At 67.1% G+C, this 100,570-nt stretch carries 81 protein-coding genes and 1 riboswitch (1 of these 82 cut by a window edge); of the genes, 43 read left to right on the top strand and 38 right to left on the bottom strand.

Going from position 1 to position 100,570, the window contains the following annotated elements:
• A partial coding sequence (locus tag A9975_RS06290) for a helix-turn-helix domain-containing protein (RefSeq protein ID WP_183031872.1) occupies window positions 1-125 on the top strand: 125 nt, incomplete at its 5' end.
• A gap of 1,041 nt (window positions 126-1,166) precedes the next feature.
• Here A9975_RS06290 and A9975_RS06285 read toward each other — a convergent pair.
• From A9975_RS06285 to A9975_RS06275, 3 genes are all read right to left on the bottom strand, one after another.
• Complete coding sequence (locus A9975_RS06285) at window positions 1,167-1,889, bottom strand: MgtC/SapB family protein (protein ID WP_183031871.1); 723 nt, start codon at window positions 1,887-1,889, stop codon at window positions 1,167-1,169.
• A gap of 128 nt (window positions 1,890-2,017) precedes the next feature.
• Window positions 2,018-4,774: a magnesium-translocating P-type ATPase gene (mgtA, locus tag A9975_RS06280; RefSeq protein ID WP_183031870.1), complete on the bottom strand. Its 2,757-nt coding sequence runs from the start codon at window positions 4,772-4,774 to the stop codon at window positions 2,018-2,020.
• 124 nt (window positions 4,775-4,898) lie between these two features.
• A complete protein-coding gene (locus A9975_RS06275) occupies window positions 4,899-5,066 on the bottom strand; it encodes a hypothetical protein (RefSeq protein WP_183031869.1) in 168 nt (55 codons plus the stop codon).
• Window positions 5,067-5,719: 653 nt separating this feature from the next.
• On the opposite strand from A9975_RS06275, the gene A9975_RS06270 reads away from it, so the two are divergent.
• The 11 genes from A9975_RS06270 (at window position 5,720) to A9975_RS06220 (ending at window position 20,872) form a co-directional block, all read left to right on the top strand.
• A complete protein-coding gene (locus A9975_RS06270) occupies window positions 5,720-6,220 on the top strand; it encodes a hypothetical protein (protein WP_255503084.1) in 501 nt (166 codons plus the stop codon).
• A gap of 560 nt (window positions 6,221-6,780) precedes the next feature.
• Window positions 6,781-7,683 (top strand): polysaccharide deacetylase family protein, encoded by a 903-nt coding sequence (locus A9975_RS06265; protein ID WP_183031868.1) that lies wholly within the window; start codon window positions 6,781-6,783, stop codon window positions 7,681-7,683.
• Between the two features lie 127 nt (window positions 7,684-7,810).
• A complete protein-coding gene (locus A9975_RS06260; RefSeq protein WP_174428071.1) occupies window positions 7,811-8,497 on the top strand; it encodes a MotA/TolQ/ExbB proton channel family protein in 687 nt (228 codons plus the stop codon).
• On the top strand, window positions 8,497-8,913 hold the full coding sequence (locus tag A9975_RS06255) for a DUF2149 domain-containing protein (RefSeq protein WP_174428072.1): 417 nt from the start codon (window positions 8,497-8,499) through the stop codon (window positions 8,911-8,913). Before A9975_RS06260 ends, A9975_RS06255 begins: the two co-directional genes overlap by 1 nt.
• Window positions 8,913-13,031 (top strand): cobaltochelatase subunit CobN, encoded by a 4,119-nt coding sequence (locus A9975_RS06250; RefSeq protein ID WP_183031867.1) that lies wholly within the window; start codon window positions 8,913-8,915, stop codon window positions 13,029-13,031. The genes A9975_RS06255 and A9975_RS06250 overlap by 1 nt, the downstream gene beginning before the upstream one ends.
• 185 nt (window positions 13,032-13,216) lie before the next feature.
• A complete protein-coding gene (cobW, locus tag A9975_RS06245; RefSeq protein ID WP_183031866.1) occupies window positions 13,217-14,299 on the top strand; it encodes a cobalamin biosynthesis protein CobW in 1,083 nt (360 codons plus the stop codon).
• 74 nt (window positions 14,300-14,373) lie between these two features.
• Complete coding sequence (cobN, locus tag A9975_RS06240; protein WP_183031865.1) at window positions 14,374-18,207, top strand: cobaltochelatase subunit CobN; 3,834 nt, start codon at window positions 14,374-14,376, stop codon at window positions 18,205-18,207.
• Window positions 18,204-19,262, top strand: a complete 1,059-nt coding sequence (locus A9975_RS06235) for an ATP-binding protein (protein WP_183031864.1) — start codon at window positions 18,204-18,206, stop codon at window positions 19,260-19,262. Before cobN ends, A9975_RS06235 begins: the two co-directional genes overlap by 4 nt.
• Window positions 19,172-19,936 carry a VWA domain-containing protein gene (locus tag A9975_RS37745; RefSeq protein ID WP_220810642.1) on the top strand — a complete coding sequence of 255 codons (765 nt, stop codon included), beginning with the start codon at window positions 19,172-19,174 and terminating at the stop codon, window positions 19,934-19,936. Before A9975_RS06235 ends, A9975_RS37745 begins: the two co-directional genes overlap by 91 nt.
• Window positions 19,937-20,213: 277 nt before the next feature.
• Window positions 20,214-20,456: a type II toxin-antitoxin system Phd/YefM family antitoxin gene (locus tag A9975_RS06225; protein ID WP_183031862.1), complete on the top strand. Its 243-nt coding sequence runs from the start codon at window positions 20,214-20,216 to the stop codon at window positions 20,454-20,456.
• Window positions 20,453-20,872 (top strand): type II toxin-antitoxin system VapC family toxin, encoded by a 420-nt coding sequence (locus A9975_RS06220; RefSeq protein WP_183031861.1) that lies wholly within the window; start codon window positions 20,453-20,455, stop codon window positions 20,870-20,872. The genes A9975_RS06225 and A9975_RS06220 overlap by 4 nt, the downstream gene beginning before the upstream one ends.
• A gap of 79 nt (window positions 20,873-20,951) precedes the next feature.
• Here A9975_RS06220 and A9975_RS06215 read toward each other — a convergent pair whose 3' ends face one another.
• From A9975_RS06215 to A9975_RS06205, 3 genes are read right to left on the bottom strand one after another with little or no spacing between them, the layout of a single operon-like run.
• The gene (locus A9975_RS06215) at window positions 20,952-22,010 is read right to left on the bottom strand and encodes a HoxN/HupN/NixA family nickel/cobalt transporter (RefSeq protein ID WP_183031860.1); all 1,059 of its coding nucleotides are present in this window, start codon (window positions 22,008-22,010) and stop codon (window positions 20,952-20,954) included.
• A gap of 53 nt (window positions 22,011-22,063) precedes the next feature.
• On the bottom strand, window positions 22,064-23,578 hold the full coding sequence (locus A9975_RS06210; protein WP_183031859.1) for a PepSY domain-containing protein: 1,515 nt from the start codon (window positions 23,576-23,578) through the stop codon (window positions 22,064-22,066).
• A 7-nt stretch (window positions 23,579-23,585) separates the two neighbouring features.
• Complete coding sequence (locus A9975_RS06205; RefSeq protein WP_183031858.1) at window positions 23,586-25,850, bottom strand: TonB-dependent siderophore receptor; 2,265 nt, start codon at window positions 25,848-25,850, stop codon at window positions 23,586-23,588.
• A 124-nt stretch (window positions 25,851-25,974) separates the two neighbouring features.
• Window positions 25,975-26,233: riboswitch (cobalamin riboswitch) on the bottom strand.
• 300 nt (window positions 26,234-26,533) lie between these two features.
• Between A9975_RS06205 and A9975_RS06200 the strand changes: the two genes are divergently transcribed.
• On the top strand, window positions 26,534-28,090 hold the full coding sequence (locus A9975_RS06200) for a methyl-accepting chemotaxis protein (protein ID WP_183031857.1): 1,557 nt from the start codon (window positions 26,534-26,536) through the stop codon (window positions 28,088-28,090).
• A gap of 34 nt (window positions 28,091-28,124) precedes the next feature.
• Here the strand turns inward: A9975_RS06200 and A9975_RS06195 are convergent, their stop codons facing one another.
• Complete coding sequence (locus tag A9975_RS06195; RefSeq protein WP_183031856.1) at window positions 28,125-28,601, bottom strand: DUF2501 domain-containing protein; 477 nt, start codon at window positions 28,599-28,601, stop codon at window positions 28,125-28,127.
• A gap of 367 nt (window positions 28,602-28,968) precedes the next feature.
• Here A9975_RS06195 and A9975_RS06190 point away from each other — a divergent pair, with 367 nt between their 5' ends.
• A complete protein-coding gene (locus tag A9975_RS06190) occupies window positions 28,969-30,630 on the top strand; it encodes an S-layer protein (RefSeq protein ID WP_183031855.1) in 1,662 nt (553 codons plus the stop codon).
• Between the two features lie 144 nt (window positions 30,631-30,774).
• Here the strand turns inward: A9975_RS06190 and A9975_RS06185 are convergent, their stop codons facing one another.
• A complete protein-coding gene (locus A9975_RS06185; RefSeq protein ID WP_183031854.1) occupies window positions 30,775-31,713 on the bottom strand; it encodes a LysR substrate-binding domain-containing protein in 939 nt (312 codons plus the stop codon).
• Between the two features lie 312 nt (window positions 31,714-32,025).
• Here A9975_RS06185 and A9975_RS06180 point away from each other — a divergent pair, with 312 nt between their 5' ends.
• The 6 genes from A9975_RS06180 to A9975_RS06155 all read left to right on the top strand — a co-directional run bounded on the left by A9975_RS06180 (window position 32,026) and on the right by A9975_RS06155 (window position 39,057).
• Entirely contained in the window at window positions 32,026-33,066 is a 1,041-nt protein-coding gene (locus A9975_RS06180) for a tripartite tricarboxylate transporter substrate binding protein (RefSeq protein WP_183031853.1), read from the top strand.
• Window positions 33,067-33,166: 100 nt separating this feature from the next.
• The gene (locus tag A9975_RS06175) at window positions 33,167-34,759 is read left to right on the top strand and encodes a gamma-glutamyltransferase family protein (RefSeq protein ID WP_220810640.1); all 1,593 of its coding nucleotides are present in this window, start codon (window positions 33,167-33,169) and stop codon (window positions 34,757-34,759) included.
• A gap of 146 nt (window positions 34,760-34,905) precedes the next feature.
• Window positions 34,906-35,157, top strand: coding sequence for a hypothetical protein (locus A9975_RS06170; protein WP_183031852.1), 252 nt, complete (start codon window positions 34,906-34,908; stop codon window positions 35,155-35,157).
• 253 nt (window positions 35,158-35,410) lie between these two features.
• On the top strand, window positions 35,411-36,259 hold the full coding sequence (hpnD, locus tag A9975_RS06165) for a presqualene diphosphate synthase HpnD (protein ID WP_183031851.1): 849 nt from the start codon (window positions 35,411-35,413) through the stop codon (window positions 36,257-36,259).
• A 93-nt stretch (window positions 36,260-36,352) separates the two neighbouring features.
• Window positions 36,353-38,368 carry a squalene--hopene cyclase gene (gene shc / locus A9975_RS06160; RefSeq protein WP_183031850.1) on the top strand — a complete coding sequence of 672 codons (2,016 nt, stop codon included), beginning with the start codon at window positions 36,353-36,355 and terminating at the stop codon, window positions 38,366-38,368.
• A gap of 11 nt (window positions 38,369-38,379) precedes the next feature.
• Window positions 38,380-39,057 (top strand): phosphorylase, encoded by a 678-nt coding sequence (locus A9975_RS06155; protein WP_304523847.1) that lies wholly within the window; start codon window positions 38,380-38,382, stop codon window positions 39,055-39,057.
• A gap of 94 nt (window positions 39,058-39,151) precedes the next feature.
• Here the strand turns inward: A9975_RS06155 and A9975_RS06150 are convergent, their stop codons facing one another.
• On the bottom strand, window positions 39,152-39,988 hold the full coding sequence (locus A9975_RS06150; protein ID WP_183031848.1) for a VacJ family lipoprotein: 837 nt from the start codon (window positions 39,986-39,988) through the stop codon (window positions 39,152-39,154).
• Window positions 39,989-40,008: 20 nt separating this feature from the next.
• Window positions 40,009-42,678, bottom strand: coding sequence for an MMPL family transporter (locus A9975_RS06145; protein WP_183031847.1), 2,670 nt, complete (start codon window positions 42,676-42,678; stop codon window positions 40,009-40,011).
• A 281-nt stretch (window positions 42,679-42,959) separates the two neighbouring features.
• Between A9975_RS06145 and A9975_RS06140 the strand changes: the two genes are divergently transcribed.
• Window positions 42,960-43,607 (top strand): phospholipid-binding protein MlaC, encoded by a 648-nt coding sequence (locus A9975_RS06140; protein WP_183031846.1) that lies wholly within the window; start codon window positions 42,960-42,962, stop codon window positions 43,605-43,607.
• A 107-nt stretch (window positions 43,608-43,714) separates the two neighbouring features.
• On the opposite strand, the gene hpnH is transcribed toward A9975_RS06140, so the two are convergent.
• A complete protein-coding gene (hpnH, locus tag A9975_RS06135) occupies window positions 43,715-44,881 on the bottom strand; it encodes an adenosyl-hopene transferase HpnH (protein WP_183031845.1) in 1,167 nt (388 codons plus the stop codon).
• Between the two features lie 33 nt (window positions 44,882-44,914).
• Window positions 44,915-45,916 (bottom strand): 4-hydroxy-3-methylbut-2-enyl diphosphate reductase, encoded by a 1,002-nt coding sequence (ispH, locus tag A9975_RS06130; protein WP_183031844.1) that lies wholly within the window; start codon window positions 45,914-45,916, stop codon window positions 44,915-44,917.
• A gap of 158 nt (window positions 45,917-46,074) precedes the next feature.
• On the opposite strand from ispH, the gene hpnA reads away from it, so the two are divergent.
• Complete coding sequence (hpnA, locus tag A9975_RS06125; RefSeq protein ID WP_220810639.1) at window positions 46,075-47,076, top strand: hopanoid-associated sugar epimerase; 1,002 nt, start codon at window positions 46,075-46,077, stop codon at window positions 47,074-47,076.
• Window positions 47,077-47,112: 36 nt separating this feature from the next.
• Here hpnA and A9975_RS06120 read toward each other — a convergent pair whose 3' ends face one another.
• From A9975_RS06120 to A9975_RS06105, 4 genes are all read right to left on the bottom strand, one after another.
• Window positions 47,113-48,252 carry a glycosyltransferase gene (locus A9975_RS06120; RefSeq protein ID WP_183031842.1) on the bottom strand — a complete coding sequence of 380 codons (1,140 nt, stop codon included), beginning with the start codon at window positions 48,250-48,252 and terminating at the stop codon, window positions 47,113-47,115.
• 57 nt (window positions 48,253-48,309) lie between these two features.
• Entirely contained in the window at window positions 48,310-49,278 is a 969-nt protein-coding gene (locus A9975_RS06115) for a ferritin-like domain-containing protein (RefSeq protein WP_255503083.1), read from the bottom strand.
• A 152-nt stretch (window positions 49,279-49,430) separates the two neighbouring features.
• Entirely contained in the window at window positions 49,431-50,246 is an 816-nt protein-coding gene (locus A9975_RS06110; RefSeq protein WP_183031841.1) for an AraC family transcriptional regulator, read from the bottom strand.
• Window positions 50,230-51,165 carry a DMT family transporter gene (locus A9975_RS06105; protein ID WP_183031840.1) on the bottom strand — a complete coding sequence of 312 codons (936 nt, stop codon included), beginning with the start codon at window positions 51,163-51,165 and terminating at the stop codon, window positions 50,230-50,232. Before A9975_RS06105 ends, A9975_RS06110 begins: the two co-directional genes overlap by 17 nt.
• A gap of 219 nt (window positions 51,166-51,384) precedes the next feature.
• Between A9975_RS06105 and surE the strand changes: the two genes are divergently transcribed.
• Window positions 51,385-52,155, top strand: coding sequence for a 5'/3'-nucleotidase SurE (gene surE / locus A9975_RS06100; protein ID WP_183031839.1), 771 nt, complete (start codon window positions 51,385-51,387; stop codon window positions 52,153-52,155).
• 58 nt (window positions 52,156-52,213) lie between these two features.
• On the opposite strand, the gene A9975_RS06095 is transcribed toward surE, so the two are convergent.
• Both A9975_RS06095 and A9975_RS06090 read right to left on the bottom strand, forming a co-directional pair.
• On the bottom strand, window positions 52,214-52,642 hold the full coding sequence (locus A9975_RS06095; protein ID WP_183031838.1) for a PIN domain-containing protein: 429 nt from the start codon (window positions 52,640-52,642) through the stop codon (window positions 52,214-52,216).
• Window positions 52,629-52,862, bottom strand: a complete 234-nt coding sequence (locus tag A9975_RS06090) for an AbrB/MazE/SpoVT family DNA-binding domain-containing protein (protein ID WP_174428675.1) — start codon at window positions 52,860-52,862, stop codon at window positions 52,629-52,631. Before A9975_RS06090 ends, A9975_RS06095 begins: the two co-directional genes overlap by 14 nt.
• 207 nt (window positions 52,863-53,069) lie before the next feature.
• Here A9975_RS06090 and A9975_RS06085 point away from each other — a divergent pair, with 207 nt between their 5' ends.
• A complete protein-coding gene (locus A9975_RS06085; RefSeq protein WP_183031837.1) occupies window positions 53,070-53,984 on the top strand; it encodes a LysR family transcriptional regulator in 915 nt (304 codons plus the stop codon).
• A 27-nt stretch (window positions 53,985-54,011) separates the two neighbouring features.
• Here A9975_RS06085 and A9975_RS06080 read toward each other — a convergent pair whose 3' ends face one another.
• Window positions 54,012-55,553, bottom strand: coding sequence for a tripartite tricarboxylate transporter permease (locus A9975_RS06080; RefSeq protein ID WP_174428673.1), 1,542 nt, complete (start codon window positions 55,551-55,553; stop codon window positions 54,012-54,014).
• A 5-nt stretch (window positions 55,554-55,558) separates the two neighbouring features.
• Window positions 55,559-56,041, bottom strand: coding sequence for a tripartite tricarboxylate transporter TctB family protein (locus tag A9975_RS06075; protein ID WP_255503082.1), 483 nt, complete (start codon window positions 56,039-56,041; stop codon window positions 55,559-55,561).
• Between the two features lie 570 nt (window positions 56,042-56,611).
• On the opposite strand from A9975_RS06075, the gene A9975_RS06070 reads away from it, so the two are divergent.
• Both A9975_RS06070 and A9975_RS06065 read left to right on the top strand, forming a co-directional pair.
• A complete protein-coding gene (locus A9975_RS06070; RefSeq protein ID WP_174428760.1) occupies window positions 56,612-57,694 on the top strand; it encodes a porin in 1,083 nt (360 codons plus the stop codon).
• A gap of 102 nt (window positions 57,695-57,796) precedes the next feature.
• Window positions 57,797-57,943: a hypothetical protein gene (locus tag A9975_RS06065; protein WP_183031836.1), complete on the top strand. Its 147-nt coding sequence runs from the start codon at window positions 57,797-57,799 to the stop codon at window positions 57,941-57,943.
• A gap of 22 nt (window positions 57,944-57,965) precedes the next feature.
• Here the strand turns inward: A9975_RS06065 and A9975_RS06060 are convergent, their stop codons facing one another.
• Window positions 57,966-58,595 carry a LysE family translocator gene (locus A9975_RS06060; RefSeq protein ID WP_183031835.1) on the bottom strand — a complete coding sequence of 210 codons (630 nt, stop codon included), beginning with the start codon at window positions 58,593-58,595 and terminating at the stop codon, window positions 57,966-57,968.
• 132 nt (window positions 58,596-58,727) lie between these two features.
• On the opposite strand from A9975_RS06060, the gene A9975_RS06055 reads away from it, so the two are divergent.
• The 7 genes from A9975_RS06055 to mdtD all read left to right on the top strand — a co-directional run bounded on the left by A9975_RS06055 (window position 58,728) and on the right by mdtD (window position 69,866).
• On the top strand, window positions 58,728-60,053 hold the full coding sequence (locus A9975_RS06055; protein WP_183031834.1) for a PLP-dependent aminotransferase family protein: 1,326 nt from the start codon (window positions 58,728-58,730) through the stop codon (window positions 60,051-60,053).
• A gap of 201 nt (window positions 60,054-60,254) precedes the next feature.
• Window positions 60,255-60,560, top strand: a complete 306-nt coding sequence (locus A9975_RS06050) for a hypothetical protein (protein ID WP_183031833.1) — start codon at window positions 60,255-60,257, stop codon at window positions 60,558-60,560.
• Between the two features lie 174 nt (window positions 60,561-60,734).
• Window positions 60,735-61,754 carry a helix-turn-helix domain-containing protein gene (locus tag A9975_RS06045; RefSeq protein ID WP_183031832.1) on the top strand — a complete coding sequence of 340 codons (1,020 nt, stop codon included), beginning with the start codon at window positions 60,735-60,737 and terminating at the stop codon, window positions 61,752-61,754.
• A gap of 500 nt (window positions 61,755-62,254) precedes the next feature.
• Window positions 62,255-63,745, top strand: coding sequence for a phenylacetaldehyde dehydrogenase StyD (gene styD, locus A9975_RS06040; RefSeq protein WP_150991317.1), 1,491 nt, complete (start codon window positions 62,255-62,257; stop codon window positions 63,743-63,745).
• A 195-nt stretch (window positions 63,746-63,940) separates the two neighbouring features.
• Entirely contained in the window at window positions 63,941-66,142 is a 2,202-nt protein-coding gene (locus tag A9975_RS06035; protein ID WP_183031831.1) for a PQQ-dependent dehydrogenase, methanol/ethanol family, read from the top strand.
• 61 nt (window positions 66,143-66,203) lie between these two features.
• Window positions 66,204-68,318 (top strand): TonB-dependent receptor family protein, encoded by a 2,115-nt coding sequence (locus A9975_RS06030; protein ID WP_370563989.1) that lies wholly within the window; start codon window positions 66,204-66,206, stop codon window positions 68,316-68,318.
• A 111-nt stretch (window positions 68,319-68,429) separates the two neighbouring features.
• Window positions 68,430-69,866: a multidrug transporter subunit MdtD gene (gene mdtD, locus A9975_RS06025; RefSeq protein ID WP_255503081.1), complete on the top strand. Its 1,437-nt coding sequence runs from the start codon at window positions 68,430-68,432 to the stop codon at window positions 69,864-69,866.
• A 7-nt stretch (window positions 69,867-69,873) separates the two neighbouring features.
• Here the strand turns inward: mdtD and A9975_RS06020 are convergent, their stop codons facing one another.
• Window positions 69,874-70,824 (bottom strand): LysR substrate-binding domain-containing protein, encoded by a 951-nt coding sequence (locus A9975_RS06020; protein ID WP_183031830.1) that lies wholly within the window; start codon window positions 70,822-70,824, stop codon window positions 69,874-69,876.
• A 95-nt stretch (window positions 70,825-70,919) separates the two neighbouring features.
• Here A9975_RS06020 and pcaH point away from each other — a divergent pair, with 95 nt between their 5' ends.
• The 4 genes from pcaH (at window position 70,920) to pcaD (ending at window position 75,011) form a co-directional block, all read left to right on the top strand.
• Complete coding sequence (gene pcaH / locus A9975_RS06015; protein ID WP_043355917.1) at window positions 70,920-71,645, top strand: protocatechuate 3,4-dioxygenase subunit beta; 726 nt, start codon at window positions 70,920-70,922, stop codon at window positions 71,643-71,645.
• A gap of 3 nt (window positions 71,646-71,648) precedes the next feature.
• Window positions 71,649-72,227, top strand: coding sequence for a protocatechuate 3,4-dioxygenase subunit alpha (gene pcaG, locus A9975_RS06010; RefSeq protein ID WP_183031829.1), 579 nt, complete (start codon window positions 71,649-71,651; stop codon window positions 72,225-72,227).
• Between the two features lie 107 nt (window positions 72,228-72,334).
• A complete protein-coding gene (locus A9975_RS06005) occupies window positions 72,335-73,711 on the top strand; it encodes a 3-carboxy-cis,cis-muconate cycloisomerase (protein ID WP_183031828.1) in 1,377 nt (458 codons plus the stop codon).
• A 97-nt stretch (window positions 73,712-73,808) separates the two neighbouring features.
• On the top strand, window positions 73,809-75,011 hold the full coding sequence (gene pcaD / locus A9975_RS06000; protein ID WP_183031827.1) for a 3-oxoadipate enol-lactonase: 1,203 nt from the start codon (window positions 73,809-73,811) through the stop codon (window positions 75,009-75,011).
• Here the strand turns inward: pcaD and A9975_RS05995 are convergent.
• Both A9975_RS05995 and A9975_RS05990 read right to left on the bottom strand, forming a co-directional pair.
• Entirely contained in the window at window positions 75,008-76,000 is a 993-nt protein-coding gene (locus tag A9975_RS05995) for a tripartite tricarboxylate transporter substrate binding protein (RefSeq protein WP_255503080.1), read from the bottom strand. The genes pcaD and A9975_RS05995 overlap by 4 nt on opposite strands.
• Window positions 75,997-76,806 (bottom strand): glutamate racemase, encoded by an 810-nt coding sequence (locus tag A9975_RS05990; protein WP_183031826.1) that lies wholly within the window; start codon window positions 76,804-76,806, stop codon window positions 75,997-75,999. The genes A9975_RS05995 and A9975_RS05990 overlap by 4 nt, the downstream gene beginning before the upstream one ends.
• A gap of 89 nt (window positions 76,807-76,895) precedes the next feature.
• Between A9975_RS05990 and A9975_RS05985 the strand changes: the two genes are divergently transcribed.
• On the top strand, window positions 76,896-78,401 hold the full coding sequence (locus A9975_RS05985) for a PLP-dependent aminotransferase family protein (RefSeq protein ID WP_183031825.1): 1,506 nt from the start codon (window positions 76,896-76,898) through the stop codon (window positions 78,399-78,401).
• On the opposite strand, the gene A9975_RS05980 is transcribed toward A9975_RS05985, so the two are convergent.
• Complete coding sequence (locus tag A9975_RS05980) at window positions 78,344-78,499, bottom strand: hypothetical protein (protein WP_370563984.1); 156 nt, start codon at window positions 78,497-78,499, stop codon at window positions 78,344-78,346. The two genes, A9975_RS05985 and A9975_RS05980, sit on opposite strands and share 58 nt — an antisense overlap.
• A gap of 292 nt (window positions 78,500-78,791) precedes the next feature.
• Between A9975_RS05980 and ftsH the strand changes: the two genes are divergently transcribed.
• Both ftsH and ppk2 read left to right on the top strand, forming a co-directional pair.
• Window positions 78,792-80,714: an ATP-dependent zinc metalloprotease FtsH gene (ftsH, locus tag A9975_RS05975; protein ID WP_183031824.1), complete on the top strand. Its 1,923-nt coding sequence runs from the start codon at window positions 78,792-78,794 to the stop codon at window positions 80,712-80,714.
• A complete protein-coding gene (gene ppk2 / locus A9975_RS05970; protein ID WP_183031823.1) occupies window positions 80,711-81,541 on the top strand; it encodes a polyphosphate kinase 2 in 831 nt (276 codons plus the stop codon). Before ftsH ends, ppk2 begins: the two co-directional genes overlap by 4 nt.
• A gap of 50 nt (window positions 81,542-81,591) precedes the next feature.
• On the opposite strand, the gene A9975_RS05965 is transcribed toward ppk2, so the two are convergent.
• The 6 genes from A9975_RS05965 to A9975_RS05940 form a co-directional block, all read right to left on the bottom strand.
• Window positions 81,592-84,384: a nitrate reductase gene (locus A9975_RS05965; protein ID WP_183031822.1), complete on the bottom strand. Its 2,793-nt coding sequence runs from the start codon at window positions 84,382-84,384 to the stop codon at window positions 81,592-81,594.
• Window positions 84,385-84,467: 83 nt separating this feature from the next.
• Entirely contained in the window at window positions 84,468-85,697 is a 1,230-nt protein-coding gene (locus A9975_RS05960; RefSeq protein ID WP_183031821.1) for an NAD(P)/FAD-dependent oxidoreductase, read from the bottom strand.
• Window positions 85,694-86,065, bottom strand: coding sequence for a nitrite reductase small subunit NirD (nirD, locus tag A9975_RS05955; protein WP_183031820.1), 372 nt, complete (start codon window positions 86,063-86,065; stop codon window positions 85,694-85,696). Before nirD ends, A9975_RS05960 begins: the two co-directional genes overlap by 4 nt.
• A gap of 45 nt (window positions 86,066-86,110) precedes the next feature.
• The gene (gene nirB / locus A9975_RS05950; RefSeq protein ID WP_183031819.1) at window positions 86,111-88,660 is read right to left on the bottom strand and encodes a nitrite reductase large subunit NirB; all 2,550 of its coding nucleotides are present in this window, start codon (window positions 88,658-88,660) and stop codon (window positions 86,111-86,113) included.
• Window positions 88,661-88,735: 75 nt separating this feature from the next.
• Window positions 88,736-90,058, bottom strand: a complete 1,323-nt coding sequence (locus A9975_RS05945) for an MFS transporter (RefSeq protein WP_183031880.1) — start codon at window positions 90,056-90,058, stop codon at window positions 88,736-88,738.
• A gap of 459 nt (window positions 90,059-90,517) precedes the next feature.
• Window positions 90,518-90,916 carry a VOC family protein gene (locus tag A9975_RS05940; RefSeq protein ID WP_183031818.1) on the bottom strand — a complete coding sequence of 133 codons (399 nt, stop codon included), beginning with the start codon at window positions 90,914-90,916 and terminating at the stop codon, window positions 90,518-90,520.
• Between the two features lie 161 nt (window positions 90,917-91,077).
• On the opposite strand from A9975_RS05940, the gene A9975_RS05935 reads away from it, so the two are divergent.
• The gene (locus tag A9975_RS05935) at window positions 91,078-91,566 is read left to right on the top strand and encodes a DUF4265 domain-containing protein (RefSeq protein ID WP_183031817.1); all 489 of its coding nucleotides are present in this window, start codon (window positions 91,078-91,080) and stop codon (window positions 91,564-91,566) included.
• A gap of 60 nt (window positions 91,567-91,626) precedes the next feature.
• Here A9975_RS05935 and A9975_RS05930 read toward each other — a convergent pair whose 3' ends face one another.
• Window positions 91,627-92,124, bottom strand: a complete 498-nt coding sequence (locus A9975_RS05930) for a helix-turn-helix domain-containing protein (RefSeq protein WP_183031816.1) — start codon at window positions 92,122-92,124, stop codon at window positions 91,627-91,629.
• A gap of 88 nt (window positions 92,125-92,212) precedes the next feature.
• Between A9975_RS05930 and A9975_RS05925 the strand changes: the two genes are divergently transcribed.
• The gene (locus A9975_RS05925; RefSeq protein WP_183031815.1) at window positions 92,213-92,848 is read left to right on the top strand and encodes a GNAT family N-acetyltransferase; all 636 of its coding nucleotides are present in this window, start codon (window positions 92,213-92,215) and stop codon (window positions 92,846-92,848) included.
• On the opposite strand, the gene A9975_RS05920 is transcribed toward A9975_RS05925, so the two are convergent.
• Window positions 92,845-93,729, bottom strand: coding sequence for a DMT family transporter (locus A9975_RS05920; RefSeq protein ID WP_183031814.1), 885 nt, complete (start codon window positions 93,727-93,729; stop codon window positions 92,845-92,847). The two genes, A9975_RS05925 and A9975_RS05920, sit on opposite strands and share 4 nt — an antisense overlap.
• Window positions 93,730-93,822: 93 nt before the next feature.
• Window positions 93,823-95,922, bottom strand: a complete 2,100-nt coding sequence (locus A9975_RS05915) for a TonB-dependent siderophore receptor (RefSeq protein ID WP_183031813.1) — start codon at window positions 95,920-95,922, stop codon at window positions 93,823-93,825.
• Window positions 95,923-96,130: 208 nt separating this feature from the next.
• Here A9975_RS05915 and A9975_RS05910 point away from each other — a divergent pair, with 208 nt between their 5' ends.
• On the top strand, window positions 96,131-96,847 hold the full coding sequence (locus tag A9975_RS05910) for an SDR family NAD(P)-dependent oxidoreductase (protein WP_183031812.1): 717 nt from the start codon (window positions 96,131-96,133) through the stop codon (window positions 96,845-96,847).
• Between the two features lie 22 nt (window positions 96,848-96,869).
• Here A9975_RS05910 and A9975_RS05905 read toward each other — a convergent pair whose 3' ends face one another.
• The 4 genes from A9975_RS05905 to A9975_RS05890 form a co-directional block, all read right to left on the bottom strand.
• Window positions 96,870-98,174, bottom strand: coding sequence for a type II toxin-antitoxin system HipA family toxin (locus A9975_RS05905; protein WP_183031811.1), 1,305 nt, complete (start codon window positions 98,172-98,174; stop codon window positions 96,870-96,872).
• Window positions 98,171-98,464: a helix-turn-helix transcriptional regulator gene (locus tag A9975_RS05900; protein WP_150992224.1), complete on the bottom strand. Its 294-nt coding sequence runs from the start codon at window positions 98,462-98,464 to the stop codon at window positions 98,171-98,173. The genes A9975_RS05905 and A9975_RS05900 overlap by 4 nt, the downstream gene beginning before the upstream one ends.
• A gap of 112 nt (window positions 98,465-98,576) precedes the next feature.
• Window positions 98,577-100,202 carry a rhodanese-like domain-containing protein gene (locus tag A9975_RS05895; RefSeq protein WP_183031810.1) on the bottom strand — a complete coding sequence of 542 codons (1,626 nt, stop codon included), beginning with the start codon at window positions 100,200-100,202 and terminating at the stop codon, window positions 98,577-98,579.
• A gap of 49 nt (window positions 100,203-100,251) precedes the next feature.
• Window positions 100,252-100,570, bottom strand: partial view of a cysteine dioxygenase family protein gene (locus A9975_RS05890; RefSeq protein ID WP_183031809.1) — the 3' end only. 332 nt of this gene lie beyond the right edge of the window; only the last 319 of its 651 coding nucleotides appear in the window; the start codon falls outside the window, past its right edge — the gene reads right to left on this strand; the stop codon is at window positions 100,252-100,254.

The following is a 100,570-nucleotide window of genomic DNA, read 5'->3' as shown; positions in this document are numbered from 1 at the left end:
AGGGGCTGGCCGCCGGGGCTAAGGTGGTGGATGTGGCGTTGGATCTGGGGTATGAGAGTCCTAGTGCGTTTTCTACTATGTTCAGGAGGCAGTTTGGGGTGCCGCCTAGTGGGTTTTTTCGGTGAATTTTTGGGGGGTCAAGGGGGGGACTGTTGGCTCTTGTCCAAGCTTCGGATTTGATTGATACGGCGTTGGCTTTTGCACCCAAGGTGCCGTACGACGGGTTGGTCGTTGCTTATTTCATCGGCGTTGGTTTTTGCACCCAAGGGCCATACGACATCCCCCTGCGGGGGCTGCCGGTCACTTTTCTTTGACCGGCAAAGAAAACTAACGAAAAGAAAGCCGCCCTGCCGGGGGCAGAGCAATAAGGCTTATGTGGGGCGGTGGTTGCGTCGTACGGCCCGGAGTGTTGGCTGGCGTGTCCAACCGGCTTTGAGGTCATCGCTACGGCATGACTCAATGGTCACGTGGTGGTGCCCCTGATCGCTTTGCTCGGTGCGCGTTCGGGCATCTGCCGTTCGCGGTGCGCAACGCCACGATCCTGCCTGCCCTGGTGGTTTCGTGGTTTTGTCTCTGGCGGCGGCCGCCCGGCCATTTGATGCCCTGCCGTACCGGCGCGAGCGGCACCTTGCTATCAACTCCTCTGGTTTCGTGGTGGGCACCGTGGCCCGCCCGCGAGGGCCGTGCTCAGACCCCCCACGACGCTCGTCCTCCGAGACAAAACCACGAAACCAGCCACACCCGAAACGGCGCAGCACTTCGCCCCGGGAACGGCAGATGTGGGAACGGTCACCGCACACGAGGTCAGGGGCCGCACCACGTAACCCATGGGTCATGCAGAAACGATGTCCTTTGGGCCGGTAGGATTGGCTAGCCAACACTCCGGGCCGTACGACGCAACCATCGAGGCAAAAACAGCCTTATTGCTCTGCTCCCGGCAGGGCGGCTTTCTTTTCGTTAGTTTTCTTTGCCGGTCAAAGAAAAGTGACCGGCAGCCCCCGCAGGGGGATGTCGTATGGCTCTTGGGTGCACGATGCCAACGCCGACGAAGTAAACAGCGACACCCCTGGCAGGGCAATGTCGCATGGCCCTTGGTTACAAAAACCAACGCCGCATCAAAAACGACCATAAACCCCAGCCAGCCAATCAACCAACTCATCCCAAAATCAATCCGTCGTACTAGGACTCCAAAACGCCTGATGAATATGCTCCGACTCCGCCAGTTCCGCCATCAATCGATCCAGCACATCCCCATCGACGGAGGTCGACGTAAGCACCGCCTCAATCTCGACATCGCTATCCCCGAACGCATGCACCTCCAGGTCCCGGGTCGGGTAGTTCCCCGCCTCCAGCGTATCTTCAAGCAAGCGCAACGCCAGCTTCTGCGCGGACCGCGGCGCAATCACATAGACCGTGTTGGTCACCTCCACCGCGGTCGTATCCATTGGCTGCTGGTTGATGCGATTCACCACTGGCCGCAACAGGGTATTGGCCGCCAGCACAAACAGGCAGCCCAGCCCGGCCTCGAGAATCAGGTCCGCGCCCGCGCTGGCGCCGATCGCCGCCGACCCCCATAGCGTGGCCGCGGTATTCAATCCCCGCACATTGCCTTCCTCCCGCATGATCACGCCGGCACCGAGAAAGCCGATGCCCGAGACCACATAGGCCACCACGCGCACCGCGCCGTCGTGCCCTGCCATGCGGTTGGCCATGTCGACGAAGATGGCGGCGCCTACCGCCACCAGCACATTGGTGCGCAGGCCGGCCGTGCGCTGGCGGATCTGCCGCTCGTAGCCGATTACCGCGCCGAGGATGAAGGCGGTGCTCAGGCTGACGGCGGTGTCGAGCAGCGAGTCAAGGTTGATGTTCTGAAAGGCTTGGAGGGACATGATGGTTTTCCCGGGCTTGAAAGTTATTGTTATGGAACCGCTCGCGTCTTTTTACGCCGGCCAGGTGTCACGCCGATGTCATGGGCGGCGCCTCTCGCGCAAGCATCGCGATCGGCGCCGCCCAGAGCTTATTGCCAGCCAAAGCGTCGGATATAGAAGCGCTTGACCGCCGTCACCAGCAGGGCGTAGCCCAGCACGATGCCGATCATCCAGGGAAAATAGCCCGGCGGCAATGCTTCCAGCTTGAAGTACGCCGCCAGCGGGCCCATTGGCAGCCAGATGCCCACGGCCATGATGGCCACCGTGGCCAACGTCAGCGGCCACGCCGCGCGGCTCTGGATGAACGGCAGCTTGGGCGTGCGGATCATGTGCACGATCAGCGTTTGCGTGAGCAGCCCGACCACGAACCAGCCGGACTGGAACAGCGCCTGCGCCTCCACGTTGTTGGCGGCGAACACGTACCACATCACCACATAGGTCGTGATATCGAAGATCGAGCTGATCGGGCCGAAGACCACCATGAAGCGGCCGATGTCGCCCGGGTTCCAGCGCAGTGGCCGCGCCACCAGTTCCTTGTCCACGCGATCAAACGGAATCGCGATCTGCGAGACGTCGTACAGCAGGTTCTGCACCAGCAGTTGCAGCGGCAGCATCGGCAGGAAGGGCAGGAAGGCGCTGGCCACCAGCACCGAGAACACGTTGCCGAAGTTGGAGCTGGCCGTCATGCGGATGTACTTCAGCATATTGCTGAAGGTGCGCCGGCCTTCGATCACGCCTTCTTCCAGCACCATCAGGCTCTTTTCCAGCAGGATGAGGTCGGCGGCTTCCTTGGCGATATCCACCGCGCTGTCTACCGAGATGCCGATATCGGCCGCGCGCAGCGCGGGTGCATCGTTGATGCCGTCACCCATGAAGCCAACCACGTGGTCGTTGGCGCGCAGCGCCAGCACCAGTTGCTCCTTGTGCAGCGGCGACAGGCGTGCGAATACGTTGTGGTCTTCCACGGCACGGGCCAGCGTTGGGGCGTCCATCTTCTCGATGTCCGGCCCCAGCAGCACGCGCGTGACGGGCAGCCCCACTTCGCGGCAGATCTTGGCGGTGACCAGTTCGTTGTCGCCGGTCAGCACTTTCACCGTGACGCCGTGCTCGGCCAGCGCCTTGAGCGCGGGCAGCGTGGAATCCTTGGGCGGATCGAGAAAAGCGATGTACCCGACCAGCGTCAGCTCGCATTCGTCAGCCACGCTGTACTGCGTTTGCGTGGTGGGCGTTTCCTTCATGGCCACCGCGACCACGCGCAGGCCTTCCTCGTTGAGGTCGTGCGTCACCTGGCGCACGCGCGCCAGCATGTCGGCGTCCAGCGCTTGCGCCGCGCCATCGATCTGCACGCGCGTGCAGATGCCCAGCATTTCCTCCACCGCGCCTTTGCAGATCAGCTCGTTGTGATCCTCGCGCTCGGCCACCACCACCGACATGCGGCGTCGCTCGAAATCGAACGGGATTTCATCGACCTTGCTGTAATGCTGCGTCAGCTTGAGCTCGCTTTGCAGCTCCACGTGATCGAGCACCGCGCGGTCGAGCAGGTTCTTCAGGCCGGTCTGGTAGTAGCTGTTCAGGTAAGCGTGCTTGAGCACGTCGGTGCTGATGCGGCCCAGCACATCGGTGTGGCGCTCCAGCACGATCTTGTCCTGCGTCAGCGTGCCTGTCTTGTCGGTGCACAGCACGTCCATGGCGCCGAAATTCTGGATCGCGTCGAGCCGCTTGACGATGACCTTGCGGCGCGACAACATCACCGCGCCCTTGGCCAGCGTGGAGGTCACGATCATCGGCAGCATCTCGGGCGTGAGCCCTACCGCGACGGACAAGGCAAAGAGGAAGGCCTGCGTCCAGTCGCCCTTGGTAAAGCCGTTGACCAGCAGCACCAGCGGCGCCATCACCAGCGCGAAGCGGATCAGCAGCCAGCTCACCTGGTTGACGCCAGCCTGGAAGGCCGTGGCCGAGCGGTCGGTGCTGGTGACGCGCTCGGCCAGCGTGCCGAAGTAGGTGTGGTTGCCGGTGGCCAGCACCACGGCGGTGGCGGCGCCCGAGACTACATTGGTGCCCATGAAGGCGATGTTGGAGAGCTCCAGCGGGCTGTCGTGGCGATCGCGCAGTTCGGCGAATTTCTCCACGGGCAGCGATTCGCCCGTCATGGCCGCCTGGCTGATGAACAGGTCCTTGGCCGCGATGATGCGGCAGTCGGCGGGAATCATGTCGCCGGCCGAGAGTGCGACCAGGTCGCCCGGCACCAGCTTGCGGATAGGCACTTCGATCTTGTGCGGCGGGCGGGAATGCACGTGCACGTTGAAGTACTCCGCGCTGAAGGCGGCAACGCCGGCCGAAAGGTCCCGCCGGATCACCGTGGCGGTGGTGCTGACCATGGCCTTGAGGCTCTCCGCGGCCTGGTTGGAGCGCCGCTCCTGCACGAAGCGCAGCAGCGTGGACAGCGTCACCATGGTGCCGATGACGATCGTTGCCTTCATGTCCTCGGTGAAATAGGAAATCGCCGCCAGAAGTGTCAGCAGCAGATTGAACGGGTTGCTGTACGAATGCCACAGGTGCAGCCACGCCGGCAGCGGCTTCTCATGGTCGACCTCGTTCGGGCCGAACTGCTTGAGCTTTTCCTCCATCTCGGCGCTGGTCAGCCCGTCCTCGTGGGAGTGCATGCGTACCAGCACGGCCGGCACGTCCTCGCGCGCGGCGCGCTTGAGCGATTGCGCCAACTGCTCTGGCACGGTGCGCGACGGCCCCGGCTTGCCCAGCGACTCGAATATCGCCAGCCGGCGGAAGTGGTGGGTCGCCCGGCGCGTGCGCAGGAAGGCGACGAAGAGCGTTTTCATCAGGTTCATCGGTGCGGTTTCCCAAAAGTCCCGGCGTGCCGGGCGGCGATGCTGGAGTGAGGCGAGGAGCGGCAAAGGCGGGCGCGTCGCGCCGCCTTCGCCGGATGCGGTGAGCGTGACAGCGGCGCGCGCGTCAGCCCGGCCGAGGCCCTTGTGCGGCGTCATGACGCGCTGCGGCATGGCGCGCGGGCGGCAGGGCCAGCGTGAGCAGGAGGACAGCGGCGCTGCCTGGCCCGCCGGCGTGGCAGCGCAGGATCTGCAGCGCCAGCAAGGCATGTTGTGCGATGAAGAGGGACGGCATGGGGCCTCCTGGCGCTAACGCTCGATGGCGCGCGCAGGCAGCGGCGGATAACGCATCGCGAAACTGCGGACGAACGCATTCTCGCGGCGGGATGGCCGCAGGCATTTGCAACGAACTGGGAGGGGGTCGCACGGAGAACCCGTGCAACGGACCACTACCCGCCGGTATCGGCTAGGCAGTGGCGGTAAGACGCCTGGACTTGCCTAGCCGTTCAAGGTTTGGCCGTAAGGCCAACTAGAACAACTGTCCATGGAGATGACTCCGAAGCGATAACGGGGCGAAGGGTAACAAAGGCGGCGCGCGCTTGGCAATCTTTTTCTTCCGGCTTTTTCCGCCGAATAGGACACGTCCTAAACTTTGCGTTTTTCGTGCCGTAAGGCAATGCGTATGGGCTGCTCCTGCGAGACGATCGGCGCGCCTTCGATGCGCTTTCCATGCTTATGTGTAGTAGCGCCTCGCACCAACCTTTGTCAGAATAGGGGGCTGCCATTTTCCCGGCGTTGGGCAAAGCACCGCCCGACGTTCAGCCACTCGGATGCTCGCACAAGGTTCCGGCATTCGAGTCAACCACCGCGCCGGCTTGCGGCATCACGCTGTGGCCTGCCAGCATCGAACCCCTTCCGTTCCCTGTGTTCCCAACCTGCCAGAAGCCTATGACCACTGTGCTCCCGAGTGAAACGCAGGACGCCGTGCGCGAGCTGATCCTGCTGATTTCTCTGCACGACCAGGATGCCGCGGACAAGTACTGGACCGCGTTCCAGCATGCGCTTGCGCGCACCGAGACCGGCTGCGAGGGCCATATGCTGCTATGGCCGCTGACCGAAGCGATCGGCGCCGCAGGCTTTTACGTGGAATGGAAAGACACGGCCGCCGTGGTGCGCGGTGTGCAAGCCTTGTGCGACCGCGTCGGCCTGCGCGTGGACTGGGGCGCGCCCGAGCCACTCGCGGCGGCCTTCCTCGCGGGCAAGGATGTGCCCGGCTTGATGGCGATCGCGCAGGTCTCGTTGCAAGCGGCCGGCTTTACGCTGTGGTGCTGGGATACGCAGGCGGACGCCTACGCGGGATGGATGATCCGCAGCGCGGACGAGCCGGTGCTGGCCGAGCTTGCCAGGCAGCTTCACCTGATGATCGATCCCGCCGACGAAACCTACTGAGCCCGCTCCGGCTCGGTGTTCACAATTGTTGACATTTGCACCGGGTGGCAGCGATAGCCTCATGGCCGTCCGATGCTGGCTAGGCGGCATGCCTGTGCGCTTTGCGCATTGCCGCCGCCTTTCACGCTTTTCGACAGAGCCGGACTGTGCGATCCATGCGCGCGCCAAGTGCATCGTCTTGCGGGATCGCCAGACGGGTGAGGCGCAGTGACACAGTTGTTTGCGTTTGCAAAATGGGGGAGCCGCTAACCTGTCGGCCGGGGTGTCCAAAACGGCGTCCCTGACCCGCAGGCAGCAGTGCCCCCTGCTGCCGATTTGCCCGCCAGGCCATGTTTCATGGCCTGGCTTTTTTCGGTGCGCGGACTCGGCTGCGCCAGCGCAAAAGCGCGCCAATACGATATGGCACAATGCCATCTTGCTTTTTGCCGGGGCCACGGCGAGCGCTGCGGCGGTTCGCGCACATGGCTGCGGTTCGCCCCCATTTCCTTAGCTGAGATTCATTCCGGATTGCCCGCGCAGCGCGCCAAAGAGCGCCCGAAGTGGCGAACCGGACGCCCCGCATGCGCTTTTCCCATTTTGTTCATCTCGCCGCCGGGACCCTGGCGTGCAGCCTGAGTCTCGCCTGCGCGGCCGCGCAGGCAGCCCCCACCGACATGCCAGCGAGCGCGCTGCCCGCGGTCCAGCTGGCCGCCCTGCGCGCGCAGCGGCCGCTTCCACCTATCCGCTTCCTGCTCACCTTCGACGACGGCCCCGATGCCGGCGAGGATGGCAGCACGCCGCTGATTCTGCGCCAGCTTGCCGACAACCCGGTGACGCCGGGCATCAAAGCGCTCTTCTTCGTGCAGACCGCTCACCCGAGGCGCGGCGGCGGCGAGGCCGGCAAAGCGCAGATGCACGCAACCTGCCTCGCCGGCCATCGGCTGGCGGTGCATAGCGGGTTGCCGATCGGGCATCTCTCGCATACGCGCATGTCGCCCGAAGAACTGGAGGCGTCGCTGCTGTCGGGCGAGGCCGACATCATCGCGCAATGCCGCGGCGCGGCCCAGCTGGTACGCCCGCCCAACTGGGCCTACAACGATGCGGTGCAGGCGGTCTACCGCAAGCTCGGCCTGGGCATGCTGATGTCGGACGTGAACGCGCGTGACGGCAAGATCTACGGCTGGCATATCAGCCTGCGCCGCCGCTCCCATATGAATAGCGAGCTGGCGCAGGTCAAGGTGGCCATCGCCGAGCAGCGGCTGCCATCGATGGGGGGCGTGGTGCCGATCGTGGTGAGCTTTCATGACACCAACGACTACACGGCCTCGCACATGACCGAGTACCTGCAGATCCTGGTGGAAGAAGCCGGGGAGAACGGCCTGGTGCTGGCAGATCCGCCGTTCTACACGGATGCCCGGGTGGCCGAACGCGCCGCGCGGCTGCGCGCGCAGTCGGGCGTGTATGCGCGCGACAGCTGGCCCTGAGGCCTTGGCGGCAAGGTAATCGCGGGCGGGTCCTGGCTTGGGATAAGAGGGCACCTGCGACGTACAATACTGCGCCGGGGCCGGCTGTGACCTGCCGATCCGCCTAACCCAATTGCCGCCAATCACAATGGAAAGCGTCGTCACCGAGATTTTCTTCCGCCTTTCCACGGCGTTCTTCTGGCCGGTCGCGCTGGCCTTGCTGGTGCTGTTCGTGCTCTCGCTAGCCGATCTCGGCAGCCTGATCGTGCAGTCCCGGCGCCGCGCCGTGGCGCCGCGCAGCGATCTCCCCGCGCTGGCCAATGCGCTGGCCTCCAGCCTGCAAAATGGCACGCGGGCACATCTGGACGCGGCATTGCTGTCGCCTTCGCTAGCCCGCTTCTGGGGCATGCTGGAAGAACGGCTCGCCCGGCTCGATTCGCATGAACACCTTGACCTGTGGCTGGACGAAACGCTGCAACGCGAGGAGATGCGCGTGGCCAACCGGCTCGACCTGACCCGCACGCTGGTGCGCATCGCGCCGATGCTGGGCCTGGCCGGCACCATCATCCCGCTCGGGCCGGCGCTGCAATCGCTGCTCGGCGGCGACATGGCCGGCATGGTCAACCACCTGGTGATCGGCTTTGGCGCGGTCGTCTGCGGGCTGGTGCTGGGCGGCATCGCCTACGTGCTGACGCTCACGCGCGAGCGCTGGGCGCGCAGCGATCTCAAGGAAATGGAAAACCTGTGCGAGCTGGTGCTGCGGGCCATGCCCGAACCGGTGGCGCCCGCAGCGCACGCGCGCGCCGCCATCCATCTGGCCGGGACCCAGGCCTGATGGACGCGGGCCAGGGACACCAGTTCAGGCGGCGGCGCTTCGTGCGGCGGCGCCGCGCGCAGGGCGAGCTTGCCTCGGTGCATCGGGAGGACCCGCTGGCCGGCGTGGCCAACCTGTTCGATGCCTCCATCGTCTTTGCCGTGGGCCTGATGGTGGCGCTCACGCAAGCGTTCAGCCTGACCCAGCTGCTCAATCCCGATTCGCAGTTCACCCTGGTCCAGCGCGATCCGCGCACCGGCGAGCTGCAATTGCTGGAGAAGAACCGCAAGGAGGTCAAGGTCAGCAAAATGTCCCCGCGGCAGAAGACGGGCGAGGGCACCCGGCTGGGCGTGGCTTACCAGTTGCCGGATGGCAGCGTGGTGTATGTGCCGGAAGGCGCGGCGGCCGGCGCGGCCTCGGCCCCGGGCGCGCGTTGATGGCTTCGGCGCGGCGGGTTTCGCTGTGGCAGCGTTGGCTGCTGCTGATGCTTGGGCTGCTGTGCGCATGCCTCGGCGGCCCGGGCCATGCCCGCGCCGCCGAACCCGGACAGCCTGCCCCGGTACGTGTGCTGCTGGTCACCACCAATACACACCTGCTGCCCGCTGCCGAAGCGCGCCTGCGCGAACTAGCCGGGCCGGGCAGGGTGGTGCTGGACGCCGTGACGGCAGCGCCCGATGCGGCGCAAGTCGCCGCCGCCGATGTCATCTACGCGTATTTCGTTCCCACGGCCGTGCTGCGCCAGATGGCGCCGGCCGTGCGCCAGGCGCGGCAGCGCGGCGCGCTGGTGCTGGCGGCGCCGGCAGCGTCCGCCGAGGCCGCCTGGGGCTTTGGCCTGGACGCCGCGCGCAACCAGGCCGCCGAGGCTTACTGGAGTGCCGGCGGCGCTGACAACCTTGCGGGCTGGATGGCCTGGCTGGTGGCCGCCGTGCGCGGCGAGCGGGCCATGGCCGTGCCGCCGCCGCGCCCGCTGCCCGCCGCCGGCATCTATCATCCACGCGCAGCGCAAGCATTTGCCACGCTCAAGGACTATCTCGCCTGGTACCGCGCCGGCAAAAGCGGCCTGCCGGCCGGCGCACCGCTGGTCGGCATTGCCTTCTATGCCAGCAACTATCGGCAGCAGGATCTCGCGCATATCGATGCGCTGATAGTGGCGCTGGAGCGCCAGGGCATCGGCGCGGTGCCGGTGTTCGGCTGGCCGCTGTCCGGGCTGGATCCGATGCTCACGATCGACGGCCAGAGCCCGCTGCGGGCATTGCTGACGATGAACCTCACCATCAGCCGCGCCGAGGACAAGACCTGGCTGGAGCGCCATGGCCTGCATGCCATCAACCTGATCGCCACGCGCGACAGCCAGGCCGGCTGGCGGGCCGATGCGCGCGGCATCGGCGGCGAGCGCCTGCCGCTGCTGCTTAACACGCCCGAGCGGGCCGGCGCCTCGGAGCCGATCCTGTTCGCCACGCTGGAGGACGAGCACGGCGCCAAGGCCAGTCGTGCCGTGCCGGAGCGGGCGGACGCTGCGGTGGCCCGCGTGCGGCGCTGGATCGCGCTGCAGGACAAGCCCGCGGCGGACAAGCGCATCGCCATCCTTTACTACAACAATCCGCCGGGCCGCGGCAATATCGGCGCCAGCTACCTGGCTACGCTACCCTCGCTGGTGCAGGTCATGGCGCGGCTGCGCGAGGCGGGCTACCGCACGGGCGCCACGCTGCCGAACACTGCCGAGCTGACCGCGCTGCTGGAGCGCAATGGCCGCAACATGGAGGAATGGTCGCCCGGCGAACTGGCCGAGATGGTGTCGCGCGGCCGCGTTACGCTGCTGCCGATGGCGCAGTACAAGCGCTGGTTCGATGCCTTGCCCGCGGCGTTTCGCCAGTCGGTGGTGGCCGCCTGGGGCCCGCCCGAGCGCAATCCGCTGATGCTGGTGGGTGACGGCCATGGCGGGCAGGATTTCGTGATTCCGGGCCTGCGCTTCGGCAATCTGTTCGTTGGCCCGCAGCCGCTGCGCTCCACCTTCGCGCGAGCGATGGACAGCTCGCACGATACGGTGACGCCGCCGCCGCACTCGTATATCGCCGCCTACCTGTGGTATCGCCACGCCTTCGGCGCGGACGCGTTGGTCCACGTGGGCCGCCACGGCACGCTCGAATGGCTGCCTGGCAAGCAGGTGGGGCAAGGCGGCGACGACAGCGCCGAGGTGTTGCTGGGCGACCTGCCCAACGCTTACTACTACATCCAGGACGGCGGCGGCGAAGCCATCCAGGCCAAGCGCCGCAGCGCCGCCGTGCTGGTCAGCCACCTCACCCCGTTGATCGCCCGCGCCGGCTGGCCGGACAAACTGGCCAAGCTCGACGAGGTGATCGAGCAGCAGGAGGCCGCCGCCGACAGCTCCCCCGCGCTGGCGGACCAATACCGCCTGCAGGCGCTGGCGCAGATCCGCGCCCTCGGGCTGGACCGCCAGCTTGGGCTGGATCTCGGCGCGCCATGGGAGCAGGTCGAGCCGGTGATCCACCGCTTCTTGCATAAGGTGGAAGCCGAGCCGGTGCCGCTGGGCATTCACACGCTGGGCGAGCTGCCGCCGCTGGATGCGCAGCGCCAGGCGCTGGCCACCGTGCTGGAAAGCGCATTCGACGCGAGCGAGACGCGGGTGCTCGGCAAGGGCACGCTCTCGCGCTGGGCCGGCGCATTGGCAGAAGGCCGCGAGCCGGACGGCGCTGCCAGCGCGCCATTGCCGCCGCCGCTGGCGGAGAAGGTAAAAACCGCGCTGTCCAGTACGCGCGCCTGGCTGGCCAATCTGCGCGAATCGCCGCGCCGCGAGCTGGATGGCCTGGTGACCGTGCTGTCCGGCCACTACCTGCCGACCGCGCCGCTGGGAGACCCCGTGCGCACCCCGCAGGGCCTGCCCACGGGGCGCAACCTGCACGCCTTCGACGGCGCGCTGATCCCCACGCCTGCGGCCTGGCAGCTAGGCAAGCAACTGGCCGCGCAGACGCTCGCGCGCTATCGCGAGGAAACCGGCAAGGCGCCCGAGCAGGTGTCGATGGTGCTGTGGTACGGCGAGACCGAGCGTCACCAAGGCGCGATGGAGAGCGAGGCGCTCTACCTGATGGGCGTGGAGCCGGTCTGGAACGCGCGCGGCGTGGTGGAGGATGTGCGCCTGATCCCCGATGCCGAACTTGGCCGCCCGCGCGTCAATGTGCTGTTCACCATCTCCGGCATCTACCGCGACGGCTTCGGCGACAAGGTGGCGCTGCTGGACAAGGCCGCGCGCCTGGCCGCCGCCGCCGGCGACAACGCCGTCAGCCGCCACGACCGCGAAGCGCAGGCCACGCTGCTGGCAGCCGGCGTGGAGCCGCAACTTGCCGCGCGCCTGGCCCGCGCCCGCGTGTTCGCCGCCAAGCCCGGCAATTACAGCATCGGCGTGCAGCAGATGGTGGAGCAGAGCAAGGACGCGGCGCAGGCCGGAGAGCCGCCGGGCGCGCTGGCGCGGCAGTACTTGCGCTACATGAACTTTGCGTTCTCCAGCGTAGGCTGGGGCGAGACCGCGCCGCAGGCGCTGGCCAGCCACCTCAAATCCAACCAGGCCGTGCTGTTCTCGCGCGCCAGCACGCTTTACGGCGCGCTCGACAACGACGATACCTACCAGTACGCCGGCGGCCTCAACATGGCCACGCGCGCCGTCAGCGGGCAGGCGCCACGCTTCTGGCTGCACAACCTGCGCCGCGCCGGCGAAGAGCAGACCGTGGATGCCCGTACCTGGCTGGCCACCGAGCTCAACGCGCGCAACTGGAACCCGCGCTGGATCGAAGGCATGCAGCGCTCGGGCTATGCCGGCGCGCGCGAGATGTTCAAGGAGATCGAGCATCTCTACGGCTTCCAGGCCACCAGCCCGGAGCAGATGAGCGGCAGCTTCTGGCAGAACACCTATGACGTCTATGTGGCCGACAAGAACGGCCTGGGCATGGACGCTTTCTTTGCGCAGAACAACCCGCACGCGCGGCAGGGCATCCTGGCCCGGCTGCTGGAAGTGGACCGGCAGGGGAGCTACCGCTTCACGCCTGCCGAGCGTGCCGATATGGCACGGCGCTATGTGGCGTCGGTCAATCGCGACGGCTTGTCCTGCTCGGCCAATAGCTGCGGCAATCCCGTGCTGATGCAGTACATCGCCGGGCTGGGGCAGCAAGCCCGGCTGCCCACGCAGGCGCTGCGCGAATTCTCCGCGCGGCTGGCGACAGCCATGCCGGGGCGCGAGCCAGCCGCGCCGGCCGCGGCGTCTGGCCGGGCTGCACCGCCCGACGCATCCCGTGCGAGTCCGCCGCCGGCCCGGCAGGCCAAGCCCCCGCCAGCACCGGCGCCGCATCCCGCGACCGGCCAAGTGACAGGCCAAGTGACAGGCCAATTGCTCGAAAGCCGCGTGCTCAAGCTCGCCGCGCCCGCTCCGCTCAGTGGCCTGGCGCCGCGCGGGGCGCTCTGGACCGCTGCGCTGGTGCTGCTGCTGGTTGGCGCTGGCGCCTTTGCGGAGTGGTGGCGTGGCCGGCGGCAGCCCGCGCCACGCTGACGCGCCGCGGGTGGACAGCTCCGTGCGATCTCTTTATGCTGATCCCCTTGCCGCGGCCAGGCCCGTCGCCGTTTGCCGGAACAGACAACCGGCTGCGCAAGACGTAACTTGCGAAGGGCCTGCCACGCCGCGCATCGCGCGCCCCGATTCAACCCCAGCGCCAGCGCTGAATTCCCTTATCCGCCATGCAGACCCGTAAAATCCCCGCCACCATCGTCACCGGCTTCCTTGGCAGCGGCAAGACCACCTTGCTGCGCCATATCCTCGAGAACGCCAACGGACGGCGCATTGCGGTCATCGTCAACGAGTTCGGCGAGCTGGGCATCGATGGCGAGATCCTGAAGGGCTGCGGCATCGGCTGCGACGAATCCGGCCAGAGCAATGGCCAGCTCTATGAACTGGCCAACGGCTGCCTGTGCTGCACGGTGCAGGAGGAATTCTTCCCGGTGATGGAGCAATTGCTGGAGCGCCGCGGCGATATCGACCACGTGCTGATCGAGACCTCCGGCCTGGCGTTGCCCAAGCCGCTGGTGCAGGCTTTCAACTGGCCCAGCATCAAGAACGCCTTCACCGTGGACGCGGTCGTCACCGTGGTGGACGGCGCGGCAGCCGCGGCCGGCCAGTTCGCCGCCGACCCGGACGCCGTGGACGCGCAGCGCAAGGCGGATCCCAACCTCGATCACGAGTCCCCGCTGCATGCGCTGTTCGAAGACCAGCTCGGCGCGGCCGACCTCGTCATCCTCAACAAGACCGACCTGATCGACGACGCGCAGCGCGCCGACGTGGAAGCGTTGATCCGCCCGGAGATCCCCGCCGAAGTGAAGATCGTCGGCGCGCAGGGCGGCAAGCTGGATATCGAGCTGCTGCTGGGCCTGAACCGCGCATCGGAAGACACCATTCACCTGCGCCCGGATCACCACGGCTCGGCGGACGATCCCGATCACGCAGATCACCATCACGACGAGTTCGACTCCGTCGTCGTAGAGCTGGGCGAGGTGGACCGCGACCCGTTGATCGATGGCCTGCGCCGGCTGGTGGAAAGCCACACCATCTACCGCATCAAGGGCTTTGCCAAGCTGCCCGCCAAGCCCATGCGGCTGGTGCTGCATGGCGTGGGACGGCGCTTTGACAGCTACTTTGACCGCCGCTGGCTGCCGGGCGAGGCGCAATCCACGCGCATCGTGCTGATCGGCCAGGCGCTTGACCAGCCCACGCTGCAGGCTGCCCTGGAGGCCGCGCTGAGCGCCGCCGCCGTGCGTACGGCGTAAGGCGTAAGGCGCAAGGCAAAAGGCCCGCACCAGCCCATCCAGCCCACATCAGCCCACATCAGCCCAGACACCCGATGCACCTGCTTTCCACCCGTCCGGGCGGCTTCGTCGACGATAACGCCGGCGTGGTGCGCATTGAACAAAGCCCGGCGCAAATCGTGGTGCTCAGCGCGGCGGATACCACGCTGTCGCTGCTGGCCGGGGTCTTCCCGCGCCTGGGAGAGGGCTTTCCCACGGTGCGGCTGGCCAACCAGATGTACCTGCGCCAGCCGGCTTCGCTCGACATGTATGTGGACGACGTACTGCAGCACGCGCGCGTGGTGGTGGTCGACCATCTTGGCGGCGACAGCGACTGGCCCTATGGCCTGGAGCGGCTGACCGAACTGGCGCGCTCGCGCAACCAGCTGCTGGTGATGTTCTCCGGCGACCTGGCCGAGGACACCAACCTGCTCGCGCGCGGCAACGCGCCGCAAGCGCTGGCCAGCAACCTGTGGCGTTACCTGCGCGAGGGCGGCGCGGACAACGCCGAACAGTTCTTCCGCTGCCTGGCGCATCACGCTTTCGGCTGGGGCGAGCCTGCGTTGCAGCCGCGCGTGCTGCCGCAGGCGGCGATCTATCACCCGGCACACGGCGTGGCTACCGCGGCGGACTGGCAGCGGGAGTGGGCGCGGGATGGCCATGCCGATGCGCCGGTCGTGGCGCTGGTGTTTTACCGCGCCCACCTGCAGGCTGGCAACACCGCTGTGTTCGATGCCCTCATCGCCGCCTTGCGCGCACAGGGCATGAACCCGCTGCCGCTGGCGGTCAATTCACTCAAGGACACGCTGTGCCGCGAGGTGCTGCAGCATCTGTGCGCCGGGCACGGCGCGGCGCTGGTGCTGAACACCACGGCGTTTGCCGTCTCGTCGCTGGACGCGCCCGAGACCCTGGCGCTCGCCGGCGACGCGCCGGTGCTGCAGGTGATCCTGAGCGGCGGCAACCGCGAGGACTGGCTGCAGGACAGCCAGGGCCTGGGCCCGCGCGACGTGGCCATGCATATCGCCATGCCCGAGGTGGACGGGCGCATCATCACGCGCGCCGTCAGCTTCAAGGGGCTGGCCTATCGCTGCCCCCATACCGAGGTTGACGTGGTGCGCTACCAGCCCGACGCGGAGCGCATCGCCTTCGTGGCCGAGCTGAGCCGCCGCTGGTGCCGCCTGCGGCAGTTGGACAATGCCGACAAGCGCGTGGCGCTGGTGCTGGCCAACTATCCGGCCAACGAAGGGCGCATCGGCAACGGCGTGGGGCTGGATACGCCGGCCTCCGTCGTGGGCATTCTCGGCATGCTGCGCGAGCAGGGCTACCACTGCGAAGGCCTGCCCGCCGACGGCTACGACCTGATGCGCGGGCTCACGCAGGGCATCACCAACGACCTGGCGCACCGCGACCTGCGCCCGGCGTTCCAGAGCCTGTCGATGGCCGACTACCTGGCGCACCTGAGCCGCCTGCCGGCGGAAAACCAGCGCGCCCTTGCCGAGCGCTGGGGCAGCCCGGACCAGGACCCGATGGTGCGGCAGGGCCGCTTCATGATCGCCGGCGTGCGCAGCGGGCATCTGTTCGTCGGGCTGCAGCCTGCCCGGGCGTACGCGCTGCCGGGCGAGGAAGGCAGCCAGAGCTACGCCAGCTACCACGATGCCGATCTGGTGCCGCCGCATGGCTACCTGGCGTTCTACTTCTGGCTGCGCCACAGCTTCGGCGCCGACGCCATCGTTCACGTAGGCAAGCACGGCAACCTGGAATGGCTGCCCGGCAAGAGCGTGGCGCTGGCCGATACCTGCTGGCCCGATGCCATCCTCGGGCCGCTGCCACATCTCTATCCCTTTATCGTCAATGACCCGGGCGAGGGCGCGCAGGCCAAGCGGCGCGCGCAGGCCGTCATCATCGACCACCTGATGCCGCCGCTCACGCGCGCCGAGAGTTATGGCCCGCTGCAGGACCTGGAGCGGCAGGTCGACGAATACTACGAGGCGCTGGCCGTGGACCCGCGCCGCGCGCGGATGCTGCGCAAGGAGATCCTGAAGCTGATCGTGGACCAGCAGCTGCATCGTGAGCTGGGGCTGGATGCGCCGGCGGATAGCGATGGAGAAGATGCGCTGCTCAACCGCACCGACGCCTACCTGTGCGAGTTGAAGGAGTCTCAGATCCGCGATGGCCTGCACGTTTTCGGCGTGTCGCCGCAGGGCCGCCAGCGGCGCGATACGCTGCTCGCGCTCGGGCGCTTTCCGGTGGGCGACGGCAAGGGCGCGCAAGCCAGCTTGCTGGCGGCGCTGGCCGCCGACCTGGCATTGGGCGATGGCTTCGACCCGCTCGATGCCGACTGGTCCGCGCCTTGGCAAGGGCCGCGTCCGGCGCAGCTGGCCACGCTGGATGGCGGGCCGTGGCGCCATCATGGCGATACGCGCGAGCGCCTTGAGATGCTGGCCACGGCGTTGCTCGGCGATGTGGCTGGCGAGGCGGCTGGCGACGTTGCCTTGCCGCTGGCCTCGGCCGTGCTCGCGCGCCTGCGCCAGGACGTGATGCCGCGCCTGGATGCCTGCGGCCAGCAGGAAATGCGGCAACTGTCGCGCGGGCTGGCCGGGCAGTTCGTGCCGCCGGGCCCCAGCGGCGCGCCCTCGCGCGGCCGGCCTGATGTCCTTCCCACGGGGCGCAATTTCTACTCGGTCGATACGCGCGCGGTGCCAACCCGCACGGCATGGACGCTGGGCCTGAAGTCTGCCAACCAGCTGATCGAGCGGCACCTGCAGGAGCACGGCGAGTACCCGCAATCCATTGGCCTGTCCGTGTGGGGCACCGCCACCATGCGCAGCGGCGGCGACGATATCGCGCAGGCCTTCGCGCTGCTGGGCGTGCGGCCCAAGTGGGCGGCAGGCAGCTACCGCGTGACCGACTTCGAGATCTTGCCGATGGCGATCTTCGACCGTCCGCGCGTCGACGTCACGCTGCGCGTGTCGGGGTTCTTTCGCGATGCCTTCGCCAACGTCATGCGCCTGTTCGATGCCGCCGTGCAGGCGGTGGCGGAGCTAGACGAACCCGCCGAAATCAATCCCGTGCGCGCCCGCATCGAGAGCGAGCGCGCACGGCTGGAAGCCGAGGGCGTACCCGCTCCCGATGCGCGCCGCCGTGCCGGCTGGCGCGTGTTCGGCGCCCGCCCGGGCGGCTACGGCACCGGCCTGCAGGACCTGATCGATAGCCGCAACTGGCAGGACGACAGCGATCTGGCGCAGGCCTACCTGCATGCCGGCGGCTACGCCTATGGGCAAGGCACGGATGGCGTCGAGGCGCGCGCCAGCTTTGCCGAGCGCCTGTCCAGCCTGGACGCGGTCGTGCAGAACCAGGACAACCGCGAGCACGACCTGCTCGACGCCAACGACTACTACCAGTTCCAGGGCGGCATGGTGGCGGCCGCGCGCGAGTTTGGCGGCGCGCAGCCAGCGATCTACCACGGCGACCACAGCAACCCGGCGGCGCCGCGCATCCGCACGCTGCAGGAAGAAATCAGCCGCGTGATCCGTGCGCGCGTGGTCAATCCCAAGTGGATCGACGGCGTCAAGCGGCACGGCTACAAAGGTGCGTTCGAGATGGCCGCCACGGTGGACTACCTGTTCGGCTTTGATGCCACCACGCGCGTGGTGGCCGATCACCAATACGCGCTGGTGACCGATGCCTATGTGAACGACGCCGGCACCCGCGCTTTCCTGCGCCAGCACAATCCGCGCGCGCTGCACGCCATCTGCGAGCGCCTGCTGGAAGCGGCGCAGCGCGGCCTGTGGCAGGAGCCGGGCGAGCGTCGCGCCCAACTGGAACAACACCTGCTCGACAGCGAGCAGGCGCTTGAAGGAATCGAAGGAATCGAAGGAATCCCCTCATGAATGCAACCGCCCGGCTCGCCCGCATGCCATTTCCCTTCAGCGCCCTGGTTGGCCAGCAGCGCCTGCAGCAAGCGCTGCTGCTTGCCGCGGTGGACCCCGGCATCGGCGGCGTGCTGGTCAGCGGCCCGCGCGGCACCGCCAAGTCGACCGCGGCGCGAGCCCTGGCGGAATTGCTGCCGGAAGGCCAGTTCGTCACGCTGCCGCTTGGCGCCAGCGAGGAACAACTGATCGGCACGCTCGACCTCGGCCACGTACTGAAGCAGAGCGAGGTCCGCTTTGCCCCCGGCCTGCTGGCGCGCGCGCACCAGGGCGTGCTGTATGTGGACGAAGTCAACCTGCTGCCGGATCACCTCGTCGACCAGTTGCTGGACGTGGCCGCCAGCGGCGTCAACGTGGTGGAGCGCGACGGCGTGTCGCACCAGCACGAGGCGCGCTTCGTGCTGGTGGGCACCATGAACCCGGAAGAAGGCGAGTTGCGCCCGCAGTTGCTGGACCGTTTCGGCCTGTCGCTCGCGCTGGAGAACTGCACGGACGCCGCGCAGCGCCAGGCGATCGTCAAGGCCCGGCTCGCGTTCGACAACGATCCGGTGGCCCTGCGCGCCCGCTTTGCCACCGAACAGGAAACGCTCACGCGCCAGGTGCGGCTGGCGCGCGCCGCACTGTCCGCGCTGTCGTTCAGCGATGCCGTGCACGAGCGTGTCAGCCACCTGTGCCTGGCCGCCGCCGTCGATGGCGTGCGAGCCGACCTGGTGATGCTGCGCGCGGCGCGCGCGCTGGCTGCCTTGCAGTGCGACGCGGCGGTGGTGCCCGCGCATGTGGACACCGTGGCGGAACTGGTCTTGCACCACCGGCGCCAGGCGCCGCCCAACGCCGGCAGGCAGGCCGATGGCGATGGCAACGCGAATGGCAGCGCGAATGGCAGCGGCGATGGCCGCAATGCGGGCGACGCAGCCGCCAACAACCCATGGGGGGCGCTCCCGCCTGCGCCGGCAAGCGCTGCGGCCGGCATTGCCCCGGTCAAGGGCGTGAGGCCGCTGCCCACAAAAAAAGCCTGAGCCACCGGCAGGCCGCCGCCGATTCCAGGCAAGGCGGCAACCGGTGGCAAGCCCCTCGTTTTGCCCCACTTCTTGCCGCACCGCACGGCCGCCCGGGCGGCTCGCGCATCCACTGGACACGGACGCTGGCCGCCAAGGGCAGCCAGCCGTTTGCGCCCAGCCATCTGCGCTGGCGCGCACAGCAGGCCCACGCCGGCGTGCTGCACTGCTTCGTGCTCGATGGCTCGGCCTCGATGCTGCACGGCCGCCAGCTCGCGCTGGCCAAGGGCGTGCTGCTGCGCCTGCTGCAACGCGCCTACCAGGCGCGCGCCGAGGTGGCGCTGGTGTGTTTCGCCGCCGGCCGCGCCGAAGTCCGCCTGCAGCCGGCACGCGCCCGTCCATGGAGCGAAGCCTGGATCCGCCCGATCGCCGGCGGCGGCGGCACGCCGCTCTCGCTCGGCATGGAGCGCGCCGGCCAGCTGCTGGCCCACGCCGCGCGACGGCGCCCGGCGCAGCAGCGCTGGCTATGGCTGCTCAGCGATGGCCGCAGCACGGAGCAGCCGCCGCGCCCGGATTGGGCCGACGCGGTGATGGTGGTGGATTTCGAGCGCCAGGCGGTGGCGCTTGGGCGCTGCCGGCAACTGGCGCTGGGATGGGAGGGGGAATATCTGGTGGCGGATGCGTTGATGGCGTGATATTGCGCAGAGTCGCCATGACCTCGGCTACGGTCGATCAGCGCATCGTCCCCCTTGTCCCCCTCGAATCTGAAATATCTCAACGGAAGTCTCGACGACCGGCGCTATCCTTGGCGCACTAAATCGCCAGGGAGACCACCATGGCTCGGATGTACAAGGCTGCGCGTCCCATAGACCTTGCCAGACGGCACGCAGCCGTTCACGCAGCGTGCAGTCATTTACATGCTGAAGTAGATCCACTAGACTAGACCGGTCTATAGACTAGATGGAGTCAGGCATGTTTGTTGAAGTCGGTTCTTACGATGCCAAGACCAAGCTTCCCGAGTTGCTTAGGAAAGTGGAGCAAGGCGAGCGGTTCACAATTACACAGCGTGGACGCCCGATTGCAGATCTGGTGCCGAGCGCGGACAACGTTCGCCACAGTGGCGAAGAAGCGGTAGCCGCAATGCGCGCGACCAAGCGTGTGACGGGTGTCGCCCTGGCCGATCTTGAACATTGGATAGAGGAGGGGCGCCGATGACACTGGTGCTAGATGCATCCATGGCACTTGCATGGCTATTTGAACGAGCGGACCAAATCCAGGCGGAATGTGCCGACAAGGTGCTCTCGGCGCTGACCTCAAACGAGGTCGTTGTGCCGCCGCTATGGCATGTGGAGACCGCCAATGCGCTTCTGGTGGCGGAGCGGCGAAAAATTGTGACCGAAGCGCAGGTCGCGGATTTTGTCAGCAAACTCGGCAGTCTCCCGATAACGACCGACTCTGCCGCGCCGGCGGAGCGCCGTGAAGTCGTCATGGCCTTAGCGCGCGAGCACAGGCTAACAGCTTATGACGCGACCTATCTGGATCTCGCGTTGCGCAATGGTGCTGCACTGGCCACTTTCGACGGCGCACTGGCTAGTGCCATGCGCAATGCCGGTGGCGTCGTGTTCGAATAGCCGAGCAGCTAATCAACCGGCGATGTGGGGCTCGCATGCCCGCCAAGCCGTTATCCGTCTCGCTGACTCGTCAAAGCTCTCACCCCATCCTCACCTCGATCTCGTCATAGCGCCGCACCCGGTACACCACCATCGAGATCAGCCAGCTCAGCACGAACACGCCGATGATCACATAGCCGAGCATGCCGAAATGCGCGTTAAGCGCGCCGATCACATCCCACAGGCCGCCTTCCAGCCCGAGCTTGTCGGCTATCAGCCCAAGCGCTTCGATGCCGCCGATGACCACCGCGACCACCACCGAGACCAGCGTGATGGTCATGTTGTAGTAGAGCTTGCGGATCGGCTTGGTGAAGGCCCAGCCGTAAGCGCCCAGCATCAGGATGCCGTCGGTGGTGTCCACCAGCGACATGCCGGCGGTGAACAGGGCGGGGAACACCATGATGGTCCAGAAGGGCACGCCCTTGGCGGCTTCGGCGGCGGACAGCCCGAACAGCGCGACCTCGGTCGCGGTGTCGAAGCCCAGGCCGAACAGCAGCCCCATCGGGAACAGGTGCCAGCTGCGGCTGGCCAGCCGGAACAGCGGGCTGAACAGCCGCGAGAGCACGCCGCGGTTGTTCAGCAGCAGGTCCAGGTCCTGCTCCTTGAGCGCTTCGCCGCGCTTGACCGCGCGCAAGGCACGCCACACGGAGATCAGGATCAGCAGGTTGAAGAAGGCCAGCAGGAACAGGAACAGCGCGGAGACGCTGGTGCCGATCATGCCGCCCACGGCTTTCATGTCGGCAAAGCGCGTTTGCAGCGCGGCGGCGGCAACCGCGATGCCGATCGACATCAGCGTGACCACGGTGGAGTGGCCGAGCGAGAAAAAGAAGCCGACCGTCACCGGGCGCTTGCCTTCCTGCATCAGCTTGCGCGTGACGTTGTCGATGGCGGCGATATGGTCGGCGTCAACGGCGTGGCGCAGGCCGAGCGTGTAGGCCAGCACGGCGGACGCCAGCAGCATGGGGTGGTCGCGAAACGCTGCCAGTGCCCACAGCCAGGCCCCTACGTTGGCGGTGATCAGGAAGACGTAGAGTGCAATGACCTTGCGGCGCACGTCAGCGTCCTGGTCGTTGAAGATGCTGGCTAGAAAGCGGAACATGAACGGTCCGTGAAAGAGCGGGATTTCTGAGTGGATGGACGCCAGGCCGGGAATCATGCCCGCCGGCGGCGCCCGCGAAACAACCTGCGCCAGCCGATCACCACGCCACTGACCGAGACTACCAGTCCGGCAAGCGAAAGCAACCAGACCGTCGCGTCCCAGGCCGGGCGATGGCGCACCAGCCAGCCAAAGTCCCAGCTGTGCGCGGCATGGAACAGCCATCGGTAGGCACGGCGGCTGCGGTCGCTGCGGCCCAGCAGGTTGCCGGTGTCCGGGTCGATGTACGCCCACGTGGCGCAATCGTCGTCAAAGCGCACGCGCAGCACCGGCAGCTTGCGCGGCTGGTGATGGCTGTACCAGTAGGCGTCTTCCTCGTGCAGCAGGTCGCGGCCGGCGACGGTGGCATCGGGGATCAACCGCGCGGCTGCCTGGGCCAGTGTCGCGGTCGAGAGCGCCAGCGGCGCGCCGGTGTTGGCGTGATAGGCGTGCGTCGTGGCCGCGGTCGTCACCAGCATGACCGGCACGCCGGCCTGCCAGGCCAGCCTGATCTCCCTTGGGGGCAGCGCGGTGTCGGACAGCAGGCCCGCCAGCGCCGCGCCGTCGCCGGCGGGAAAGCGCGGCAGGGTTTCTCCGGCGTAGCGTTCCAGCGCTGGCTGCGCAAACGCCCGCCCGGGAAACCACTGGTTGGGATTGACCGATAGCCAGCCGCTGGCTAGCCATGCCAGCAGGAACAGCGATGCGGCCAACCCGGCGATATGGTGCCAGGCCATCCAGCCGTGATAGGGCGAGGTGCCGCCGGCGCTGCCGTGCGCAAACCGGCGGCGCACGCGCAGCCGCAGCCAGCCGATCCAGATGCCGCTGACGGCCACGGCAATGCATGCGCCGGAGGTCCACAGCACGACCTGCCGCCATAGCGGCGGGTCGGCCCGCACCGGCGTGAAGTACAGCCAGTGCGGCACCGAGCCGAGCCAGTTCCAGAACCGTTCGGCGCGGTTCGTGTCGCGCATCACCTCGCCGTTCCGGGCCGACACATACAACTCGGAGCCGGCCGCATCGTCCAGCGCAATGCGATGCAGCGGCCGCCAGGGATTGAGCCCGTTGGGCACGGTCCACTGGTCGCGCTCCGCTGTTTCCACCCAGCGCGCGCCCGCCGCGCCGGAGAAGCGTTGGGCGATGGCTTGCGCGGCAACGGCATCCACCTGCTCGATGCGCGCCGCGTCGCGGGCGGAGACGGTGTAAGGCTTGCCGTCCCAGTCGATCATCCGGTAGACCGGGTGCGCGCCCATCATCTCCAGGCGCAGGCTGCGCGGAAAGCGGGTGAGGCCCGCGCTGGCCATCGCGGCATCCGGCGTGATCCTTACCCCGGGCAGGTCCAGCGGCGGGAGCCCCGCGTGGCGCTCAGTGTCGGTCAGCGCGGGAAAGGCCACATACATCATGACCAGCCCCGAGAGAAACCACATGGCGATCAGCAGGCAGCCCGCGATCCCGGCCCAGCGGTGCACCAGGTAGAGCCAGCGGCGTGTGAAACGCCAGCAGGCTTCGCGCCAGGACAAGGGTGTGCTTGCCATGGCCGGCCTAGAAGTAGAAGTTGGCCGACAGCTCGGCCGCGCGCGGCCGGCCCAGCAGCCACTGGTTGCCGCTGTTGCCGGAGGACTCGGCGTAGTCGCGGTTGAACAGGTTGTACACGCGCAGCGTCAGCACCGTCTTGCGCGATACGCGCCATTGCAGCGAGGCATCCACCACCGTGTACGACGGCATGGTGGTGGTATTGGCGTTGTTGGTGTAGCGCTTGCCCACGTAGCGCAGGCCGCTGCCTGCCTGCCACTGTGGCGCGAAGGCCCATGTCAGCCACAGGTTGGCCGCCTGCTGCGCAACGCTGGTGGGCACGTTGCCATTGCGCGAGACCAGCGCGCCATTCACGCTTTCCGCGAAGTCGTCGTAGCGGGCGCGCAGCACGGTGCCGTTGGCATCCAGCCGCAACCCGCGCATGAGTGCCACGCTGACCGAGGCCTCCAGCCCGCGCGAGGATTGCTCGCCCACCTGCACCGACAACGCCGGGTTGTTGGCGTCGCGTGTCAGCAGGTTCTTCTTGACGATCTGGTAGGCGGCAAAGGTCCACTCGCCGCGCTGGTTCCAGAACGATTGCTTGACCCCGGCTTCGATCTGTCTCCCGGTGGCCAGCTTGAAATCCTTCTGTGCGTCCGAGGTGGAGATCAGCGCGCCAAGGGGATCGGTGGCGGTGGCGTACTGCGCATACACCGACAGGGCTGGCGTGAATGCGTAGACGGTGCCGGCGCGCCACGTGACGTTGTTGAAGCTGCGGGTCCAGTCGTCGCCCGTGATCAGGTTGCCGCGTTCCAGCTGGGCATGATCTAGCCGCACGCCGCCAATCACAGACCATTGCCGGGTCAGCTGGAGGCGATCCTCGCCAAACAGCGCGGCTTGCGTGGTGTGGGTGCGAAAACGCGGCGACGTGACAATGCCCGGCGGGCTGAAGAACCGGCCCGGGTCGAACTGGTAGGCATTGACCGTGGATGCGCCGCCATAGGGCGAGTTGCTGCTATTGGTGTAGTTGATGCGGTTGACGTCGAACCCCACCATGGCGGTATTGGCCATGCCGAACAGCTGGCCATCGATCTTCAGGTCGGCGCGGTCGCCCACCTGTTCCTGGTCGTGCAGGATCTCCAGGTAGTCGGTGCGGCGCACCTGGCCCGTCGCGGGCAGCAAGGTATAAGACTCGGCGTCGCGCCAGTGGCGCTGGCTGGTGAGGTAATAGAACTGGTTGCGCACAGTAACGCGCTCGTTGGGCTGCCACTGCGCCGCGAGCCGGGTCCAGCGGTCGCGGTAGGTGATGTCGGCATCGCCAACGTTGTAGTTCTTCTTGCGCAGCGAGGTGTCCAGGCTGCCGCCTGCCAGCGGCGTGCCCAGGTATTGCATCGGGTGCTGGTCGGCGTCGTCATAGGACAGCGTCAGGTTGAACTCGGGCGATACGTCCAGCCGCACCGCGGCCGACACCGCCAGGCTGCGCGAGTCGCCCCGGTCCACCCAGCCGCCGGAGCGGCCGTAGCTGGCGTTGAAGCGGTAGGAGAGGGTCTCGTTGACCGCCCCGGCGCTGTCGAACGCCGCGCGCGCTGTTTTTTGCGTGCCGCCGGTGAGCTGCAGCTCGTTGGCAATCGGCGCTCGCATCGGCTTCTTGGGGATCACGTTGACCACGCCGCCGATCGCGCCTTCGCCAACCATGACCGAGGCCGCGCCGCGCAGCACCTCGATGCGGTCCACGGACCAGGTATCGAAGGGGAAGGTGACGGTGCCGGAGGCCACATAGAGGCGCGTGCCATCGTACAACTGCATCACCGAGCCTTGTCCCGCAAAGCCGCGTGCCGCGAGCGCTGTGCCGCCGTTGCCGGGCGCGCCATTGGCGGTGATGCCGGTGGCGCGGGTCACGGCCTCGCGCACCGACAAATCGCCGCGTTCGCGAATCGTGTCGCCGGACAGGACTTCCACGCTGGCAGGCGTTTCCAGCGGGGTCAGGCCAAGGCGGCTGCCGGTGCTGGTGGGCTCGGACAGCGCCAGCCCGGGCGGCTGCGAGGCGCTGCTGACGACCACCGGCGGTAGCACCGTGCTGTCGCCGCGCGACGGCTGCGATTGCGCTCGCTCTGAAGCTTGCGCCTCTTCCGCCGCCCAGGCGGCATCGGCGCCGAGGCTGGCGAAGGCCCCCAGCGACAGCGCGAGCGCGCAATGATGCGCGAGCTGGCACGGCGGCTTGGGGGCACGACGTCGTTGGCGTGGCTTGGCGGCCGCCGGCGAGGCGGTATGGGCAATGCGAGGGCGCGCGGACATGCGTTTTCCATCATTGGCCGCAGGCGACCCCGCCCGGCGGCAATAAACGAACCAGCCGCGGACGCGCGCGCAGTGACGGCCAGGCGCGTGGCCAGCCGTCTCACGCCTGGCCGCCCGTCCGCAGCCCCGGTGATCGGTCGAAGGCCGGTATCCGGGCTTGCAGGGGGACGCCTGCCGCTGGGGCGCGTCCGGGGCGCCGCCTTCCCGCGCGATGATGCGCAGTGGCTGCCGCGGCCTGTTGGCGCGGCGTGACACCTTTGTACCTGCTGACCGTTGCGGGGGCAGCACAGGATTAGCCGCGGCATGGCCGGCGGCGCACCTGTTTCCCGTTTAACCCCCGCCGCGCGCTGCGCGCCGGAGGCACCTTCGAACCCTTGTCATGCCATTCAATAGTTGCAAGTCAGTTGCAATTACAGAGTGGCATGCGAGGCGCATTGTAGCGGTATTTGTGCCGCATTCGGGGGCGGATGGCAGGCGTTTTTTTGCACCGTGCGGGTGCGCGAGCGTTTCGCATCTGGCGCAGCCTGTCGCCATTTTGGTGCTTCATGCGATATTTTTTGCGCTTCGTGGCCTTTCGTGCGGTCCTGCCGCGCCTTTCGCTAAAGAAGGCGAGCCTGGCTCCGATATCCGGAGATGCCGCATGCCTCCTGCATGGCCGGCCATTGCCCCGAGAAGCGAATGCCATGAATCGTCTGACCCTGCGAAAAAAGCTGTGGATTCCCCTTGTGCTGGCCTGGCTCGGCCTGCTGTTGCTGACCGTGATGCACGCCTTCCAGACCCGCCAGCTGCAAATGGCCGATCGCCGCGGCGAGCTGGCTAACATCGTCGACATGTCGCTCTCGCTGGTGCGTGACTATGCCGAGCTGGCGCGCCAGGGCAAGATGTCCGAGGCCGATGCCAAGGCCCAGGCCACGGCCCGCGTTGCCGCGCAGCGTTATGGCAAGGATGGCTACATCACCATTGTCGGCGCGGATTCCGTGCTGTTGATGCATCCCATCAACCCCAAGCTCAACGGCAAGAACATGATCGACTTCAAGGACGCCAAGGGCAACGCCTTGTATGCCGATATCGCGGCCCGCGGCGCGTCGGCCGAAGGCGCGGGCCACCTGGACTACTGGTGGCCCAAGCCGGGCAGCGACCAGCCGAGCCCCAAGATCGGCTACGTGGCGCGCTTCAAGCCGTGGGGCTGGGACCTGGTCGCCGGCACGTACATGGATGACGTGCAAGCGCAGTTCCGCGCCTCGCTGTATCAATCGCTGGGGCTGCTGGTGCTGCTGGGCATCGTGATTTCCGCGGTGGCCACGCTGCTGATCCGCAGCATCCAGAGCTCGGTGGGCGGCGAGCCCGCTACCGCCGCGGCCGTTGCCTTGCGCATGGCCAGCGGCGACCTCACGGCACGCGTCGAAACCCACCCGGACGATCGCTCCAGCCTGATGTACGCCATCGGCCATATGCGCGACCAGCTCGCCGGCACGGTGGCGGGCATCCAGCAATCGGCCGATTCCATCACCTCGGCGGCCCAGGAGATCGCATCGGGCAATAGCGACCTGTCGAGCCGCACCGAGCAGCAGGCCGCCTCGCTGGAGCAGACCGCCGCCAGCATGGAGCAGATCACCGCCACAGTGCGCCAGAACGCCGACAACGCCAAGGAGGCCAGCCAGTATGTGGCTGACGCCTCGCAGATCGCGCAGCAGGGCGGCAGCGTGGTCAGCCAGGTGGTGGACAAGATGCGCGGCATCACCGCCAGCTCGCGCAAGATCAACGACATCATCGGCGTGATCGACGGCATCGCTTTCCAGACCAATATCCTGGCGCTTAACGCCGCGGTGGAAGCCGCGCGCGCCGGCGAGCAAGGCCGCGGGTTTGCGGTGGTGGCCGGTGAGGTGCGCAACCTGGCGCAGCGCAGCGCGGGCGCGGCCAAGGAAATCAAGACGCTGATCGTCGAGTCGGTGGGCCAGGTCGACAGCGGCTCGGCACTGGTGGAGCAGGCCGGGCAGACCATGGCCGAGATCGTCAATGCGGTCGGCCGCGTGACGTCGATCATGGATGGCATCGCCTCGGCCACCGCGGAGCAGCGCACGGGCATCGAGGAGGTCAATCGCGCGGTGGCGCAGATGGACCAGATGACGCAGCAGAACGCGGCGCTGGTGGAGCAGGCGAGCGCGGCCGCCACGTCGCTGGAAGACCAGGCCGGCGCGCTGCACCATGCCGTGTCGGCCTTCCGCCTGTCGCCCGCCTGAGCGCTGGCTGACCGGGCGCTCGGCGCGCCTGGCCCTACAGCAGCGACTTGCCCTGCGCGAGGATCTTGTCGCAGACCTGCTTGGTGACCTGGTCCTTGAGGCCGCCGCCGCTCAGGTCGAACTGCTTGCCATCGCTGCTGCTCAGGATGCCCTTGGCGCCGCTGGTGTAGCCGGCATCCGATGTGGGCGAGTCGCCGCCGACCTTGCCCAGCAGTTTGTCTTTGACCGAGGCGGCGCCGCTGGCGCCGCCAAGGTAGTTGTTCTTCACGCAGTACTCCAGGATCCCGGCGACATTGCCGGTGCTGCCCGAACTCAGCGATTGCAGCGAGGGCATTCCACTCATCCCGCCCAGGCTGCTGCCCAGGCCGCTCAGGCCACCGGACGAACTCTCGGTGCCGCCCTGCGTGGCGCCTTTGAGCAGATCCCCGAGTTGCGCATGCGCGGCTGCCACCGGCAGCAGCGCGGCGATCAGGATTTTCACGGCGGTGATGCGATAGAGGCTGGCGTTCATGCTGCATCCTTCTGTCGGCGTGGAAACAGTCTTCACTATAGTGCTTGCCGCATCGGCCTTCGCCTTTCGCTGCAGTGACGCTTTCTTCTCTCCGCGCTAGTCGATTTGCATGACGCGCGCATTAAGCGAGGCTTCGCGCATGCGATCAATCATTCTGTAAGTCGGAATGTCGTATTGATGATACGAATTTTCCCAAATAAGTGTATCGATTTACTCAAATGCTGAATTTGTCGTCTTTGCGTCACCTGCGTGTCACGAGCGCGGATCACTATCTGCGCCCACAAGAGCCTTGCCAGCGCGCCCGGACGAAAGACGCGCGGACCAGCCGGGTCAATACAAAACAGTGTCATCAGGGAAATCGAATCCAATGCGCAACACCCGATCCATCCTCGGCCTAGCGGCCTCCTTGTGCATCGCCGGCGGCTTCTACGGCTGCAACGGCAACAGCGAGCCGTCCGGCAACAGCGCGCCGGCCGCACCCGCACCGAGCACGCCCATCACGCCCGTCACGCCGGTTGCCGAAGTCACCGGCAAGTGGACCACCGGCGACCTGCACGTCCACACCATCGAATCGAACGACGCGCAGAGTCCGCTCACCACGGTGCTCGACCAGGCCTTCACCGCTCACAACCTCGACTGGATGGCCTTGTCGAACCACCTGCGCGTGTCGGATCGCGATAGTACGGGCACGGCAATCCCGGGCGGCTCGATCCCGTTCTCGAAGGGCCTGGCCAACTACGAAGTCCCGGCCGTCAAGCAGCTGCAGGCCGATGGCCGCTATCCCGGCAAGCTGGTCTTCTCGACCTTCGAGTGGGACATGCCCACCCACGATCACGTCAACGTGGGCATCTTCAGCGGTTCGCCCGCACTCGCAACGGCGGTCAAGGGCGCCAACGAATTCGAGTACTTTTTCACCAGCCGCCCCGACACCATGTTCGATCCGGTGGACGTAGCGGCCTGGAACGCCAAGGCGCCGCGCACCGCCGCCTCCAGCCACGCCGATGCGGTGCAGGCGTTCACCTGGCTCAAGACCAACTTCCCCGATACCAGCTACGCGCTGATCAACCATCCGTCGCGCAATCCGGGCAAGTACACGGCCGCCGACTACCGCGAGTTCAATGACCTCGCACCGAACATCGCGTTCGCGGTGGAAGGCATGGTCGGCAATCAGATGGAGCCCGACCGTGGCGGCTATAACAGCAGCTATGTCGATGCGAACCTGAAGTCGCGCACCTACGGCGGCGTGGACTATGTGGTCGCGCAGGTCGGCGGGATCTGGGACGCGCTACTGGGCGACGGCCGCCGCTTCTGGAACATCGCCAACTCGGACCACCATTTCAAGACCGCCGGCGGGCTATTCAGCAGCGGCTACTTCCCCGGCGAATACGCCCGCAACTACGTCTGGCTGGAGGGGACCGGCATCAAGTCGGTGGTGGATGGCTTGCGCGCGGGCAAGGCGTTCTCGGTGTTCGGCGATCTCATCAACGCGCTGGACTTCAACGTGGCCGCGAGCGGCACCAAGCGCGAGATGGGCGGTGAGCTCAAGGCCCGCGCCGGCGACAGCGTGACCGTGACCATCCGCTTCAAGAGCCCGGACCGCAATAACTTCGAGTACCCGCTGGACAGCGGCGCCAACGTCAACGTCAAGCCCACGGTGGACCACATCGACCTGATCGCCGGCGACGTCACGCCGCGCGCATTGCCCGGCACGCCAGGCTACAGCAAGGACACCAACGACTCCACCAAGGTCATCGCCACCTTCACCAAGGCCGACTGGAAGCTGGACAAGGACGGCTACAACACGGTGACCTACACCTTCAATGCGGCCAAGAGCCAGTACTTCCGGCTGCGCGGCACCAATCTTGGCATGAACGTGCCGGGCGAGACCGCCAACGGCAACCCGCTGCCCGACCTGAAGACGGACCTGACGGAAAACACGCCACGCTTCAATGCCATCAACGCGCGCAACTACAACGACCTGTGGTTCTATTCGAATCCCGTGTTCGTGACGGTCGCTTCCAGCACCTGAGGCAAGGGACGCGCCCGCTGGCGGGGCAACGCGCGCTGATCCGGAGGATTCCGTGCTCGGTGTTCGGATCTTTGCGCATAGCCCTTTGCGTATAGCCCAGCCACGCGGCGCCGCGTCTTGACGATCCGCGGGAAACGGTTTCCACTAGCAGCCCGGTTCACGGCCACCACCCTCGCCGTGGGCAGGGGCGCGCTCCAGCATCTCCCAGAGCTCCAGCAGCGTAGGGTTGCTGGCATGGGCGGCGCGATACGCGCAGATATCGAATGCCGAGCACCACGTGGCGTCTCCTGCCGGCACCAGCGTGCCCGCCGCGAGCGCATCGGCCGCGGTGGTGCGCGGCAGCCATGCCACGCCGTGGCCTTCGCTGGCCATCTTCATCAACAGGATTGCCATGTCGGCCTCATAGCAACGCGCCAGCGCACGGCGTGGCGGCGCGTCTTCGAGGATCACCTCGACGATGCGGCCGAGCGTGGTGCTGGCCGTGTAGGCCAGGTAGGGAATCGGCTTGGCGCCACTGCTGCCTAGCGAGAACAGCGGGGCGCCGCGCGCATTGGGCGCGCACAGCGGCATCAGCACGTCGTGCCCGACCGTGAGGCTGCGGAACTTGTCCGCGTCCAGCGAGACCGGCACCCGCGTGTGGTTGTAGCCCAGCATCAGGTCGCAGTTGCCCTCCGACAGCGCCACCACGGCTTCGAGCACGTTGGCGGCCACGACCCGGGCATTGAACTGGCCGTAGCGCTTCTGGCATGCCCTGAGCCAGCCCGGCAGGAAGGTCAGCGACAAGGTATGCCCGGCGGCAATCTGGATCGCCTTGCCCGGCATGCGGCTTTCCTGGCGCAGCGTGGCGCGTGCCTCCATCAGCAGCGTGAGTGCCTCGCGCCCGCTGGTGCAGAAGGTTTTGCCGGCCGGGGTCAGGTCCATGGGGAAGGTATTGCGGTCGACCAGTACCGCGCCCGCCCAGTCCTCCAGCGAACGGATGCGCCGCGACAGCGCCGACTGCGTGATATGCCGCAACTCGGCGGCGCGCGAGAAGCTGCGCGTCTTCTCCAGGACCAGCAGGTCGTCGATCCATTTCAGCTGCATGGTGTGTGTCTTCGGAAGCGTCGGGGCGATGAAGGAAAGCCTGCCGCCGGCCTGGCCTGGCAAGGGCGCCAGGCCTTGGCTGCAATGCGTATTCCATTTTCGCATAGCTCTATGGCCGATCCGCATTCCGGTGGCCGCGGGGCGCGCCTAGAATCTGCACTTCCCATCAGTCAATATCGCCCCAAGGCGAAGCCAGATCCAGCATGACAGGGGCGCGCAAACAAGCCGGCAGCCAAAGCGGCTGCGCCCCGGAACGTTCCGACTCTACCTCGGCAGTTAACGTCTTCGACGCTATCCGGAGCTACCCTGATCATGTTTATCCAGTCGCTTCACCTTACCCGCCCGTTGCAGGGGCCAGCCCGTCGCTTCCTTGGAGGCAAGCGGGCACAAGCCGGCCTGCTGCTGGCGCTGGCCGCGGGCGCCGCCACCATCACCACGCCAGCCGCCGCGGCGGACTACCCGGACCACGCGGTCCAGCTGGTGCTGTCCTTCCCGCCGTCCGGTGCCACCGATGTGCTGGCGCGCGCGGTGGGCCAGCGCTTGTCCGCCGTGCTCAAGCAGCCGGTGGTGGTGGACAACCGTCCCGGCGCCGGCGGGGCCATCGGCATGAGCTTCGCGGCCAAGGCCGCGCCCGATGGCTATACGCTTTACCTGGCCGCTGTCAGCAATGCCGCCATCGCGGCTGCAACGTATAGCAACCAGCCCGCCAGCCTCGCCCGCGATTTCGTCCCCATTGCCGGCATCGGCACCGTGCCGCATATCCTGGTGGTGCCGGCCTCGTTGCCGGTGCATTCGGTGCCTGAGCTGGTCAGCCTGCTCAAGGCCTCTCCCGGCAAGTACAACTTTGCCTCGCAGGGTTCCGGCACGTTGTCGCACCTGGAGTCGGAGCTGTTCAAGCTGCGTACCGGCGTGGACGTGGTGCACGTGCCGTACAAAGGCAGCGCCTTCGCGCTGCCGGATCTGATGGCAGGCCGGGCGAGCATGATGTTCGACAGCATTCCCTCGGCCCTGCCGCACGTGAAATCCGGCAAGCTGCGTTTGCTGGCGGTGGCGTCCGATCACCGTCTGAGCTCCTTGCCCGATGCCCAGACAGTGACCGAGGCCGGCATCCGCGATTTCCGCGCGGACAACCTGTTCGGCCTGGTTGCGCCCAAGGGCACGCCGCCCCAGGTGCTCAAGCAACTCAGCGCCGCGATGAAGGACGTACTGGCCTCGCCGGAGCTGGCCGCGGCCATGCAAGCGCAGGGCGTGCAGATCAAGTACACCGCGCCCGAGCCGTTCGGCCGCATGATCGGCGACGAGATGCGCGCGTGGGAGAAGGTGGCGCGCGCGGCCAACGTCAAGATCGAGTAGCCGCCGCGCAAGAACAAAGCACAAAGCACAAACGCATCTGGCCGGCGCTGCCGTGCAAGCCGCAGGCCAGATTCCCCAACCCTCGGAGCCTCGCAAAGCCATGACCAATTTCTGGAATTTCCCCTATCCCTCGCAACGTGTGCCCGTGCTGGCCGACAACGTGGTGGCCACCTCGCAGCCGCTGGCGGCCGCGGCAGGCCTGCGCATGCTGGCCCGTGGCGGCAATGCCGTGGACGCGGCGCTGGCCACGGCGATCGCGCTGACCGTGGTCGAGCCGTGCATGAACGGGATCGGCGGCGATGCCTTTGCGCTGATCTGGGACGGCAAGGAACTGCACGGCCTGAACGCCAGTGGACGGGCGCCGGCGGCGTGGACGCCCGAGTATTTCTCGCGCTACGGCAGCATGCCGGTCAACGGCTGGGACACCGTGACCGTGCCCGGCGCCGTTTCCGGCTGGCGCGCCACGTGGGAAAAGTTCGGCAGCCTGCCGTTTGCCGAGCTCTTCGAGCCCGCGCTGGAATACGCGCGCAACGGGTTCCTGGTCTCGCACACCGTGCACCGCCAGTGGCAGGCGCAGGTGCCCGTGCTGATCGACAAGCCGGGCTTTGCCGACGCCTTCGCGCCGAACGGGCGAGCGCCGCTGCCGGGCGAGCGCTTCATCTGCACGGGCCAGGCGCAGACGCTGGCGCGCATCGCCCAGACCAAGGGCGACGACTTCTATCACGGTGAACTGGCCGGCCGCATCGCCGCGCATGCGCGCGCCACCGGCGGGCTGATCACCGAGGCCGACCTCGCCGCCCATCGCGCGGATTGGGTCCAGCCGATCAGCATGTCCTATCGCGACCTTGAGTTGTTCGAGATCGGCCCGAACGGGCAGGGCATCGGGGCGCTGATGGCGCTGGGCATGCTGGAGCACTTCGATGTCGCGGCCATGGGCGTGGACTCCGCCGCCGCCATCCATGTGCAGGTGGAAGCCATGAAGCTGGCGTTTGCCGACCTGCACGCGTACGTGGGCGACCCTACGGCAATGACCGAGGTGCAGGCCGCCCACCTGCTCGATCGCGGCTACCTGGCCAGCCGCGCCAAGGCCATCGACCCGGAGCGCGCGGCGGCGGCCGGCCCGGGCAAGCCCCACAGCGGCGGCACCGTGTACCTGACCACGGCGGACAAGAGCGGCATGATGGTGTCGTACATCCAGTCCAACTTCAAAGGCTTCGGCTCCGGCGTGGTCGTGCCCGGCACCGGCATTGCGCTGCATAACCGTGGCTGGGGCTTCAATCTCAAGCCGGGCCACCCCAACCAGGTAAGTCCTGGCAAGCGGCCGTTCCACACCATCATCCCTGGCTTCCTGATGCGCAAGGGCGCGCCGCTGGCCAGCTTCGGCGTGATGGGCGGCTCGATGCAGGCGCAAGGCCACCTGCAAATGGCCAGCCGGCTTGCGGATTTCGGCCAGAACCCGCAAGCCGCGTGCGATGCGCCTCGCTGGCGCGTGCTGGACGACAACGCCACCATCGCGGTGGAGTGGAATTGCCCCGCCGCCACCGTGGAAGGCTTGCGCGCGCGCGGCCACAAGGTGGAGGTAGCGCCGCAGGGCAACCTGGAATTCGGCGGTGCGCAGATCGCGATGCGCCTGGAGGATGGCTACGCGGCGGCTTCGGACCACCGCAAGGACGGCTATCCGCTGGGGTTCTGAGCACGTTCCCTGCCCGCGGGCTGGCTGCGCCGGAGTGGCTCGCGCCAGCCACGGCGCAAAAAAAATGCTCCGGTGCGTGGTCCAGGGCACATTAAACGGCCGTACCACGGGCCTACACTGGCGCCATCCCTTCGAGGAAGGCCGCCATGAACAAGCTAAGGTCCAGCCGTCTGCTCGATCGCATCTCGCCGTCCGTGCTGGCCGACCTGCGCCGCATGCGTGCCGCCGCCGAGGCCGAGCGTGCCCTGGCCGCACAGGCTGCGGCAAGTGGCGCGGGTGCCGGAGAATGCGATAACAATCCGCTAAACGATGCCAACTACATCGAAATAGCACGCTACGATCCAAGGCGCGGCAAATTTGTGATGGAGCGCCGCCGCGCCAGCCCGCGCATTAGATAGGCGCTCGCCAGCCGACCTGAACGCGGTGCCGCGCGCTCCAGGCCAGTGCATGGCCCGGCGGCGCTGGCGGTGGCCAGCACGGCACATCCCCCTCCAACCCCCTTCTTCGGCTGGCGGCCGAGCCCATGGCCGGAGTTGGTATAATCGCCCACTACCCCAAACATGCCGCCTGGCGCTGCGTGCCGGGCCGTGGCGACAAGCCAGGCCCAGGCAGCAAAGCAGCACGGCGGTCCAACGCGTGACGAGGAGTTACGTGGCCGGAACAGAAATCGCAGTGCAAACCGTCCCGCAAGCGGGCCATGCCGTATCGTCCGGCAGCTCATTCCATACCGCCCTCAAGATCCTGCCCGCCGCGCAACGCGAGGCGATGTTCGAGATCTATGGCTTTTGCCGTGCGGTGGACGATATTGCCGATGGCGATGGCCCGCATGCCACGCGCCTTGCCGGGCTCGATGCCTGGCGCACCGATCTTGCCGCGTGCTATGCCGGCACGCCGCCGGCGGCATTGCGCGGGCTGTCCGCCCAGATTCAGCGCTTCGGTTTGCAGCAGGAGGATTTCCTCGCCGTGATCGATGGCATGGCCATGGACGTGCATGCGGATATCCGCGCGCCGGACAACGCGACGCTGGATCTCTATTGCGACCGCGTGGCCAGTGCGGTGGGGCGCCTTGCCGTGCGCGTGTTCGGCATGGAGCGCGACGCTGGCGTCGCGCTGGCGCATCACCTTGGCCGCGCGTTGCAACTGACCAATATCCTGCGCGATATCGACGAAGACGCGGACCTGGGCCGTGTGTACCTGCCGGCCGAAGCGCTGCTGGGCGCGGGCGTGCCGATCGGCACGCCGCATGCCATCGTCGGGCATCCCGCCGTTGGCCGCGCGTGCCTGGAAGTCGCGCAGCAGGCGCAGGCGTACTACGACCAGGCATTCGCCATCATGAACGCGGCGTCGCGCCGCACGGTCCGTTCGCCGCGCATCATGGGCGAGGTCTACCACGTGATCCTGCAGCGTCTGCTGGCGCGCGGCTGGGCCAACCCGCGGGCGCGGGTGCGCGTGCCGCGCGCTCGATTGCTATGGATTTTGCTGCGGCATGGCCTCGTGTGAGGTGAATCCGCCGATTGACTGCCGCCTATGGCCGCTCACGGCCGCGCGCGGCATTGCCGTAATTGCGTTGTTGAAAAGAGGACATCGAAACCGATGAGCCAAGTTGCACTATCCCCCAATTCGAATGAGCCCGCGCATGCCGCGCCCGCGCCAGACGAGTTGGAAGGCACGCTCGACCGCGCGCTAGACGCCTTGCTGGCCACCCAGCGGCCGGACGGCCACTGGGTGTTCGAGCTGGAGGCCGACGCGACGATTCCGTCGGAGTATGTACTGCTGGTGCACTATCTGGGCGAGCCCCCGGATACCGTGCTGGAGGCCCGTATCGCGCGCTACCTGCGCCGCATCCAGAACGCCGATGGCGGCTGGCCGCTGTTCCATCAGGGCCGCTCGGACATCAGCGCCAGCGTGAAGGCGTATTTCGCGCTCAAGATGATTGGCGACGACACCGAGTCGGAGCCTATGCGCCGCGCCCGCGCCGCCATCCATGGGATGGGCGGTGCCGAAGCCAGCAATGTCTTCACCCGCACGCTGCTCGCGCTGTACGGCGTGATGCCGTGGCAGGCGGTGCCGATGATGCCGGTGGAGATCATGCTGCTGCCGCTGTGGTTCCCGTTCCACCTGTCCAAGGTCGCGTACTGGGCCCGCACGGTGATCGTGCCGCTGCTGGTGCTCAACAGCCTGCGTCCCCAGGCCAGGAACCCGCGTGGCGTGGGCATCGACGAATTGTTCATCCGTCCTTGCCAGGCAGCCCGGCTGGCCCCGCGCGCGCCACACCAGAAGCGCGTGTGGTTCGGCCTGTTCCGTGTGCTGGACGCCGGCTTGCGCGTGGCGGAGCCGTTGTTCCCCCGCAGCCTGCGCGCGCGCGCCATCGCCCGCGCCGAGAAGTTCGTGCGCGAACGCCTGAACGGCGAGGATGGCCTGGGCGCGATCTTTCCGGCCATGGCCAATGCCGTGATGATGTTCGACGTGCTCGGCGTGCCGCGCACCGATCCCGATGTGGCGGTGGCCCGCGCCTCCATCGAGAAGCTGCTGGTGGTGCATGGCGACGAGGCCTATTGCCAGCCGTGCCTGTCGCCGGTGTGGGACACCTCGCTGGCCAGCCACGCCTTGCTGGAGGTGGGTGGCCCGCGTGCCGAGGCGGCCGTTGAGCGCGGCTTGCAATGGCTGCGCCCGCTGCAGGTGCTGGACGTGCGCGGCGACTGGATCGTGCGGCGCCCAGACGTGCGTCCCGGCGGCTGGGCTTTCCAGTACGCCAACCCGCATTACCCGGACGTGGACGACACCGCCGTGGTGGCGATGGCCATGGACCGCGCGGCGCGCACCGGCGCAGCCGCGCCGGCCGTGGCGCCGGCCAGCCATCGTTCACGCTACGACGAGGCTGTCAGCCGTGCGCGCGAGTGGGTGGCGGGCATGCAGAGCGGCAACGGCGGCTGGGGCGCGTTCGAGCCCGAGAACACGCATGAGTACCTGAACAATATCCCGTTCGCGGATCACGGCGCCTTGCTCGATCCGCCCACCGCCGACGTGTCGGCGCGCTGCCTGTCGATGCTCGCGCAGCTGGGCGAGACCGCGGCCAGCAGCCAAGCCTTCCGGCGCGCCCAGCGTTACCTGCTCGACGAGCAGATGGCCGACGGCAGCTGGTATGGCCGCTGGGGCACGAACTATGTCTACGGCACGTGGAGCGCGCTGTGCGCGCTCAATGCCGCCGGCATGGCGCCCGAAGCGCCGGAAATGCGCCGCGCTGCCGACTGGCTGATCTCGATCCAGAACGCCGACGGCGGCTGGGGCGAGGACGGCAGCAGCTACCGCCTCGACTACCAGGGCTACGAGACCGCGCCGAGCGTGCCGTCGCAAACCGCCTGGGCAGTGCTGGGCCTGATGGCCGCGGGTCAGGTCGATCATCCGGCCGTGGCGCGTGGTGTGGACTACCTCATGCGCATGCAGCAGGCCGACGGCCTGTGGAGCGAGGCGCGCTTTACCGCGGTGGGCTTCCCCCGCGTGTTCTACCTGCGCTACCACGGCTACGCGCGCTTCTTCCCGCTGTGGGCGCTGGCGCGCTACCGCAACTTGCGCCGCGACGGCACGCGGGCGGTGGCGTGGGGGATGTGACGGCGCCAAGCTTGCCGCAACGCGATGCGGGTCCCACGCTGGTGGTGACCGGCATGCGCTTCGAGGCCGGCATCGCCGCCGGCCCCGGCGTTGAAACCCTGCACGGCCTGCGCGCCGAAGCCTTGGCGCAAGGCCTGCGGCAACGCCTGGCGCGTCCCTGCGCCGGCGTGATCAGCTTTGGCGTGGCCGGCGGGCTGGATCCCGCGCTGTTGCCAGGCAGGGTGATCGTCGCCTCGGCCATCCATGATGGGAATCGATTGCGGCCCGTTGACGCGAGTTGGTCGCGCTCGCTTTCGCTTGCCTTGCCCGAGGCCATTTCCGGCGTGCTCGCCGGCGCTGACCAGGCTGTGACCTCGGTGGCGGCCAAGACGGCATTGCATGCGGCCACCGGTGCGCTGGCGGTCGACATGGAATCGCATATCGCGGCGCGTGTCGCCGAGGAATTCGGGCTGCCGTTCGCCGCCTGCCGGGTGGTGATCGATCCCGCGCAGCGGGAAGTCCCGCCCGCCGCGGTGGCCGGCATGGGTCCCGATGGCAGCACCGACATCTGGGCATTGCTCAAGGCGCTGCTGGCGGGGCCGGGACAGGTGCCGGACCTGATCCGGCTGGGCAGGGATGCGCGGCTGGCCAGGCTTGCGCTGCTGGCCGCCAGGGGCAGGGTGGGGATGGGGTTTGGCTTATTGGCTTAGGCCTGGGATAAGGCCCGAGGCCCGAGCCAGCCTGAAGCCTGCCTGAAGCCTGCCTGGCGCCGCATGCAGCGCCAGACAGGGTCAAGCCCAGGGCTCAAGGCTTCTTCGCTTCGCCTTCCGGCGTTTTGTCTTGCGCGCCGCCAGGCGCGGGGGTGGCGGCAGGCGCGCCGGGTGCGCCGGGCGCAGGCGCCGCGTTTTCGGCCGGCGCGTCGGTATCCTCATAATCCGGCAGCTTCCCGCCACCGCCCTGGATCAGGTACTGCCTGCGCTGGCGGTATGCATCGCGCACAAAGCTGTACTTGTCCAGCGCCGCCAGCGACAGCAGATCGGTCGCGCCAAGCGCATTGGTCCGTGCGTCCAGGAAGCCCAGGCCCCACAGGCCCCACTTCACGTTTTCATCGTTTACCCACGTGGTCGGGGACAGCTGGAAGTTCACATACAGCCCGACGCCGTCGCGGATCGAGCTGGGGCCGAACAGCGGCAGGACCAGGTACGGGCCGGCCGGCACGCCCCACACGCCTAGCGTCAGCCCGAAGTCCTGGGAGTGCTTGCTGATGCCGGCGGGCGTGGCGATATCGATCAGGCCGCCAATGCCCAGCACGGAGTTCACCGCCACCCGCATGAAGCTTTCCGCCGCATCCACGCCCTTGCCTTGCAGCAGGTTGTTGACCGTATTGCCGACGTCGGCGAGGTTCGAATAGAAATTGGTGACCGCGGTGCGCACCGGTTGCGGCGTGACGGCGCGGTAGCCCTTGGCCAGCGGCGTCGCCACGTACTCGTCGGCCTTGTCGTTGACCTTGAAGACAACGCGGTTGAGCGGCTCCAGGGGGTCGTCGGGGCTGGCTTGCGGGCCGCTGGCGCAGGCTGTGACCAGCAGCGAGAACGAGAGCGCCGGCAGGAGGCGAGAGAGGCGAGAGTCGGGGTGAGTCATTGTTCTATGGAGACGAGACATCAATGGGCCGGACCGGTGGCGGGGGCCGACCGCTCGCGCGGCCTGCCCATCAGGATCGGCTGAAAGAATACGGCACCGACCAGCGTGCAGGCTAGCGCGAGTGCCAGCAACTTGCCCATGCTGGCCGTGCCCGGATGCTGGGACAGCCACAGGCTGCCGAACGCGGCGGCGGTGGTGGCGGCGCTGAACAGCACGGCGTGCGTCAGCGGGGATTGCAGCAGTCGGGTCTTGCCTTCGCGCCACGCGATCACATAGTAGATCTTGAAGGCCACGCCGATGCCGAACAGCAGCGGCAGCGCGATCACATTGGCGAAATTGAGCGGAATGCCGAACACCACGCACAGCTCCAGCGTCACCAGCGCGGACACCAGTAGCGGCACCAGCGTGCGCAGCACATCACCCACGCGGCGCAGCGTGATCCACAGCAGCAGCGTGATCGACAGCACGGCCCACACGCCGGCCTGGGCAAAGGCCGTCATGATGGTGTCGGCGGATCCGCGGATCGAGATCGGGCCGCCAACCGCGGTGGGCTCGACGCGCTGGACGGCGTCGATAAAGCGCGTGAGCGCGGCGTCGCGCGCCTCGCTGTCGCTGGTGTTGGAGGTGTCTCCCGGCTTGGCCGCGGCGGGAAGCTTGGGGCTCACGCTGACGAGCGCCTGGCCATCCGGGGCGACCCAGTCGCGCACCAGTGCCGGTGGCAGGGTTTCACGGGTGATTGGCTGTGGCGCTAGCGCGCGCTGCAGGCGCGCCAGCGCCAGGCGCAGCGGCTGGGCGATGGCTTGCTCGGCGCGCTCGCGGGTGGCCGCGTCCGCGGCGGCCAGCTTTCGCAGCGAGGCCGCCAGGCGCGCCGCCTCGGCGGCGCCTGGCCCGGGATGCTCGTCCGCGGCCAGCGCGAGCTGGCGTGCGGCGTTCTTGAGGGAATTGACTAGCCTGGCATCGTTGGCAGGGGTGGCCGTTGCCTGCGTCAGCACCGGCATCAGGCTGGCCGAGGCGGCGGCGATCAAGGCGAGCCGCGCCGGCTGGTCGTCGGGGATGAAGGTCTGCAGCGTGACGGTGCGCGAGACTTCCGGCAGCGCCGCCAGGCGGGCGGCGGCGGTCTGCGCGGCGGCCAGCGAGGGCGCCAGCACACTGACGTTGTCGGTGCCGGCCTGGGGCGCATCCTTGAGCGAGAGCAAGGTGGCCATCGACTCGGAATGCGGATCCTTTAGGTGCAGCGGATCGAAGTCGAAGCGCAGGTGCATCAGCAGTGGCGACCCCGCCAGAATCAGGGCGGCGGTTGCCAGCAGCACGGCCTTGCGATTGCGCTCGAAGAAATCGTCGGCGGGCGCCAGCCATTTGAAGCCAGGCACTTCGACCCGTCCCACTTCGTCCTTCGGGCGGAACACGGTGATCAGGGCGGGCAGCAGCGTGATGGTGGTGAGAAAGGCCACCAGCATGCCCACGCCGGCGATCTGGCCCAGCTCGGCCACGCCGCGATAGTTGGTGGGCAGGAAGCAGAAGAAGGCCGCCGCGGTGGAGGCCGCGGCCAGCGCCAGCGGCACGCCGACTGCCCGTGCCGTGCTGGCCAGCGCGTCCGGGATGTCCGTATGCACATGGCGCTCGGCGCGGTAGCGCACGCCAAACTGGATGCCGAAATCCACGCCCAGGCCGACAAACAGCACGGCAAAGGCTACGGAGATCATGTTGAGCGCGCCCACCATGGCCAGCCCGAGGGCGGCGGTGATGGCCAGTCCGACCGCCAGGCTGGCCAGCACGGCCAGGATCAGGCGCTTGGAGCGCAACGCCAGCCACAGGATCAGGATCACCACCAGCACCGTCAGTGCGCCATTGAAGGCCGCGCCTTCCTTGACCGAGGCAAACTCGTCGTCGGCCAGCGCCTGCGAGCCGGTCAGGCGTACCTGGGCGCCGTAGCGCTGTGCCAGGCCCAGCTTGGTGGCCGTGGCACGGATGGCATCGGCGGCATCCGCGCCGGCCTGCAGGCCAGCGTAGTCAAGCACGGGGCTGAGCGCGACAAACGCCGTGGCGGGGTGGCCCGGGGCTGGCTCCTGGCTCGAATCCACCAGCCCGGTCCAGGACAAGGCGCCCGGCTTGCCAGCCAGCACCCGGTCGACCGTATCCGCGCTCTTGCCGAGCAGCTTGGCCATGTCGCCCAGCTTGACCTGCCCCAGTTGCAGCGGCAGCGACAGCGTGGTCGACAGCGTATCGGAAAGCCCGCGCAGGGTCGGGTCGTGCGCCAGCGCGTTCAGCAGCGGCCGCGCCTGGGTCAGCTGCGACGTAACGTCGCGCAGCTTGGCGGTATCGACGAAGAGCAGGCCGTTGCGCTCGAAGAACTCGCCGCCGCCAGGCTGGCTGACGGCGCGAAAGAGCTTGCCTTGCTTGGCGAGCGCGTCGGCTAGCTCATTGGCGGCAGCGTCCGCCAGCTCGGGGGCCGGCGCCTGCACTACCGCCAGGATCATCTGGTCGCGTTGGGGAAACGCGGCGCTGACGGCGGCATCGCGGCGCGCCCAGGGCTGGTCCGACTCGAGCAGGCGGCTGATATCGGTATTGATGGCGAAATGGCCGGCCACATAGACACCGCTGACGGCGGTCAGCAGCAGCGCCAGCGCGATGACGGGCCACGCGCGGCGGGTGGAAAACTGGACAATGCGGATGACCAACGACGTCAACATGGGCGAGTTCGGAAGCAATAACGGTGTGGTGCGCAACGACGCGCGTAGTCAAAGGCGCAAAGCAGGGCGCAAAGTGGCAGCCGCGAGTATAACGGGACGGCGCGGTGTGGCGCTGCGCGGAGCGCGCGCGCCGGTACGCTATACTGCCCCGGCACGTGCGCGCGGACCGGGCTGCAGCCTTGCAGCGGCGCAGCGCGGCGCGTTTCCTGTTTGATTTTCCTGGCAAGTCTGCCGGGCATTGCCGGCGGCGAACCGACTGGCATTTTCAGGTCCAAATTCGCATGAAGAAACACGGTATTGCTTTCCAGGCCCTCGTCACCCTCGTTCCGCTTGCCGCAGTGGCCATGGTTTGCCCCGCGCAAGCGCAAACGGTCGACAGGTCCTCGCCGGACCGTCTGGTACGCGCGGCGGTCGAGGGCGTGATCGGCACCATCCAGTCCAGCCCCGACACCCGCAACGGCGACCTCGCCAAGATCACCGCGGTCGTGCAGCGCCAGTTCCTGCCGTACACCGATTTTGAGCGCACCACCCGGCTGGCGGTTGGCAGCGCCTGGCGCAATGCCACGCCCGAGCAGCAAAAGCAGCTCTACGAGCAGTTCCAGACCTTGCTGGTGCGCAGCTACGCGGTGTCGCTGTCGCAACTGCGCGAGCAGAACGTGAAGTTCAGCTACAAGCCGACGCTGGCCGCCAGCGGCGCCACGGATGTCGTGGTGGAGACGCGCGTGCTGAACAACGGCGATGAAATGCAGATCGATTACCGCCTGCAGCGCAGCGGCAACGGCTGGAAGATCTACGATATCAACATGATGGGCGCCTGGCTGATCGAGGTGTACCGCCGCCAGTTCGCCGATATCGTCGCACGCAACGGCATCGACGGCCTGCTCAAGTACCTCGCCAACCACAACGCACGCCAGTCCGCCGACGCCTGAGCGCCTGGCCTGGGCCAGCGCATCAGCGACAGCGTCAGACATAAAAGGCTCGCTCCCGGGTACGCGCGGTACCCGGGAGCGAGCCTTTTTGCTGGCCGGCCTTCGGCTTAGTGCGCAGCGGCCTTGCGCGCCGCGGCGTCGTTGGCTGCCTTGGAAGGCTTCGAGCGGCCGATCTCTTCGAGCTTGATCTCGACGTGCTTCGAGAACACGTACTCGGCCGGGCGCTGCTTGGTCAGGTCGATATCCGGTGCCATCGGGCCCGACGTACGCACGCCGCGCAGGCTCACGCCCAACGCCTTGAGCGGGTGGGCGATGGTGTCCGCCACCGCGGTGGCCTCGAAACCGCTATGGACCATGCAGTCGGCGCACTTCTCGTAGTTGCCCACACCATAGGCGTCCCAGTCGGTGCCTTCCATCAGTTCCTTGAAGGTGTCGACGTAGCCTTCACCGAGCAGGTAGCACGGACGCTGCCAGCCGAACACGGTGCGCGCCGGATTGCCCCAGGGCGTGCACTTGTAGGTCTGGTTGCCGGCCAGGAAGTCCAGGAACAGCGTGGACTGGCTGAACGCCCAGTTCTTGCCGGCGCGGCCGCGCGACAGGATGTCGCGGAACAGCTGGCGGGTCTTGCCGCGGTTCAGGAAGTGCTGTTGGTCGGGCGCGCGCTCGTAGGCGTAGCCCGGCGACACGGTGATGCCGTCCACGCCCATGGCCTTCACGGAGTCGAAGAAGCGGGCCACTTTTTCCGGCTCGGCATCGTTGAACAGCGTGCAGTTGATGTTGACGCGGAAGCCGCGCTTCTTGGCCGCGGCGATGGCTTCGACGCAACGGTCGTACACGCCTTCCTGGCTCACCGAGCGGTCATGCATCTCGCGGTCGCCGTCCAGGTGCACCGACCAGACGAAGTACGGGCTCGGCTCGTACTGGTCCAGTTTCTTTTCCATCAGCAGCGCATTGGTGCACAGGTACACAAACTTGCGGCGCGCAATGATGCCCTTGACGATGGTGGGCATGTCCTTGTGCAGCAGCGGCTCGCCACCGGCAATGGACACCACCGGTGCGCCGCATTCGTCGACCGCGCCCAGGCACTGCTCGATGGACAGGCGCTGGTTCAGGATGGGATCCGGATAGTCGATCTTGCCGCAGCCGTTACAGGCCAGGTTGCAGCGGAACAGCGGCTCGAGCATCAGCGCCAGCGGATAGCGCTTGTTGCCCGAGAGGTGCTGCTTGACGACATAGGCGCCCACGCGGGCAACCTGCAAAAAGGGAATGGCCAAAATGTACTTCCTTGTTATAGGGGCGCCCGGGCGTTAGCCAGCGGCGGTTTGCGGGTCTGGCTGCGGCGCGGCTTCGGCGGTAGCCGTGCCGGCTGCCTGCCTGCGCGGCGACGGATCGGCCAGCTCGGCCGGCAAGCGGAACTCGGCGTGTTCCTCGCGGCCGTCCATGACCGACACATCCACCGGTCCGAGCTGGCGCAACGTGGCGATCACGTCATTGACCATTTCCTCGGGGGCGGAGGCGCCGGCCGTGATCCCGACAACTTCGACGCCGCGCACCCACTCGGGGTTCAGTTCGCTGCCATCGGCAATCAAATAGCTGGGCACACCGCTCTCCGTGCCGATTTCACGCAGGCGGTTGGAGTTGGAACTATTGGTGGCGCCGATCACAAGGATCACTTCCACCTGCTTGGAGAGCTCGCGCACGGCGCTTTGGCGGTTTTGCGTGGCGTAGCAGATGTCACGCGTATCCGGCCCGACCAGATTGGCAAAACGCCGGCTCAGGGCGGCAATTATATTACGTGTGTCGTCCACGCTGAGCGTTGTCTGGGTCACGTAGGCAACCGGGGTGTCCGCGGGCAGGTCGAGCAATGTGACTTCCGATTCGCTCTGCACCAGGATCACCTTGCCGGGAATTTGCCCCATCGTGCCCTCGACCTCCGGATGGCCGGCATGGCCGATCAGGATCACGGTGCGGCCACTGGCGGCGTACTGGCGCCCCTGGGTGTGGACCTTGATCACCAGCGGGCAGGTCGCGTCGATCGAGTGCAGCTGGCGGGCCTTCGCATCGCTCTCGACATCCTTGGAGACACCATGCGCGCTGAAGATGGTGACGGCGCCAGTCGGCACTTCGTCCAGTTCTTCCACAAATTGCGCGCCTTTGCGTCTCAACCCTTCGACCACGTGCTTGTTGTGCACGATTTCGTGTCGCACGAACACCGGGGCTCCGTGTTTGACGAGGGCACGGTCTACAATCTCGATCGCGCGCACCACACCAGCACAAAAACCACGGGGTTGAGCTAGAATCACCTGCATAAAGATAGGCCCCCCGACCCAGTCAACGGGTTCAGCATAAGTTGATATTCCGGAATCACTTTCCCGTCATACGGTGGTTACTATATACCGGTGCCGCAACCTTTGCCTGGCACCTGGCTACGGCCAGCAACACTTTGAGGGTTTTTTCGGTGGGTGATATGAGTTCAGGGGACTACGTCCTGGTAACAGGCGCATCCGGCTTTCTCGGCTCGGCAGTGGCGCGGCAGGCACTGGCGCGCGGTTTTCGCGTGCGGGCGATGGTACGCGCCGGCAGCCCGCGCCGCAACCTGGAGGGCCTGCCCGTAGAGATCGCCGAGGGCGACATGCGCGACGCGCCCGCGATGGAAAGCGCGCTCCGAGGGGTGCGTTATCTCTTCCACGTGGCGGCGGACTACCGGCTGTGGGCGCCGGATCCCGAGGAAATCGTGCGCACCAATGTGGCTGGCACCGAGACGGTGATGGGGGCGGCACAAGCTTGCGGGGTCGAGCGCATCGTCTACACCAGCAGCGTGGCTACCCTGCGCGTGGCGGGCGCCACCGCGCCGGTGACGGAAGAGGCCGCCATGGCCGGCCATGAGGCGATTGGCGCCTACAAGCGCAGCAAGGTGCTGGCTGAGCGCGTGGTGGAGCGCATGGTGGCCCGCGACGGGCTTCCTGCCGTGATCGTCAACCCCTCCACGCCGATCGGCCCGCGTGACGTGCGGCCCACGCCCACTGGCCGCATCATCGTAGAGGCCGCCACCGGCAAGATTCCCGCCTTCGTCGATACCGGCCTCAACCTGGTGCACGTGGACGACGTGGCCGAAGGCCATATGCTGGCCCTGGAGCGCGGCGTGACCGGCGAACGCTACATCCTCGGCGGGCAGGACGTGGGCCTGCAACAGATGCTGGCCGACATTGCGGCCATGACGGGGCGGCGTGCCCCCACCCTGCGCTTGCCGCGCTGGCCGCTTTACCCGCTCGCCTACGCGGCGGAGGCAGTGGCGCGCATGACCGGCAAGGAGCCTTTCCTGACGGCGGACGGCCTGTCGATGTCGAAGTACCGGATGTTCTTCAGCTCGGAGAAAGCCCGCCTGGCGCTGGGCTATCAGGCGCGGCCTTATCAACAAGGGCTGAGCGAAGCGCTCGACTGGTTCCGTAGCGCTGGCTACCTGGGGTAAGCGTCGACGGTCAGCCCCGCCGGTCAGCCCTGACCATCAGCCCCGTTGGGGCGCCTGCGCGCGTCCCTTCCACTGGCCGCCTTTGCGCAGCCAGTAGCGGCGCGCGGAGTCGACCGTGGCGCCGAGGTAGAACAACGCCGTCACTGGCAGCAGGGGTGCCAGCCAGAGCGGCTGGCGGTATTCACGCAGCATCGGCACGTAGGCCAGCGTCATGGCCAGCCAGGCGGCCCATGCCGGCCACAGCCGCAGGCCGCCGCCGAGCGCCAGCAAGGGCGGCGCCAGGTAGGTGAGGACCATGCCGGCCACGGCGCCGGCCAGCAGCAGCGGCGAGTAATGCAATTGGGTGTAGGCGCTGCGGGCAATCATGTCCCACAGGCTGCGCCAGTCATCGTATGGGCGCACGGAAATGCTGTCGTCGGCCAGGTCAAGGCGGATCGAGCCGCCTTGCTTGATGCAGGCAGCCAGGCTGCAGTCATCGATCAGTTCGCCCCGGATCGCGGCAAATCCGCCAATGCGGGCCAGCGCGGCACGGCGCGCCAGCATGCAGCCGCCGGCCGCTGCCGCCACGCCGCTGCGCGGATTGTTCACCCGCGCGAACGGGTAGAGCTTGGCAAAGAAGAACACAAAGGCCGGGACGATCAGGCGCTCCCACCACGATGCGCATCGCAGCCGCACCATCAACGACACCAGGTCCCGCTGCTCATGCGCGGCACGCGCCACCAACCGGGCCAGCACGCCATTGCCGTGATGGATGTCGGCGTCCGTCAGCCATACCCAGCCGGCTCCAGGCGCTGCCTTGTCGGCGGCGGCTAGGCCCTCGGACTGCGCCCAGACCTTGCCGCTCCAGCCGGCCGGCAGGTCGCGCGCCGTGATCACGGTCAGCGCATCCGCCTTGCCCAGCGCAGCCGCGGCGCTGCGCGCGAGGTCGGCGGTGCCGTCGGTGCTATGGTCATCCACCACCACCAGCCGCAGCGCTGCGGGATAGTCCTGGCCCAGCACGCTGGCCACGGCGCCGCCAATCACGTCCGCCTCATTGCGAGCCGGGATGATGGCGACCACCTCAGGCCATTGCGCGGGCGCGGGCGCGGGGCCGGGCTTGCGCACTCGCCAGAAGCCGGCACGGCCGGCAAGCAGCACGCACCAGATGGCGAGCGAGATCAGGGACAACACAAACATCTCAAGAAACTCCAGGACAGGATGGGTAGGGCAGCAACGGCATCAGCGCATCATGCATCAGCGCAACAGGCGCCGGGCAAGCCGGGCAAGCTTGGGCACGGTTTCAGGGCGCAGCAGGCGTGGATCGTAGCCGGCCATGCGGCGATCGTTCTCGGCCAGGCAAAGCTCGATCATCGCCCGCGGCGACAGGGCTTCGGCTAGCGAGGACGTGCTGTTCATGGGGAAATTGGCGTCCTTGGCCACGCCGTCGGCATCGATGCCGCGCGCAATGCCAACGCGCTCCCAGATCAGGAAGGCCCACACCCGCATCACCTTGAGCGTGTAAAGCGGGCGCCGCCACCAGGGCAGGTTGCGGCGATACCATGCCGCCCAGTTGACGAAGAACAGGATGTGGCGGCCTTCCTCCTGGATGACCGGCTCGAACGTTTCCACCAGTTCCGCAGGGAAGAAGCCCGAGCGCTTGGCCGCGGCAAACAGGCCAAAGGCAAAAAAACTATCGATGCACTCGCTGTAGCCGGTGACCAGCCAGCCCCACTCCACGTCAGATGGCGGGCGGTACTCAGGCTCGGGGGCCAGGGCGATGCCATAGGCTTCCACCAGTTTCGACAGCACCACCTTGTGGCGTGCCTCCTCGCCGCCATCCATTTCCAGCGCGCTGCGCAGCAGGGGGTTGGTCACGGTATCGGCGAAGGCCTGCACCCGCACGGAGGCACGGCCTTCGGTCTGCACCGCGATATCCCATATCGGCAGCGAGGTCACCCGGTGCAGGGCATCCGGGTCAAGCCTGGGCCAATCGATGACGGCGGGTTTGTAGGGGTTGTGGGTTTGCAGCAGCATATTGCAGAACATACGCAGATGCTGCGGCGAGCCGATGCGGACCGGCCCGGGCTCGGGGTCGGTCCAGTTGCGCATGGCATGGTCGGCCTGGTCGATCTCGGCCTTGGCGAGGGCAGCGACCACGGCGGCGGCCCTGGCCTCGGTGCTCGGCTCGCTGGTCCTGCTGGGTGTGGCAAGCGCGTCTGACATCCTGCTCCCCTGGCGGTTGATGGTCCGGGGGTAATTCTAGCGTGGCCGGCGCGCTTGCGCGTGCCGCACCCGCATCACGGCACGCGCAGGGTACGGCATGGAAAGGCAACGCAGGAGGTGACTTAGCCCTGGTACTGGACCGCCGCTGCGCGCTAGCGCGATGGCGGCAAGGCGATGTTCGCCAGCCCGAGGCCCGCACGCCATGCCCCCGGCGGCATGCCGAAGCGCTGGGTGAAGCTGCGTGTAAACGTGGTCTGGTCGGGAAAGCCTAGCGCCAGCGAGATATCCGCCAGTGGCTGGGCCCGGTCCGCCAGCAGGCGCGCGGCCTGGTCCAGCCGCAGGCGCGTCTGGTAGCGATGCGGTGTATCGCCAAAGGCGTCGCAGAACAGGGTGTGGAAGCGCCGCACGCTCCAGCCGAACCGTGCCGCGAGCTGGTCGGCCCGCAGCGGCGCGTCCAGGTGCTGGCGCAGGTAGGCGTCGACTCGCGCCAGCGGAAAATGCGTGGGCCGGGCGCGGCCGCCCACGCCCAACGCCTGCGCCAGGTCGGCGGCAAGGGTAGCGGCCAGTTGCCAGTGATGCTGCCGGGAGCTGGTTGCCTGGGGCAGCGCAGCCAGGCGCCGCACGCGTTCGCTCCAGCCGTCCGTGATGGCAAACGCCTTGGGCCGGTCCATCAGCGCGGCCGGCAACGCGAGCGAGCCCGGCGGAATGTCCAGCACCAACTGCCGGTTGTCGGCCAGCCCCAGGAAGTCGTGACGCTCCCCGGCGGGCACGATCAGCCCGCCGCGGGGATCGAGCCGGTGCAGGTGGCCGCCGAGTTCCAGCTCGCAGGCACCGTCCAGGCCGAACAGGACCTGATGGTAGTCATGGCGATGCCACTCCCGCTCTGGCTGGTAGACGCGGGTCTCCACCAGCGGCGCCGGCCGGCCCGCCTGCGCTAGCCGCACGGCATCGTCATCGTGCGGCGGCATGGCGGGTTTTGCGAGGGATCCGGGCGCCCTGGCCAGCCTGGCATAGCCAGACCCCAATGCCGGCAACGAGCAGGCCAAGTAACTGCAGGACCCCGAGCTTGTCGCCAAACAGCAGCCAGGCCTGCAGCGCCGCCAGCGGCGGCGCCAGGAACATCAGCGACGCGGCGGTGGCAGCCTGCCCGCGCCTGACGATGCGCACAAGCAGATAGGTGCCCAGGCCCGACAGCACCAGCGTGGCCCAGGCCAGTGCCGACCAAAGCGCCATGCCCGGTTGCCAGCGCGACTCGCCCAGCAGCCATGCCAGCGCGCCGGCCACCAGGGCGCCGCCCGCGTTCTGCCAGGCCATGCTGGCGCGCAGGTCGGCCGCGGCAATCGAGGTTTTCTGCAGGATCGTGCCCATGGTGATGGAGAGGATGGAGATGACCACCACCAGTACCACCCACGGCGAAACGGGGCTGGGTGCGCTGGCCAGGGTGGCGGGTGCCACCACCAATACTACGCCCAGGGAACCCAGTGCAAGCCCGCCCCAGCCCTGCCGGGACGGAAACTCCCCCAGCAACGGGATTGCCAGCAGCGCGGTCAGCAGCGGTTGCAAGGCACCGAGCAAGGCCATGGCCGACGGCGCAAGGCCATGCGCGATGGCCCAGTAGCCGCCACCCAGGTAGCTGCCATGCAGGAGCGCGCCCGCCAGCAAGTGCCGCGGCACTTCGCGCAGCGCTGGCCAGCGCGCCGCGCCTGCCACGGCCACGGCCGCGAACAGCACGGCCGCCAGGGAGAAGCGGGCCAGCAGGAACAGGCTGGGCTGGGCCACCGGCACGATGGCCCGGCCCACGATGAATCCGGTCGACCAGATCAGGACAAAAGCCAGGCTGGACAGCCAGGCGGCCGAGGCGGGGACGCTGAGGCGGGATGAGGGCATGATGTTTCAGCGCGCCGGCTGCGCGCGGGGGCGGCAATGATCGACAATGGGCTGCAGGCTAGTCGCCCGATGCCGTCCTGTCTTGGCAAATCCGGCAACGCGTGGCCGAACCGCCACGGCTTCGGTTTATAGTCTGGCGCTGGCCCCGACTGCCATGCCGCACGCTGCGTGCCGCGCAAGGGCAGCCCGGCATTCGTCAACCTACGGTCCTCTATCACCATGTCCGAACCCTTATTGGAACGCGTACTCCTCACCAACGACGATGGCATCGACGCCCCCGGCCTGGCCGTGCTCGAAGCCGTAGCGGCAACGCTGGCGCGCGAGGTCTGGGTGGTCGCGCCCGAGCATGACCAGAGCGGCACCTCGCACTCCCTGAGCCTGCACGCGCCGCTGCGCATCAGCCAGCAAGGCGAACGCCGCTTCGGCGTGAGCGGCACCCCGGGCGACTGCGTCGTCATGGCCGCCCGGCACCTGATGGCCGACACCCCGCCGAGCCTGGTCCTGTCGGGCATCAACCGTGGCGCCAACCTCGGCCTAGAAACCGTGTTCTCCGGCACCGTCGGCGCCGCCATGACCGGCGTGCTGCTGGGCATCCCGGCCATTGCGCTGAGCCAGGCCTTCACCGATCGCAACGCGGTGCGCTGGGAAACGGCGCGCGCGCTGGCGCCCGGCGTGATCCGCCGCCTGCTTGCCGCCGGCTGGAACCGGCAGGCCTGCCTGAACGTCAACTTCCCCGATGTGGAGCCCGGGTCAGCCGGCCCGCTCACCGTCACCCGCCAGGGCGTCGGCCTCGTCAAGGATCTTGCCGTGCGGGCCCATGTCGACCCGCGCGGCATCCCGTATCACTGGCTGCAGTTCTCGCGCGGCCCGCAGCCGGACAACGACGACAGCGAGGCCGTGGTGGTCGGCCGGGGCGCCATTTCGGTGACGCCGCTGCGCTTCGAGCGCACCGACGAGGAGGCGGCCGCGGAGCTGGCGGGGCGTCTTTGAGGTAATGACCGGTGGTGCCGCCCGGGGGCGCGCCGGGTTAACCTATTGCGCGGCCCCCTCATGCCGCCCCAAGGGGCAGCCCTGCCGCAAACGGATTGCGAATATGCAATCCCTCTTCGATCAGCATCCCGTCCTGCATATCCTCGGAATACAGGATCTCGCAGTCGGACAGCAGCGCCGCCGCTACGATCATCGCATCGTAGACGCTGAAGCCGTAACGTTCGGCAATCTGCCTGCCTTTGTCATGTGTTTCCACTGTAAGCGGCTCCACTGGACACAGGGACTGAATCAGTCTCGCAACCTCGTTCACTTCTGGCCACGGCATAGCCAGCCTGCGGCGAGCCACGTTGGCGATTTCGTTCAAGACCTGCACGCTGATCCTGCCCCCGGCCTGGACGATGGCTTCGGCGCGATCCGCTTTTGCCGTGTCGGCGGACAACAGGTACAACAGTACGTTGCTATCGATAAACGCCCTACGCGCGGTCATTGATATCGTCCCGGTCAAATTTGAAATCTGCCGGCAGGCGCCCGCGGAACTGTCGCAGTTTCGCCAGATAGTCGGCGCTGCCGGGCTTCTTCCTGACCTGGAAAACCCGTTCGTCGGCGATCACGACTTCAATGTCGTCGCCTTCATGCAGCTCCAGCGCATCCACCACGGAGGCGGGCAGACGGATGGCCAGGCTATTTCCCCATTTGCTGACTTGCATGATGTGTTTCTCCCATGACACTCGAGGATGATATACGTTATGAAATGTATATCCTCGCGTGAGGGGCATCAAGGGGTAGTCAATTTTGAGACGCATTGTCCCTTTTTTCTGTCTTTTCGTGCGATGCGGCTAGAGCTGTCATTGTGGTGTGCACTCTGGCGTTTGATAATCTGCCATCACATGCCGATTCAATCAAACCAGATTTGAATGTACTCCCTAGACGACCTGAAACTCTTTGTCCGCACGGCCGAGCTTGAAAACCTCTCCGCGGCCGCGCGCGAACTGGGCCGGACCGCCGCCACCGCCAGCGCGGCCCTGATTCGCCTGGAGCAACGCCTGAGCGCGCGCCTGTTCGCCCGCACCACCCGCCGCGTGCGCCTGACCGAGGAGGGGCGGGTGTTCCTGGAGGCAGCGCGCAAGGCATTGGCGGCGCTGGAGGAGGGCGAGGGCGCACTGGCGGAGCAGCGGGAGGAACTGGCCGGGCCGCTACGGCTATCGGCGCCCGCCGACCTCGGGCGCGCCTTGCTGCGTGGCTGGCTGGACGATTTCCTGGCGGCGCATCCGCAGCTTTCGCTCGAGTTGTCCATCGGCGATACGCTTGCCGACCTGTATCGCAGCAATGTCGACCTGGCGGTGCGGGTGGGCTGGCTGGAGGATTCGGGGCTGGTGCGCCGGCAGCTTGCGCTGACGCGCCGCGTGGCGGTGGCCGCGCCGGCGTACCTGGCGCGTTGCGGCACGCCCGCGTCGCCCGAGGCGCTGGCGCAGCACCAGCTGCTATGCCTCGCGCCGGGCGGGCAGGCGCGCATGCGCTGGCCGTTTCGCTCGCGCCAGTCCCGGCTGGAGGTGGAGGCGAACGGGCGGCGCACCAGCGATGATGGCGCGGTGGTGCGCGACTGGGCGCTGGCGGGCCATGGCATCGCTTTCAAAAGCTGGTTCGATGTCGCGGCCGACGTCAGCGCCGGCCGCCTGGTGCTGCTGTTTCCCGAGTGGTACCAGGACAGCGTGCCGCTGCAGCTGGTGTTCCTGCAGAGCCGGTTTCCGTCTTACCGGCAGCGCCGCCTGATCGAGTTCCTGCAGGCGCGTTTCGCGGCGTTCGACGCGGACTATCCTTTCCCGGCGTAGCCGCGTCGGTGCAGGCTTGCGTCGTGGCTACTCGTTGACGGCAAGCTCGCCGCCGGCAAGCACGGCCCCTTTGCCCGCACCGCGGCTGGCTCGCCACGCAGAGTACGTGACACCGGTCAGCAGCAGGGCTGAGAGCACGACGAAGACGCAACTGATGGGGCGATGCACGAACACCATCATGTCGCCGCGCGACAGCAGCAGCGAGCGGCGGAAGTTCTCTTCCACCATCGGCCCGAGCACGAAGCCAAGCAGGATGGGCGCAACAGAGAACCCGAGCCACATGAGCACCGCGCCGATCACGCCGAACGCCAGTACTTCCCAGATCTCGAACAGGCTGTTCTGCGTGCTGAACACGCCGACCACGATGAAGAACATGGCCGAGGGGAACAGGTAGCGGTAGGGCACCTGCAGCAGCTTGACCCACACGCCGATCAGCGGGACGTTCAGCACGATCAGCAGCAGGTTGCCAATCCAGAAGCTGGCGATCAGGCCCCAGAAGATGTCGGGGTGATCGCTGATCAGCTGCGGCCCCGGGGCGATGCCCTGGATCATCAGCGCGCCAAGGATCAGCGCCATCACGGCGTCGCCCGGAATGCCCAGGCTCATGGTGGGGATGAAATCGACCTGCGTCTTGGAGTGCGCGGAGGCTTCCGGCCCTGCGACACCCGCGATCATGCCCGTGCCGAACTTCTCCGGCGTCTTGGAGATCTTGCGCTCCAGGGCATAGGCGACGAAGGTCGTGATGGTGGGGCCGGTCCCGGGCATGGCGCCGAACACGGTGCCTACCGCGGTGCCCCGTACCATGGGCCAGAAGGCGGTCTTGAGCTCGGCCAGGCTGGGCCGCATGTCGCGGATGCGCAGCTTGGCCTTGCTGGCGATCACGCTCATCCGGTTGACATTGAGCAGGAAGTCCGCCACGCCAAACAGGCCCATGGCGATGGCGACCAGTTCCAGCCCGTCGCTAAGCTCGGGGATGTTCATCGCCAGGCGGAAGGTGCCGCTGTTCACGTCGGTGCCGACACAGCCGCAGATCAGGCCGAACAGCGTCATCGCCACGCCTTTCAACGGGGACCCGCGCGACATGGTGGAGCCTGCCAGCAAGCCCAGCAGCATGATCGAGAAGATCTCGGTTGGGCCAAACTTGAACGAAATCTCGGTGAGCAGCGGCGAGGCGAAGATCATCACGATGATGCCCACCGATGCGGCGAAGAATGAGCAGATCATGGTGATGCCCAGCGCCGTGCCGCCCTTGCCGGCGCGCGTCATTGGATAGCCGTCCAGGCAGGTGACCGCATGCGGCGGGTGCGAGGGCAGGTTGAGCAGGATCGCGCCGATGGCGCCGCCATATTGCGAGCCATAGAAGATCCCCGCCAGCATCAGGATGGCGGGTACCGGGTGCATGGCATAGGTCAGCGGCAGCAGGATGGAAATGGCCGACAGCGCGCCCATGCCGGGCAGCACGCCAATCAGGTTTCCCATCAGCACGCCGAAGAAGGACCACATCAGGTTGGAACCCTGGAAGGCAACGCCAAAGCCGAACCAGAGATCATGCAGAGCGTTCGCGGTCATGATGTTCAGACCCCCCAGGCAAACAGCGGCAGCTGCAACTGCAGCGCCCACCAGAACACAACCGTGGCGATGACGCACATCGCCAGTGCCAGGATGGCGGCTTGCTTCGCGGTATTGCTCCGGTCGCCCAGCGCCGAGATGAACACGATGGCGAAGGTGGCGGGGATCAGGCCGCCATATTTGCCCAGCAGCAAGAAGGCGAGCACGCCCAGGATGATGCAGGCACAGCCGCGCAGATCCGGCAGCCCGGCGCCATGCCCGTGCCCGGATGCCTGGGCTTGCGCCGGTGGCTCCTTGCGCGCCGAGATGGCGATGAGCACGCCGACGATCGCCAGTAGCGCGCCTACCGCTGCCGGGAAGAACCCGGGCCCCATGTGGCTCAGGGTGCCGGTGCGATATTGCAGGCCGGCCACTAGCGTGGCGAGCCCGATCAGCGTCATGAGCCCGCCGCCGTAATAGTCCTTCTTGAAACGCGAGGGGGTGTTCATTGCAAGTCCCCTCTGGTCCGGCTACCCGATCGGTAGCGTGCGTTGGTGTGTCGATGCATGAGGTGGTCTCTCCGTCTCCTGTTTTTACGCCCTTGCCTTGCCGCGACTTCATCGCGGGCGTGAGCGGGTGTCGAGACTGTAGGAACGGCATCTTCCAAACGGCTTTCCGACGGCTTGCAATCGGCTTTCGGGACAGAGATGTTGAAGAGAATTTCTCGTGGCTACGCGTAATCCCTAGCGCTGAAAATCCATGGGGCAGGGAACTTCCGCGGCGGATCTCAAGCCATGTAGCGGCCAAGTGGTGCACTGCTCACCCGCTGTCGGCGACCCGCGGAAATCCATTTGCATCACGTTGTGCTATATCCAGCCGGATCGCTGCAGCGTGAGGCGTGCCTGGATGATTGCAATTGCAGTCATGCAGACATGTAGCCATGCAAAGCGACATCAAGCTTTCACAAAAGACCTGGACAATGCGGTCTGCCGCCACGGGTGCGGTTCATGGCGTCTATCGCATGGTTGCCCGCGGCTGGCGGAAGACTGCCTCATCCATCCATAAGACAGAGAAAATCAGTGAAGAAAGCTCTCCTTGCAATGACTGCCGCGGCTGCTGCCGCAGCCTCCGGCGCAGCGTTCGCCCAAACCTCCTCGTCCAGCGTCACGCTGTACGGCATTGCCGACGTCGGCATCGAAGTCATCAACCACATGCCTGCCACCGGTTCCGCGGGTGGCACCGTTACCCGCATGAACTCCGGCAACCTGTCGGGATCGCGCTGGGGCCTGCGCGGCAGCGAAGACCTGGGCGGTGGCCTGAAGGGTATCTTCGTGCTGGAAAGCGGCTTTGATATCGATACCGGCGCCTCGGGCCAGGGCAACCGCCTGTTCGGCCGCCAGTCGTACGTGGGCCTGCAGGGCAATTTCGGCGCCGTGACGCTGGGTCGCCAGCAAAACTCGCTGTACGACCTGTTCGGCGCCTATGACCCGATGGCCGTCGGCCCGCGCTACTCGCTCAACAGCGTCGACTCGCTGTTCAACGGCCGTGCCGACAACGCCTTCAAGTACACGGGCAAGTTCGGCGGCCTGACGGCTACCGGCTTCTACAGCACCGGGCGCGATGCCACGGTGACCAACGGCAGCGAAGTGCCGGGCGCAAGCAAGGTGGGGCGCAACTACGGCGCGGGCCTGGCCTACGCGGTGGGTGGCTTCTCCGTTGGCGCCGCGTACGACCAGTTCCAGGGTTCGTCGGTGGCTCTGCAGGATCGCACCGCCAAGCGCGCGGCCATCGGCACGTCCTATGCCTTTGGCGATGCCAAGGTGTTTGCCGGCTACCGCTGGCTGCGTGACGACGGCACGGCCAGCGCCACGGCCACCGTCACCCGCAGCAATGTGTACTGGGCAGGCGCGCAGTACAAGTTCACGCCTGCATTCCAGCTGACCGGCGCGGCGTACTACACCGACCTGAAGAACAGCGGCGCGGATTCGTGGATGTACGTGCTGTCGGGCGACTACTCGCTGTCCAAGCGCACCGACGCCTACGTGAACATCGGCTACGTGAAGAACAAGTCGGGCTCCACCCTGGGCCTGAACGGTGCCGGCACGGCACTGCCGGGCGCGAACCAGACCGGCGCCACCGTCGGCGTGCGTCACCGCTTCTAAGCCGCATCTAAGCTGCATCTAAGCCGCATCTGAGCGGCAACTGAGCGGCAACTGAGCAGCAACTGAGCAGCAACTGAGCAGCACCCGGGCGGCATCCTGCGCATGGAGGATGCCGCCAACAATCATATCGACCTTGCTTTTGCGCGAGGATCGCTTGGCCGGTCAGATCGACCGGCCTTTTTTCTCTTCTTCGCCGAACCGCGTGAAGTGAGCAAGGCCGCCGCCGCCATGGACGCGCTCCACCTTTGACATCATCACGTGATGTCGCCGGCTAGGACACCCTCGGCATGGCAAGCAGCCTCAGCGCCAGCAGCGCTAGCACCACGGCAAGCCCATATTTCTGGAGCACGGCGGCACGCGGGTTGCGGCTCAGGAACCGCCGTGCCGACCCGCCAGCCGCGCCCAGCAGGCCGTGGAACACCGTGCTGATCGCCGTCAGCACGCAGCCCAGGACAATCAGCTGCCGGGCCACGTTGCCCTTGCCCGGGTCCACGAACTGCGGCAGGAAGACCATGAAGAACAGCAACGCTTTCGGATTCAGCAAGCTGTTCAGCGTAGAGCGGAAAAACACTGATTTCAACGAGGTCTGCCGGGTCACCGCGCCCAGCGGCAGCAGCGGGCGGCGCAGCGCTTTCCAGGCCATCCACAGCAGGTACAGGGCCCCCGCATAGCGGATCAGGCCGAAAGCCGGGGGCCACGCGGCAATCACGGCGGTGATGCCGGTTGCCGTCAGGATGGTCAGCACGAGGTCCGCCGCGGCAATGCCGAGCGCGGCCGCCGCGCCGCCGCCGAGGCCGTAGGTGACGCCGTGCGCCATGACGAAGGCCATGTTTGGCCCGGGTGACAGCAGCAGCACCATCACGGCCGCGGCGAACACCGACAAGGTAGCGAATTCGATCATGCCCAGGTTTCCAGAAAGCTCCGCAGAGCCCTTTACGTTGTCGAGGCTGGTAGCGTAATCTTTGTGCCTGATACAAACAAAAAATTGTTCTAGATACAAAGAACGATCCGATGAAGGCGCGCAGGCCAAGGCATGATCCCAGCCCGGTACAAAACCATCATGGACGAGATCGCGGGGCGCATCCGCGAGGGGGTGCTGCCGCCAGGCACGCAATTGCCGACCGTTCGCGCCTTGATGAAGCAGCATGGCATCGCCCTGGCCACCGCATCGCGCATCTACCGGGAGCTGGAAACCATCGGGCTGGTCGTCGGCGAGACCGGCCGCGGTACTTTTGTGCGCGACACCTCGCTGCCGCGCGGCCTGGGCCTGGAGCAGCACCCGGTGCGTTTCGGCGCGGTCGATCTCACCTTCAACTATCCGTCCTTGCCCGGCCAGGCCGACATGCTGCGCGACGGCCTGCGCACCATCGCGGCCTCGGGGGACCTCGACGCGCTGCTGCATTCGGCGCCCCAGGGCGGGCGGGCGCACGAGCGGCAGACCGCGGCCAGGCATCTGCGCAACCGGGGCATCCGGGTGGGCGGCGAGCAGGTGCTCATCGTCAATGGCGCGCAGCAGGGCCTCGCCGTGGCGGTCATGGGGCTGCTCAAGCCGGGCGATGTCCTGGCCGTGGACGCGCTGACCTATCCCGGCATGAAACGGCTCGCACAGACGCACCGTCTTGACCTGGAGGCGGTGCCGCACACGGTAGACGGCATGGACCTGGAGCATCTGGCAGCGCTATGCAAACGGCGTCCGGTGCGCGCCGTCTACGCCATGCCAACGATGCACAATCCACTGGGCACGGTGATGGCTGAGCCATCCCGGGTCCGGCTTGCCGAGCTTGCCGGGAAGCATGATTTCCTGGTCATCGAGGATGGCGCCTATGCCTTCCTGGCCGAGCCGGCACCCAAGCCGGTCTTTACCTACGCGCCTGAACGCACGGTTTATGTCTCGGGGCTGTCCAAGAGCGTCGCGTCCGGCTTGCGCGTGGGCTTTGTCGCCGCGCCCCTTGCGCTGGTGCCCGCGCTGGAGGGTGCGATCCGCGTCTCGACCTGGAACACGCCCACGCTGACCGTGGCGCTGGGTTGCCATTGGATCGAGGCCGGACTGGTCGACGAGCTCGAGGACCGCAAGCGCAAGGACGCGCGGCTGCGGCAAAGCCTGGCGCGCCGCGTGCTGCGCGGTTGCGATGTCAAAGCGCATCGCGCTTCCTACTATCTCTGGCTGACCTTGCCGGAAGACCTGCGCGCGGACCGCGTCGCCGCCGGCCTGGAGCGCGAAGGCGTCCTGGTGACGACGGCCCAGCCGTTTGCCGCCACGCCAAGCGTGCCGCATGCGCTGCGCCTGGCGATCGGCTCCATCTCGCATGGAGCGCTGGAGGACGCGTTGGTCAAAGTGCGCCGGGCGGTGCTCGGCTAGCGGGATAGCTTTCTCCAACCGTGATTCCAACGGTGCCGGTCAACGGTGCCGGTCTATAGTGCAACTGGGGGGCGACGCGGTGGCGTGGCCCCTCAAAAAAGGTAGCACATGGGTGGGGCGGGGGGCCAGCCGCCGCGTGCAGCGGGGCGGTCCGCCCTTGCGACACCTGCGGCCAATGTCCCACGTTCAAGGAGCAGCATCATGTTGATAGCCAGGTGGCAGATCGATGCCCGTTTCGGGCACAAGCAAGAAGTCATCGAGCGCCTGCAGGCATGGGCGCGCGAGATCGCCCCGCAAGCCGGCCTCGTCACCGGACGCTTGCTGACCGGCTCGATCGGCGCGCTCGAGGCCACGGTGGTCCACGACTGGGAAGTGAGCAACCTCGGCGAACTGGATAGCGCCTGGGCCCGGCTCGTGTCGATACCTGCCCACGCGCAATGGGGCAAGGAGCTCGAACCGTTCGTCGTCTCCGGCACCGCGCGCTGGGAAATCTACCGCGTGGTCTGATATCGAAAGTGATGCTGGCTTCGCACGTTTGCCGCCACGCTGGCCGGCGCGCCTGCGTGATTGTTCCCATTGTCGGCTCACGGGCTTTCCATTAGGCTTTGCAACCACCTTCGAGGCCTCCGGCGCGTTCCCCCGCATGTTGCCCAGACACCGCCGGCTACTGGAGATGTCCTGATGCCCGCAGCGCAGCACCTGCAGCAGACGCCGGCGCGGTTGACCACCGTGACCTTCGATCAATGGCGCGAAGCCATCGACACCAGTTTCCTGCCGCTCGATTATTCGCGCCAGACACGCGGGGGCTTTCATTGCCACGTCAGCTACGCGCGTTTCGGCGCCAGCGCGGTGGCGGACATGGATGTCGACGCGCACCGTGTTGCTCGCGAGTCCAGGCACGTGGCGGCATCCGACGCGGGCTTCTTCAAGATCTTCTGGCAGCTCAGCGGGCGCAGCCGCGTGGCGCAGCGCGGCAACGAGGCCTCGCTGGAGCCGGGCATGTGGTCGATCTACGATACCGCGCAGCCCTATAGCATCGAGATGGCCGACCGCTGCCGGGTGCTGGTGCTGCTGGTGCCGCAGGAACGCGCCTTCGGCTGGCGCCAGGCAGCGACCAGCCTGGGGGGCCGGGCGCTGCGCGGGGAGGGCGCGGCGCGCATCGCGCTGTCGGCGCTGGGCGCCATGCTGCATGACACCTGCGCGGGGCACCTGCTGGATCATCAGGGGCAGATCGTGCTGCAGGATTCCGTGGTCTCGTTGATGGAGACGGCGCTGCAAGGCGCCGGCACGCCGCCGCCGGCGGCCCTTGGCGATGGCGCGGACGCTGCCGTGGCGCGGCATCTTGGCGAAGCGCGCATGAGCCGGCTTGCCGAGTTCATCGATGCGCATCTGCATGATCCGGAGCTTTCGGCGCAACGGCTGGCGGCAGTGCTGAACGTGTCGCGCCGCACGTTGTACAACCTGTTTCGTGAGTCCGGGCAGACCCCGCATGCCTATATCCTGTCGCGCCGGTTGCGGCAGGCGGCGGCGCGGCTGGCGGGCAGTGGCGATGCCGGGCGCAGCATTACCGAGATTGCTTTTGCGCTGGGGTTTGGCGATGCGGCGCATTTCAGCCGGGTTTTCCATGAGCGGTTCGGGATGAGTCCGACGCAGTGGCGGCTGCAGAATGCGGGGGGCGGGGGGATTGTTTTGCGGCATTAGATTGGGGGATGGGGGGCTTTGCTGCGAATGCAACCGTATTTGCAACTGATTGACTTCAACGTCAAAGGCAACTGCAGTTTCACCACCCCTGCGGGGCGGCGACCTACTTTCTTGTCTTGCCAAGAAAGTAGGCAAAGAAGGCGCGCCGGATGGGGCGACTACCCCTCGTGATCCATACGGCCTTGGCACACCTACACGGCTCGCTTCGCATCGCGCTTGGGTGATTCCCGCCCCTTCGGGCGGGAATCACGGCTACACCAGTTGGTTGATCTTGCCGCTGGTTGGCTCCCCTCTCCCACTTGTGGGAGAGCGACCGGGGCAGAGGGCGGGCGCGCATTGTGGCGTTGTGGTGCCAAGGGCCATTGGCTTCAACTTTAGCCTTTCCAAGGCTTTGCACGCATCGACAAGCTTTGTGCACGGCCAGACAAGCCATGATCAGGCCGTGGTGTTAACTTCGATCTCCATAACCAGGCACCAGCCAAGACCAACCGGAGACGAAGATGAATGCACCCAAGGAAGCCCGCAGCGGCCTGAACCAGGCCATCCGCAATGCCATGCTGATCGACGGCGAGTGGCGCCAGGCCGAGTCCGGCGAGACCTTCGCCGTGTTCGATCCCGCCACCGGCGAGGAGATCGCGCGCGTGCCCGCGGGCGGCGCGGCGGATATCGATGCGGCGGTGGCCGCGGCCGGGCGCGCCTTTGCCGGCGGCACGTGGCGCGCCATGATGCCGGCCCAGCGCGAGCGCCTGCTGCTCAAGCTAGCCGATCTGGTCGAGCAGCACGGCGACGAACTGGCCCGGCTTGAAACCCTCAACAACGGCAAGCTGCTGGCGTTCTCGCAAGGCCTGGAGGTGGGCGGCAGCGCGCAATGGCTGCGCTACATGGCCGGCTGGGCCACCAAGATCGAAGGCAGCACGCTGGACGTATCGGTACCGTTCCCCCCCGGCACGCGCTATAGCGCCATGACCCGGCGCTCGCCGGTGGGCGTGGTGGGCGCCATCGTGCCGTGGAATTTCCCCTTGCTGATGGCGGTCTGGAAGATCGCTCCGGCCCTGGCCTGCGGCTGCACCGTGGTGCTCAAGCCGGCCGAGGAAACGCCACTCACCGCGCTGCGGCTGGCCGAGCTGGCGCTGGAAGCGGGCTTCCCGCCGGGCGTGCTGAACGTGGTGACCGGCGACGGCGTGCCCGGCGCGGCGCTGGTGGCGCATCCCGGCGTCAACAAGATTACCTTCACCGGTTCCACCGAAGTCGGGCGCCTGATCGGTGCGCGCTGCGGCCAGGATATCCGCCGCGTGTCGCTGGAGCTCGGCGGCAAGAGCCCGGTCATCGTGCTGGACGACTGCGATCCCGCGCACGCCATCCAGGGCGCGGCCGGCGCCATCTTCCTCAACCAGGGCCAGGTCTGCACGGCCGGCTCGCGCCTGTACGTGGCGCGCCGCCACTATGACCAGGTGGTCGAGGGGCTGGGCAAGGTGGCCAATGCCACGGTGCTGGGCTCCGGGCTCGATCCCGCCAGCCAGATGGGGCCGCTGGTGTCGTCGCGTCACCGCGACAAGGTCATGGGGCTGATCGGCACCGGGCGCAGCGAAGGCGCGGAGATCGTCGCGGGCGGCACTGCGCTGGACCGCCCCGGCTATTTCGTGCGGCCAACCGTGGTGGCCAACGCCGCATGCAAGGACCTGACGCTGGTGCGCGAGGAAGTCTTCGGCCCGGTGGTGGTGGCCATGCCGTTTGACGACCCCGAGGCCGTGCTGGCCGAGGCCAACCGGTCCGAGTACGGCCTGGGCGCCAGCATCTGGAGCAATGACCTGCGCGCGGTGCAGCGGCTGGTCGATGGCCTGGATGCCGGCACGGTCTGGGTCAATACACACAACATCGTGGATCCCAACATGCCTTTTGGTGGATACAAGGCCTCCGGGGTCGGGCGCGAGCATGGCCGCTCCGCCATCGAGGCCTATACCGAGATCAAGTCGGTCTGCATGGCTTACTGAGCGGCATCGCCGCGCGTGGTGGGGGAGTTCGCTCTGCGGGTAATCCCGAGTGTGTAAAACCTACCCCTGCGGCCATTCTTAGAGCTGCTGCAATCCGGTGGCGCGACGGGCGATGTCCGTCGCGCCATTGGCCAGCCGCTGGCATAGAACCAGCCTGGCTTCCCCCCAAGAAGAAGCAAAAAAAGAGGAGACACAATGAGCCAAGAACCCGAGCGGGTTTTCTCCTGCTGGCCGCGCGTTGCGCAGCGCGCTGGCAATCATGCAGGCCTGTCACGCAAGGTGGCAGTGCTGGTAGCTGGGCTGGCGGCGTTCTCGCTGGCGGCGGCGCAGGCCAAGCCGCCGGCCAAGGTGGCCAGCGCCGATCACATCCGTAGCGTCACCCGAAGCGTCGACGGCGCCTTCATCGAAGGCAACGCCGCCAAGACACCCGACTGGCCCAGCTACGGCCTGGACTACGCGGAAACCCGCTTCAGCCGGCTCTCGCAGATCAATGCCGACAACGTGAAGGACCTCGGGCTGGCCTGGTCCTACGATCTCGAATCCACGCGCGGGGTGGAAGCCACGCCGCTGGTGGTCAACGGCATCATGTACGTCAGCGCGTCGTGGAGCGTGGTGCATGCCATCGACACCCGCAGCGGCAAGCGCATCTGGACCTTCGACCCGAAGGTCGACAAGTCGATCGGCTACAAGGGCTGCTGCGACGTCGTCAATCGTGGCGTGGCGCTGTACCAGGGCAAGGTCTTTGTCGCTTCCTATGATGGCCGCCTGATCGCGCTCGATGCCGGCACCGGCCGCAAGCTGTGGGAGAAGGACACCATCATCGACCGCACCCACTCGTACACCATCACCGGCGCGCCGCGGGTGTTCAAGGGCAAGGTCATCATCGGCAACGGCGGTGCGGAGTACGGCGTGCGCGGCTATATCACCGCCTACGATGCCGGCACCGGCGAGCAGAAATGGCGCTGGTTCACCGTGCCCGGCGACCCCAGCAAGCCGTTCGAGGACGAGTCGATGGCCAAGGCGGCCAAGACCTGGGACCCGGCCGGCAAGTACTGGGAAGCCGGAGGCGGCGGCACCGCCTGGGACACGCTGGCCTTCGACCCCGAGCTCAACCTGATGTACGTGGGCACCGGCAACGGCTCGCCCTGGTCGCGCAGCAAGCGCAGCCCGGCCGGCGGCGACAACCTTTACCTGGCCTCCATCGTCGCGCTGGATCCGGATACCGGCAAATACGTCTGGCACTACCAGGAGACGCCCGGCGACAACTGGGACTACACCTCCACCCAGCCCATGATCCTGGCCGACCTGAACATTGGCGGCAAGGCGCGCAAGGTCATCCTGCACGCGCCCAAGAACGGCTTCTTCTTCGTCATCGACCGCACCAACGGCCAGTTCATCTCGGCCAAGAACTTCGTCGATGTGAACTGGGCCAGCGGCTATGACCAGAACGGCCGCCCGATCGAGCTGCCGGAGGCACGCGCCACCGACAAGCCTTATGACGCCATCCCCGGGCCCTACGGTGCGCACAACTGGCATCCGATGTCGTTCAACCCGCAGACCGGCCTGGTCTACCTGCCCGCGCAGCATGTGCCGCTCAACCTGATGGACGACAAGAACTGGACGTTCAACGGCAAGCAGCCCGGCCAGCCGCACGGCAACGTAGGATGGAACACGGCGAAGTTCCTCAATGCCGAACCGCCCACCAGCCAGCCCTTCGGGCGCCTGATCGCCTGGGACCCGGTGCAGCAAAAGGCCGTCTGGACGCAGGAGCAGGTCTCGCCGTGGAACGGCGGCACGCTCACCACCGCCGGCAACCTCGTGTTCCAGGGCACGGCCGATGGCCGCTTCATCGCCTACAACGCCACCACCGGCGCGAAGCTGTGGGAATCGCCCACGGGCACCGGCGTGATCGCGGCGCCCGTGAGCTATCTGGTGGACGGCAAGCAGTACGTGTCCGTCGCCGTCGGCTGGGGTGGCGTCTATGGGCAGGCCCAGCGCGCCACCGAGCGGCAGGGGCCGGGCACGGTCTACACCTTCGCGGTTGGCGGCAAGGCGCCGATGCCCGCGTTCGTGCAGTACCGCGCGGGTGAACTGCTGTCAGGCGTGAAGTACGACCCGGCCAACGTCGCGGCCGGCACGGCGCTCTACGTCAGCAACTGCGTGCTCTGCCATGGCGTGCCGGGCGTGGATCGCGGCGGCAATATTCCCAACCTCGGCTATATGAATACCGCCTATATTCAAAATCTCGACAAGTTCATCTTCAAGGGTCCCGCCATGGCGCGCGGCATGCCGGACTTCACCGGCAAGCTGAGCGCGGACGATGTCGAGAAGATCAAGGCGTTTATCCAGGGCACCGCCGACGCCATCCGGCCCAAGGCCCAGGCAATGGCCAAGTAGCGACCGGGCGGGCCGCCCGCACGGCAGCAAAGGAAGTCATCAACAAACTCAGGGCAGGGATATGGCAGGCAACAAGGGCGGTGGGCGAAGCAGGAATCCGGTTTCCGCAGAGGCTTCGCACCGCCTGTGCTGCCTGGCGGCGGCGATGCTTGCCGCCGCGCCCGGCGCGGCTTTGGCCGAGGAAACGCTGCCGGACGTGGTGGTGAGCGTCAGCCGCGCCGAGCAAAAGCGCTTTGACGCGCCGGCCGCGATCGACAGCGTTCCCGTCGATTCGCTGAGCACGCCCAGCCCATTGATCAACCTGTCCGAGCTGCTGCCGCTCGTGCCCGGCGTGGCCGCGCGCGAGCGGCAGAATTACGCGCAAGACTTGCAGCTGGCGGTGCGCGGCTTTGGCAGCCGCTCCACGTTCGGTGTGCGTGGCGTGCGGCTGTTTGTGGACGGCATTCCCGCCACCATGCCGGACGGGCAGGGCCAGGCCTCCACCGCCGATCTCACCAACGCCAGCCGCATCGAGGTGTTGCGCGGCCCCTTTGCCCAGCTCTATGGCAATGCGTCGGGCGGTGTCGTGCAGATTTTCACGCCCGATCCGCCCAAGGCGCCGATGGCACGTGCCACCAGCGGATTCGGCTCCGACGGGCAATGGATGGCCGGCGTGACGGTAGGCGGCGGCAACGACAAGATCGGCGGCGTGCTGGATGCATGGACATTCGAGACCGACGGCTACCGCGACCACAGCGCGGCCCGGCGCCGCCAGCTCAACGCCAAGGTGGTGGCGGAGCCGGTCACCGGCACCCGCGTCACGCTGTTGTTCAACGCCTTCGACCAGCCCCAGGCGCAGGACCCGCTCGGCCTCACGCGTGCCCAGGCCGACGCCAACCCGCGCCAGGCCGTGCCGCTGGCCGCGCAGTTCAATACCGGCAAGACCGTGCGGCAGAACCAGGGCGGCGTGCTGGTGGAGCAACGGCTAAGCGAACAGGACAACCTTGAATTCCGCCTCTATGGCGGCACCCGCGAGCTCACCCAGTACCTGGGCTTCAGCGGCATCGCGCCCTCGTCGGCGGGCGGCATCGTGGATATCGACAGATCCTACGGCGGCGGTGCGATGTCATGGCATCACAACACCACGGTAGGAGGACTGCCTTTGCTATGGAGTGCCGGCTTGGACGCCGACGGCATGCGCGATGCGCGCACCGGCTTCGTGAACCAGAACGGCACGCAGGGCGCGCTGCGCCGCGACGAAACCGACAAGGCCGGCAGCCTGGGCGCCTTCGCCCAGTTCGACTGGACCTGGAATCCCTCCTGGCGGCTGGTCGGCGGCGTGCGGGCCAGCCAGGTCAAGCTGCGCATCGACGATCACTACATCACCGCCGCCAGCCCCGACGACAGCGGCACCGCCACCTACAACAACGTCAGCCCGGTGCTCGGCGTGGTCTGGCAGGCGGTGGAGTCGCTCAATGTCTACGCCAACCTTGGCCGCGGCTTCGAAACCCCGACGCTGACCGAAGTCGCCTACGGCCCCGGCGGCGTCGGCACCAACCTCGGGCTGCAGCCCTCCACCAGCCGCCAGGGCGAGATCGGCGTCAAATGGCAAGGCAAAGGGCAACGGCTGGAAGCCGCGGTGTTCGATGCCGGCAGCCACAACGAGATCGTGCCGCTGTCCAACGACAACGGCCGCTCCGTCTACCAGAACGTCAACGGCGTGCACCGCCGCGGACTGGAACTGGGATGGCGCGGCACCTACGGCCCCGGCGAGCGCTATGGCACCGGCCTGGCCTACACCTGGCTCGACGCCTACTTTGGCGATGCCTTTCGCAATGCGCAGGGCGCAACGGTAGCCTCTGGCAACCGCCTGCCCGGCACCGCTCGCCACAGCCTGTTCGCCGAGGCCACCTACAAGCCGGTGGGCGACCTCACGCTGGGCGTGGAGATGCGCCTGGAAGGGCGCGTGTTCGCCGACGACCTCAACACGCAATATGCGCCGGGCTACGCCACCTTCAACCTGCGCGCCGGCTATAACTTCCGCGTGGGGCGCATGCGCTGGTATGCCTATGGGCGTATCGACAATATTGCCGACCGGCATTACATCGGCTCGGTGATCGTGAACGAGAGCAATGGCCGGTATTTCGAGCCGGCGCCGGGGCGGCGGTTTTTTGTCGGGCTGCGCGCGGAGATCTGAAGGCGGGCGGCATGCATGCCATGCTGTCCGGATGTCGTCGGCACCGGGCCCGTGGTCGCTGGTTTACACTATCCAGACAGCTGCCACAGCGCCGCTCTACGCCCACATTCCATGCAAGACACCACTCCGCTCGCCACCGACGACCGCACCCGCAGGATCATGCTGTGGGTGGTCGCCATCGGTTTCTTCATGCAGACGCTGGATTCCACGATCGTCAACACGGCATTGCCTTCGATGGCCAAGAGCCTGGGGGAGAGCCCGCTGCGGATGCAGTCGGTGATCATTGCCTACTCGCTGACCATGGCGGTGATCATTCCGGCGTCGGGCTGGCTGGCGGACCGTTTTGGTACCCGCACCATCTTCCAGACGGCCATCTTGCTGTTTGTCGCTGGCTCGCTGGCTTGCGCCTATTCCAACAGCCTGACCTGGCTGGTGGTCTCGCGGGTGGTCCAGGGCGTGGGGGGCGCGATGTTGCTGCCCGTGGGGCGGCTGGCGGTGCTGCGCACGTTCCCGCGCGACCAGTACTTGCAGGCGCTCAGCTTTGTGGCGATTCCGGGCATGGTGGGACCGCTGATCGGGCCGACGCTGGGGGGCTGGCTGACCCAGACCTTTTCCTGGCACTGGATCTTCCTGATCAATGTACCGGTGGGGCTGCTGGGGGGGCTGGCCACCATGCGCTACATGCCCAACGCGCGCCTGCACGGGGTGGCGCAGTTCGACCTGAGCGGCTACCTGTTGCTCGCGATCTCGATGCTGACGATCTCGTTTTCGCTGGATGGCCTGGCGGAGCTTGGCTTCGAGCATGCCACCGTGCTGATGCTGCTGATCGCCAGCATGGCTTCGCTCACGGCTTATGTCCTGCATGCCTCGCGGCGGCGGCGCCCGCTGTTTGCACTGCGGCTGTTTCGCATCCATACCTTCAGCGTGGGGCTGCTGGGCAACCTGTTTGCGCGCATCGGCAACGGCGCCATGCCGTTCCTGATCCCGCTGACGCTGCAGGTCAGCCTGGGTTACTCGCCGTTCCAGGCGGGCATGATGATGCTGCCGATCACGGCGGCGGGCATGGCGTCCAAGCGGCTCGCCACTAGGCTGATCGAGCGTCATGGCTATCGCAAGGTGCTGGTCACCAATACCTTCCTCGTGGGGCTGGCGATGGCGTCGTTCGCGCTGATCTCGCCCACCCAGCCGCTGGCGCTGGTACTGGTGCAGCTGGCGCTGTTCGGGATGGTCAATTCGATCCAGTTCACCGCCATGAACACGGTCACGCTGAAGGACCTCGGCACGGCCGGGGCTAGCGGCGGCAACAGCCTGCTGTCGATGGTGCAGATGCTGTCGATGAGCCTGGCGGTGACCTCGGCCGGCGCGTTGCTGGCGACCTTCCAGGGCACCTTCGGGCGGCACGGCGCCACCAGCGCGCTGCCGGCGTTCCATGCCACGTTTATCTGCGTGGGGCTGATTACCTCGGCTTCTGCATGGATCTTCCTGCAACTGTCGCCGGACGTGGCCCGTCCGGCCGGCAAGGGCGTCGAGGACGCCACGGAGATGTAGCCGCCGGCTATGCCCTGGTTTTGCCAGCCAGCCCGTGCGAGCGTGCCGCGGCGCGCTCGCGCAGGTCCTGCACAAAGGCCTCGGCGGCAGCGCCGAGCTCGCGCCCGCCCTGGCGCAACAGCCCGACCGGTTCCTCGCTGCCTTGGCCGGAGATGGGCAGCAGCACCAGCTCGCCGCTTTCCAGCGCCTGGCGCATGGCGCAGCGCGGCGCCAGCCAGATGGCGTCGGATTTCAGGGCGACCAGTTGGCCCAGGTAAGCGTCCGAGGTTTCCAGCACACCCGGCGGCAGCATGAAGCCGTGCCGGGCCAGCAGGCTCTCGGCGCTGTGCCGTGGCGCCGAGCCTTGCGCGGGGACCACCAACTGGCAAGCCATGATCTCCGCCAGGGAAGGGGGCGCTTTCGCCAGCGCGTGGCCCTTGCGCACGGCGAGCAGCAGTGGCTCCGCGTCCAGCATTTCAAACCAGAGTCCCTCCATCACCGTCGGATTGTCCATGCGGCCGATGGCGATATCGAGCACGTCGGCCTTCAGCCAGTCGATCAGCGTGCGGTTCATGCCCGTCTGCACCGCCAGGCCCACGTCCGGATGCGTGCGGCGAAAGGCCAGCACGGCTTCCTGCAGCAGGTCGGGCACGACGCTGGGCAGGGCGCCGACGCGGATGTGCGCAAGGCCGTCGGCTTCCGCGCCGGTCACGCTGACCGCGGCTTCGTCCAGGTCCTCCAGCACGCGCAGGGCGTGGCGCAGGAATCGCTGGCCCAGCTCGGTCAGCTCGGTGCCCGCCCGGCCGCGGGCCAGCAAACGTGCGCCAAGCAGCGCTTCCAGCTCGGTCAGGGTCTTGGAGACGGCGGGTTGGCTGAGGCCCAGCTGCTCCCCGGCCTGGCCCAGGTGCTGGGTTTGCGCCACGGCCACGAAGCAATGCAGGTGGCGCAGGCGGACACGGTTGCGGAAGGTCGGTTGCATATCTAAAAGTTATGCAAATAGTCAAAAAACTCAATATACATGCGCCGTGACTGCAAATAAAGTAATGAAAATTCCACCCCACGGAGACACCTATCATGGCCGACTCGCCTATCAAGCTGCCGCCAGGGCTGGCGCAATATCGCCGCCACTACTGGGACACCCAGCCGGAATACCGCTTTGACCCCTACGGTTCCACGGCGCTGCGCTCGCCCAACGAGCCGCTGGTGGCGCTGAACCAGACCCTGTCCGAGGTCACCGGCCCGCTGTTCGGCGCCGAGTTCGTGCGCAACGGCGACAGCGACCTCACCGCCGGCCACGCCGGCGAACCCATCGGTGAGCGCATCCTGGTCAGCGGCCGCGTGCTCGACGAAAACGGCCGTCCGGTGCCGAACGCGCTGATCGAGGTCTGGCAGGCCAATGCCGCCGGCCGCTACGTGCACAAGCGGGACCAGCACGACGCGCCACTCGACCCTAATTTCACCGGCGAAGGCCGCGCGGTGACCGACGCGCAGGGCCGTTACCAGTTCAAGACCATCAAGCCTGGCGCCTATCCCTGGCGCAACCACCACAACGCCTGGCGGCCGCAGCATATCCATTTCTCGTTGTTCGGCAACGCCTATGCCACGCGGCTGGTGACGCAGATGTATTTCCCGGGCGACCCGCTGCTCGCCTTCGATCCCATCTTCAATTGCGTGCCTGACGCCAAGGCGCGTGATCGCCTGGTGTCCACCTTCGACTGGGAAACCACGGTCCCCGAGTACGCGCTCGGCTACCGTTTCGATATCGTGCTGCGTGGCCGCGATGCCACGCCGATGGAGTAAGCCATGTTGTACGCCACCGCATCCCAGACCGTTGGACCCTACCTGCATATCGGCCTGTCCGGCCTTGACCGCGCCGACCTGACCGCCGAGGCGAGCGAACTGACGGGCGAGCGCATCGTGATCGAAGGCCGCGTGATCGACGGCAAGGGCGATCCCGTGCCTGACGGCATGGTCGAAATCTGGCAAGCCAACCCGGCCGGCCGCTACCGCCACCCCGACGATGCGCGCGACGGCGCCGAGACGGCGCTGGTGCCCGGCTTCACCGGTTTTGGCCGGCTGCCGACCGGGTCCGACGGCAGCTTTCGCTTCGTCACCGTCAAGCCGGGCCCCGTGCCCGGCCCCGACGGCCAGCCGCAGGCGCCGCATATCGTCGTCTCGCTGTTCATGCGAGGCCTGCTCAAGCACTTGTCCACGCGCCTATACTTCCCGGACGAAGCGCAGGCCAACGCACGCGACTGGGCGTTGTCGCAGGTGCCCGCCGCGCGCCGCCACACGCTGGTGGCGCAGCAGGCAGGCGCAGGCAGGCTGCAATGGCAGGTAGTGCTGCAAGGCCAGGACGAGACGGTCTTCTTCGACATCTGATCCCGCGCGCAGCCATTGCCAGCGCGCCCGCGCTGAACCAGGCCCCGGCGCCGGACCCATCGTGGCCCGGCGCTGGGGTTTTTCCATGCTGATGCGAACCTGTTTCGATGCCGACTTCATCCCGACTGACCGACCCGATGTTCGGCAGCGCCGCCACGCTGGCCGCTTTCTCCGATACGGCAACCGTGCAGCGCATGCTCGATTTTGAAGCCGCGCTGGCGCGCGCCGAAGCCAGCTGCGGGGTCATCCCCGCGGACGCCGCCGAGGCGATCGCCGCCACCTGCCGCGCCGGCGAGATCGACTTCGATGCGCTGGCCGCCGCCGCCATGGCAGGCGGCAACCTTGCCATTCCGCTGGTCAAGCAACTCACCGCCCGCGTGGCCTTGCGCGACGCGCAAGCCGCGCGCTACGTGCACTGGGGCGCCACCAGCCAGGACGCGATCGACACCGGCATGGTGCTGCAATTGCGTGAAGCCTTGCAGGCGGTCGACGCCGATCTCAAGGCCCTTGGCCATGCCTGCGCGGCGCTCGCCACGCAGCACCGCGACACCCCAATGGTGGCGCGCACCTGGCTGCAGCACGCGCTGCCCACCACCTTTGGCCTCAAGGCCGCCGGCTGGCTCGATGCCCTGCGCCGCGACCTGCGCCGCCTCGACGCCGCGCGCACGCAGGCCGCCACGCTGCAATTCGGCGGCGCCGCCGGCACGCTGGCCAGTCTGGGCGCCGCGGCGCCGGCAGTGGCAACGGCGCTTGGCCGCGCGCTCTCGCTCGCGGTGGCGCCCACGCCCTGGCATGCCTACCGGGACCGTATGGTCGAGGTAGCCACCACGCTCGGCATGCTCACCGGCACGCTGGGCAAGATCGCCCGCGACGTGTCGCTGATGATGCAAACGGAAGTCGCCGAGGTCGCGGAGCCCACCGGCCCCGGGCGCGGCGGCTCCAGCACCATGCCGCACAAGCGCAACCCGGTCGGCTGCGCCGCCGTGCTCACCGCCGCCGTGCGCGTGCCGCCGCTGGTGGCGACCATGCTGGCCGGCATGGTGCAGGAGCACGAGCGCGCGCTGGGCGGCTGGCAGGCGGAATGGGACACCTTGCCGCAAATCGTCACGCTGGCAGCAGGGGCATTGCGGCAGATGCTGGAAGTGGTGGGAGGATTGCAGGTGGATGCCGCGCGCATGCGCGCCAACCTGGGTGTGACGCACGGGCTGATCCTGGCGGAAGCCGCCATGCTGGAGCTCGGCGGCAAGATTGGCCGGCTGCCCGCGCATCACCTGGTAGAAGGCGCCTGCCGGCGGGCCGTGGCCGAAGGCACGACATTGCGCGAAGCCCTGGGCGCGACGCTGGCCGAGGACGCAGCGCATGCGGGGTTGATGGATGCCGCGGCGCTGGACCGGGTTTGCGATCCGGCCAATTACGCCGGGCAGGCGGCGGGATTCGTCGATGCGGTCCTGGCGGCCTGGCGGCAGGAAGCTGGCGAGCATTGAGCGCCCCGGGGACCCAGCCACAGGCGTTTGAAGAACACACCAAGAACACACGAAGATCACGTAACTGAACCGCGAACCGAATTCTCTGGAGACCACCTTGCCCTTCATCACCCACGCCGGCAACCGCCTCTTCTACACACTGGAAGGCCCGGCATCCGCGCCCGTCCTCATCTTCTCCAACTCGTTGGGCACTGACCACACCATGTGGGCGCCGCAGGCCGAAGCGCTGGGCCAGCACTTCCGCATCCTGCGCTACGACACCCGCGGCCACGGCCAGTCCGCATTGCCCCCGGGACCGAGCAGCGTGGCGGAGCTGGGTAGCGATGTCATTGCGCTGATGGACGCCTTGCAGATCCAGAAGGCCGCCTTCTGCGGCTTGTCGATGGGCGGCCTCACCGGCATGTGGCTGGGCGTGAACGCGCCGCAGCGCTTCACCCGCATCGTGCTGGCCAACACCGCGCCCAAGATCGGCACGCCCGATGCGTGGAACACGCGTATCGAAGGCGTGCTGCGCGACGGCATGGCGCCGCTGGTGGAAGGCTCGTTGCAACGCTGGTTCACGCCAGCCTTCGTCAGCGCCGCCGGCAACCAGCTGGACGACCTGCGCAAGGTGCTGACCGGCCTGGACGCGCGCGGCTATGCCGCCAACTGCGCCGCGGTGCGCGACGCCGACCTGCGCGAAGCGGTCAAGACGATTCCCGTGCCGGTGCTGGTGATTGCCGGCAGCGCGGACCCGTCCACCACGGCGGCGGAAGGGCGCGCGCTGGCCGACGCCATCCCGGGTGCGCGTTATCTCGAGCTGGAAGCGGCTCACTTGTCCAACCGCGAACAGCCCGCGCGCTTCACCGAGGCGTTGCTGGACTTCCTGGGCGGCGATGCGCAACAGCCCGCCAGCCGTCCCGCCAACGATGGCGAGCGCTACCAGGCCGGCCTGGCCGTGCGCCGCGCGGTGCTGGGCAGCGCCCACGTGGATCGCTCGCTGGCCAAGCTCAATCCGCTGACCGAAGAGTTCCAGAACCTGATCACGCGCTATGCATGGGGCGAGATCTGGACGCGCGAAGGCTTGCCGCGCCATTCGCGCAGCCTGATCACCATCGCCATGATGGTGGCGCTCAACCGCTCCGATGAGCTCAAGTTGCACCTGCGCGCCGCGGCCAACAACAACGTGAGCCGCGACGAGGTAAAGGAAGTGCTGCTGCAGACCGCGATCTATTGCGGCGTGCCGGCAGCCAACTCGGCCTTCCATATGGCGGAGGAAGTGTTTGCCGCGGTGGATGCGGAAGTTGCGGCCAAGGGCTAGTTCTCCAGCTTGATGCCCTGCTTCGCCACCAGGGCCTTGATCCTGCCGCGTTCGGCCTGGATGTCCGCGGCGAAGCGCTCGGGCGTGTTGCCGGCGGGCTCCGCGCCTGCCGCGCGCAAGCGCTCCTGCAGTGCGGGCTCGGCCAGTACCTTGGCCACTTCGGCCTGGATGCGCTGCACGATGGCATCCGGGGTGCCGGCCGGCGCCACCAGGCCGTACCACGCGCCGTCATTCACGGCCTTCAGCCCAAGTTCCGCGAAAGTGGGAACGTCCGGCAGCGCGGGCAGGCGCTTGGGCCACGCAATCGCCAGCGCGCGCAACTTGCCGCTCTTGATGTACGGCATGGAGGAGGGCAGGTTGTCGAACATCATGTTGACCTGGCCGCCCATCAGGTCGTTGAGTGCCGGGCCGGCGCCTTTGTAAGGCACGTGGACGAGACTGGTGCCGGTAGCCGCCTGGAACTGCTCGGCCATGATGTGCGTGCCGCTGCAGGTGCCGGTGCTGGCGAACGACAATTTGCCCGGGCTGCGCTGGATCATGTCGAGCAGCGCCCGTGCATCGCTTGCCGCGAAATCCCGCCTGACCGTCAGCACGTTCGCCGTATTCGCCAGGTTGGTGATCGGCCGCAAGCTCTTGTCCGCATCGTAGGGAAGGTGCGCGTTGCAGGCGGGATTGACCACGTGCGTGCTGACCGTGGCCATGCCCAGCGTGTACCCGTCGGCAGCGCTGCGCGCCACGAACCCCATGCCGATGCTGCCGCCGGCGCCTGGCTTGTTATCGATGACGATGGCCTTGCCCAGCCGCTGCCCGAGCCGGTCAGCGACCACCCTGGCCACGTAGTCGGTCGTGCCGCCAGCGGGAAAGGGCACCACCAGCGTGATTGGCCTGGCGGGGAACGCCTCGGCTTGGGCCGCGAGGCTCGTCGCGGCCAGCAAGACGGTGAGCAAGGCCCGGCGCATTGGATGGTAAAGCGGTGAACAGGATTTCATTGCAGTCCTCCAAGGACGACGGGTTGCAGGTCGATGCGCATGGCGGCCAGCATCGAACGGAATGCCGATGCGGTATGCGTGGGGTTTTCCGTGACAGCACAAACGACCCGGCCTGTGCCGGTTGTCGTCAGGCACTCGAGCGCTTCGATCGAGGCGCGCACCGGATCGACGAAGGCCTTGCCGGGAAACAGCCGCTGGAAGTAGGCATCGAGCCAGGGCAGGTGCGTGGACGACAACGTGAAGACATCAATCTCAGGTTGCGTGGCGAGAATTGCACGCACGAAGACGTCGACTTGCGCGGTGGTGCGCGCGGGATCGGTCAGGAATGCACCTGACTCCACCAGGTCGACCAGGGCGGAGGCGTTGAACGAAAATGCTTGCCCGCGCCCCCGGCTGGCCGCGGCGATATACGCGCCAAGCTCGGGGCTCTGCACCATCGAGCGCACGCCCAGCACGCCGATCTGTCCGGACTTCGACAGCGCCAGGGCCTCGGCAACCGGCGGCACCACGCCAAATAGCGGCACGCTGGCGGTGCGGCGCAAATCCTCCAGCACGGTGACCGAAGGCGCATTGGACGCCATCAGGATGGCGCTCGCGCCCAGGCCCTGCAGGCGTTGCACGGCTTGCGCCGTGACCTCCAGCAAGGCCTGCCTGTTTTTGCCGCCGTAGGGAAAGCTGGCGCGGTCGGCGAGATAGATCAGGTCCTGGTTGGGGAAGCGCTCCTGCAGGAGCCGTACGGCGGCATAGCTGCCGATGCCGGCGTCGAAGACACCAATGGGTTGATGCAGCGTGGCGAAGGGATCCATGACATTTCGGTGAGTGGGTTCGCCTGGACTATCGCGCCAGATTGGTACAATTAAAAGTGCCGAAAACTGATTTTTTAATTGGGCCATTTATGCCAAAGATGCGCGATGCCGAAGTGCTGGACCTGGCGGTGCTGCCAAGGAACGCGGGAGAGGCCAAGCAGGCCTGGGTGTATCGCAACATCCGCCAGGCCATTCTCGGTGGCAGCCTGCAGCGCGGCGCCAGGCTGGCGTCCACCCGTTCGCTCGCGGCGCGTTGGGCGGTGTCGCGGGGGATCGTGGAACTGGCATTCGATCAGTTGCGGCTGGAGGGGTATATATCGAGCCGGGTCGGCTCGGGCTCGCGCGTGAGCGCCAGGCTGCCTGAAGAGTTCTCGCTGCAGGAAATCAGCCACCCCGGGGCGCAGTCCATTGCTCCCCCGACAGCCGTGGCGCCGCCGACGCGCGTCGTGGCGGGCCTGCCCTTCGTGGCCCGCCTGGCCGATCCCGCCTTGTTCCCGCTCGACGAATGGCGCAGCCATGTCAGCCGCGCGCTGCGTTCGTTGTCCGCGCAGCAACTTGGCGACGACGATCCCTGCGGCGACCTGGCCTTGCGTGGGGAAATCGCCGCCTACCTGCGGGCGACCCGCGGCATCCGCTGCGATGCCGGCCAGCTGATGATCGTCACCGGCATCCGGCAGGCGATCGACCTGACCGCGCGCGTGGTGCTGCGCGAGCAAGGCCGCGTGCTGCTGGAGGATCCCGCCTATCTCTCGGCGGTGCCGCTGTTCAGCTTGTCCTCGCCGCGCATCTCGCCGGTGCCGGTCGATGAGGAAGGCATCTCGATGGACGGTATTCGCCAGCATGCGGATGCCGCGCTGGTGTATGTCACGCCCGCCCACCAGGCGCCGCTAGGCCTGACGATGTCCGTGAGCCGGCGGCTGGCCTTGCTCGACTGGGCGCAGGCGCACGGTGCCTGGATCCTGGAGGACGACTACGACAGCGAGTTCAACTACAGCCGCGCGCCGCTGCCCGCGCTCAAGGCGTTGGACAACGGCGATCGCGTGATCCACTGCGGCAGTTTCAACAAGAGCCTCTATGCGTCGCTGCGGATCGGCTATGTGGTGATGCCCGACGCCTTGCGGCCCGCGCTGCGCCAGTTGCGTGCCACGACCGGGCGCTCCAACAGCCTGGTTGAGCAGCTGGCGCTGGCGTCCTTTATCCGCTCTGGTGCGCTGTCTCGCCACCTGCGCGTTTCCCGGAACGTGTACCTGCGCCGTCGCGATATCGTGCTGGCGGAACTGCGGGCGGGGCTGGGCGAGCGCCTGCGTGTCAGCGGGGAGCACGCCGGGTTTCACTTCGTGCTGTGGTTGCCGGACGGCATCAGCGAGCGCGATGTGGTGCAAGCCTGCGCCGGCGCGAACCTGACGCTGCAGGGCTTGGGCGAGTTCTGCCGGGAGCGGGCAATGCCGCCAGCGCTGGTGATCGGCTACGCCGCGGCGCAGGACGATGTGCTGCGCGACGCGGCAAGACGGCTGGCGCGGGAGATAGCCGCACTGGCTCAGGCCGGCGGCACGAACTCGGTGACCTCCAGCTCGAATCCCGCGATATTGCGATAGGTCACCGGCTGGCTCAGCAGCCGCAGCTTGCGCGCACCCAGGTCTCGCAGGATCTGCGCCCCCACGCCCAGGCGCTTTCCTGCACCTTGGCTTGGCACAACCAATCGTTCCTTCTTGATCCGCATCAATTTCTCAGCGCCGGCTACGCACACACTAGACATCGTAGTGATGTCTCGCGCGGCGGCGAGTGCTTGAATCGGTACATCGGGGGCGAGGCTGGCCAAAGAATGAGGAAACCGTGAACCGATGCTAAGAGGCCGTTTCCAAAAGATGCTGGCGTCGTTGCGCGGCCTTGGCCGATCCACTTGTACTGTCTGCGGCCGCGCGCCTAGCCAGAACCGCTTCGCTTCATTTTGAAACGGCCTCTAATTCACGAGGTGATGCATGCCCATGGAACCGCGACAACAGCAATTCTCCCTGTGGTACGTCCTCCTGGCGATGATGATGATGCTTGTCATCCAGAGTTATGTTGGCGCCGTCCATGTCGACAATCTCTCCTACAGCGATTTCAAGGTTCTGCTCAAGGCTGGCAAGATCAATGATGTCGTGATCGCGGATGATGTCGTCACGGGTACGTTCAATACGCAGGGACTCGAAGGCCTGCTGCCCAAGGCGCAGGTGGATGCGCTGCTGGGCCAGGGGAAGGGCGATCATCAGTTCGCGACCGTGCGGGTCAATGACCCCAATCTGGTGCAAGACCTCGAAGCCGCCAAGGTGCGTTTCCTGGGAAAGGTCGACAACAAGTGGATTGCCACACTGTTGTCCTGGATCGTGCCCGCGTTGCTGTTCTTTGCGATCTGGAGCTTTATGATCAAGCGCATGGGTGGCGCGGCCAGCGGGATGCTGGAGATCGGCAAGAGCAAGGCCAAGGTCTATATGCAGAAGGAGACCGGCGTCACCTTTGCCGACGTCGCCGGCATCGACGAGGCCAAGGCGGAACTGATGGAGATTGTGGAGTTCCTCAAGAATCCGGAGCGTTACCGGCGCCTTGGGGGAAAGATCCCCAAAGGGGTGTTGTTGCTTGGTGCGCCGGGGACTGGCAAGACACTCCTCGCCAAAGCCGTCGCGGGGGAAGCCGCGGTGCCTTTTTTCAGCATGAGCGGTTCCGGCTTCGTCGAGATGTTTGTCGGCGTGGGCGCGGCACGCGTGCGCGACCTCTTTACGCAGGCTGAACAGAAGGCGCCCTGCATTATCTTCATCGACGAACTGGATGCGCTTGGCAAGACGCGCGGCTTCAGCGCCGTGGGCGGTCAGGACGAGCGGGAACAGACCCTGAATCAACTCCTGGTGGAAATGGACGGGTTCGACACCAATAAGGGCGTCATCATCATGGCCGCCACCAATCGCCCCGAAATTCTCGATCCCGCGCTGCTGCGCCCCGGGCGATTCGACCGCCATGTTGCGCTGGATCGTCCGGACCTGAAGGGGCGGGAGCAGATCCTCCGGGTGCACGTCAGGAACGTGACCCTGGCCCCTGCCGTGGATCTCGCCAGGCTGGCCGGGCGTACGCCGGGATTTGCCGGCGCGGATCTGGCTAACCTCGTCAATGAAGCGGCGCTGCTGGCGGCCCGCAAAGGCAAGGATGCCGTCGAGATGGGAGATTTTGACGAGGCACTGGACCGGATCGTCGGTGGCCTGGAGAAGAAGAACCGCGTCATGAATCCCCGGGAGAAGGAAACCATCGCGTTTCATGAAGCGGGCCACGCCCTGGTTGCGGAACATCGCCCCAATGCCGACCGGGTCTCGAAAATCTCCATTATTCCGCGCGGTGTCGCGGCGCTGGGCTATACGCAGCAGACCCCGACCGAGGACAGGTATCTTCTCAAGAAAAGCGAGTTGCTCGACCGGCTCGACGTACTGCTGGGCGGGCGCGTCGCCGAGCAGATCGTTTTTGCCGATGTGTCCACCGGTGCGCAGAATGACCTGCAGCGTGCCACCGACATGGCCCGGCAGATGATCACCCAATACGGCATGAGCGAGCGGCTCGGGCTGGCCACCTACGAGGCACTGCCCAACCCCATGTTCGCGGGCGCCGCCATGCTCCCGCGCGATCGCAGTGAGTACAGCGAGCGCACGGCGCAAATGATCGATGACGAGGTCAGGCAACTGCTGAAGGAGGCGAGCGTGCGCGTGCAGCAGACCTTGCTGGAACATCGGGATGCGCTGGAGACATTGGCGAAGCTGCTCCTCGAGAAGGAGGTCGTGGATCGCGCAACGCTGGATCAGTTGCTGTCGGGCACGGCGATCGTGCCGGAGAACGCCCGGGTTGGCGAAATGCCGGTCAGCGCACGGCCGGTGGGAGCGGAATCATGAGCAAGAAGCGGATTGGATATCCATCGGGAGATGAGAACGGCGTCCCGTTGCACGAGGGGCACGAGGGGCATGAGGGGCACGATGGCTATGACGAAGATCTGCGCCTGCTGCAGATAGAGTTGGTGAAACTGCAGAAGCACTTCATTGGCTGCCAGGACAAGATCCTGGTGATCCTTGAAGGCCGGGACGCAGCCGGCAAGGATGGCACCATCAAGCGCATTGTCGAATATCTCAGCCCACGCGAGACACGGGTGGTGGCACTGGGAAAGCCCTCCGACCGTGACCGTGGCTCGTGGTACTTCCAGCGCTACGTGGCGTACTTGCCGGCTGCCGGGGAATTCGCGCTGTTCAACCGTAGCTGGTACAACCGCGCGGGCGTTGAACACGTCATGGGGTTTTGCACCGACGCCGAGCGTGAGGAGTTCATGTCGAGCGTCACGGAGTTTGAAAGCATGCTGGTCCGCTCGGGGATCCACTTGATCAAGTACTACCTCGATATCAGCAAGGACGAACAGAAGAAGCGCCTCGCGCAGCGGCGGCGCGATCCCCTGAAGCAATGGAAGGTCAGCCCGGTCGACCAGCATGCGGTGCGCTTGTGGAAGAAATACAGCGCGGCCCGCAACGAGATGTTTGCTCGCACGAACGCCGCGGTGCCATGGAGCGTGGTGCGTGCGGACGATAAGCGCCTGGCGCGCCTTAACCTTATCAAGGACCTGCTGACGCGACTGCACTATGCCGACAAGGACGAGACGCTGATACGCCCGAATCCGCAGATCGTGTTCTCCTATGACGTGTCATATCTGGAGACCGGCGCTATCGCGCCATGAAAAGGCGCCAGCCAACGCAACGTGAGCACGTTGGCCGGCGCCGGCCACCGTCAAGCCACTTCCGCCACCCGTATCTGCGCCAGCAGCTTCTTCAACTCCGGCACGCAAGACCCGCAGTTGCCGCCCGCTTTCACGCAGGCGGTGACTTCGGCCGGCGTCTTCAAATCATGCTTGCGCACCGCATCGCAGATGGTGTTGCGGCCCACACCGAAGCAGGAGCACACAGTGGGGCCGGCGTCGGCGCCCTTTTCCATCGGCTGGCCCAGCAGCAGGCCGATGCGATCGGCATCTTCCAGGCGGTCCTTGGCGAACAGCGTGGAGAGCCACGCGCGCGAGGGCAGGTCGGGGCGGGTGCACACGTAGATGCAGGCCTGGAGGCGGTCGTCGACCACGTGGCCGGCGTGGTAGATGCCGGCGGTGCGGTCTTCATATTCGATCCAGTCCGCATTGGGGTCGTCGATGCCGAGCAACTGGCGGGCCCAGGCGGCGCGGTCGGCGATAGTCTCGCGGCCGGCGAACTCGTAGCGCTGGAACTGGCGGCCCTGGACGCGCGTCCAGTAGGTCAGCTCGTGCGCCTGGAGGTCCTCGCGGCTCAACACGAAGCCATGCCACGACACGCGGAACTCTTCCACGCGCACCGGCGTGTGCTTGAACTCGGGCTCGCCGGAGACCGGGTCCACCACCGGGTTGACCAGCGCGCCCACGCGCGCGTCGGAGCTGAACTGGCTGTTCCAGTGGATCGGCACGAATACGCTGCCGCGCGGGATGCCGCCGCTGTGCTGCACCCGCGCCACCATGGCGCCCCAGCGCGTGGTCACGCGGGCCAGCTTGCCTTCGCTGACACCGGATAGCAGGGCGTCCTGCGGATGCATGTCGACGAAGGGTTCGGCGATGTGGTCGGCCAGCTTGGGCGATTTGCCGGTGCGGGTCATGGTGTGCCATTGGTCGCGCACGCGGCCGGTGTTGAGCACAAGAGGGAATTCGTCGTCGGTGGCGTGGAATGGCGCGCGCGGCGCGGTGGCGATAAAGCGGGCGCGGCCATCGGGGTGGGCGAAGCGGCCGTCGGCGAACAGCCGGGCAGTGCCGCCGGAGGCGTTGGCGAAGCGCCCCGCGGGCGTGGCCATCACCGGCCATTGCACCGGTGCGAGCGCGTCGAATTGCTTCTGGCTCAGGCCAGCCAGTCCGGCGAGGTCGAATATGCGCGGCGCGTGGGCCTGGGCGCTGCTGCCCGCGTTCCGGTACGTGCTCAGCCGCGCGTGCTCGTCGAAGATCTCGTGCGGTCCGGCAAAGCGGAATCCATCAAAGCCCATGCGCGTAGCGACGTCGCACAGGATCCGCCAGTCAGCGCGGGCCTCGCCGGGCGCCGGCAGGAAGGCGCGCTGGCGCGAGATGCGGCGCTCGGAACTGGTGACGGTGCCGTCCTTCTCGCCCCAGCCCAGCGCAGGCAGCAGGACGTGCGCGGCGTCGTTGGTATCGGTGCGCAGCATGATGTCGGAACTGACCACCAGTTGGCACTTGGCCAGCGCGCGGCGGGCCTGGTCGGCATCCGGCAGGCTGACCACGGGGTTGGTGGCGATCACCCACACGGCCTTGACCCGGCCTTGCTCGATGGCCTCGAACAGCTCCACCGCCTTCAGGCCCGGCTTGTCCGCGATGGCGGGCGAGCCCCAGAACGATTGCACGATTTCCCGGTGCAGCGGATCGGCCAGCTCCATATGGGCCGCCAGCATATTGGCCAGCCCGCCGACCTCGCGCCCGCCCATGGCATTGGGCTGTCCCGTCAGCGAGAAGGGGCCCATGCCGGGCTGGCCCACGCGGCCGGTGGCCAGGTGGCAGTTGATGATGCTGTTGACCTTGTCGGTGCCGGCCGACGACTGGTTCACGCCTTGCGAGAAACCGGTCACCACCTTGGGCGTGGCGGCGAACAATGCATAGAAGCCGCGCAGGGCGTCAGGGTCGAGCTTGCATGCCTTGGCCACCTTGGCGATGTCGGCGCAGTCCGGGCCGGCGGCCGCCAGCGCGGCGTCCAGGCCGCTGGTGTGGGCGTCGACGAATGACCGGGCCACCGCGCCGTGCTGTGCCAGGTAGTGCAGCAAGCCGTTGAACAGCCAGACGTCGGTGCCGGGCTTGACCGGCAGGTGCAGGTCGGCCAGCTCGCAGGTGGCGGTGCGGCGCGGGTCGATCACCACCAGCTTCATTTCCGGCCGCGCTTCCTTCGCTTTCAGCAGCCGCTGGAACAGGATCGGGTGGCACCACGCGGTGTTGGAGCCGACCAGCACCACCAGGTCGGCCAGTTCCAGGTCTTCGTAGTTGCCCGGCACCAGGTCCTCGCCAAAGGCGCGCTTGTGCCCGGCCACCGCCGACGACATGCATAGGCGCGAGTTGGTGTCGATATTGGCGCTGCCGATAAAGCCCTTCATCAGCTTGTTGGCAACGTAGTAGTCCTCGGTCAGCAACTGGCCGGAGACGTAGAGCGCCACGGCATCGGGGCCGTGCTCGGCGATGATGTCCTTGAAGCCCTGGGCGACCTTGTCCAGGGCGTGGTCCCAGGACACAGGCTGCAAGGCGCCGTCGGCACCGCGGACTTGCGGATGCAGCAGGCGGCCTTCCAGGCCGACGGTTTCCGCCAGCGCCGAGCCCTTCACGCACAGGCGGCCCTGGTTGGAGCCGTGGCTGGTGTCGCCGGCCACCTCCACGCTGCCGTCGGCATGGCGGGTGGCGCGCACGCCGCAGCCCACGCCGCAATACGGGCAGGTGGTATCGGTGACGGTGACTGAGGCGTCGGCGGCCAGCAGGGTGGGCGAACCGGTGGAGAGGATGACGGGGATATCGGACAGGTTCACGTTGGCGCTCGCTGCTGGCGGTCAATCGGGGACTAGGTCGACTAGGTCGACTAGGTTGTTCAGGCGTTCAAGCATTCAGGTGGTCAGGCTGCCATGGCCTCGCACTGTGCCTTGCCGAACAGCAATCTCTGGCGCATGGCGCCTACCGGGGCACCGCTCTGGATCAGGTCGAAGTACCAGGGGCCGTCCTGCACGTCGCCGTACAGCACCGCCCCGACCAGCCGGCCGCCTTGCAGCACCAGCCGCTTGTACATGCCGCGGCGCGGATCGCGTATGACGAGATCCTCGCTGCCTTCGCCACCGATAAAGTCGCCGGCGGAATACAAATCCACGCCGGTCACCTTGAGCTTGGTCGCGGTGGCTTGCTGCACATAACGGCGATGGCCGGCCCCGGCCAGGTGCGCGGCGGCCACGCGCGCCTGTTCCCAGATCGGCGCGACCAGGCCGAAGGTGGCTTGACGGTGCTGCACGCATTCGCCCACGGCATACACGCGCGGATCGTAGCTCTGCAAGGTGTCGTCCACCACGATGGCGCGCTCGCAGCGCAGCCCGGCCTGCTGGGCCAGTTCGATATTGGGCCGCACGCCGGCGGTCATCACCACAAGGTCGGCGGGGATCTGGGTACCGTCTTTAAAGCATACGCCGGTGACGCGGTCTTCCCCAAGGATGCCGCTGGTATTGGCGCCCAGCAGGAAGCGCAGGCCCTTGCGCTCCAGCGCCTGCTTAAGCAGCGCGGCGGCGGGCTTGTCAAGCTGGCGCTCCATCAGGCTGTCGGCCACGTGCACTACGCTGACCTCCATGCCCTGGCGCATCAGGCCGTTGGCGGCTTCCAGGCCGAGCAGGCCGCCGCCGATCACCACGGCGTGGCGATGGTTGCGGGCCGCCGCCAGCATGGTTTCCACGTCCTGGATGTCGCGAAAGGCGATGACGCCATCGAGCTGGTGGCCGGGCACGGGGATGATGAACGGCTTGGAGCCGGTCGCCAGCAGCAGGCGGTCATAGCCCACTTCACGCCCGGATTGCGAGCGCACCAGCCGGCAGCGGCGGTCGATCGCCACCACCGGATCGCCCGCCAGCAGTTCGATGCCGTTCTGCTCGTACCAGTCGCGGGTGTTGAGCATGATGTCCGCGACCGTCTTCTCGCCCGCCAGCACCGGCGAGAGCAGGATGCGGTTGTAGTTGCCGTGCGGCTCGGCGCCGAACACGGTGATGTCATAGAGGTCGGGCGCCAGCTTCAGCAGTTCCTCGACCGTGCGCATGCCGGCCATGCCGTTGCCGACCACCACCAGGCGGGGTTTGGGGGGCGTGGTCATGCGGCCACCCAGACTTTGCCGTCATGGACGCGGGCCGGATACGCCGCGATGGAGCGCTCGGGCGCTTCCAGGCATTCGCCGGTCCGCAGGTCGAAGTGATGCTTGTAGATCGGCGACGCCACCACGATGCGTTCGCCCAGGCTCCCCACCAGGCCGCGCGATAGCACGGCGGCGTTGGAGTTGGGATCGTAGTTGGAGATGGCGAACACCTGGTCGCCATTGCCGCCCTGATCGTCGCTGTGGCCGGGGCCGACCCGGAACACGGCGATCTGGGCCTTGTCCACCAGTGCGCACACACCGGTATTGGGCACGATGTCGCGCAGGCTGCAAACGGCGGTCCAGGCTTCGGTATGGTGGGTGGGGCTCATGATGTTCTCCTTGGGCGTTGGCGCGAGATGATGGGTCGGGACGGTTCAGGCTGCCTTGACGATCACGGGAATCTGCTCGAGCCGGGATTTACGCAAATTCCGTTCCTCGGGCGTGGCCGGGCGGATCTGGCCGCGCTCTTCCATGAAGACCAGGTTGTCGTCGCGCAGGTCGCTGTTGACGAAGTGGCGGAAGCGCTTGCGGGTTTCCGGGTTGGTCACGGCGGCCTTCCATTCGTCTTCGTAGGTGTCCACCACATGCTGCATCTGCGCTTCCAGTTCGGCGCCGATGCCCAGGCTGTCTTCCAGCACCACGGCCTTGAGGTAGTCCAGCCCGCCTTCCATGTTGTCGCGCCAGACGCTGGTGCGTTGCAGGCGGTCCGCGGTGCGCACGTAGAACATCAGGAAGCGGTCCACGTAGCGCAGCAGCGTTTCGCGGTCCAGGTCGCTGGCCAGCAGTTCGGCATGGCGGGGCTTCATGCCGCCGTTGCCGCACACGTACAGGTTCCAGCCGCGTTCGGTGGCGATGATGCCCACGTCCTTGCCCTGGGCTTCGGCGCACTCGCGGGTGCAGCCGGAAACACCAAACTTGATCTTGTGCGGCGCGCGCAGGCCCTTGTAGCGGTTCTCGATCTCGATGGCCAGGCCGACCGAGTCGTCCACGCCGTAGCGGCACCACGTGGAACCCACGCAGGATTTCACGGTGCGCAGGGACTTGCCATAGGCATGGCCCGATTCGAAGCCGGCCGCGATCAGTTCTTCCCAGATCATCGGCAGCTCTTCCACGCGCGCGCCGAACATGTCGACCCGCGCCCCGCCGGTGATCTTGGTGTACAGGCCATACTTCTTGGCCACCTGGCCGACCGCGATCAGGCCGTCGGGGGTGACTTCGCCGCCCGGCATGCGCGGCACCACCGAGTAGGTGCCGTCCTTCTGGATATTGCCCAGGAAGTAGTCATTCGAGTCTTGCAGGCTGGCGTGCTCTTGCTTGAGCACGAATTCGTTCCAGCACGAGGCCAGGATGCTCGCCACCGTGGGCTTGCAGACGTCGCAGCCCAGGCCCTTGCCATGGGCAGCAAGCAGTGCGTCGAAGGTCTTGAAGCCGCCCACGCGCACCAGGTGGTAAAGCTCCTGGCGGGAGTAGGCAAAGTGCTCGCACAGGTGGTTGTTCACCGCCAGGCCTTGCTTCTTCATCTCGGCCTTCATCACCTGCGTGACCAGCGGCACGCAGCCACCGCAGGTGCTGCCGGCCTTGGTGCAGTTCTTCAGGGCGCCGATGGTGGTGGCGCCATCGCAGACGGCGGCGCAGATATCGCCCTTGGTCACGTTGTTGCAGGAGCAGATCTGCGCGGCATCGGGCAACGCGTCGGCGCCCAGCCCTGGCTTGGCCTGGCCGTCGGAGGAGGGCAGGATCAGGAATTCCGGCGACTCGGGCAGCTCGATCTTGTTGAGCATCATCTGCAGCAGCGTGCCGTACTCCTCGGCATCGCCCACCAGCACGCCACCCAGCAGGTACTTGCCGCATTCGGACACCACCAGCTTCTTGTAGACCTGCTTGCGCTCGTCGGTGAACTGGAAAGAGCGGCTGCCGGGCGCCTTGCCGTGCGGGTCGCCCAGGCTGGCCACGTCCACGCCCATCAGCTTGAGCTTGGTGCTCATGTCGGCGCCGGCGAACTCGGCCTGGTGGCCGAGCAGGTGCTTGGCAGCCACGCGGGCCATTTCATAGCCGGGCGCGACCAGGCCGTAGATCTTGCCGTCCCACAGCGCGCATTCGCCGATGGCGTACACGTCGGGGTCGGAGGTCAGGCACTGGTTGTCCACCGCGATGCCGCCGCGCTCGCCAATGGCCAGGCCGCTGGCGCGGGCCAGTTCGTCGCGCGGGCGGATGCCGGCGGAGAACACGATCATGTCGGTGTCCAGATGGCTGCCATCGGCAAAGTTCATGCGATGGGTGCCGTCTTCGCCATCGACGATCTCAACGGTGTTCTTGCCGGTATGCGCGGTGACGCCGAGTTCTTCGATCTTCCGGCGCAGCATGGCGCCGCCGCCGTCGTCCACCTGCACCGCCATCAGGCGGGGGGCAAATTCCACCACATGGGTTTGCAGGCCCATGTCGCGCAGCGCCTTGGCGCATTCCAGGCCCAGCAGGCCGCCACCGATCACCACGCCGGTCCTGGAGCGGGCGCCGCACTCCTGCATGGCCTCCAGGTCTTCGATGGTGCGGTAGACAAAGCAGTCCTTGCGGTCCTTGCCGGGCAGCGGCGGCACGAAGGGGTAGGAGCCGGTGGCCATGATCAGCTTGTCGTAGGACAGCGTCTCGCCGGTGGAAACCGTCACCGTCCTGGCCGCGCGGTCGATGCCGGTGGCGCGCGCGTTCAGGCGCAGCAGCATGTTGCTGCGCTCGAAGAAGCCCGCTTCCACCAGCGAGAGATCCTCGGCGGACTTGCCGGCGAAGAATTCGGACAGGTGCACGCGGTCATAGGCGGGACGCGCTTCCTCGCACAGCACCGTGACTTCGAGATCTTGCGAGCCGGCCTCGGCCAGGCATTCCAGGAATTTGTGGCCGACCATGCCGTGGCCGATGATGATCAGTTTCATGATGGTTTCCTTGTTCTGTGGGGCCGCTGGTGCGTGTGCCTTGGTGGCGTCGTTGCGTCGTGGCGTCGGGCGGGCTCAGGAGCCGGAACCGGCCAGCGCGTTGTCGAATAGCGCCTGCTCGCTGGCCTTGTGCTCGGCCGAGAACCGCACGGCGATGGCGCACAAGGCGGAGACGATGGCCGCCGCGCCCAGCACGGTCAGCGTTTGCTGCAGGTTGCCGCCCAGGCCCTTCATCAGGAAGCCCGCCGCCACGGCGCCCACATTGCCGCCGGCGCCGATGATGCCGGCCACGCCGCCCAGCGCCTTGCGGTCGATAAAAGGCACCAGCGCATAGGTGGCGCCGCAGGCCATATGGGTGAACAGGCCGAAGCCCAGCATGGCGGCCACGGCAGCCACGACGTTATGCGCCTGGGCAAACCACAACAGGCCCAGGCCTTCACCCAGGATCAGCACGAACAGCAGCATGGAACGCGCATCCAGGCCACGGCGCAGCGCAGCCTTGTCCGACAGCCAGCCGCCCAGGGCACGGGCGAACAGGGCGAGCAGGCCAAAGCTGGCGGCGGCCAGGCCGGCGCTGCCGAGCGACAGGCCGAAGTGATCCACGTAATAGGTAGCGGCCACGTTGTGGATGAAGATCTCCACGCCGAAGCAGGCGCCGTAGGTGATGAACAGCATCCACACGCGGTAGTTGCCGGCAGCGGCGACAAAGCTGGCCCAGCCGCCTTTCTTGCCGCTGTCGATGGCGATGCCGCGCGCGCGCAGATCCTTGAAGTCGCCTTGCGGGCAGTCCTGCGTATAGCGCCAGTACAGCACCGCCATGATCAGCATCAGCACGCCCGGCACCAGCAGCGCCAGGCGCCAGCCCATGGTGTGGCTCACGCCCAGCATCAGCACGCCACCCAGCAGCAGCGGCATCAGCGCTTGCGCCGCGCCACCGCCGGCATTGCCCCAGCCGGCGGCTGCCGCGTTGGCGGTGCCCACCACATTGGGCGCGAACATCACCGAGGTGTGGTACTGCGTGATCACGAAGCTCGCGCCAACCGCGCCAATCAACAGGCGGAAGAACAGGAAGGCTTCGTAGCTCTGCGCCATCGCCACGCCCAGCACGGGGATCGCACCGAGAGCGAGCAGGCCGGTATAGGCGCGGCGGGGACCAAAGCGGTCGCACAGCGGGCCGATGGCCAGCCGCACGAGAATGGTCACGGCCACGGCCGCGATATTGATATTGGCGATCTGGTCCGGAGTCAGGCCGAATTCACCCTTGAGCACCGGCATCAACGGCGCGCAGGCGAACCACGCGAAGAAGCACACGAAGAAGGCCATCCACGTCAGGTGGAAGGCGCGCATCTGCGGGGTGCGCAGGCTTAGCAGTTCGATGCGGGTGGCTTTGCCGGTCATCATGGCTCCATAAAAACAAATGGCGTCCCGCAATCCGGTCGTGAAGACCAGATCAGGGGACGCCGTTGTCCTGGTGGCAGCGGTGAAGACCGCTACCACCCTGTGTGAGGTGAGCGGGCCGCCGTTGGTCCGCTCACGTCTTATTACGCAAGCGGTGTGCCAGGGCGGTTTGTGATGGATGGCGGGTTTTTTGCGCTGCGCGGGAGCATCAGGCCGGGAGGCGATGCGCCGAGGTGGGGCGGGGCGGCACGGTCATGGTGCAGTGCAATGGACCGGAGCGGTGCGCGGGTGGTGCAGGCCGTAGCTGGTTTCAGGCTGTCCCTACCCAGGCCGTGGATGCCGGGAGCTGATGGTTATGCCACTTCCGCACGGCGTGCGAAGCCCCTGGCTCAAGGCCGCCGGAAGCCGCGCCGGACGCCACGCTGCCCGGGCACCGTCGTCAATTCGAGCCTCTTCGAGTCAGATCGAGGCCGAATGGCACACCGCCTCCACGCGATTGCCCGCCGGATCGAAGAGGAACGCTGCGTAGTATCCGGCATGGTAGTCAGGCCGCAGGCCCGGATCCCCATCCGACCCTCCCCCGGCGGCGAGGCCCGCGGCGAAGAACGCATCCACCTGTTTGCGGGACGACGCCTTGAAGCACCAATGCCGCTTGTTTGCTTCGATCCTGCTCGGGTCGAGATAGACCGCCAGGCACGTCGACACCGTATCGCTGGCCGTGCAGCGCTCGCCATAGCCAAGCGCATCGGGGCGGTCATAGACCTTCGTTGCGCCCAAGGTCTGCATGATCGCGTCATAGAAGGGGCGCGCTGCGTCGAGGTTGGGTACGCCGATTGAAACATGATCGAGAAGTTGCATTGGGTTTGGCTCCGGCTGGTTCCTGGGTGGGGGTTCTGGCGCGGGGCATGGGTTGAAGCGACGAACGTTGAAGATGTCTCACAACACGCTTGCTATGTAAACTAGGCGGTCCCGCATCAACCGCATCAACCGCATTAAACGCAATAGCGACGAACCACCACATGGAAAACATCCCCCAAAGCGTCCTGATCCACGTCTACGCCGGAGAAGACGACGCGGAGCCAATGTTCGAAGAACTGCCCGCCCGCAAAATCGAGGAAGACACCTACGAGTTGCTCGCCTCGCCCGGTCTCGCCTTGAATCTGGCGAGAGGCGACATTGTCTCCATCAAGAACAGAAACGCGCATGCCGAAGTCCTGTCGAGGGGTGGGAATTTCTGCATTCAGATCTACGAGGATGAAGATATCCCACAGGCATGCCTGGCACGCCTGGAGAAGGAAGTGCAGGCCGAACTGGGCGGTTCCCTGGATGGGATCAACGGCGGGAATCTGTCATTGACCATCCCATCCAAAAACGGGATGGACCGAATCCGCGAGGTCTTTGACAGCTTTCGCGACCAGACCGGGATTCAGTGGTACTACGCGAACATCTACCGGAATCTGGACGATCCCGATGACGAAACACTGCTGGACTGGTGGCTGAAGGATTGACGGCCGATCGCGCCGGGGGTGAAGGACCAAGCCTGCTTTCCCGGCGCCCCGCGCCCAGGCTCACGCCTGCGTGGCAGGCGCTTGCGGGGATTCGCCTTCAGCCGCTGGCCACTGGCTCGCGTGGTAAATCTCGATATCGTTGGGCCGTACCAACTGATCCGCATCATCCACCAGCGCCGCGCGCACGCGGCGCCCCTCCTGCGCGGTAAGCAACGTCACCGGCCCCTGGCCGCTGGTGGCGAGGTGGCGATCCCCCCATTGCATCAGCCCGATGATCACCGGCAGCAACTCCACCGCGGCGCGCGTCGGCCGGTACTCGAACCGTTCCCGCTCGCCTGGCTCCCGATAGCTCACCTTGCGCAGGATGCCTGCCTCGGTCAGCGTTTTGAGCCTGGCCGACAGCACGGCGGGGGAGCACTGCAGGCGCTCCAGGAATTCGTCGAAGCGCCTGATGCCGTGGAAAACGTCGCGCAAGATAAGAATTGTCCACTTCTCTCCGATCAGCGAGAGGGTCGCGGCAATCGAGCAGTTGCGGAGTTCTTGGTCGGTCAGATCCATGCGTTGAGCATAGCAGGCTAACTTCATTTGCAAAAGTCAGGGTATTGCCTATACTCCTGGATATGAAATATGAAGCCAGGAGCCGGACATGCAGCCCTCGAATCCTCCCAGCCTTGCCGGGCAATCCCGCGTGACCGGCGGCGGCTGGCATGCTGGCTGCCCGGAATGCGCCGAGACCTGGAAGTTGAGCGGTGGCGAGCGCGTGGTCGTGCGCGCTGTTCGTGCCGCCGATGCAGAGAGAGAGCGGGCCTTCGTGCAGGCCCTGTCGCGCGAGAGCCGTTATTACCGCTTCCTGACCGGCGGACGCGTGTCCGATGAGGTGATCGACCTGTTCATCGAGAGCAACGCCGGCCTGGCGCTGGTGGTCACGGCGGAAGTGGCGGGGCTGCCGACGATCGTCGCCAACGGCAACTACGTGGTGACGCGTGGCGAGGACGGTGACGTTGGCGAGTTCGCCGTGGCGGTGGCCGACGACTGGCAAGGCAAGGGTATCGGCCGCCGGCTGATCCAGCGCCTGCGCGACGCGGCGCTGGGCGCCGGCCTGCACATGCTGCGCGGGGATGTGCTGAGCGAGAACCGCCGCATGCTGGCGCTGATGCGCGAGTTCGGTTTCTCCACCCGGCGCAACCCGGAAGACAGCCTGCTGTATGAGGTGAGACTGGTGCTGGGCGAACTGGCCGGCAACGGCGCGTTGCAGGGCCTCGCCCGGTTCCCGGCGCTCTAAGCCTCTGCGCTGGCGCGCTTGCGCGATCCGGCCGTCACAGTGCATCCCACCGACGCCGTGATGATGCTGGCAATCGCCAGCCATTGCTGTGTATTCAGCGTCTCGTGCAGGAAGGCGAGGCCTGCCAGCGCGCCCATGGCGGGTTCCATGCTGAGCAGGATGCCGAAGGTGCGGCGCGGCAGCCGCTTGAGCGCTACCATTTCCAGCGAATAGGGAATGGCGCTGGAGAGCACGCCAACCGCCAGCCCTGCCACCAGCAGCGACGGGCTGAACATGGCCGCGCCGGCATGCGCCAGCCCGAAGGGCAGCACGACCAGCGATGCCATGGTCAGCCCGAGCGAGGTGGCTTGCCCGCCGTGCGCGTTGCCCGCCATCTGCCCGAAGATGATGTACAGCGCCCAGCCCACGCCGGCCGCCAGCGCGTAGCCGATGCCCACGGGATCGAGCGTGGCAACGTTCTCCCCAAGCGGCAACAGCAACAGCAAGCCTGCCACCGCAAAGGCAATCCAGAGAAAGTCGATGGCCCGCCGCGACGACGACACGGCCACCGCCAGCGGCCCGGTGAACTCGATGGCAATCGCCAGCCCGAGCGGGACGGTGCGCAGCGACATATAGAACAGCAGGTTGGTGGCCCCCAGCGCCGCGCCGTAAAGCGCGATCACGCGGGCGTTGGCCAGGCTGAGCGGCATCCGCCAGGGCCGCCACACGCACAGCAGGATCAGCGCCGAGAAGCTCACCCGCAGCGCCGTGGTGCCCTGGGCGCCAACCTCGGCAAACAGGCTCTTGGCAAACGATGTACCGACGCAGAGCGAAGCCATCGATCCGATCAGTGCCAGCACGGCGATCAGGGTGGCACTTTGTTTCAGGCGGTTCAGCGGCAATTGCGACTCTCAGGCGATTCTGCGAGCCCGAATCTTGAACGATCCTGGTCCGGCTGGCTAGGCTGCGATGTGCTGCAAGCGCACAGCGTAGCCTTAGTAGTTGAGCGCCACGTTGAGCATGACCGTACGGGGATTGCCCACCGGCACGATGTTGTTGCTCAGGCCGCCGGCGTAGTACGCCTTGTCGAACACGTTCTTGACGTTGAGCGCGGCCTTCCAGTGTGATGCTACATAGCCCACGCCAAGGTCCGCCACCGCGTAGCCGGGCACGGTGTAGTTGAAGGTGTAGCCGCGCTTGGCGCTCTCCGCGCGCATGCCGGCGCCGGCGTACCAGCCTGCCAGCGGCCCGCGGAAATGCTTGGTGCCCCAAAGCGAGACGCTGTGCCGGGGCACGTTGTTGAGCGGCTTGCCCACATTGGCGGCAACGGTATCTTCCGTGACCTCGCTGGCGATGTAGGCATAGGCGCCGGCCAGGCTCCAGCCGCCGCCAAGGTCCGCTGTCAGCTCTGCCTCCAGCCCGCGCGTGCGCTGCTCGCCCGTGGCAATGCTGAAGCCGGTATTGACCGGGTCCGAGCTCAGCACGTTGCGCCGGGTCAGGTCGAAGGCAGACAGCGTCACCAGGCCGCTCTTGTTGGGCAAGTCGAACTTGATGCCCACCTCGGCCTGGCGCCCCGTCTCGGGTTTGAAGGTGCCGCCGTTGACGTCGGTGCCGCTATTGGGCAGGAAGGAGGTCGCGTAGCTGACGTAGGGACGTGCCCAGCTGGTCAGGTCGAACATCAGCCCGGCGCTGCCGGTGACGGCCCGCGCGGTGTCGTCCAGGCGCGTGGCGGCCAGGCGGTCCGTGGTGCTGGTGCGGGCGGTGTCGTGGCGCAGGCCGGCGGTGAGCAGCCAGCGCTGGGCAAACCGCACCTGGTCGCGCGCGTAGAAGCCCAGCGTGCTGACGTTGTCTTCCTGGTTCAGGCTGTAGGCGCTGGGGCAGTTCACGGCCGCGCCATAGACCGGGTTGTAGACGTTCAGCGCCGCGACGCGGCAGGTGCGCTGCAGGCGGCTCTCGTTGCTGCGGTTGTAGTCCACGCCGAGCGTGATCTCATGCTGCTGCCCGGCAATCTCGAAGCGGCGCTGGAGGTTGGTATCCACGCCAATGGTGGTGCCGGAGAAATCCTGCTGCGTGCCGCTGCGGTTGAGCAGCTGGCTGTTGACGGCCATGGTGCCGCCAGCGATCAGCGTGCCGGCCAGCGACAGCGTTTGCCAGCGGAAATTCTGGTTCAGCGTCCAGCCGGAATCGAAGCGGTGGGTCAGCGCATAGCCCAGCCGGTTCTGCTCGCCGTCGTATGGCGCCAGGCCCGGCTCGCCGGTAAAGCGGCTGTTGGGCAGGGTGCCGTTGCGGTTGGCGGTGAGCGTGCCATTGACGGGCAGGCCTTGCTGGCGCACATACTGCCGCTCGTTGTGGCTCGCCAGCAGGGTCAGGTCGGTGCGCGCGCCCAGGTCCAGCGACAGCGACGGCGCGATATAGCGGTTGCGGTAATAGACGTAGTCGGTCGCGTCGTCGCTGTTCATCGCCAGGGCGTTGACGCGCAGCGCGGCCTTGCCGTTTGCCGACAACGGCGTGCCCACGTCCGCCGTGGCCTGCCGAAAACCGTAGTTGCCTACCGTCAGCCCCAGTTCGCCAAACAGTTCGGGCGTGGGGCGCTTGCTGACGATATTGACCATGCCGCCCGGCTGCACCTTGCCGAACAATACCGAGGCCGGGCCTTTGAGCACTTCCACGCGCTGCGCGCCGAACAGTTCCTGCGCCACGCGGTTGTTGGACTCGACCAGCAGGCCATCGACAAAGACCGATTCCGATGCGCGCTGGCCGCGGATGATGAAGTCGTCCCAGCCGCGCCGGCCGTAGACATTGGTGACCACGCCGGCGGAATTGGCCAGTGCGTCCCCCAGGGTTTGCGCTTGCTGGCTGTCCATCAGGTCGCGCGTGATCACGGTGATGGACTGCGCGCTGTCCGCCGCGGACGTGCCGGACTTGGTCACGCCAGCTGCCCGGCGCGTGGCGAAGCCGGTGTCGGCGCGGGGGTCTTCGGCGGCGCTGACCGTGACGGACGGCAAGGTGGTCTCGGCGTCCGGGGCGGCCTGGGCCATGGCGGGGGAGAACAGGCAGCCCAGGGCGGCCGGGGCAATCAGTTGGCGAGTGAGCATGGTGCTGCGAGAGTGCTGAAAGCGCCGGATTGTAAATGATAATGATTATCGTTTGTGAGATTTTGTAATGAAATGGCGCTGCGCTTAGCCGGGGACGGCGATGCCGAACGCATGCGCCGGTTTTGCGCCTCGCCTTCCAACGCGCTTTCCACCTCACGCGCGGCAGACTATGGTGACTAGGAGGCAGGAGCCCGAACAGGAGAACACCATGGCATCGTCAGCATCCCCCCGCCGCATCGTGATTACCGGCGCCGGTGGCGCGCTTGGCCGCGCCGTTACCCAGGCGTTCGCAGACGAGGGGGCGCGGCTGGCCCTGATTGACCGCGACGTGGAAGTGCTGCGCGCGCACGCGCCGGTGCCCGAGGCCGCGGACTGGCACCTGTTGCTGGCGGCGGACGTGACCTCAACGGACAGCATGGCCGTGGCAGCGCGAAGCATCCTCGACGCGTTCGGCGGCGTGGATGTGCTGGTGCACGTGGCCGGCGGCTTCGAGATGGGCGAGCCCGTGCATGCGCTCAGCCGCGAGTCCTGGATGCGGATGATGGATCTGAACGCCTGGTCGCTGGTGGCCGTCACGCAGCATCTGCTGCCTGCCATGCTTGCGCAGGGCGCCGGCAAGGTCGTGGCTGTGACCGCGCGCGGCGCGGCCAGCGAGGCCGCCGCGATGGGCGCCTACTGCGCGTCAAAGAGTGCGTTGCAGCGTCTGGTGGAGAGCTTGTCGCACGAGGTGCGCCGGGCCGGCGTCAACGTCAACAGCGTGGCGCCGGGCACGCTCGATACCCATGCCAACCGCCAGGCCATGCCCGCCGCCGATCCCACCGACTGGGTCTCCACTGCGTCGGCGGCGCGCGCCATTGCCTTCCTGGCCTCGGACGCGGCGCAGGCGATCCATGGGCAGCATGTGGTGCTGGATGGGCTGAGCTGAGCGGCGTTGAACCAAGAGGCCTCTAAGCCTTGCGCCGTGCCAGCGGCAATGTCGCCAGCCGTTCCAGCACCACGGCACGCATGCCCGCCGGCGTCGGCAACTGCTCCAGCAATGCCGGCCAGCGCTCGTGCGCCATCGCCACCGCGTCCTTCACGGCGGCGGTGGCGATGCGCTCGGCGATCCGGGCCGTGCGCGCGAACTCGCGGTAGGTCTGCAGGGTTTGCTCGCGCTGCTGGCGGTCGATGGCCACGTTCTGGCCGAAGCCGGCAAAGCCCGGCAGGGCGGCCACGCTGACGATGTCGTAAGCGGGCGAGAGTTCGGGGGCGACGCCGTTGCGGTACAGGAAGGAGTAGTTCTTAAGGTGAGCGTCGCTGTTGCCCAGCAGCGTATTGACGGCCTGGCGGATAAAGAACTGCCGCACGTCTTCGATGCCACGCACGCTCAGGCGCTCCAGCAGTTGCACCAGGGCGGCGTAGGCGTCATGGCCGCCATACTTGCGGTTAGGCATGCGGGTCAGCAACTGGCAGCCGTCTTCGGCGTGCACGCGCCCGCCGGGCTCGCGGTCGAAGCGGTCCACGGCGAGGAAGTGCAGGCCGGGGCCAAGGGCCTCGGCCAGCCCCTCGACCTCGATGGCGGCAAGCGGCGCGGGCCGGCATGGCGCCACCGCCACGCCAGCGGCCTGCGCCAGCTGCATCGACACGTATTCGTTGAAGACCTGGCTGTCGTCATTGCGCGCGGGCAGCTTGGCGATGAGGTCGGAGAGGTGCCCGTGGGTGGGCATGGTGTAACGCTTGCCGGCATGCGCGGTGGACAGCGCCAGCTTGTTCTGCACGCCCGAGACCGAGGCCGCGCCTTCGGTGGCGCCTTCGATCACGGCAATTTCCAGGTTGTCCGCGCCGCCCGTCACGCCGACGGTGCGCACGTGCTCGGGCAGGGCGTCGATGGGCGCGGGGCGCACCACCACCGCGCCCGGCAGGTCGTCGCCGGCGGCGGCCAGAATGCCGAAATCGTCGCGGTCTTCGGGATGATGGCGCGTGGCCTCCAGGCGTTTGCGCAGCTCGCTCTCGGGCAACAGCCCGGCGAAGTAGGGCGGCAGCGCCGCGTTGGTGTTGTACAGCGCGGGATGGAAGGGGTTGGACAGCACCGAGGCGGTCAGCGTGTCGTTGCCGGGGAAGGTCAGCGAAAGGCTGAGCGTGGGCCGCAGCGGGTCGCCGCGGAAGGCTTCCGCTGGCACGAAGCGGCAGGTGCGCCCGACCTCGCACAAATGGCCGCACAGCACGCCGTGCAGGTGCACTTCCAGATAGCGCGGGCGCAGCCCGGTGCTCATGATTCCTGCTCCAGGAACATTTCCACCGAGGTCTTGGCCTCGCGGTCCGGCCCGCTGTCCTTGCCCTCGACCAGGCGCTTCACGGCGAGCAGGTGCTCGCGTGGCACCAGGACCCATTCCGCATCGAGCGCGGCACCCACGGCTTCGAGTGTGGAGGCGCGCACATCGCTGCGACCGCTCAGCGCCGTGGTCAGGTTGGACGGCGCCATGCCGATCAGCCGGGCCACTTCCCCCAGCGAGGATTTGCGTGTGGCTCGGCGTGCCTGGAGCTGATCAAAGAATGATGCCATGGCATATTTTCACATCAAAAGATATGAAATAGAATAGCACACGACTGGCGTTTGTTATGTCATTGCATAATATATATAAAATTAATATGTCATAACATAATGGCCTGTGCGATCAGGCCGCCTTGCTCTGGTCTGCCGCTTGCCCTGCGGACGCCAGAATGCGGAAGTGGCCCAGCTCATCCGGCGCGCACTGTGCAATCAACCCGGTTTCCCAGGCCAGGTAGGCGCGCGCGGCGTCCTTGTTGCCTTCGTGCCGGTCGTGCACGAAAAACAGGTAGTCGATACGCGCTTCCGGCGGCAACCCCACCGGTTCGGCCGCCTCGGGCAGCCCCGCGGCCTGCCAGGTGCGGTAGCCCTCCGCCAGCCGGTACACGTGGCGGTAGCCGGCGGCCAGCAGATCCTGCCCGGCCAGGTTGGCGACGTGCGGCTCGCTCGCGATCAGGATGACTGGCTGGTCGGGCGTGGCGCCAAGGCGGTCCAGCGTGGCGGGCAGGCGCGGGCGGATCGACCAGGCCGCGCCTTCGGCATGGCCGCGGGCGTATTCGGCGCTTTCGCGCAGGTCGATGCGCAACGCGTCGGGCGCCTGTGCGTACAGCGCGCGCAGCAGGTTGGCGTCGAGCACCGGCAGGGCGTGGGCTGGCAGGGTGCGCGGCGGCGCGCTAGCCTTGATGGCGGCGTTGACGCCGTGCGCGAGCACGGCGCTCTCATAGCCCAGCTGGTAAAGCCAGCTGGCCACCACCGGTGCGCGCACGCCGTCGTCGTCGAACACGATCACGCGGCTGCCGCGCACGCCGATGTACTGGTCGGTGGCCTGCACCAGCTGGCCGCCGGGTGCGTGCCGCGCGCCGTCGATCGAGCCTTGCGCGAATTCCTCGGCGGTGCGGATATCCAGCAGGTAGGTGGTGCGGCTCTCATCGTCCAGCCACTGCTGCGCCTGCGTGGCCGACAGCGCGGGCAAGCCGGCGCGCTGCAGCAGCCGGGCCGAGCGAGCGCGCGCCTCGGCCAGCTCGCTGGCCGGCTGGGCCGCCGGGTAGCGGCGCTGGCTGCCGTGCTCGAGCGCGTGGTCGGCCAGGTACCAGCCCTGCGTGCCGTTCTCCAGCGCCAGCACCGGGTTGGGCAGGCCAAGGTTGCGCAGCGTCTGCGCGCCGATGATGCTGCGCGTGCGCCCGGCGCAGTGCACCACCACGGTGGTCTGCGCATCCGGCAGCAGCGCCGCCAGGCGCAGGGCCAGCTCGCCGTTGGGCAGGCTGTGCGCGCCGGGGATGGTCATCTTCTGGTGCTCGGCAAAGGTGCGGCCATCCACCAGCACCAGCGGCTCGCCGCTGTCGCGGCGCGCCACCAGCTCGGCAGCGCTCAGGCGCGGTGTGTGCTGCTGGTGCTCGACCAGTTCGCCAAACGTCTTCGATGGCACGTTGACACCCTTGAACAAGGTGTAGCCGGCCGCGGCCCACGCCGCGGCACCTCCCGCCAGCAGCGTGAGATTGCTGTAGCCCAGGCCAGCCAGCCGCTGTGCCGCCAGCTCGGCCACGCCGTCGCCGTCGTCGAACAGCACGATGCGCTCGGCCAGGCGCGGCGCCAGGCGGGCAACATCCAGCTCCAGCCGGCTGTAGGGCAGGGGCACGGCGAAGAAGGGATGGCCCTCGCCATATTGGCCGTGCTCGCGCACGTCGAACAGCGCCAGGGGCTGGCCGTCGTTAAGCCAGCCGCGCAAGGTGACGGCGTCGATGGATTGGGTCATGGCGTGCTCCGCGTGAACAAGGGATGGGGCTGTCGTCTTGGCCGCAATGTCAGGCCGCTGCTTTCTCGCTGCGGTTCATCTGGGTGGCGTTGTAGTTGACAATGCGCCCGCTCTCCAGCTCCACGCCGATGCGCCCCGTCAGCGTTTCGAGTGGACGGCCGTAGAGGTGGAAGTGCAGCGTGGGGGCGTCGCCCACCACGTGGATGCTATGGATGTCCTGCGGCAGGAAGCTGATCGGCGTGCCCGGGCGCACCACCAGCTCGCGCTCCAGTTCGATGCTGGCGCGCTCGGGGTTGCTGCCGTCGTCGGTGCGGCGGTAGACGCGGTTGAGCTCATCGCCTTGCACGGCCACGATGACGGCCCACGTG

The sequence above is a fragment of the Cupriavidus sp. UME77 genome (genome assembly GCF_014170355.1).
Lineage (GTDB): Bacteria > Pseudomonadota > Gammaproteobacteria > Burkholderiales > Burkholderiaceae > Cupriavidus > Cupriavidus basilensis.
The sequence above is the reverse complement of the archived record's forward strand: the minus strand, read 5'-3'. Positions and strand labels throughout refer to the sequence as shown.

Excerpts from the sequence above, each read along its gene's own strand:
- A9975_RS06285 (WP_183031871.1), bottom strand. The coding sequence starts at position 1,889 with ATGTCCCTCCAAGCCTTTCAGAACATCAACCTTGACTCGCTGCTCGAC.
- mgtA (WP_183031870.1), bottom strand. The coding sequence starts at position 4,774 with ATGAACCTGATGAAAACGCTCTTCGTCGCCTTCCTGCGCACGCGCCGG.
- A9975_RS06275 (WP_183031869.1), bottom strand. The coding sequence starts at position 5,066 with ATGCCGTCCCTCTTCATCGCACAACATGCCTTGCTGGCGCTGCAGATC.
- A9975_RS06270 (WP_255503084.1), top strand. The coding sequence starts at position 5,720 with ATGACCACTGTGCTCCCGAGTGAAACGCAGGACGCCGTGCGCGAGCTG.
- A9975_RS06265 (WP_183031868.1), top strand. The coding sequence starts at position 6,781 with ATGCGCTTTTCCCATTTTGTTCATCTCGCCGCCGGGACCCTGGCGTGC.
- A9975_RS06260 (WP_174428071.1), top strand. The coding sequence starts at position 7,811 with ATGGAAAGCGTCGTCACCGAGATTTTCTTCCGCCTTTCCACGGCGTTC.
- A9975_RS06255 (WP_174428072.1), top strand. The coding sequence starts at position 8,497 with ATGGACGCGGGCCAGGGACACCAGTTCAGGCGGCGGCGCTTCGTGCGG.
- A9975_RS06250 (WP_183031867.1), top strand. The coding sequence starts at position 8,913 with ATGGCTTCGGCGCGGCGGGTTTCGCTGTGGCAGCGTTGGCTGCTGCTG.
- cobW (WP_183031866.1), top strand. The coding sequence starts at position 13,217 with ATGCAGACCCGTAAAATCCCCGCCACCATCGTCACCGGCTTCCTTGGC.
- cobN (WP_183031865.1), top strand. The coding sequence starts at position 14,374 with ATGCACCTGCTTTCCACCCGTCCGGGCGGCTTCGTCGACGATAACGCC.
- A9975_RS06235 (WP_183031864.1), top strand. The coding sequence starts at position 18,204 with ATGAATGCAACCGCCCGGCTCGCCCGCATGCCATTTCCCTTCAGCGCC.
- A9975_RS37745 (WP_220810642.1), top strand. The coding sequence starts at position 19,172 with ATGGGGGGCGCTCCCGCCTGCGCCGGCAAGCGCTGCGGCCGGCATTGC.
- A9975_RS06225 (WP_183031862.1), top strand. The coding sequence starts at position 20,214 with ATGTTTGTTGAAGTCGGTTCTTACGATGCCAAGACCAAGCTTCCCGAG.
- A9975_RS06220 (WP_183031861.1), top strand. The coding sequence starts at position 20,453 with ATGACACTGGTGCTAGATGCATCCATGGCACTTGCATGGCTATTTGAA.
- A9975_RS06215 (WP_183031860.1), bottom strand. The coding sequence starts at position 22,010 with ATGTTCCGCTTTCTAGCCAGCATCTTCAACGACCAGGACGCTGACGTG.
- A9975_RS06210 (WP_183031859.1), bottom strand. The coding sequence starts at position 23,578 with ATGGCAAGCACACCCTTGTCCTGGCGCGAAGCCTGCTGGCGTTTCACA.
- A9975_RS06205 (WP_183031858.1), bottom strand. The coding sequence starts at position 25,850 with ATGTCCGCGCGCCCTCGCATTGCCCATACCGCCTCGCCGGCGGCCGCC.
- A9975_RS06200 (WP_183031857.1), top strand. The coding sequence starts at position 26,534 with ATGAATCGTCTGACCCTGCGAAAAAAGCTGTGGATTCCCCTTGTGCTG.
- A9975_RS06195 (WP_183031856.1), bottom strand. The coding sequence starts at position 28,601 with ATGAACGCCAGCCTCTATCGCATCACCGCCGTGAAAATCCTGATCGCC.
- A9975_RS06190 (WP_183031855.1), top strand. The coding sequence starts at position 28,969 with ATGCGCAACACCCGATCCATCCTCGGCCTAGCGGCCTCCTTGTGCATC.
- A9975_RS06185 (WP_183031854.1), bottom strand. The coding sequence starts at position 31,713 with ATGCAGCTGAAATGGATCGACGACCTGCTGGTCCTGGAGAAGACGCGC.
- A9975_RS06180 (WP_183031853.1), top strand. The coding sequence starts at position 32,026 with ATGTTTATCCAGTCGCTTCACCTTACCCGCCCGTTGCAGGGGCCAGCC.
- A9975_RS06175 (WP_220810640.1), top strand. The coding sequence starts at position 33,167 with ATGACCAATTTCTGGAATTTCCCCTATCCCTCGCAACGTGTGCCCGTG.
- A9975_RS06170 (WP_183031852.1), top strand. The coding sequence starts at position 34,906 with ATGAACAAGCTAAGGTCCAGCCGTCTGCTCGATCGCATCTCGCCGTCC.
- shc (WP_183031850.1), top strand. The coding sequence starts at position 36,353 with ATGAGCCAAGTTGCACTATCCCCCAATTCGAATGAGCCCGCGCATGCC.
- A9975_RS06150 (WP_183031848.1), bottom strand. The coding sequence starts at position 39,988 with ATGACTCACCCCGACTCTCGCCTCTCTCGCCTCCTGCCGGCGCTCTCG.
- A9975_RS06145 (WP_183031847.1), bottom strand. The coding sequence starts at position 42,678 with ATGTTGACGTCGTTGGTCATCCGCATTGTCCAGTTTTCCACCCGCCGC.
- A9975_RS06140 (WP_183031846.1), top strand. The coding sequence starts at position 42,960 with ATGAAGAAACACGGTATTGCTTTCCAGGCCCTCGTCACCCTCGTTCCG.
- ispH (WP_183031844.1), bottom strand. The coding sequence starts at position 45,916 with ATGCAGGTGATTCTAGCTCAACCCCGTGGTTTTTGTGCTGGTGTGGTG.
- hpnA (WP_220810639.1), top strand. The coding sequence starts at position 46,075 with ATGAGTTCAGGGGACTACGTCCTGGTAACAGGCGCATCCGGCTTTCTC.
- A9975_RS06120 (WP_183031842.1), bottom strand. The coding sequence starts at position 48,252 with ATGTTTGTGTTGTCCCTGATCTCGCTCGCCATCTGGTGCGTGCTGCTT.
- A9975_RS06115 (WP_255503083.1), bottom strand. The coding sequence starts at position 49,278 with ATGTCAGACGCGCTTGCCACACCCAGCAGGACCAGCGAGCCGAGCACC.
- A9975_RS06110 (WP_183031841.1), bottom strand. The coding sequence starts at position 50,246 with ATGCCGCCGCACGATGACGATGCCGTGCGGCTAGCGCAGGCGGGCCGG.
- A9975_RS06105 (WP_183031840.1), bottom strand. The coding sequence starts at position 51,165 with ATGCCCTCATCCCGCCTCAGCGTCCCCGCCTCGGCCGCCTGGCTGTCC.
- surE (WP_183031839.1), top strand. The coding sequence starts at position 51,385 with ATGTCCGAACCCTTATTGGAACGCGTACTCCTCACCAACGACGATGGC.
- A9975_RS06095 (WP_183031838.1), bottom strand. The coding sequence starts at position 52,642 with ATGACCGCGCGTAGGGCGTTTATCGATAGCAACGTACTGTTGTACCTG.
- A9975_RS06090 (WP_174428675.1), bottom strand. The coding sequence starts at position 52,862 with ATGCAAGTCAGCAAATGGGGAAATAGCCTGGCCATCCGTCTGCCCGCC.
- A9975_RS06085 (WP_183031837.1), top strand. The coding sequence starts at position 53,070 with ATGTACTCCCTAGACGACCTGAAACTCTTTGTCCGCACGGCCGAGCTT.
- A9975_RS06080 (WP_174428673.1), bottom strand. The coding sequence starts at position 55,553 with ATGACCGCGAACGCTCTGCATGATCTCTGGTTCGGCTTTGGCGTTGCC.
- A9975_RS06075 (WP_255503082.1), bottom strand. The coding sequence starts at position 56,041 with ATGAACACCCCCTCGCGTTTCAAGAAGGACTATTACGGCGGCGGGCTC.
- A9975_RS06065 (WP_183031836.1), top strand. The coding sequence starts at position 57,797 with ATGGAGGATGCCGCCAACAATCATATCGACCTTGCTTTTGCGCGAGGA.
- A9975_RS06060 (WP_183031835.1), bottom strand. The coding sequence starts at position 58,595 with ATGATCGAATTCGCTACCTTGTCGGTGTTCGCCGCGGCCGTGATGGTG.
- A9975_RS06055 (WP_183031834.1), top strand. The coding sequence starts at position 58,728 with ATGATCCCAGCCCGGTACAAAACCATCATGGACGAGATCGCGGGGCGC.
- A9975_RS06050 (WP_183031833.1), top strand. The coding sequence starts at position 60,255 with ATGTTGATAGCCAGGTGGCAGATCGATGCCCGTTTCGGGCACAAGCAA.
- A9975_RS06045 (WP_183031832.1), top strand. The coding sequence starts at position 60,735 with ATGCCCGCAGCGCAGCACCTGCAGCAGACGCCGGCGCGGTTGACCACC.
- styD (WP_150991317.1), top strand. The coding sequence starts at position 62,255 with ATGAATGCACCCAAGGAAGCCCGCAGCGGCCTGAACCAGGCCATCCGC.
- A9975_RS06035 (WP_183031831.1), top strand. The coding sequence starts at position 63,941 with ATGAGCCAAGAACCCGAGCGGGTTTTCTCCTGCTGGCCGCGCGTTGCG.
- A9975_RS06030 (WP_370563989.1), top strand. The coding sequence starts at position 66,204 with ATGGCAGGCAACAAGGGCGGTGGGCGAAGCAGGAATCCGGTTTCCGCA.
- mdtD (WP_255503081.1), top strand. The coding sequence starts at position 68,430 with ATGCAAGACACCACTCCGCTCGCCACCGACGACCGCACCCGCAGGATC.
- A9975_RS06020 (WP_183031830.1), bottom strand. The coding sequence starts at position 70,824 with ATGCAACCGACCTTCCGCAACCGTGTCCGCCTGCGCCACCTGCATTGC.
- pcaH (WP_043355917.1), top strand. The coding sequence starts at position 70,920 with ATGGCCGACTCGCCTATCAAGCTGCCGCCAGGGCTGGCGCAATATCGC.
- pcaG (WP_183031829.1), top strand. The coding sequence starts at position 71,649 with ATGTTGTACGCCACCGCATCCCAGACCGTTGGACCCTACCTGCATATC.
- A9975_RS06005 (WP_183031828.1), top strand. The coding sequence starts at position 72,335 with ATGCCGACTTCATCCCGACTGACCGACCCGATGTTCGGCAGCGCCGCC.
- A9975_RS05995 (WP_255503080.1), bottom strand. The coding sequence starts at position 76,000 with ATGAAATCCTGTTCACCGCTTTACCATCCAATGCGCCGGGCCTTGCTC.
- A9975_RS05990 (WP_183031826.1), bottom strand. The coding sequence starts at position 76,806 with ATGGATCCCTTCGCCACGCTGCATCAACCCATTGGTGTCTTCGACGCC.
- A9975_RS05985 (WP_183031825.1), top strand. The coding sequence starts at position 76,896 with ATGCCAAAGATGCGCGATGCCGAAGTGCTGGACCTGGCGGTGCTGCCA.
- ftsH (WP_183031824.1), top strand. The coding sequence starts at position 78,792 with ATGGAACCGCGACAACAGCAATTCTCCCTGTGGTACGTCCTCCTGGCG.
- ppk2 (WP_183031823.1), top strand. The coding sequence starts at position 80,711 with ATGAGCAAGAAGCGGATTGGATATCCATCGGGAGATGAGAACGGCGTC.
- A9975_RS05960 (WP_183031821.1), bottom strand. The coding sequence starts at position 85,697 with ATGACCACGCCCCCCAAACCCCGCCTGGTGGTGGTCGGCAACGGCATG.
- nirD (WP_183031820.1), bottom strand. The coding sequence starts at position 86,065 with ATGAGCCCCACCCACCATACCGAAGCCTGGACCGCCGTTTGCAGCCTG.
- nirB (WP_183031819.1), bottom strand. The coding sequence starts at position 88,660 with ATGAAACTGATCATCATCGGCCACGGCATGGTCGGCCACAAATTCCTG.
- A9975_RS05945 (WP_183031880.1), bottom strand. The coding sequence starts at position 90,058 with ATGACCGGCAAAGCCACCCGCATCGAACTGCTAAGCCTGCGCACCCCG.
- A9975_RS05940 (WP_183031818.1), bottom strand. The coding sequence starts at position 90,916 with ATGCAACTTCTCGATCATGTTTCAATCGGCGTACCCAACCTCGACGCA.
- A9975_RS05935 (WP_183031817.1), top strand. The coding sequence starts at position 91,078 with ATGGAAAACATCCCCCAAAGCGTCCTGATCCACGTCTACGCCGGAGAA.
- A9975_RS05930 (WP_183031816.1), bottom strand. The coding sequence starts at position 92,124 with ATGGATCTGACCGACCAAGAACTCCGCAACTGCTCGATTGCCGCGACC.
- A9975_RS05925 (WP_183031815.1), top strand. The coding sequence starts at position 92,213 with ATGCAGCCCTCGAATCCTCCCAGCCTTGCCGGGCAATCCCGCGTGACC.
- A9975_RS05915 (WP_183031813.1), bottom strand. The coding sequence starts at position 95,922 with ATGCTCACTCGCCAACTGATTGCCCCGGCCGCCCTGGGCTGCCTGTTC.
- A9975_RS05910 (WP_183031812.1), top strand. The coding sequence starts at position 96,131 with ATGGCATCGTCAGCATCCCCCCGCCGCATCGTGATTACCGGCGCCGGT.
- A9975_RS05905 (WP_183031811.1), bottom strand. The coding sequence starts at position 98,174 with ATGAGCACCGGGCTGCGCCCGCGCTATCTGGAAGTGCACCTGCACGGC.
- A9975_RS05900 (WP_150992224.1), bottom strand. The coding sequence starts at position 98,464 with ATGGCATCATTCTTTGATCAGCTCCAGGCACGCCGAGCCACACGCAAA.
- A9975_RS05895 (WP_183031810.1), bottom strand. The coding sequence starts at position 100,202 with ATGACCCAATCCATCGACGCCGTCACCTTGCGCGGCTGGCTTAACGAC.